The organism is Nocardia sp. NPDC055002 (genome assembly GCF_053608825.1).
Genome location: NZ_JBSGWE010000005.1, coordinates 337044 through 452386, shown reverse-complemented (window position 1 = coordinate 452386; position 115343 = coordinate 337044). Strand labels below are relative to the sequence as shown.

Genomic DNA, 115343 nt, shown 5'->3' with positions numbered 1-115343 from the left:
CTGACAGGCTGACTTCGCTCCTCGTCGCGGGGATTCGGTCATGGAGGTGTGATGGCGGATACGCATGCCCCGGACGTCGATCCGGTTGCGGTCATGCGCTCCAAGCGGTACCTCGTGGCCCTACTGCTGGCGGCGGCTCTGGGCATACCGATCTCCTTGGTCGCGTATGGCTTCCTGGCCGCGGTAACGAAGATCCAGCAGTTCCTGTTCAGCGACCTCCCGGGCGACGTCTTCTCCGGTGGCACGCCATCATGGTGGCCACTGCCCTGGTTGGTGCTCTGCGGCGTGTTGACCGGTGCGACCATCCGCTACCTGCCAGGCAACGCCGGTCACTCTCCGGCATTCGGGTTCCACGCCGGAGGCACGCCGGTCGACAAGGAAATGCCGGGCATCATCCTGGCGGCACTGGCCACGCTCAGCCTGGGGGCCGTCCTCGGTCCGGAGGCCCCGCTGATCGCGATCGGCGGCGGACTCGCGGTGCTCACGGTGCACCTGCTGAAGAAGGACGCGCCTCCGATGGCGCTGGTGATCATGGCGTCGGCGGGCAGCTTCACCGCCATCAGCACCCTGTTCGGCTCGCCGATCCTGGCAGCGTTCCTGATCATGGAAGCCGCCGGAATCGGTGGCGCGACGCTGAGTCTCGTCGCGGTACCGGGACTGCTCGCCTCCGGTATCGGTGCCGTCGTCTTCGTCGGACTGGACAGTCTCACCGGACTCGGCACGTTCTCCCTCGCGCTGACATCCGTTCCGGCGGCGGTGAACCCGACTCTGGCCACGATGTGCTGGGCTGTCGTCGTCGGCGGGATCGCGGCACTCCTCGGCTGGGCGATCCGCTGGGCCGGGCTGGCACTTCGACCGCTCGTCCACACCAATCGCATTCTCGTGACGGCAATGCTCGGGTTGCTCATCGGTCTTGCCGCCACCGCCTACCAACTGATTTCCGGGAACAGCTTCAACCAGGTGCTGTTCTCCGGCCAGGACGCCCTACCCGAACTCGTCGCCCACGCCGCCGACTATTCGGTGGGTGTCCTGCTTCTGCTCGGTCTCTGCAAAACGGTCGCCTATTCGATTTCGCTGAGTGCGTTTCGTGGTGGACCGGTGTTCCCGTCGATCTTCATCGGCGCCGTTCTCGGCATCGCGATGAGCGGACTGCCGGGCATGAGTATGGGTCCGGCGATCGCGATGGGCATCGGCGCGATGTGCGCGGTGATGCTGCGCCTCCCGTTGACCTCAGCGCTCCTGGGTGTTCTGTTGCTCGGTACCGATGGCATATCGGTGACTCCCCAGGTGGTCGTCGCTGTGGCCGTGGCCTTTGTCCTGATCAATGTCCTCCCGACCACCCCAGCCGAAGAAACCGGCTGACGGCGCTTCCGACCGGAGAACTACCCGGCCGACAGCGCTGCCAAAGCCATCTGCCTCAGCACCGGACGGGCCCGCGAAGCGCTCGCCGCCGACGCGCTGTGCGGCGTGGAGTTGATCAGGCCGAAGGCGGCGTGGGCCTGAATGCGGGCGGCTTCCTCGGGGAGAGCGGGGTTCAGTTCGCGCAGGACACCCACCCAGATCTCGACGTATTGGCGCTGGGTGCGGCGCAAGATCCGGCGGTCGTTGGCGGGCACGTTGTCGAGGTCGCGGTCCTGGATACGGATGAGTTCGGGATTACCGAAGGCGAAGTCGAGATGGAAGTCGACCAGGGCCGTCAGCGCCGAGGCGGCCGACGGCGATTCGTCGACAACGGCGCGACCGCCCGTGAGCAGGCGCTCACTGATGCCGACCAGGAGTTCGACCAGCAGCGCCTCTTTGTTCGCGAAGTGCCGGTAGACGGCGGGGCCGCTGATGCCGACCGCCGCGCCGAGGTCGTCGAGCCGCACGCCGAAGAAGCCACGGTCGGCGATGAGCCGGGCGCCCGCGGCCAGCAACTGCTCGCGCCGCTGAGCCTTGAGCTGCTCGCGGCGGGTCGCCTGGACAGGCTCGGTAGTCGACATTGTGGCCGCCCCCTCTGGACAACTTGGTTAGTCAAGATTAACCTGAATTTCAGTTATTGGCGATTAACCGAGTGAGAGAATGGCGCGATGACGGTTACGCACGAGACCGAAGACGGCACCGTGGCCGTGACGAGCAACCGGGACGCACACGGCGCCCTGGTCGCGGATCTGCGGCAGCGGCTTGCCGCAGCCGCGCTCGGCGGTCCGGAGAAGTCCCGCGAACGGCATGTGGCCAGGGGCAAGCTGCTCCCCCGCGAGCGCGTCGAGCAGCTGCTCGACCCGGGCAGCCCGTTCCTCGAGCTGGCGCCGCTGGCCGGCAACGGCATGTACGGCGACGAGTGCCCCGGCGCGGGCATGATCGGCGGCATCGGCCGCATCTCGGGCCGTGAGTGCCTGATCCTGGCCAACGACGCGACGGTCAAGGGCGGCACGTACTACCCGATCTCGGTGAAGAAGCACCTGCGCGCGCAGGAAGTGGCCGCGCAGAACAACCTGCCGTGTGTGTACCTGGTGGACTCCGGCGGCGCCTTCCTACCGCACCAGGACGAGGTGTTCCCCGACCGCGAGCACTTCGGCCGCATCTTCTACAACCAAGCGAACATGAGCGCCAAGGGCATCGCCCAGATCGCGGCAGTCATGGGCTCGTGCACCGCGGGCGGCGCGTATGTGCCCGCGATGGCCGACGAAGCCGTCATCGTGCGTGATCAGGGCACCATCTTTCTCGGCGGCCCGCCGCTGGTGAAGGCCGCGACCGGTGAGGTCGTCACCGCCGAGGAGCTCGGCGGCGGCCTGCTGCATTCGCGGACCTCCGGCGTCACCGACCATCTGGCCGACGACGATCGCGACGCGCTGCGGATCGTCCGCAAGATCGTCGGCACGCTCGGCCCGAAGCCGGAGGCGCCGTGGGAGGTGCTGCCCAGCACCCCGCCCGCCAAGAACGAGGACGAGCTCTACGACGTGGTCCCGGTGGACCCGCGCACGCCGTATGACGTGCGCGAGGTGATCGACCGGATCGTCGACGGCGAGGCCGGATTCCACGAGTTCAAGGCCGAATACGGCAAGACCCTGGTCACCGGGTTCGCTCGCATCCACGGCCATCCGGTCGGCATCGTCGCCAACAACGGCGTGCTGTTCGCCGAGTCCGCGATGAAGGGCGCGCATTTCATCGAACTGTGCGACAAGCGCAAGATCCCGCTGCTGTTCCTGCAGAACATCACCGGCTTCATGGTCGGGCGCGACTACGAGGCCGGCGGCATCGCCAAGCACGGCGCGAAGATGGTCACCGCGGTCGCATGTGCACGGGTGCCGAAGCTGACCGTGGTGATCGGCGGCTCCTACGGCGCGGGCAACTATTCCATGTGCGGGCGCGCGTATTCGCCGCGCTTCCTGTGGATGTGGCCGAACGCGCGCATCTCGGTGATGGGTGGCGAGCAGGCTGCCTCGGTGCTGTCCACGGTGCGCGGCGATCAGCTCGACAGCGCGGGCAAGCCGTGGTCCGAGGAGGATCAGGAGGCCTTCAAGGCGCCGATCCGGGACCAGTACGAGACCCAGGGCAACCCCTACTATTCGACGGCCCGGATCTGGGACGACGGCGTCATCGCGCCGACCGACACCAGAACCGCACTCGGCCTTGCCCTTTCGGTGTGCGCGCAAGCGCCGCTCGAACCCGTTTCCTACGGCGTCTTCCGGATGTGAGCGACATGCTGAACAAGAACCATCTCGTCGAATTCGACACCGTCCTGGTCGCCAATCGCGGCGAGATCGCGGTGCGTGTGATCAAGACCCTGCGCGACATGGGCATTCGCTCGGTCGCGGTGTACAGCGACGCCGATGCCGACGCGCGCCATGTGCGTGAGGCCGATGTCGCGGTGCGGCTCGGACCGGCGCCGGCGCGCGAGAGCTACCTGTCGATCGAGAAGGTCGTCGATGCCGCCGTCCGTTCGGGCGCGCAGGCGGTACACCCGGGTTATGGCTTCCTGTCGGAGAACTCGGCCTTCGCGGCGGCACTGGCCGACGCCGGCATCGTGTTCCTCGGCCCGCCGGCCGAGGCCATCGAGGTGATGGGCGACAAGATCACCGCGAAGAAGACGGTGACGGCGTTCGGGGTTCCGGTGGTGCCCGGCATCGCCGAACCCGGCCTGACCGATGACCAATTGATCGCCGCCGCGACGGACATCGGCTACCCGGTGCTCGTGAAGCCGTCCGCGGGCGGTGGCGGCAAGGGCATGCGCCGGGTCACCGACCCCGCCGATCTGCCCGCCGCGCTGGTGAGTGCCCGGCGCGAAGCCGCTGCGGCGTTCGGCGACGACACCCTGTTCCTCGAACGGTTCGTCAACCGGCCCCGCCACATCGAGGTGCAGATCCTGGCCGACAAGTTCGGCAATGTGGTGCACCTGGGTGAGCGCGAATGCAGCTTGCAGCGCAGGCATCAGAAGGTGATCGAGGAGGCTCCCTCACCGCTGCTGGACGCGCAGACCAGGGCCCGGATCGGCACCGCCGCCTGCAATACCGCCCGCAGCGTGGACTACGTGGGCGCGGGCACCGTGGAGTTCATCGTCTCGGCCGACCAGCCCGACGAGTTCTTCTTCATGGAGATGAACACCCGTCTGCAGGTGGAGCATCCGGTGACCGAGATGGTCACCGGTATCGACCTGGTGGAATGCCAGGTGCGGGTCGCCGCGGGCCAGAAGCTGGCGCGCACCCAGGACGAGATCCACCTCGTCGGGCACGCGATCGAAGCACGTGTCTACGCGGAGGACCCGGGTCGCGGGTTCCTGCCGACCGGCGGCGCCGTGCTCGCGCTGTCGGAGCCGGAAGGCGCCGGTGTGCGGGTGGATTCGGGGCTCTCGGTGGGCACCGTGGTCGGTAGCGACTACGACCCGATGCTGTCGAAGGTGATCGCGCGCGGCGATACTCGCGCCGACGCGCTCGCCGCGCTGGACCGCGCGCTGGAACAGACCGTGCTGCTCGGCGTCACGAGCAATATCGAATTCCTGCGGTTCCTGCTCGCCGACGACGATGTGCAGGCGGGCCGTCTCGATACCGCCTTGCTGGACCGCCGCGTCGCCGACTTCGTACCCGCCGAGGTGACCGACGACGAATTCATCGCGGCCGCGACACATCACTGGTTGCGACGCTGGCCCGCCACCGGCGGCGACCCCTGGTCGACCCCGTCGGGATGGCGCCTCGGCGAACCCGCCCCGACATCGATCAGGCTGTCCGCGGGCGACCAGGCGCGCCACGTGTTCATCACCGGCACACCGGCTTCGGCGACCGTGTGGCTCGACGAGCCGGAGTCCGGCGGACTGACGAGCCGCCCCGAGCCCCGCACGCTCACCGCCGCCGTCTCGGCCGACGGTCTCGCCTCGACGCTCGACGGTCTGCGACGCACCTACCGCATCGCCGAGGCCGACGGCCAGCTGTGGGTGAGCCACGACGGCGGCCTCGCGGTTCTGCGCGAGGTCGCCGAGGCGAGCGTGCGTGGCGACGCCGCCCACGTGGGTGATGCCGAAATCCGCAGTCCCATGCCGGGTTCGGTGATCGCCACGCCGGTCGAGAGCGGCGCGACCGTCGCCGTCGGCGATCCGGTGATCGTGATCGAGGCCATGAAGATGGAGCACGCGCTCACCGCGCCGGTGGCAGGCACGGTGGAGGTGCTCGCCGTCCCCGGCGCCCAGGTGAAGCTGGACCAGGTGCTGGTGCGTGTCGTCGCCCACCCCGCAGAAACCGTCGTCGCGGCTGCCGCGACAGAACCCGCCGTCGCCGAGACCGCCGCGGCACCGACCGAGCCCGAAGGAACCCCCGCATGACCGACTACCTGTCCACCGGTTCGCTGCCGGAGGAATACCGCCAGCTCGCACTCACCGTGCGCGATTTCGCCAACCAGGTCGTCGCGCCGGTGTCGGCGAAACACGATGCCGAACACAGCTTTCCGTACGAGGTCGTGGCGGGCATGGCCGAGATGGGCCTGTTCGGCCTGCCGTTCCCCGAGGAGTTCGGCGGCATGGGCGGCGACTACTTCGCCCTGTGCCTGGCGCTCGAGGAACTCGGCAAGATCGACCAGAGCGTGGCCATCACCCTCGAGGCGGGGGTGTCGCTGGGCGCCATGCCGATCTACCGTTTCGGCAACGACAAGCAGCGCACCGAATGGCTGCCCCAGCTCACCAGCGGACAGGCGCTGGCAGGCTTCGGCCTCACCGAACCCGACGCGGGCAGCGACGCGGGCGGCACCAGGACCACCGCCGTGCAGGACGGCGAGAGCTGGGTGATCAACGGCAGCAAGCAGTTCATCACCAACTCCGGCACCGACATCACCCGCCTGGTCACCGTCACCGCGGTCACCGGACAGGCAGGCGGCAAGAAGGAGATATCCACCATCCTGGTGCCGACCTCCACCCCGGGTTTCGTGGCCGAGCCCGCCTACAACAAGGTCGGCTGGAACGCCTCCGACACCCACCCGCTGAGCTTCACCGACGTGCGGGTGCCGCAGGAGAACCTGCTCGGCGAGCGGGGTCGCGGCTACGCCAACTTCCTGCGCATCCTCGACGAGGGCCGCATCGCCATTGCCGCGCTGGCCGTCGGCGCCGCGCAGGGCTGTGTCGACGAGAGCGTGCGCTACGCGGGCGAACGTCAAGCCTTCGGGCAGGCGATCGGCCGCAACCAGGCCATCGCGTTCAAGATCGCCCGAATGGAGGCGCGGGCCCACGTCGCGCGTACCGCCTACTACGACGCCGCCGCGCTGATGCTGGCGGGCAAACCGTTCAAGAAGGCCGCCTCGATCGCGAAGATGGTCGCCAGCGAGGCCGCGATGGACAACGCCCGCGACGCCACCCAGATCTTCGGCGGCAACGGCTTCATGAACGAATACCCGGTGTCGAGGCACTACCGTGACAGCAAGATCCTGGAAATCGGCGAGGGCACCACGGAGGTACAGCTGATGCTGATCGCACGGGAGCTGGGTCTGTGAGCGAAGTCAGGCGGGTGGTCCAGCGCGGGCTGTGGTTCGAGGAGTTCGAGATCGGCACGATCTACGAGCACCGGCCCGGCCGCACCATCACCGAGGCCGACAATGTCCTGTTCACCACGCTGACCATGAACACCCAGGCCCTGCACCTGGACGCGGCCTTCGCCGACGCGCAGCCGCCGTTCAACCAGCGCCTGGTGAACTCGATGTTCACGCTGTCGACCCTGGTCGGGCTCTCCGTCGCCCAGCTCACCCAGGGCACGCTGGTCGGCAATCTCGGTTTCTCCGAGATGACCACGCCCGCACCGCTGTTCCACGGCGACACCATGTACGCGGAAACGCTGGTCACCGACAAGCGCGAATCCAAGAGCCGTCCCGGCGAGGGCATCGTCAGCCTGGCCCACACCGCACGCAACCAGCACGGCGTGATCGTGGCGACCGCGATACGCAAGACACTGGTCCGCAAGGCGCCGCGGGCATGAGCGGCCGGCACCCCGCCACCGGGCACCGTCGAAAGGACGCAGTATGAGCTGGCAGCCGAGTGGTCCCGCGTGGTTGTTCTGCCCGGCCGACCGCCCCGAACGCTTCGCCAAGGCCGCCGCGGTGGCCGATGTGGTGATCCTCGATCTCGAGGACGGTGTCGCGGCGGGCGACAAGGCCGCGGCCAGGCAGGCGCTCATCGACACCCCGCTCGACCCGCAGCACACCGTGATCCGGGTCAACGCGGCCGATACCGACGACTACGCGGCCGATCTGGCGGCGCTCGCGCAGACCGCCTACCGCCGGGTCATGCTGCCCAAATGCGAGTCGGCCGATCAGGTTCGCAGCCTCGACGGCTACGAAGTGATCGTGCTGGTCGAATCGCCGCTCGGGGCGGTGCGGATCACCGAGTCGGTGCAGGCCGGCAATGCCATCGGCGTGATGTGGGGTGCCGAGGATCTGGTCGCCGGACTCGGTGGCAACTCGAGCAGGCATGCCGACGGCAGCTACCGCGATGTCGCCCGTCAGGTGCGTTCGTCGACTCTGCTGGCGGCCAAGGCCTTCGGGCGCTTCGCGCTGGACTCGGTGTATCTGGACATCAAGGATCTCGACGGCCTCGCCGCGGAGACGAGCGATGCGGTCGCCGTCGGATTCGACGCCAAGGTCGCCATCCACCCGAGTCAGGTCGCGGTGATCCGCGACGGCTACGCACCCGACCCCGCCGAGCTCGACTGGGCGCATCGGGTGCTGGCGGAGGTGCCCAACCATCGTGGCGTCTTCGCGTTCGAGGGCCGTATGGTCGACGCGCCGGTGCTCCGGCATGCCGAACAGATCGTCCGGCGCGCAGGCGTGCCCACCTGATCATCGGGTAACCCACCCCCCGAGACACGAGTAGTCCAGACCGAGGAGGACATCCGGTGCAACCGCAATGGGTCCCGAGCGCGCACGACGTCGCGTCGGCCCGAATCACCGACTTCGCCACCTTCGTCTCCACGCGAACCGGCGACCAGTACCCCGACTACCAGGCCCTGTGGCAGTGGTCGGTGGACGACATCGCCGGCTTCTGGCAGGCCGTGTGGGACTACTTCGAGCTCGGCGAGACCGCCGGTGAGGTGCTCGGCTCGCGGGAGATGCCGGGCGCGCAATGGTTTCCCGGGACCCGGCTGAACTACGTCGACCAGATCATCCGGATGGCCCAGTTCGGCCGCCCCGCGGTGATCGCCCTGCACGAGGAGGCCGAGCCGCAGGAGGTGTCCTGGGCCGAATTGATCGAACAGGTCACGGTTTTCGCGCGCACCTTGCGTGAGCAGGGCGTCGAGGCGGGCGACCGGGTGGTGGGCTACCTGCCCAATATCCCGGAAGCGATCGTCGCCTTCCTCGCCACCGCCAGTATCGGCGCGGTGTGGAGCGCCTGCGGTCAGGACTATTCCGCCAAGGCCGCGCTGGACCGGCTCGGCCAGCTCGACCCGACGGTGCTGGTCACCGCCGACGGCTACCGGTTCGGCGGCAAGGCACACGACAAACGGGCCGACATCGCGGCACTGCGCGACGGGCTGCCCGACCTGCGCGCCACCGTCGTCGTCGCGCAACTCGGACTCGAGGTACCCGACACGCTGTCCTGGACGGACTCGGTCGCCGATGCCGGACTCGGTGTCATCGAAACAGTCCCCGTCGATTTCGATCATCCGTTGTGGATCGTGTTCTCCTCCGGCACCACCGGGCTGCCCAAGGGCATCGTCCACGGCCACGGCGGCGTGCTGCTCGAACACCTCAAAGCCGTAGCGCTGCAATCGAACATGGGCCCCGAGGACACGTTCTTCTGGTACACCAGCCCGAGCTGGATGATGTGGAACTTCCAGGTAGCGGGTCTGCTCACCGGCACCACCGTCGTCACCTACGACGGCAGCCCCACCGCGGGCGGGCCGGATGCGCTGTGGCGCATCGCCGCTCAGGTGGGCGCCACCGTTTTCGGGACCAGCCCCGGCTATGTTCTCGGCTGCGTCAAGGCAGGGTCGGTGCCACGCGCCGAGCACGACCTTTCGGCCCTGCGCTCCGTGGGTATCACCGGTTCGTCGCTGCCGGTGTCGAGCGCGCTGTGGTTGAACGAGAATGCCGGAGACCACGTTCAGGTGAACTCGATCAGCGGTGGCACCGATGTGGTGTCGGCGTTCGTCGGCGGTGTCCCGACCGTGCCGGTGTGGCCGGGTGAGCTGTCGGCGCCCTATCTCGGCGTCGCCCTCGATGCCTTCGACGAGCAGGGCAACCCCGTGCGCGGCGAGGTCGGCGAGCTGGTGGTCACCGCGCCGATGCCGTCGATGCCGGTGAGCTTCTGGCGTGACGACGACGGAAAGCGCTACCACGCGGCCTATTTCGACACCTACCCCGGCGTATGGCGCCACGGCGACTGGATCACCCTCACCGAACACGGCAGCATCGTCGTGCACGGTCGCTCCGATTCGACGCTCAACCGCCACGGCATCCGCATGGGCAGTGCCGACATCTACCAGGTCGTCGAACAGTTCCCGGAGATCGCCGAGGCCCTGGTGATCGGCGCCGAACAACCCGACGGCGGCTACTGGATGCCCCTGTTCGTCGTGCTCGCCCCCGGCGCGGAACTCACCGAAGACCTGAAAACCCGTCTCGCCACCGCGATCCGCACCGAGGTCTCCCCGCGCCACGTCCCCGACGAGATCCGCGAAGCCCCCGGCATCCCCCACACCCGAACCGGCAAGAAACTGGAAGTCCCCATCAAAAAGCTCTTCCAGGGCGCCGATCCCGCTCGTGTCGTCGAACGCAGCGCCGTCGACGACCCCACACTCCTCGACTGGTATGCCCGGATAAGCCCACCCGACAAGGGCTAATACACTTGAACTATGAATGTCAGCGAGTCTCGTGGGGCGCGTGGGGTAGCTGGGACTGAAGTTCGGCGGCGGCCGAAGAATCGCCGGGCGCAGATCGCGGCGTCGTCGGCGGTGGCGTTCGGCGCCGCCGGATATCACGGGGTGAGTATGGAGGACATCGCGTCCGGGCTGGGGATCAGTTCGGCCGCGCTGTATCGGCACTACCCCAGTAAGTACGCGTTGTTCCGGGAGGAGTTACTTCGGGTCGGGCAGGCGTTCACGGCATCGATCGTGGTGTCGGCCGAAGACACCCTGCCCGCGGCGCAACGGTTGCGGCACATGCTGACCGGGCTGATCGGCGCGACCGTCGAGAATCGGGCGACGGTACGGCTGGTGCGATGGGAGGGCCGCTACCTCGAGCCGACGGACCGGGTGGTGCTCGACGAGCAGCAGGGTTCGGTGCTGGTCGCGCTCGACGAACAGCTGGCGATCTTGCGTCCCGAATTGACCACGGCCGAGCTGCGGATGATCTCCACGGCGATTCTCGGTGTGGTCACCAGCGTCGCCGATCATCACGCCGCGCTGCCCCTTCGCACGCTGAACAAGTTGCTCGGCTCGGCGTGTATGGCGCTCACCGACACCGTATTGCCACCTGCCGCAACCGTTTCGGAGCTCGGCGCCCGCGCCCAGATTCCCGACTCGTTCAAACACGAACTGCTGCTGCGCAAAGCGGTGGAGCTGTTCCACAAACGCGGCTATCCGAATGTGAGCGTGGAGGACATCGCCTCGGCGGCGGGATTGTCGGCGGCATCGGCGGTGTACCGGTTCTATCGCGGCAAGAGCGATATCCTCGCCGCGGCGTTTCGACGCGCGGCCGACCGGGTGTCGGGGGCGATCGGGCCCGCGGTGGCGAGCACACCCGACAGCGGGGCCGCGCTCGGCGTGCTGGTCGACCAGTTCGTCGCCGACACGTTCGACGAGCGAGCGCTCGCCGTCGTCTACTACGCCGAATTCGGGCACGTGCCCGCCGAGGAACGTGCCGTCCTGCGCAATATCCAGCGGTTGAGCGTGCAGGAGTGGGCGCGGCTGGTGCGCGATATGCGGCCGGAGCTCTCCGCGGCCGAGGCGCGTTTCCTGGTGCACGCGGCGTTCGCGATGGTGATCGACCTCGGCCAGCGCTTCGGCGACGACCCGATCGCAGGCCGGGCCAGGGTCGGATACCTGATGCGGCGGGTGCTGCTCGGCTGAGGCAATTCACCCGTCGCGTATGAGGCGGTGCGTTGCTGACTCGTCATACGCTCGGCGATCAGGCCTTCGAACGGAGCGTGCATGGATTCTCGCGCGAGCGCGCTGACCAGGCGGTCGTTGCTCGGGCTCGCCGCCGCGGCCGCCACGGCGGCGGCGTTGCCCGGATGCGGTGACGAATCGGTACCCGAGCCGATCCGCACCACCGGTCGCCCGGATGTGCTCGCCCGGGCGATCGACGCCTACATCTACGGCTATCCGATGATCCTGCTGGACATGATGCGCGCGGCGAGCGGGCCGATCAACGGCTTCGATCACAGCGTCCTGCCCGATCCCGACGATCGCGGGGTGGCCAGGCTCAGCCACGACATGGTGTATTCGCAGGCGTGGCTCGACCTCACCGAAGAGCCGATCGTGCTCCAGATCCCCGGGATGGAGCCCGACCGGTTCTGGCTGTTCCAGCTGGTCGACGGGTGGGCGAACACCGTGCACGACCTGACCAGTACGACCCCGCGGACCACCGTGGACGCCGACGGTCCACCCTTCACCTATGTCCTCACCGGGCCGCAGTGGACCGGTGCGCTGCCCACGAAAGTGACCCGGCTGCACATGCCGTCGTCGATGTGCACGATCGTCGCGCGGGTCCAGATCAACGGCACCGGGGACGCGCCGACGGTCCACCAGTGGCAGGAGAAGATGAAGCTGATCCCGCTCAGCGCCTGGGATCGCGGTGAACTCGCCGGGACGGTCAGCCGCGTCCACGCGATAGACCGTGGACCCGAGCCACCGGCGAAGCGGATCGCCGCGTTGGACGGCCGCACCTATCTCAACCGCCTGTGCCGGCTGATGCTCACCGATCCCCCCGCTGCCGCCGACGCGCCACTGATGACGCAACTGGCCACGATCGGTGTCCAGCCCGGCGGGGTCGTCGACGACCAGCCCGCCGAAATCCTCGACGAGGCGGTGCGCCAGGCCCACCGCCGCATCGCCGACTGGACAGACCCGACCGCCCGCTCCGTCAACGGCTGGGAGATCCCCATCGACCTCGGCACCTTCGGTACCGACTACCTCCGCCGCGCGGCCACCACCAAGCGCTCCCCCGCCCTTGCCCCCGTCCGTGACGTGCTCTACGCGAACCGCGACGCCCCCACCACCGACGACCGGGGCAACCCACTGCGTTACCGAATCCGCTTCGAACCGGGCCGATGGCCTCCTGTCCACGCCTTCGCCTCGATCACCGCCTACGACACGCAAGGCTTCCTTGTCCCCAACCCCGACGCGATCTACTCGGTAGGTCACTTCCCCGCCGTTGTCCCCGCCCCCGACGGATCCGTGGAACTAGCCGTCCAGCACCAGGACCCACGTCCCGCCGTCCCCACCGGCAACTGGCTCCCCATCCCCGCCACCGGCGACTTCTCACTCACCCTGCGCCTCTACGCACCGCGCGAGGACGCCCTCGACGGCAAGTGGGAGCCGCCGCCGATGACCCTGGTCGACTGAGCCGGGCACGGTGTGCCGATCACCCGAACTCGACAACGGTGCCGTTCTCGATCGACACCCTCGCGGCCTCGAACAGCAGCAGCCAGGTGTTCAACTCCCGGTCGAACGGGTGCGGCGAATCGCTGTCCAGCATCGTCCGGATCCTGCCGAGCTCGGCGTCGGAGAGCACCCCATCGACCAGCTCGATACCCAAATACGCTGCGACATAGACGAGTTCGCGCATCAGCGCGGTGCTCGACCCGACCATGCCACCGGCGATGTCGACGTCCTCGCCGACGAAAAGCACTTCGTCGAAATCGACCGGTACGTAGAACCCTTCGCAATCCGAATGGCAGATCAGGTGGGAGTCGAAGGTGGATCCGACCAGGTCGATGGCTGGATCATCCGAAGCGCTGTCGCCGTCGGCGACGGGTGTGAGCGGCTGCTCGGGATACTCACGCGCTCGGGCATACGCACGTCGCAGATAGTGCACGAAAGAGTAGGGCACGCTCCCTATCCGAGCGCGGTCCACCGCCGGTCCCGCAGCCCTCGGCTCGTCGTGCGGAGCAAGCCCCTCCCGCACCAGTAATTCACTGAGCGCACGCAGTTGCTCGGTCAGCGCATCGAGATACTCCGGGTCACTGCCGTCTGCCACGGCAAAGGCCAGCCCCCCGGTCCCCACTGAAAGTCCCATGGTCGCAAAGCTAGCCCGACCATCTGACAGCTATCCGGGCGTCGCAGGTCAGGGTTTGTTGGACATGGCGGCGATGAGGGAGTTGGGGCGCATGTCGAGCCAGTGGGATTCCACGTAGTGGAGACAGGAGGTTCGGGGGGCGGCGCCGAAGGCTACCGACCAGCCGCCGGGGACGGCGGCGAAGGTGGGCCAGAGGGAGTGTTCGCCTTCGGTGTTGACCAGGACGTAGAACTGGGCGTTGTCGTCGTCGAACGGGTTGGTCATGGGGTGGCCTTTCCGAGGAGGGTGCCGAGGTGGGCTAATGCTGCCGGGGTGCCTTCGATTTCGTGGTGGGCGAGCTCGCTCGTGCGGAAAAGGCGGTCGCTGTGGCTGGTGCGGGCGGGCGTGAAGTGGGGGGTGAAGTCGGTGGTGGTGACGCCGTAGGCGGCGATGAGGGCGGCTAACCGGGTGGGGTCGGGCGGTTCGGTGAGAACGACGGTCGCGCCGACCCGCAGGGGAAGCAGGTAGCCGTGCCAAGCGGTGGCGTCACCGGTATGGGATTGGTGCAGATAGACATCGCGAGTGGTGAGGTGGTGGCGGGCCTGCATGGCGGTGACCCGGTGCACGGCGGCGGCATGGCTGATAGTGACGCTGTGCGTTGCGCCGGGAGGGAACAGCACGAAGGCGGGGTGCTGCGGCAGGATCGGGGCGCGATGTTCGCCGCGGGCGATGGGTTCGCTCGAATAGCTGGACAGAGATGCCCGATCGATCGTCACCGTCGGGATGTCGTAGGTGCCGAGGTGCTCGCGGGCGGCGATGGTCAGGGCCAGCGCCGGGTTGACGATCAGTGGGAGCCGGGGGTTCGCTGTGTCGATCGGCACCACGGTCCCACCGGCTTTGAGGACCGCGTATGCCGCGACCACGAACTCGACGGAACGCGGGACATCCACGAGCACAGCCGATTCCGGGCCGATGCCGAGCGCGGTCAGATGCCGGGCGAGCTGATTGGTGCGCCGGTCGAGATCACCGTAGGTGATGATCGCGGTCGGGCCGTCGGTCGGCGCATGGACGACGGCCGGGTCGAAAGGGGTTGCGGCAGCTTGGGCTTCGAACTCGTCGAGCAGCAGTTCGTCGGCGAGCCCGGTCGCGCGGGCGTAGGGCCCGTCGTCGATGCGGCCGACGAATTCGATCTCGGCCGTCCAGGCATCGCCCGGGGGCCTGCGCCGCACGAGGTCGCCGGTGGCGAACATGCGGTCGTCCACCGGACCGATGGGGTTCGCGAGGAAGGTCGCCGCGGTGGCCTGTCTGCCGACGTACCCACGCGCCAATTGCACACCGGAGACGTAGAGTTCGCCGATCTCGCCGTCGGCGACCGGGCACAGGTGCTCGTCGAGGATCAGCAGTTCGACATCGTCGGCGGCCGATCCGAACGGAACCACCTCCAGGTCGGCGCCGGTCACCTCGTGCGCGACGAACTCGCCCGCCGTCTCGGGCCTGCCGTAGACGTGCCACAGGGTCGCGCCGCTCACCGCGCGCAAGGCGGCGGCGGTTTCCGCGAGCAGTGGCCCACCCGAGCCGAGCACCACGCGCAGCGAGTCCAGACGCTCTTCGGCATCGGGCAGTGCTGCCAGCTCGGCGAGCTCGACATGATCGAAACAGGCTGCGGTCACTTGTGTTTCGGCGATTGCGTCGGCGAGCACCGCCGACGGCGAGACCACCAGCGTGGCGCCGGTTTGCAACGCGAGCAGCATCTCCCCGACCGCCGCCTGGCCTGCCAGCGGTGCGTGCCAGAGCACCGAGTCGCCGACGCCGACACCGCAGAGGCGCTGGCGCCAGCTCGAATTGGCCTGCGCCGCGCGATGTCCGACGACGACGGCGGTCGCAGCAACGACATCGACGACCAGGTAGGCGGGGTTGTCCGCGCCCGGCCCCGGTAGCTCATCGGGGGTGACATCGACCGTGGCGTCGGTGTGCACGACCGGGAACCCGGCGGGGTGCGGTGTTCCGTCGCTGGTGAGGATCAGGACGGGCGCAGCCAGCGCGACAGTGCGTCGTTGCACGTCACCGGGGGCGGCGGGGTCGAGCAGCACGAACGCGCCACCGGCGGCGAGCACCGCGTGCACCGCGACCACCAACTCCACCGAACGCGGAAGCGACACCGCCACAGTGGTTTCGGGTCCGACACCGTGCTCGAGGAGAGCAGCGGCCAACGCATCGACTCGCTCGGCCAGTTCGCCGTAGGTGAGACCGGTTTCGCCGTCGCGCACCGCGAGGAGGTCGGGTTCGCGGTCGGCGTAGGTGGAGAAGGCGGCGAGCAGGGTCGCCGGGTCACGTGGTCGATCGCCGTCCAGGTCACGCAGGAGCGCGGCGAGGGTGGCAGCGGTCGTGACCGAATCCGTGTGCGACATCAGAGTTGTCCTTCCGAGTCGTCAACCGACGCTGTCCCGGCGATTACCGCGGCCGCATCGGTCACCAGTGTTTGCAGAGTCGAAGTGAGACCGGCCGCGCCGAGTGCGGCGAGCACGCCGGGCACGAGGCCGGCCAGCGCGACGTTCACCAACGCTTCAGGTTTCATCTTCGCGCCCATCGCCCTGCTCACCGCGGCGAGCTTGGCGTCGAGTGCTCTGTAGGAGATGGCGTGCTCGCCGTGGGTGAATGCCACGGTCGCCGGCGCGAGCCGAGCTGCCGAGCCGACGAGGCCCGGAAGATCGGCGATTGTGTAGGTGGTCGGGGTCTTCTCCGCATCGGTGCGCAGGTCGATCGCGCGCACCGCCACGGTGGGGTCGGCGGCGACGGCGGTGAGTACCTTGCGGAATCGCTCGGCCATGGTCCGGACCGTCGACGCGTCGAACAGGTCGGTGGCGTAGCCGAAGTGGACGTCGAGGCCGTCCAGCGCGCCGTCGTCGCGATAGCGCTGCAGGGCGGTGAGGTGCAGGTCGAATTTGGCTTCGGTGAGTCCGGGGTCCAAGGTCTGGACGTGGAGGCCGGGGAGCTCGATACCGCCTGGCGGCATGTTCTGGAAGGTCAGCATCACCTGGAACAGCGGGGTGTAGGCGCCGGTGCGGGCGCGACCCACGGCATCGACCACCTGCTCGAACGGAACGTCGGCATGGGACAGCGCGGCCAGGTCGCGGCGCTTCGCCTGGGTGAGCAGGTCGGTGAACGGTGCGCGGGCGTCGACCTCGGTGCGCAGGGCGACGGTGTTGACGAACATGCCGACGAGGTCGTCGAGTTCGCGGGCGCCACGACCGGAGACCGGTGCGCCGATGGTGATGTCCGCGCTGCCGGATTGCTTGGCCAGCAGCACTGCCAGCGCGCTGTGGATCAGCGTGAACAGGGTGGTTCCGTTGGCGCGGGCCACGTCGTCGAGGCGGGTGGTGAGCGTGGAATCGATGTCGAATTCGATCGTCGCGCCGCGCATTTCACGACGGGCCGCGCGCGGGCGGTCTGTCGGCAGCGCCAGTAGTTCGGGTGCGCCGGCGAGCTCGCGGGTCCAGTAGGCGAGCTGCTGGGTGAGCACACTGCCGGGGTCGGACTCGGAGCCGAGCAGGTCGCGCTGCCAGGCACTGAAATCGCCGTACTGGATCGTCAGGGGGGACCAGCCCGGTTCGCGCCCCTGGCTGCGATCCACGTAGGCGCGCACCAGGTCCCGGGTGAGCGGGTCGATCGAGTATCCGTCCGCGCTGATGTGGTGCACCACGACGACTAGGACGTGGTCGTTGTCGCCGAGGCGATAGAGGGCGACCCGGATCGGGGGCGCGGCGGTGATGTCGAACGGCTGGGCGACGAGTGCCGCGATCCGGGTTTCGACATCGGCGGGCGCCACGGGGAGGGGGGTGAGGTCGACAGCGGCGGACCAGGCGGGCATCACCTGCTGGATCGGGCCGTCGGCGGTGTCCGGGTAGCGGGTGCGCAGGGTGTCGTGGCGGGCCAGCAGGTCGGCGACGGCCGCCTGCAGGGCGGGTAGGTCGAGCTCGCCGGTCAGTCGGATGGCGGCCGGGATGTGATAGGCCGAGGACTGCGGCGAGAGCTGGTGCAGCACCCACATGCGCTGCTGCGCGGGCGAAAGCACCGCGGGACCTTCCCCGGTGCGCTTGGTCAGCGGGGGGCGGGCGATGGAGCGATCGGCGGTGGCGAGGTGTGCGGCCAGTGCGCCGACTGTCGGTGCGTCGAAGACCGCGGCCACCGCGACGTGGACGCCGAGCGCGGCGCCGAGGCGGGCAGCCAGGCGGGTCGCCATCAGCGAGTTGCCGCCGAGGGCGAAGAAGTCGTCGTCGAGCCCGGCGGCCGCGCAGCCGATCACCTCGGTGAACGTCTGGGCGACAAGCTGTTCGACCGCGGTGACCGGAGCGCGGAAGGCCGCTTCGGCGAACTGCGGTGCGGGCAGCGCCTTCCGGTCGACTTTGCCGTTGGCGTTGAGGGGCAGCGCGTCGAGCACCACCAGCGCGGCCGGAACCATGTAGGCGGGCAGGTCGGCGGCGAGTTCTCCGCGCAGGCGGGCGGCGATGGCGGGCTCGCTGCCCGGGACCAGGTCCGCGACCGCCGCGTAGGCGATCAGGCGGGCGCCCGCACGCTCGTCGGTCGTGGCGAGCGCGACTGCCGCCCGGACATCGGCGCAGCGCAGCAGCGCTGTTTCGACCTCGCCGAGTTCGATGCGGAAGCCACCGATCTTGACCTGGAAGTCGGCGCGTTCGAGGTATTCGACCGTGCCGTCGGCGCGCCGACGGACGATGTCGCCGGTGCGATACATCCGCGAGCCGGTGTCGGCGAAGGGGTTCGCGACGAACCGGTCGGCGGTGAGGGCGTGGCGCCCGTGGTACCCGCGGGCGAGCTGATCACCGGACAGATAGAGCTCGCCCGCGACGCCGATCGGGACCGGATGCAACCGGGCGTCGAGGACGTAGAGCGCGCTGTTCCAGACGGGAGTACCGATCGGCACGACGTGCGATAGATCCTGCGCCACTTCGTATTCGGTGATCGAGACGGCCGCCTCGGTCGGGCCGTACAGGTTGTGCAGGACGGCGGTGGTGCCGACGGCACGGAACTCGGTGGCCGTCGCCGCGGGCAGTGCTTCACCGATCGCGAGGACGGCGCGCAACGAAACAGGCAGTGCGGGGGTCGCTTCGGTGGCCAGGAGCATGCCGACGAGCGAGGGAACGGCATGCAACACCGTGACGCCGTGCCGGGTCATGGTGGCGCGCAGGCGGTCCGGGTCGCGTTCGTCGCCGGGGCGGGTGACGATCAGGGCACCGCCGGAGGTGAGAGGTGACCAGAACTCCCAGACCGAGAGGTCGAAGGTGGCGGGGGTCTTCAGCAGCACCCGGTCGGCGGCGGTCATGGTGAAGCGCTCGCGCAGCCAGCCGAGCTGGTTGACGATCGCGGCGTGCGGGACGGTGACGCCCTTGGGCACGCCCGTGGAGCCGGAGGTGAAGATGATGTACGCGGGATGCTCGGGGCGCAGCGGGGCGATGCGCTCGGCATCGGTCACCGGCTCCGTCGACAGTTCCCGCAGCGCACGGTGATCCAGCTCGAAGACCGGAACGTCCACGGCGATCGGCAGTCCGTCGGCGGCTGTGGTGAGCACGCACAGGGGCGCCGCGGTGGTGACGATGTAGGCGATACGGTCGGCCGGGTGGTCGGGGTCGATCGGCACGTACGCGCCGCCCGCCCGGACTACTGCGTGCATGGCGATGACGAGGTCGATGCCGCGGCGCATGGCCAGTACGACGGTGCGCTCCGGGCCGACTCCCTCGGCGATCAGGAGCCTGGCGACCTGGTTGACCTGTGCGTCGAAGGTGGCGTAATCCAGGGACTCGCCGGTTTCGCCGTCTACCAGCGCGAGCGCGTCGGGAGTCAGGTCGGTCTGGCGGGCGACCAGTTCGGCGAGGGTGGTGGACTCGACGGGACGGGCGGTGTCGTTCCATGTCCCGAGCAGCAGCTCGCGGTCGGCACCGAGCATGTCGAGGTCACCGATGGCGGTCTCCGCCGCACCGCTGACGGATGCGAGGATCCGGCACAGCTGACCGGCGAAGCGTCCGGCGGTTTCGGCGTCGAACAGATCGGTGGCGTAGCCGAGGGCCATCTCGATTCCCGCCGGGGTGCCATCCGCGGTGTAGTTGTCCAGGGCGAACAGATGCAGGTCGAACTGCGCGACACCGGCATCGAATTCGACAGCGGAGACGGACAGGCCGGGAAGTTCGAGCTGGGCGCGGTCGTGGTTCTGGAACGAGTAGCCGACCTGGAACAGCGGGTGTCGCGCGGTGGAGCGGGCGGGGTTGAGCACCTCGACCAACCGCTCGAACGGCACATCGGCGTGCGAGAACGCGGCGATGTCGGCGGCACGCGCGGTGGCGAGCAGCGCGGTGAACGGGGCGTCGCTCACGACCGGGGTCCGCAACACCAGGGTGTTGACGAACATGCCGATGACTTCGTCGAGCTCGGCTTCGCCGCGGCCCGCGTTCGGGGTACCGACGGCGATGTCGGCGGTGCCGGAGATGCGGGCCAGCAGGGCCGCGAACGCCGCGTGCACCACCATGAACAGGGTGGCGCCGTTGTCGCGCCCGAGCGCGCACAGCGCGGCGTGCAGGTCGGCGTCGACGGTGAAACTCACCTTGTCGCCGCGCAGGGTCTGGCGGGCGGGGCGAGGACGGTCGGTCGGCAGGGCAAGCTGATCGGGAAGTCCGGCGAGCTGGGTCTGCCAGTAGCCGACCTGCTGGGCGGCGAGGGATTCCGGGTCGGCTTCGTCGCCGAGCAGGTCACGCTGCCACAGCGCGTAGTCGGCGAATTGCACGGCGGGCGGGGCCCAGCCGGGGGCGGTGTCGGCGAGCCGGGCGGTATAGGCCCGCATGAGGTCGGCGACGAAGGGGGCGATCGAGGAACCGTCGGCGGCGATGTGGTGCAGGACGCCGGCCAGCACGAATTCGGTGTCGTCCACCTGGAACAGCCGCAGGCGTACCGGAATCTCGGTGGTGACGTCGAAGGTGGTCTCGGCCAGCTCGCGAATCGCGGCGGGAAGCGCTGCCTCGCCGGTCGCTACCGGTGTGAGCGTTTCGCCCATGGCCGCTTCGGCGTTCACCGGTGGAGCCAGCGCCGGCATCGCTTCGGCGGCAGCGACGATCGACTGCACGGGGGTGCCGTCGACTTCCGGGTACACGGTGCGCAGCGATTCGTGGCGCGCGACCACGTCGGCCATCGCGGCGCGCAGCGCGGTGACGTCGAGCGCCCCACTCAGGCGCAGCGCGAACGGGATGTTGTAGGCCACCGAGGCGCGGTCGAAGCGGTTGAGGAACCACATCCGCTGCTGGGCCGGCGACAGCGGGAGCAGGTCGGGGCGGGCCCGGCCGACCAGCGCGGGGCGATCGACCTTCGACTGGGCGTCGATCGCGGCGGCCAGTTCGGCGACGCTCGGCGCCTCGAACAGCGTCCGTACACCCACGCGCCGGTCGAGCGCGGCGCCGATGCGGGCCACGGCCTTGGCTGCCAGCAGCGAGCTGCCGCCGAGGGCGAAGAAGTCGTCGTCGGCGCCGATCGGCTGATCGTCGGCACGGCCGAGCACCTCGGCGTACACGGCCGCGATGATCTGCTCGGTGACGGTGGTCGGCCTGCGGTAGGTGGTGGTCTCGAAGACGGGGGCGGGCAGGGCCGCGCGATCGAGCTTGCCGTTGACCGTGAGCGGAATGCGCTCCACCGCCACGACGGCCGCCGGGAGCATGTGCTCGGGCAGGGTGCGCGCCAGCTCCTTGCGCAGGGCGGCGGTGTCGAGGTGGGCGAACTCCCCGACCACGTAGGCCACGATGCGCGGCTCGTCGACGAGGTCGGTCCGCACCAGCACGGCGACTTCGCGAGGCACGATCGAGCTGTGCAGCAGCGCCGCTTCGATCTCGCCGAGCTCGACGCGGAAGCCACGGAGGTTGACCTGCTGGTCGGCGCGGCCGAGGTATTCGAGGTCGACGTGCGTGGCGCGCGACGACGCGAGCGCCTCGGTGGCGTCGTCGGCCACGACCGTCCAGCGGGCGAGGTCACCGGACCGGTAGGCGACGGATCCGGGAGGACCGTAGGGGTCGGCGACGAAGCGGCTCGCGGTCAGGTCGGGTCGGCCCAGGTAGCCGCGCGCCAATTGCGGTCCGGAGACGTAGATTTCGCCGGGAACGCCGAGCGGGACGGGGCGCAGGCGCGAATCCAGCACGCGCACTGTGAGTCCCGCGAGAGCACCGCCGATCACGCTCGCCGAGCCGGTGTGCGGGGTGATCTCCCGGTAGGAGGCGTGGACGGTGGTCTCGGTGATGCCGTACATGTTCACCAGGCGGGGCGAGTCCGGGTAGCGGGCGAACCAGCCGGCGAGACGTTGCGGTTCGAGCGCCTCGCCACCGAAGATCACTGTGCGCAGGGCGTATTCGGTGGGCGCGGGGGCGGCCAGGTCGGCGGCGATGAGCTGGTAGAACGCGGACGGCGTCTGGTTGAGAACGGTGACGCGTTCGGTGCGGAGCAGTTCGCGGAACTGTTCGGGCGAGCGGGAGGTGAAGTAGTCGACGAGAACGATCGAGGCGCCGTGGAGCAGGGCGCCCCACAGTTCCCACACCGAGAAGTCGAAGGCGTAGGAGTGGAACATCGTCCACACGTCGGACGGTCCGAAGCCGAAGCGCCGCGCGGTGTTGTCCAGCAGCGCGATGACATTAGTGTGCGGGACGACCACACCTTTGGGGCGGCCGGTCGAGCCGGAGGTGTAGATGACGTAGGCGGTGTTGGCGGGAGCCAGCGGCGTACGCCGGTCCGCGTCGGTCAGCGCTTCGGTGCCGAAGTCGGACAGGTTTTCCGCGCCGGGATCGATGACCGGACCACCGAACCAGTCGTGCGCCAGGCCGGTGTCGTCGTTGGTGATCGCGCACTGCGGGCGAGCGTCGTCCAGGACGTATTCGATGCGATCGGCGGGGTAGTTGGGGTCGATCGGCAGGTAGCCCCCGCCCGCCTTCAGCACGGCGAGCAGCGCGACCGGCAACTCCACCGACCGCGGCAGCGCCACCGCTACCAGCGATTCCGGGCCGACGCCCGCGGCGACGAGTCGGCGGGCCAGACGGTTGGACCAGGCGTCGAGCTCGCCGTAGGTCAGCGTGCGCTCGCCCGCTTTCACCGCGATGGCGGTGGGGTCGAGGGCGGCGACGCGGGCGAACCGGTCCACCATGGTGTCGGCGGCGGCCACCGATTCGCCGGTGGACGACCACTCGTGCAGGGTGCGCTGCTGTTCTTCGGCGCTGAGCAACTGGATATCGCCCACCACGACGGTCGGGTCGGCGACGACCGCGGCCAGCACCTGGGTGAAGCGACGGGCCAGCACCGCGACGCTGCCCTCGTCGAACAGATCGGTGGCGTAGGCGATCTCGACGGCCATGCCGTTCGCGCGACCGTCGATGTCGTCGGATTCGCCGAGGGTGAACTGCAGGTCGAACTTCGCCACGGCGGCATCGAAATCGAGGGGTTGCACGCGCAGGTCCGCGGCTTCCAGCGCGGGGACGGTGAAGTTCTGTAGCGCCAGCGCCACCTGGAACAGGGGGTGGCGGTTGCGGGCTCGCGCCGGGTCGATGGCATCGACGACCTGCTCGAACGGGACGTCGGCGTGCGAGAGGGCGTCGAGATCGCCCGCACGGACGGCGTCGAGGGTGGTTTCGAATTCGGCGCGCGGGTCGATCTGGGTGCGCAGTACCAGGGTGTTGACGAACATGCCGATCAGCCCGTCGAGGGCGGCCTCGCCGCGGCCGGCGACCGGTGTGCCGATGGCGATGTCGCTGCCGCCGGACAGGCGGGCCAGCAGGACCGCGAGCGCGGCGTGCACCGTGCTGAACAGGGTGGCCTCGTGCTTGCGGGCCAGTTCGCGCAGTTCACTGTGCAGATCGGAGTCGATCTGGAAGCGGTGGACGGCGCCGCGGAAGGTGGACTCGGCGGGGCGGGGACGGTCGGCGGGCAGGTCGAGCTGCTCGGGGAGACCGGCGAGGCCATGGCGCCAGAACGCCAGCTGGGTATGTGCGAGCGACCCGGGATCGGTTGTCTCGCCCAGGTTTTCGTGCTGCCAGAGGGCGTAGTCGGCGTACTGGACGGGCAGCGGCGTCCAGGTGGGGGTGGTGCCCGCGTGACGGGCGGCGTAGGCCGCCATCAGGTCGGCGGCCAGCGGGCCGAGCGAGAAACCGTCGGCGGCGATGTGGTGGACCACCAGGACCAGCACGTGGTCGGTGTTCAGCGCGAACAAGGCCGCGCGGAGCGGGATCTCGGCGGTGAGGTCGAATCGGACCGCGGCGCACGCCAGCAGGCGTTCGGGCAGTTCCGTCTCGGTGATCGCCTCGGGCCGCAGCGTGATTACTGCGGCCTCCGAGATCACCTGTTCGGCGCCCTCCGGCCCCTCCGGGTAGCTGGTTCGCAAGGTTTCGTGCCGGGCGACCACATCGGCGAGGGCGGCTTCGAGGGCGGCGAGGTCGAGGTCGCCGGTGAGCCGCAGCGCGACCGGGATGTTGTCGACAGCGTCGCCGATGCCGTCGACATCGGCGAGGTAGCGATTGAGGAACCACATCCGGCGCTGCGCCGCGGACAGCGGAATCTGCCGGGGCCGTTCCCGCGTGGTGAGTTCGAGCCGCCCGCCGGTGCCGCGCAGGGCGGTGCACCGGTCGGCCAGATCGGCCACCGTCGGTGCGTCGAACAGCAGCCGGACCGGGATCTGGGTGTCGAGGGCGGCGCCGAGACGGGCGGCGACCTGGGTGGCGTTGAGGGAGTTGCCGCCGAGGGCGAAGAAGTCGTCGTCGAGACCGACTTCGCGGTCGGCGGGGAAGCCGAGCACCGAGGCGAAGGTGGCCGCGACGATGCGAGCGACCTCGGTGGACGGCGCGCGGAAGACGGCCGCCTCGAAACTCGGTGCGGGCAGCGCCTTTCGATCGAGCTTGCCGGACGAGTTGAGCGGGAACTCGTCGAGGACGACGAAAGCCGCGGGGACCATGTAGGCGGGCAGGGTGCGGATGAGCGTGGACTTCACCGCATCCACGTCGACGTGCTGTGTGGCGACGAGATAGGCGACCAGGGTGTCGTCGCGGACGATCACCGCGGCCTGGGTGATCTCGGCAACCCCGGAGAGTACGGCTTCGATCTCGCCGAGTTCGATGCGCAGACCACGCAGCTTCACCTGGAAGTCGGTGCGGCCCAGATACTCCAGCTCGCCGGCCGACGTCCAGGTGGCTAGGTCACCGGTGCGGTACATGCGCTCGGCGGAGGTGAACGGGTTGGCGACGAAGCGGTCGGCGGTGAGGTCGACGCGGCCCGCGTAGCCGCGAGCGAGCTGGGCGCCCGCCAGGTACAGCTCGCCGGCCACGCCGACGGGGACCGGGCGCAGGCGGCCGTCGAGGACGTAGACCTGGGTGTTGTGCACCGGCGCACCGATCGGGACCGTGACGGTGTCGGCGTCGATCACCTCGTGGAAGGTCACGTCCACCGCGGCCTCGGTGGGGCCGTACAGGTTGTGCACAGCCGTCCCCGTGAGCCGGCGCAGCAGCTGGGCGGGCGCGGGCGCCAGCGCCTCGCCGGAGGCGAACACCAGACGCAGCGATGCGCAGTCCCCGGCGGTCCGTGTGTCACCGGCGTGCGCACCGTCGAGCACCGCGACGAAGACCGACAGCATCGACGGGACGAAGTGGGCGACGGTGATCTGCTCGTCGGCGATCAGCCGGATCAGATAGGCGGGGTCGCGGTGACCGTCCGGGCGGGCGAGCACGAGCCGGGCACCGATCTGCAAGGGCCAGAAGAACTCCCAGACCGAGACGTCGAAGGTGGCCGGGGTCTTCTGCAGCACGGCATCGTCGGGGGTGAGCCGGTAGGCGTCCTGCATCCACACCAGACGGTTGACGATCGCGGCGTGGGAGACGACTACGCCCTTGGGCTTGCCGGTGGAGCCGGAGGTGAAGATCAGGTAGGCGGCGTTGTCCCGGGTCAGGGTGGCCAGCCGGTCGGCGTCGGTGATCGGCTCGGCCGAGTAGTCGGTGGCGTCGATCTGCTCGAGATCGAGCACCGCGCGCTGTTCGCCCGCCTGCTCCAGGCCGGTGAGGTCGAGGTCGTCGCTGCGGCGGGTCAGGACGCAGACCGGGTCGGCGGCGGCGATCACCTGGGCGATGCGCTCGGCGGGGTGCTCCGGGTCGAGGGGCACGTAGGCGCCACCGGCGGCGATGACGGCGTACATGGCCACGACCGATTCGATGGAACGGCGCATGCCGAGAGCCACGGTGCGTTCGGGGCGGACGCCGATCGAGATCAGCAGGCGGGCAAGGCGATTCACTGCCTCCGCGAACTCGGAATAGCTCAGCGATTCGCCCTCGAGGGTCACCGCGGTCGCGTCCGGAGTGCGTTCGGCCTGCGCCGCGAACAGCGAGGCCAGCGTCATGCGTTCGTCGACCGGGTACTCGGTGGCGTTCCAGGTGCCGAGTACGCGAGTACGCGCGTCGGCGTCGAGGAGGTCGATGTCGCCGATCACGACGTTGGGATCGGCGGTCACCGTATTCAGCGTCCGCAGGAAGCGGGCGCCGAAATCTGTGATGGTCTGCGCGTCGAAGAGCTCGGTCGCGTACTCGAAGCGGGCGAGCAGGCCGTCGGTGGTCTCGCACAGCGTGAGGTGCAGATCGAATTTGGCTGTGTGGGTATCGATCTCGATCTCCGAGGCGGTCAGGCCCGCGAGTTCGAGTTCGGTTCGGGAGTTGTTCTGGAAGTCGAGCATCACCTGGAACAGCGGGTGCCGGGCGGTCGATCGCTCGGGGTTGAGCACCTCCACGAGCCGGTCGAAGGTGACGTCGGCGTTGGCGAGGGCGCGCAGGTCGCTGTCGCGAACGGTGCCGAGCAGTTCGGCGAAGGTGGCGTCGGGGCGGATCCGGGTGCGCAGCACGAGCGTGTTGACGAACATGCCGACCAGGTCGTCGAGCGCCTGGTCACCGCGGCCGGCGACCGGTGTGCCGATCGAGATGTCCTGCTGACCCGACAGTTCGGCGAGGGTGGTGGCGAAGGCGGTGTGCAGCACCATGAACAGCGAGGCATTGGCTCGCGCACCGATGCCGCGCAGCCGTTCGACGATCTCGGCGGGCACCGTGAACGCCTGACGCGCACCGCGACCCGAGGCCACGGCCGGGCGCGGTCGATCGCTCGGCAGCGAGAGCAGGTCGGGCAGGTCGGCCAGTTCCGCCGTCCAGAACGCGAGCTGGCGCGACAGGGCGGATTCGGCGTCGTCCTCGGCGCCGAGCGCATCGCGCTGCCAGAGGGCGAAGTCGGCGTACTGCACCGGCAGCGGCGTCCACTGGGGCGCGGCCGCGGCCAGGTGGGCGGCGTAGGCGACCATCACATCGCGGGTCAGCGGCGCGACGGACCAGCCGTCGGCGGCGATGTGGTGCAGCACGAGAACCAGAACGTGCTCGTCGGTGTCGGTGTGCAGCAGGTGCAGGCGGACCGGGGGTTCCTGGTCCACCGCGAACGGGACGGCGGCCAGCGCGCGGATCCGGCTGCCGAGGTCGACCGGGGCGATCGCGCGCGGTTCGAGGGCGATCGTCAGCTGGTCGGCGTCGAGCACCTGCTGGAACGGGATGCCGTCGACGGCGGGGTAGCGCGTCCGCAGCGCCTCGTGCCTGGCGAAGACCGCGGCGACGGCCGCGTTCATCGCGGCGTAGTCGATGACGCCGGTGAGGCGGATGGCGGCGGCGATATTGTCGGCGACCGATTCGGCGTCGAACTGGTTCAGGAACCACATGCGCTGCTGCGCGTAGGACAGCGGAATCCGGTCCGGTCGTTCGCCTGCCACCAGCGCGGGCCTCGGCGCGACCGCGTCGGCGGTGCCGAGCAGGGCGGCGAGCGCGGTGACGGTCGGCGCCTCGAACAGCGACTTCAGCGAGATCGTGCGGCCGAGTGCGGTGCCGAGGCGGGACACCACCTGGGTGGCGACGAGCGAGTTGCCGCCGAGGGCGAAGAAGTCGTCGTCGGCGCCGATCCGCGCGGCACCGAGCACCTCGCCGAAGACCTGGGCCACCACGGACTCGGTCCCGGCGGCGGGCGCGCGGAAGGAACGCGCGGCGAACACCGGCTCCGGCAGGGCCTTGCGGTCGAGCTTGCCGTTGGGGGTGAGCGGCAGGGCATCGATCACCACGAACGCGGACGGCACCATGTGCGCGGCGAGGGTGCCGCGCAGGGCGGCGGCGATCGCATCGATCGGCTCGCCGGCCTCAGCGGTGGGCACGACATATGCGATGAGCTGATCGCCTCGGTGCGGGTCGGCGCGCACCAGCACCGCGGCCTGGCGGACCGAGGGCTGGGCGAGCAGGGCGGATTCGACTTCGCCGAGTTCGATGCGGAAACCCCGGAGTTTGACCTGGTCGTCGTTGCGGCCCAGGTAGTCGAGGGTGCCCTCCGGAGTCCAGCGGACCAGGTCTCCGGTGCGGTACATGCGCTCGGACGACGCCCACGGGCAGGCGACGAAGCGGGTCGCGGTGAGGGCGGCGCGGGAGCGATAGCCGCGCGCGAGCTGGGCACCCGCGACGTACAGCTCGCCCGCGACGCCGACAGGGACCGGCCGCAGCCGGGAGTCGAGGACCCACTGGGTGATGCCGCGCAGCGGCGTGCCGAGGGTCAGCGGGGAATCGGCGGTGAGCGGGGCGCTGATGTTAGTGGCGACCGTGGTCTCGGAGGGGCCGTAGGCGTTCACGAACGCGCGGGGAACGGGTCCGGCGGTCCAGCGGGCGATCAGGTCGGGCGGGCAGGCTTCGCCGCCGACCATCACCATGCGAAGGGCGTCGAGCGGGGTGGGGTCGAGCACGGACAGGCCGGACGGGGTCATCAGGGCGTGCGTGACGCGCTGTTCCGAAAGCAGTTGGGCCAGTTCGGCTCCCACATGACGCCCGTGCGGGGCGATCACCAGGGTCGCGGCGGAATTCACCGCGAGCAGCAATTCCATCACCGAGATGTCGAAGGACGGCGACCCGACCTGGAGGACGCGGGCGTCGGCGGTGCCGAACATGCGCGCGGTCTCCTCGGCGGCGAAACCCGCGATACCCGCCTGGGTGACGAGCACACCCTTGGGCAGGCCGGTCGAGCCGGAGGTGTAGATGACGTAGGCGAGGTGCTGGGCGCGCAGAGGCCGCACGCGGTCGAAGTCGATGACGGGATCGCTGGAACGCCCGGCGCATTCGGCCATCAGCTTCAGCTCGTCGAGGGCCAGCCAATCGAGCGGACCGGGCAGCGCGGACAGCGACTCGGACACTGTAAGACCAAGTCGGGCACCGGAATCGGTCACCATATGGGTGATCCGATCGAGCGGGTAGCTCGGGTCGACGGGCAACCAGGCGGCACCGGACTTGGCGATCGCCCACACCGCGAGAACCGACTCGATGGAGCGGGGGATGCCGACGGCGATCACGTCGTCGGGGCCGACGCCGCTGTCGATGAGGACCCTGGCCAGGCGTGACGACGCCCGATCGAGTTCGCGGTAGGTGAGGGTGCGGTCGCCGTCGGTGACGGCATCGCGATCCGGGTCGGCGGCGACCGCGCCGGCCAGGAGGTCGGGTAGCAGACCGGTGGCGGTGACCGGTGCGCCGCGCATGCCGGTGAGCTGGGAGTGTTCGGTCGCCGACAGCAGCGGTAGGTCACCGACCGCGGTGTTCGGCGCGGCGACGGCCGCGGCGAGTAGCCGCACGAAACGGGCACCGAGGGCGCGCATCTCGGACTCGTCGAACAGGTCGGCGGCGTACAGGGTGACGGCGTCGATACCTGCGGGTTCGCCTGCGGCATCGCGTCGTTCGGCGAGGGTGAGCTGTAGGTCGAACTTGGTGATATCGAGCTCGATCTCGCGCACCGTCACCGGCGAGCCCACCAGGTCGAAGGTGGTGTCGAGGACCGCCTGGAAGTTCAGCGCCACCTGGAACAGCGGGTGCCGGGACTGCGAGCGGGCCGGGTTGACCACGTCGACCAGACGATCGAAGGGAACGGTGGCGTGCGCGAAGGCGGCCAGGTCGGTTTCGCGGGTGTGCTCGAGCGCGGCGACGAAGCTCGCGGCGGGGTCGACCTCGGTGCGCAGCACCAGGGTGTTGACGAACATGCCGATCAGGTCGTCGATGGCGCGGTCGCCGCGGCCGGCGACGCCGGTGCCGATGGCGATGTCGGTGGTGCCCGACAGGCGGGCGAGGAGCACCGACAGCGCGGTGTGCACAACCATGAACAGCGAGGCGCCTGCCCGCTGAGCCAGGTCGGCGAGCTGACGGTGCAGATCGGCGTCGATGGTGAAGGCGGTGCGGGCGCCGCGCATGCTCGGCTCGACCGGCCGACGGCGACTCGAGGGCAGCTCGAGCTGGTCGGGCAGACCAGCCAGGGTCCGCTCCCAGAAAGCGATTTCGCGGGAGGCCAGCGACTGCGGATCGGTTTCGGCACCGAGGAGCTCGCGCTGCCAGAGGGCGTAGTCCGCGTACTGCACGCTCAGCGGCGACCAGCCGGGCGCGACGCCGTCGGTGGCGGCACCGTACGCGGTGAGCACATCGCGGACGAGCACCTGCAGCGAAACACCGTCTGCCGCAATATGATGCAGCACGACAGCGAGAACACACTCCTGCGCCGCGACGCTCGATCGCCGCGGCGCCGAGTTGTCCACAGTTGTGTCGGCGGCCGGAACAACGAAGATCCCCGCACGCACCGGCGCTTCGCGTTCGAGGTCGAACCCGGCACGCGCGAATCGGGTCAGCTCCGCATCGAGGTCGGCGGCCGCCACTTCGATGGGGTCGCCGATGCGGACCAGCCCGGCATCGCGGACGACCTGCTCGGCCACCTCCCCACCGGGAGTGCCGACCGCGGGGAACACGGTCCGCAGCGCCTCGTGGCGCTCGATCACCGCGTGCAGGGCCGCGACCAGGGCGGGCAGATCGGCGGTGCCGCGCAGGCGGATGACGAACGGCATGTTGTAGCCGGGCGCCGAGGGATCGAAGCGGTTGAGGAACCAGATCCGTTGCTGCGCGGGCGACAGCGGGATCAGCGCCGGGCGGGGGCCCGCGGTGAGCACCGGGAGCTGGGCCGAGACGCCGGTGTCGTCGCGATCGGCGATGGCGGCGGCGAGGCGGGCGACGGTGGTCGCGCCGAACAGATCGCGCACGCCGAGGCGGCAGCCGAGGTCGGCGCCGAGGCGGGCCGCGACCTGGGTGGCGACCAGGCTGTTGCCGCCGAGGGCGAAGAAGTCGTCGTCGCGGCCGATGCGGTCGAGGCCGAGGACCTCGCCGAACACCCTGGCCACCGTCTGCTCCACCGGGCCGACCGGTTCGGCGTAGGTGACGACCGTGCGGGTGGGAGCGGGCAGGGCCTTGCGGTCCAGCTTGCCCGACGCGTTCACCGGAAGGGCTTCGAGCAGCACGAACGCCGCGGGCACCATGTAGGCGGGCAGCGCGCGCAGTGCGGTCTCACGCAGATCGTCGATCGACACCGAGCCCGGCTCGGCTTCCACGACGTAGGCGACCAACTGCTCGCCGACGCCCGCGTCGTCACGGACCAGCACTACCGCGCGCGCCGCGGCGTCCACGCTCTCCAACACGGACTCGATCTCGCCGAGCTCGATGCGCAGGCCGCGCAGCTTCACCTGGAAGTCGGTGCGCCCCAGGTATTCCAGCTCGCCGTTGGTGGTCCAGCGGACCATGTCACCGGTGCGGTACATCCGCTCACCCGGCAGTGGATGCGTGGCAGTGCTGCCGGAACCACCGTCGGGCAGCGCACGCCCGGAGTCGGCGGCGACCATCGCGGGCGCGGCGACGAAACGTCCGGCGGTGAGCTCGGGACGTCCTACATAACCCCGGGCGAGCTGTACCCCCGACAGATACAGCTCACCCGGAGCCCCGACCGGAACGGGCCGCAGCCGTGAGTCGAGAACATGGAGCCGGGTGTTGAACACCGGCGCGCCGATCGGCACCGTGACCCGGTCGCTGTCGTTCACCTCGTGGAAGGTGACGTCGACGGCGGCCTCGGTCGGGCCGTAGAGATTGTGCAGGCGAGCGCCCGTCAGCAGCCGCAGCCGCTGGGCAGGCGCGGCGGGCAAGGCCTCACCGGAGGCGAAGACCAGCCGCAGCGAGGTGTATTCGGCGATTTCCTGTTGGGCCAGAAACACTTCCAGCATCGACGGCACGAAATGTGCGACGGTGACGCCGTATTCGCTGATCACGTGGCGCAGATAGCCGGGATCACGGTGCCCGTCCGGCTCGGCGAGCAGCAGCGTCGCACCGATCTGCAAGGGCCAGAAGAACTCCCACACCGAGACATCGAAGGTCATCGGCGTCTTCTGCAGCACCACGTCGACCCCGTGCAGGCGGTAGGTGTGCTGCATCCAGACGAGGCGGTTCACAATCGCGGCGTGCTCGACCGCGACGCCCTTGGGCAGACCGGTGGAGCCGGAGGTGAAGATGACGTAGGCGGGATGGCCGGGGCGCAGCGGCGCGGTGCGGTCGGCATCGGTCAGCGGGGCGTCGTCGTAGCCGCTCAGATCGAGGGCGTCGACAGCCAGCACCGGCAGCCCGTCGACAGGCGCACCGTCGCGGGTGGTCGTGAGCACGGCCGCCGGGGCGGCGGTCGCGAGGATGTGGGCGATACGCTCGGCCGGATGATCCGGGTCGATCGGCACGTAGGCCGCGCCGGCGGCGAGCACCGCGTACATCGCCACCACCAGTTCGGGTGAACGCCGAATGCTCAGCGCCACCAGCGATTCCGGTCCGATGCCGTCCGCGCGCAGCCGCCGGGCCAGCCGATTGACGCGCTGCGCCAGCTCGCGATAGGTGAGGGTCGCGCCCTCGGAAGCCACGGCGGCGGCTTCCCGAACAGCGCCGGTGTGCGAGGACGTCGCCATCCGCACGGCCACGTCGTCGGGGGTGCGCGCGACCTGGGCCTCGAACATGGCGGGCAGCGTCGCGGCCCGCACCGAGCGCTCGGCCAGCGCGGCGTCGACATCGAATCGGGTGGAGTTCCAGATCCGGGTGCTGACCTGTAGCTCCAGCTCGGTCGCGACCTCGATCGCGCCGAGTGCGGTGTCGAGATCGGTGGCGGCCAGGCGCTCGAGGAAGCCGAGGAAGCGGGCGTGGTGCCTGGCCAGGGTGTCGGCGTCGTAGAGGTGCGGGTTGGCCTCGAAATCGACGTGCACCCGGTCGCGATCGCCGTAGTAGACGTTGAGACTCAAGTCTTCGATCGGACCGGTGGACAGCACCCGGTAGCGACCGGTGGTGGTGCCGAGGGTGAGGTCACTGCGGAAGAGCATGAAGTTGGCGAGCGGGCCGAACAGTGCGCGCCGGGCGGGGCGGCCGTCGTCCTCGGCGTCGCGGCGGATGTCCTCGGCGCGGTAACGCTGATGACGCAGCGCACCCGCCACCTCGACCCGGGCCGCGCGCAGCAGTTCACCCCAGGTGGCGGGTGATCCCGCCGCACCCGTGGGCAGTCGCAGCGGCACGATATTGGACAACATCCCCGCCGAGCGGCGCATGACCGCGGTGGTGCGGGCGGTGACGGGCAGGCTCAGTACCGCGTCCGGCCGGTCGGTGAGGCGGCCCAGATAGGCAGCGAAAGCGGCCAGCAGTACCGCGGAGATGGTCGAATCATCGCTGGCGGCAATGGTTTCCAGCCGATCGACCAGCTTTTCCGACAGGCGCCCGCCGGTCACCAGGTTGATCGCCGAACGCGGCGCGGTGCGGCCGTCGAGCGCGGTGGGGCTGTCCAGGCCCGCGATCCGCTGAGCCCAGTGCTCACGATCGCCGACGAATCGGGTGCTCTCGCGGTAGCGCTGTTCGCCTTCGACCAGCGCCGACAGTTCGCCGGGCACCACCTCGCGCGCCGGGGTACCGAGCATCCGCGCGGTGTAGAGCTCGGCGATGCGCTGGGAGTTGGTGAACGCGCCGTACCCGTCGAGCACGATGTGGTGGCCGCGCAGGTACCAGAACCAGCGGGTCTCGCCGACGCGCAGCACCGCGCCCGCCACCAGCCGGTCGGTGAGCAGGTCGATGGGGGCGCCGAATTCCGCGCGCATCCATTCCTGCGCGGCGGCCACGGGGTCGTCGTGGTGGCGCAGATCGATCAGCGGCAGCTCCTGCTCGACCGCGATGGTGTGGTCGACGTACTGGTGCGGGACACCGTCGAACTCGCCGATGCGCACCAGCGGCGAGCCGTAGGTGTGCGCGGCCTCGGCCGTAACCTGCTGCAGCACAGCGGCATCGAGCTCGCCGTCGATATCGACGTACTGGGCGATGGTGATCGGGACATCGGGGTCGAGCAGCTGTGCGTACCAGACACCCAGCTGGGCCGGGGTCAGCGGAAACGGCAGACCGACGACCCGTGCTTCCTGTGGTCGCGCACTGAACCCACCCAACTCCGTACCGTGCACCAGAGCCTCCTCGTATCGCGAAAGAACAGCAGATCGAATTGTTTTCGGGCAGCACGAATACACCTCGCGCAGCGAAAGATTCGATATGAACGCGGTGGGCGTGCCGCCACACTCGCGCAAGATCCCCGACAGATCATGTGGACGAGATCGACGACCTAGGGGTCGCCGAGGCAACGGACGCTGGGTCCGTCGCGGGTGCCTAGCTGTTGATCGTTCCTCCAACGGCTTTGTCAGTTACATCACATGGGTGCCTGTCCATGCAGTGCCGACAGTAGGCCCTCAGTTAATAAAAAGAAACTTTTTCCGCTAAAAAAATCGGTCGGCCGTCCAGTCTGTACCGATGGGTACCCACGACCAGGGCATGAGTGTGGGCTCCAACACATCGGCCATCCATATGTGAGCCACCACACCTTCAGACCGGGACACTATGAGCCGAAACGTTGCATCTGCGTTGCATCGGCGCCGATGCGCCGGTCGAGTACCCGGATCTTGGCTTCTATCTGCGCATACAGCGGCGAATCACGATCGACGGTCGACCGATAGGCGGCCCATGCGGCGGCATCGTCGCGACCTTCCGGACACGACGTCCATCGGCGCAGCACGGCGGCGTCGGGCGCGGCGAGCACGGCGGTCCGCAATCGGACTCGCAGCTCGTCGCGGATGTCGCAAATGCCGGGAGCCGAGGAGCGTGGCAGCACCGGACCCGCGTACAAGTTCAATGCGGATGCGGTATCACCGGAGTCGAGTGCGGCCCGCAGCTCCTCCACATCGGTTGCGACATGCACGCGGAGACGGTATGGGCGCGAACCGACCACCGAGGCGCCGATCACCGACCGCAGCCGCGACATCGCCGCGCGGATCGTGCCGTTGTCGAGATCGGTGTCGTCCAGCAGTAGCGCCAGATGATCGGCGCCGAGACCTTCGGGGTGTTCGGTGAGCAAAAGCAGGATCTCGGCATGGCGTTGCGAGAGCGGCACCCGCTCCCCCGCGATGCTCAACTGAGGTTGACCGAGACCCAAGACGTCCAGACCGAGCCTGGCTTGTCCGCTGCCGTCGCGGTTCGCCGGAGCCGGCGCCTTGATGCCGTGGCTCGCGCGCATGGCTCGCAGCACCAGGTCCATCTCGGCCGCGGTCGCGGCGGCTTTGACCAATGCGAGAATTTCGGGCTTGGCCACCCGCATCCCGCCGGCAATCATCAGAACGCCGATCAGCCGGCCGTCCGGCTCGTGCACGGGAGCCGCGGCGCCGGTGATCTGGTGCATACGATGCAGGAAATGTTCGGGTCCGTGGATCCAGGTGGCGCGGCCGGTGCGCACGACGAGGCCGACGGCATTGGTGCCGATCCGGCGCTCGCTGAGATCGTCGCCCTCGCGCACGCCGATCTCGGCGGCGGCGGCGACCTGCTCCGGATGCCCGTGCACCGACAGCACCCGACCGAACTGGTCGGCCACAGTCACGATCAATCCGGCGTGCGACGCGTCCTGGACCAGCAGTTTGTCGATCAGCGGCATGAGCGCGGCGATAGGGTGGGCGTCGCGATAACGCTCCAGATCGGCGCCGCGCAGCCCGCGACCGTCGATGACGTCCGTCGGGTCGACACCGCCGCGCACACTGCGCAGCCATGATTCGAGAACGAGCGGACGTAGAAGACCGGCCAGCTGGGTAAGCTGTTCACCACCGGCACTGAGAAATCCATGGGCCTGTGCGGCATAGGCTTCCAGAGCACCGAGCTGTGCGCCCGACTCCGATGCCTGCCGTGGGGGCCTCCCACCTGCAAGATTGCTGACCATTTGCCTTTCTTTCCCGCTACAAACTGTACCGGGCAGATATCAGGCCAACCGCCAGAAGTCGGGGTTTGTCCCGCAGGTCACATCGTGGTATCAATCGTCACTTCGTCACACGACCATGTGGTCCGCTATGGACGCGGCGAGCATCACAGTGGTGGCCTGTGGACCGCGCCGCAGCGGGACCGGGACGACCGACAGATCGGCCACCGTCAGTGCCTCGATGCCGTGCACACGCCCCTGTTCGTCGACCACCGCGCGCTCGTCCCCCGCGCGGCCCATGCGACAGGTACCGGAAAGATGTTGAGACGTGCCGAGGTTGGCGCGCAGCCAGGAGTCGTCGACGGGTCCGATGCGCCGACCCAGGAGATCCGCCGTGCGTGCTACGCCCTCGCGCAACCGGGCTCGGTCCTGCTCGGCGCGCAGATAGCGTTGGTCGACGCGGGCCGCGACGGCCGGATCAGTCGAAACCAGGGTCAGCTCGCCGGTCGACTCGGGACGCATCAGGGCGACCCCCACCCGGCGAAGACCCGGCGTGAACATCGCGGTGTACGGGCGTAGTTCCAGGTCGTCCATTTCTAGGACGTACTCGAGCGCGACGGTCGACCGCGCGGGTTCCGCTCCGGCGAATTCGATGCCGATCTCCGGATGATCGGTGCACCACGCGCCCACCGGAGCGGGTCGCAGCACCGGAACGCCGAGCGAGCGCAGCAGCGGTTCGGGGCCGATCCCGGATCTGATCAGCAGCGCGGCCGACTCCACCGCACCCGCGCACAACACCACCTCATCGGCATACGTCGTCCCGTGTTCTCGCCCGCGAGCCCACTCCACACCGATTACCCGCGTGCCACGCAGTAATAGCCGGGTCACCATTGTTTCGCCGGTGAGGATCAGATTGCTTCGGTGGAGTGCGGGAAAGAGATGGGTGATCGCGGGCCCGGCGCGGCGACCTCGCGATAGCGCCAACGGCACGCGCCCGAATCCCACGCCGGTATCTGCCGGTGTGTTGAGGTCGGGAATTTCGGTGAATCCCGCTGCCACGCAATGTCGCGCGAATTCGACGCTGAACTCGGAGGGGTCGCAGGTTCGTGAGATCGGGATCGGGCCGCCGATTCCGTGACCGGGCACAGTGCCGAAATCCGCGTCGTCTTCCAGCGCGCAGAACACCGGGAGGACCGATTCGAACGACCAGCGCGGGCCCGCCACCGCGCTCCAGGCGGCGAAGTCGTCGGCGGGTGGGCGGATGAAGTAGCTGCCGTTGATCGCACCGGAGCCACCGATCACTTTGCCCCGCACCAGATTTCCCGGATAACGCCACACCAGCCGGGACTCGGGGCCGACCGGGAGATGACCTGGGTCGAGCAGTTCGACGGGCAGCTCCCCCATCGCGGCGAAAACCGGTCCGGCTTCGAAGACACGCACGGAACGCGCCGGATCGGCGCTGAGCCGCGCGGCGAGCACGCAACCCGCCGACCCGGCTCCGACGATGAGAGTGCTGGTCACGCAGCCGTCTTCAGCGGGGCGGCACGCTCGGCTTGAGCGCTTCGAAACTGCGCGCCCGGATGACGCCCAGCCACAGGCCCGTGCCGTAGGCCACGTCGTCGAGACGCTTGTAGGCCACATAGCGGACCGGGTCGAGCCCGCCCGAGTCGCGATGGGTGAACCAGTCGGCGAGACCGTCGGCGAGTGCCATCGTGATGGCGATCTTGCGGATCCGGCTCGACGCGATCACCGCCAGGAGCGTCACCGGCCAATAGTCCCGGCACATCGCCGAAGCCAGTCGCCACATCCCGGCGAAGTAACCGCGCGCGAGGTAGACCGCCGCGATCCGGGTCGGGTTGTCCAGTTCGGTGAAGACCCGGCGCAGGCGAACCAGAGCCGTGGCCAGGGTGACGAGTCCGCCGAGCAGACCCCATTTCGACAGTGTCGCGAACAGCAGACTGGCCAGCACGGTCCAGGTCGGCACCGACAGCGGCGAGACCAAGCCCGAGTGCCGTTTCCCGAGTGGTGCCGCGCCCGTGCCGTAGAACAGCTTCCGCCCGAACCAGGCGCGGAAGGCGACCCGGTGATCGTGGGCGACGTGCGCGGCGGGCTCGTAGCGCAACCGCCAGCCCGCGCGTTCGAGCCGCCAGCACAGGTCGACGTCCTCGGCCACCTGCATCGATTCGTCGAATCCGCCCTCGCCGAGCAGCGCCGCGCGCCTGGCCAGCAGCGCCGCGCTCGGCACGTACGACACGATGCCGCGGGCGTGCACCGCCGATTCGCGCCGGCCGAGATCGAGTGAGGAGCGGGTGTGTTCGTAGCGAGCGAGCGCGTTGGATTCGGAATCGAGGGCCACGATGCGCGGCGCGACCAGCGCGACCTGCGGATCGCTGAAATGTCCGAGCATGACCTCGAGCCAGCCGCTGCGCGGCACCACATCGGAGTCGAGGAACGCCACGAAGCCCGTTGTCGCCGCCTGCAATCCGGCATTTCGGGCGGCGGCGGGGCCGAGCGGGCTCTCGTGCCGCAGCACCGTCACCTGACCGCGGCCCGGTCGCGGCGGGATGCGGACCGGCTCGTCGGAGCCGTCGTCGACGACGATCACATTGTGCCCACGCAGCACTGCCAGCAGACGTAGCAGCCCGTCGGCGTTGTTGTAGAGCGGGATGACGACGGTGACGTCGTCGAGGGACGGTTCGAGCCGCGGACGCGGGTTGGCCACGCCGGAATCGAGCAGCCGGCGGGCGACGATCGCGGACTTGGTGTCGGTCACCTCCAGGTATCCGTCGCCGATCAACTCGGCGGCCTCCGGGGCCAAGCGCAGCATCCGTGCGGGCGATCCTCCGATCAGGATCCGACCCCCGGAAAATGCGCGTACCCGTGGATCGATCCGTACCCCGAAGCCGTCGGGCAGACGATCATGGCGCATTCCTCGCATGCTATGCGCAGTTGAGCTCTCAGACATCATCACCCCACAAAAAAGGAGGAAAGTCTGCCTGAAATGCCGCTGTGACCGGTTGCCGGACGCGTCAACAAGATCGGCAGCGCATTTCCGGCAACCGGCCGCGGTCAGCCGAGCGGACTCTCGTTGCACGCCTTGGCAGGTGGGCGCTTCACGGTCAACGGCAGCGACACCCTGCCCCGACTGCGAACCGGGCGCGAGTGGTCGACGGCGGGGCGCGGAATGGTGCGTCCCGGCGCCGACAGCGCCGCTTCGCCGTAGCCCTGAACGCATTCCGGGTCCGGTCCGTTGGCGGGCAGGCCGGTGAAGAATTTCGCGGCCATGCAGCCACCACGGCAGGAGTCGTAGTGCGAGCACTTCGTGCACGCGCCACCGTCGACCGGCTCGCGCAGTTCGGCGAAGAGCTCGGAGTCGGTCCAGACCGCCGCGAAACCACCGTCGGCGACGATGTTTCCGGCTTTGAAGCGGTCATGGATGGCGAACGGGCAGGCGTAGACGTCACCGACCGGATCGACCAGACAGACCACCCGGCCCGCACCGCACATGTTCAAACCCGGTAGGGCCGAGCCGAATGCGGACAGGTGGAAGAACGAGTCGCCGGTGAGGACGCCCTCGCCGTTGCGGACGAGCCAGTCGTAGAGCTCGCGCTGCTGTTCGGGCAGCGGATGCAGCTCGTCCCACACGTCCGCGCCGCGACCCGAGGGACGAAGGCGGGTGAGTCGCAAGGTGGCGCCGTACTTGTCGGCGATGGCCTTGAACTCGTCGAGCTGGGAGATGTTGTGCCGGGTGGCGACCACCGAGAGCTTGGCGTCCTTGAAACCCGCCGCGGCGAGGTTCGACAGCGCCTTGATCGCGGTGTCGTAGGAGCCGGGACCGCGCACGGCGTCGTTGACCGCGGCATCGGCGCCGTCGAGGGAGATCTGCACGTCGACGTAGTCGCTGGCCGCCAACCGCGCGGCGACCTCTTCGTTGATGCGAACGCCGTTGGTGGAGAACTTGACCCCCACATTGTGCGCGGTGGCGTAGTCGACCAGTTCCCAGAAGTCCGGGCGCACAGTCGGTTCACCGCCGCCGATGTTGACGTAGAAGATCTGCATGCGCTCGAACTCGTCGATCAGCGCCTTGCACTGCTCGGTGCTCAGTTCGTTCGGGTCGCGGCGACCCGACGAGGACAGGCAGTGCACGCACGACAGGTTGCAGGCGTAGGTGAGTTCCCAGGTGAGGCAGATCGGTGCGGCGAGGCCCGATTCGAAACGGTCGATCAGCCTGCCGCCCTGGGTGGCGTCACCCGCCGCCAAGGCTGTCGGCGCGGCGGTGACCGGGCCGGGCGAGGCCACGATCATGTCGGTGTCGGCCAGCTGCGCGAGCGCTGCGACGTGCGCGTCGGAGGCGTCTACGCCCTTGGCACGCAGTGCCTCGCGCACGGAGGAGTGCGCGGGCAGCGACCGGACCACATCGACGAGATCGCGGCTCTTGAGGAACGAGAGCTTGCGGGTCCCGAAGTGGTACAGCAGCGCGCCGAAGGATTCCGGGCGCAACGAGACCCGAGGGTGCAGCGTCCAGCGGGTGTCGAGGTCCAGCATGGTCAGTACACGCCGCACATGCCGTCGATGCTGACCTCTTCGATCAGCGTCTCGGTGACCAGGTCCTCGTCGGATTCGACGGTCGCGGGCGTGGTGTTCTCAGGCATGACTACCTCCATTGTGTTGCCGGTCACCACGCACCTTAACGTCAGTGACTGCCATAAAGGGCGAAATCGGAAAATCTTTCTCTGAGCACACCCCGCCCCCCTCGGCTGCGAACCCCTCTAGACTTCCGGAGGCAGGGATGGGAAAAGGGCTGATGGCCCGGTGGCAGCAGAGGTGAGGCAGAGGCTTGCGTAACCATGGTGGGGCGGGTGCTGGTTCGACACTGTCCGAGGCAGAGATCGTCGACGCGGCACTGAGGGTGGTGCGCGAGGACGGGGTCGAAAAGCTGTCGATGCGACGGCTCTCGCGCGAGCTCGGGGTGTCACCGATGGCGCCGTACTACTACGTGGCCGACAAGCGCGAGCTACTCGATCTGGTCGCCAGCGCCGCACTGGTCGGGGTGCGCAAGCCCTCGCGCGAGTCCGGTCCGTGGCAGGAGCGCCTGCGCGATCTGATCGATCAGATAGACGATAAACTGCGCACGCATCCCGGCCTGGGCGACATCTTGCTCGAGCAGATGCTCGGCAAGCAGCTCGACCTGATCGACGCCGTGATGGAGATCCTGTTCGACGCGGGCTTCAGCGACCGCAACGTGCTGGCCGCCTACGCGACCATCCACACCTACCTGTTCGGCCGCAGCAGAGTGAATCCGCGCGACCGTTCCGCGCCGGCCGACGTGCTGCTGCCCGAGGCGGTGGCCCGAGCCACGAAGTACATGTCCGACCTGCGCGGCAAGTACTCCTACGACTTCGGGATGGAGGTGCTGGTCGCCGGACTCGAGGCGCAGCTTGCCCTGCAGGCGCGTCCCGGCCTAGCATGAAACTGAAACACGTTCTAGTTTTGCCCGAGAGGACGACATGACCACAGTCGAGGTTCCGCACGGCTCGCGCTCGGTGGTGCTGCGAGTAGCCGCGGTGATCGCCGAAACGGCCGACACCAACTCCGTGGTCTTCGAGGTGCCCGCCGAACTCCGCGAGCGCTTCGCCTACTCCCCCGGCCAGTTCCTGACGCTGCGCATCCCGAGCGAGCAGACCGGATCGGTCGCCCGCTGCTATTCGCTGGCCAGTTCGCCGTTCACCGATGATCTGCCGAAGGTGACCGTCAAGCGCACCGTGGACGGATACGGCTCGAACTGGCTGTGCGACAACATCGCCGCGGGCGACGAGGTCGAGGTGCTGCCGCCGTCAGGTGTGTTCACGCCCAAGGATCTCGACGAGGACATGCTGCTGTTCGGCGCGGGCAGCGGGATCACGCCGGTGATGTCGATCCTGAAGTCGGCACTGTCGCAGGGTTCCGGCAAGGTCGTGCTGGTCTACGCCAATCGCGACGCGACCTCGGTGATCTTCGCGGACGAACTCCGCGATCTCGTCGGTAAGCATCCCCAGCGACTCACCGTCATCCACTGGCTCGAACCGCTGCTCGGCCTGCCGACCGCCGACATGCTGGCCACCCTGGTCCGGCCCTACACCGCCTACGAGGCGTTCATGTGCGGGCCCAAGCCGTTCATGGACCTGGTGCACGACGCGCTGGCCTCGCTCGAGGTCCCGCGCAACCGCACCCACGCCGAGGTGTTCAACTCCCTCGCCGGAGATCCGTTCGCCGACCACGCGCCCGCCGAGGTGTCCGAGGCCGAAGCGGCCGACGCGGCGACGGTCGAGGTGGAGCTCGACGGCCAGGTGCACGAGATGTCGTGGCCACGCAAGCAGACGCTGGTCGACATCATGCTCGACAAGGGCCTCGACGTGCCCTACTCCTGCCAGGAGGGCGAGTGCGGGTCGTGTGCCTGCACCGTGCTGGAAGGCAAAGTGGAGATGGCCAATTCGGAGATCCTCGATCCCGAGGACATCGAGAACGGGTACATCCTCGGCTGCCAGGCGCGGCCGGTGACCGATCGGCTGCGGATCCAGTTCTAACGCATGGCGCGGTAGGCGGCGCGTTGCTCGGGGTCGAGGTGTTCGGTCGCGTAGCTCAACGCGGTGCGGCCCAGTTCGGGTGCGTTCCTGTTCAGGAAATCGGTGAGTGCGGTCTGGTCGACGCGCTTGCCGATTTCGCGCAACATCCAGCCCAGCGCCTTCTGGATCAGATCTCGGCGGTCGGTCCGGAGGATTTCGGCGAGTTCCAAGGTGGTGCTCGGGTCGCCCGCCTTGATGAACGCGAACGTCGACAACAGCGCGACTCGGCGCTCCCACAGCGAATCCTGTTCGGCCAGTTCGAACAGCAGCGTGCGGTCTCTGTCGAGTAGCCAGGGGCCGATGATGTTCTCGGCGGAGGCGTCGACCAGATCCCAGTTGTTGACCCGGCCGCGCCGGACAGCCGCCAGGTAGAGATCGACCATCTCCTGACGGGCCTTGTCGTCGAGAGCACGCGGTTTCGATGCCGCCGCGAAGCGGGCGTTGAGGATGAACAGGGCGGCCAGGCGTTCCTCGTGGAGGGGACTGTCGAGGAGTTCGTCGATCTGCGAAAGCGGCAGCGCGGGGAACTGTTTCGCCACTCTTCTGGTGACAGGGACTCGGATGCCGAGAAAGATGTCGCCCTCGCCGTATTCGCCGGGGCCGGTCTTGAAGAAGCGTTGCAGGTGATGCGCGTCAGTGGGGTTCGCCAGGTCGGCGAGGGCCTTACGCACCTGTGCAGCGGTGGGAAGCTCGGACACACGCACCTCCGGGTCGGCGGATTCCCTCCGCATTCAACACTGGTGCGGTGACATGCCCGCGCAGGCTCCCCGCCGTCCGGTCAGGCCGGTAGCGCGCCGAGCAGGCGGCCCGACTCGAATGTCGCCGCACCGGAGGGCAACTCGCCCGGCCGACCGCTCGTGCGGACGGTGACGGTGCCGGTGCCGGTGGTGGGGCGGCCGAGTTCGTCCATCTTGCGGACGGTCTGGGCGGCGACGGCTTGGGCGCTGTCGAACAGGCGCACCCCGTCGGGCAGTGCGGCGACGATGGCGTCGATGACCAGTGGATAGTGGGTGCAGCCGAGGACAACGCCCTCGACGTCGGCCGGGGTGCGCGCGGCCGAGTCGGCGATCGACTCGCGGATCGCCTTGATGTCGCCGCGGTCGATCGCGTCGGCCAGCCCGTGGCAGGCGACCCCGACGACCTTCGCGTCACCGCCGAACCTGGCGATCAGATCGGCCTGGTAGCGGCTGGCAGTGGTCGCCGCCGTCGCCCACACGGCTACCGAATTACATTGTGCGGCAGCAGGTTTGATCGCGGGAACAGTGCCGATCACCGGCACCGACTCCCCCACCTCCGCCCGCACATGCGCCAACGCGGTGACACTCGCGGTATTGCACGGCAGCACGATCACCTCGGCCCCCGCCTCGATCGCCTGCCGTGCCGTGCCGACGACCCGCTCGACCACCCACTGCTCCGGCTTGGGCCCCCAGGGCGCGCCATCGGGGTCGAGCAGCAGCAGCAAGTCGACGTCGGGCCGCAGCTTGCGCAACCACGAAGCCGTAGGCAACAGGCCGAGGCCGGAATCGATGAGCGCGACGATCACCGCTACACCGTATTACAGCGGCGAGCTCGGCCGATCGCGACCACGTACGCACCGGCCCGAGCGGGCTCAGCCTGCCGCGGCGAGGAGGTCCGCCACCGGGGTGGGGGTGGCCAGTTTGGCGCGCAGTTTCATCACCTGGCTGGTCAGGCCCGCACCGAGCACGGCGGTGAGGATGCCGTCGCGCGAGTAGTAGGCGAGGAACTTGCGGCCGTCGTCGGTGACCACGGTGACGTCGTCGTGGGGCGAGGGGGTGCCAAGGGCCTGGATCTTGATGTCGTACTGGTCGCTCCAGAAGTACGGCACGCGGGCCATGGTGGGCGGTGTACCGCCGAGGAGGGCGGTGACCAGCAATTTTGCCTGTTCACCCGCGCTCGTCCAGTGTTCGACCCGCTTGCGGACGCCGGAGTCGTGCTGCCAGGCGGCGACATCACCGACCGCCCAGACGGCGTCGGCGGAGGTACGGCCGACCTCGTCGGCGAGCACGCCACCGCCCGCGGACCTGTCGGCCAGCTCGATACCGGAGTCGGCCAGCCAGTCGGTGACGGGGACCGAGCCCACGCCGACCACGACCAGGTCGGTGTCGATGTCGGTGCCGTCGGTGAAGACCGCGCCACACACCCGGCCGGAATCGTCGGCGCGCAGGGTGTCGACGCCGACACCGCAGCGCAGGTCGACGCCTTCGTCGCGATGCAGGCGCGCCACCAGGCCACCGATCTGCTCGCCCAGGACCGAGGCCAGCGGGGTCGGCTGGGGTTCGACGAGGGTGACCTCGACTCCGGTGGCACGGAAGCTGGCGGCGAGTTCGCAGCCGATGAAACCGGCGCCGATGATCAGGGCCCGGTTCGCACCGTCCAGTTCGGCGCGCAGGGTCGCGGCGTCCTCGTGGGCACGCAGCACGTGCACTCCCCCGACCTGGGGCAGACCGGGGAGCCTGCGGGGGCGCAGACCGGTCGCGATGATCAGCTGGTCGTAGGCGATGGTGGCACCGTCGGCCAGGGTGACGGTGCGCGCGGCGGTGTCGACACCGGTGACGGCGGTGCCGAGGCGCAGCTCGATGTTCTTGTCCGCGAAGAACTCCGGCGGGCGAAGGGTGGTGTCGTCGGTCTCGCCGCGCACGAACTGCTTCGACAGCGGCGGGCGGTCGTACGGCGCGCGCGTCTCGTCGCCGAGCAGCAGTACACCGCCCTCATATCCGGCCCGACGCAGTTCCTCGGCCGTGCGCAGGCCTGCCAGACCCGCTCCGACGATCACGATGGGCGCGCTCATATTGTGTCCTCTCGGCATGCTCGGTCGCTGACCGCTCGTGCCATGTTTCTGCTGTGTCGCGGACCACTACGGCCCCCAGATGTTTGTACCAGTGCGCCGGGTCACCTGTGACACCCACGTCGCAACACAACCGTGCCGCTTCCGATGTCGACCGGGCGGTCAATCAGGAGTAGACCGAGGTCAGAGGTATTTTTCGTCTCAACGAGGAGGCATTTCCCATGTTCACCAACAGTCGCGCACAGGACTTTCTGGCCGTTGTGCTCGGCGCATTCACCGCACTGTCGCCCCTGTGGCTCGACACCAACGACAACGCCCGCTGGACCCTGATCGTGCTCGGCGTACTCATCGCCGCGACGGGTCTGATCCAGATGGCCAGGGACGACCTGATCGTCGCGGACTACGCGATGGGCGTATTCGGCGTGCTGCTGTTCATCTCGCCGTGGGCCATGGACTTCACCGCGTTCAGCGGCGCGTCCTGGACCGCCTGGGTGGTCGGAGTGGTGACGGCGGTGGTGGCGGTCGCCGCGCTGCCTGCCATGAACCAGCGCCTGCACAACATGGCTCCACATCACTGATGCCGGGCCGACGAGTCGGGCGCCGCAACGCGAAACGCGATGGCGACGCCCGGCAACTCATCCTGGATGCCGCCGAGACCCTGTTCGCCGCACAGGGATTCGACGCGACGCCGACCGCGGCCGTCGCCGCGGCCGCCGATGTGCCGAAAGGACTGGTCTTCTACTACTTCCCCACCAAGAACGCGATCCTGTCCGCGCTCATGCGCGAACGCGTCCCCGAACACCCGATCGACGACCTCGCCGCCCTGGTGACCCCCGGCGATCCGGCCGCCAGCCTGATCAACCTCGACACCGCGATCAACCTGCGCGACCATCACTCCTCGGTGCTGCGGGTGATCATGTGGCGCGAAGCCGACACCCACCCCGACGTGCGCCGCAAACTCCGCGCGCTGCGCGATCAGCTCCTCGATGTCACCACCCGCGTCCTGCAAGCCAGCACCCCCGTCCCCGTCCGCCCCGGCACCCTCCACGCCTGCGCCGCGGCCTGGGTGTCCGCCATGTTCGCGATCGCCAGCACCGACCGCCTCCACGCCCTCGACGACCTCCCCGTCCCGACGGCCGACGACCTGCTGAACGTCGCCCAGGTGGTCGCGGCGGGAATGACCCACCTCGGCTGAGGGCGTCGATCCATCAGCTTCGGCTGTGTACCGTGCCTCCCGGATGAGAGGCCGAGACCGGGTCCGATCTGCGTACGGCGAGTGCCCTGCTCCGGAGAACGCGAATGGCCACCGAGCCGAGGACCACGTGCAAGGTGGCCGCGGTAGCGGCGACGACGTGCAATCCGCTGACGAAGGCGCCGCGGGCGTCGTCGAGCTCGGCGGAGGCCACCCCGGGCAGACGCAGCGTTTCACCGAGGGTCGGCGCGAGGTCCGGGCCGTGGATGCGGAAGAGCACGGCGGCCAGCGAACCGAACAGGGCGATGCCGAGGGCGTTGCCGAGTTCGTTGCCGGTTTCGGCCAGCGCGGCGGCCGCGCCCGCCCGTTCCGCCGGAACCGCAGCGACCGCGATGTCGGCGACCACGCTGAACGAGATGCCGTAGCCGAAACCGGCGACCACGGTCGCGGCGATGTACCAGCCGAGCCCGCCGCCGGTGCCGGTCGGCAGCAGCAGCGACAGCCCCATCGCGATCGTGAAGTGGGCGGTGATCAAGGCGGCCGAGCGGCCGACGCGGGCCACGACGGCCGGGGTGACCACAGCGGCCACAGTGAGAACGACGGCACCCGGAACCGCGAGCAACGCGGCGTCGGCGATAGAGATGCCCAGAACGGATTGCAGGTAGACAGCCGCCAGATACGCGGTCGCCGACCAGGCCGCCAGCGGCAGGAACCCGGTGACCATCGCGATGACGAAGACCGGGTTGCCGAACAAGGTGAAGTCGATGAGCGGATTGCCGATGCGCCGTTGCCTGCGGCCGAACCACCCGAGCACTGCCACCCCGGCCAGCCCTGCCGCAACCGACGACATGGATATACCCTGCGCGGCACTGTGTTTCACGGCGTACATGGCACTCAGCAACCCGGCGGACGAGGTGACCACGCTCGCCACATCGATGCGGCCGCCACCGGTCGCGTGTACCTCACCGAGCAGGATCGGCGCCAGCACCAGGAACGCCACGACCACCGGCACATTGATCAGCAGCACCGACCCCCACCAGAACCGGGTGAGCAGCTGCCCGGCGACGATCGGGCCGATCGCGAAACCCGCGGCGAAGGTGGCGGCGAAGATACCGATGGCCTGCGCGCGTCGGCGCGGGTCGGTGAACAGTGTGCCGAGCACGGCGAGCGCCGACGGCAACAGCGTCGCGCCCGCCACACCCATCAGGACGCGGAAGGCGATCAGCAGTTCGGGGCTCGTGGCGAAGGCCGCCCCTACCGAGCCGAGGCCGAACATCGCCGCTCCGATCATCAGCAGGCGTTTGCGGCCGTAACGGTCGCCGATGGTGCCGAACGCGATCAGCAGGGCGCCGACCGCGAAGCCGTAGCTGTCCAGGATCCAGAGCGATTCGTCGGCCGAGGGTGACAGCGCCTCGGTGATGGCGGGCATGGCCAGGAACAGCACCGAGCCGTCCATGGCGACGAGCAGTACGGGGCCGAGCACCACCAGCAGGCCCAGCCAGGACCGCAGCTCGATATCGATTCGATTCATGTCCCCACCCTGCGATCGCGTGCGAGCGGCAACCAGACCCCTGACGTGGGTACACCCGGCCGGGATAGGCAGGACAGCCCGGTGGTGCCTACGATCGGAACGATGGAGTTGGAAAGCCTCGGAACGTTCCTCAAGTCCCGCCGCGACCGAACTACCCCTGAGCGGATCGGCCTACGCACCTTCGGCGTCACCCGCCGCGTCCCCGGGCTTCGCCGCGAAGAACTCGCTCAGCTCGCCGGAGTCAGCGCCGGGTACTACACACGCCTCGAACAAGATCAGGCCGGGACCGTTTCCGCACAGGTCATCGACGCCATCGCCCGGGTGCTCCAGCTCGATCCCGCCGAAACGGCCCATCTGCACAACCTCGCAGGTCAACCGGCCGTGCCGCATCTGGTCCGGACCGAACCGGAACAGCCACACCCGCGGGTTCTCACGCTGCTCAGCTCGCTCGGCGACACCATGCCCGCTGTCGTGCTCGGACGCCGTGGCGATGTGCTCGCCTGGAATCACGCCGGGCACGCGCTCGTCGGCGAGCACCTCGACTTCACCGCGCCCGAGGACCCCACACGACGTCCCTCGATTCCGCGACTGTTCTTCCTCGATCCGCTCGCCAGGGATCTGTACCGGAACTGGGACGAGCTCGCCCGCATTCACGTGGGCTACCTCCGGCTGACCGCGGGGCGCTACCCCACCGACGCGCGGCTGGCCGAACTGATCGGCGAACTCGCCATGCGCAGTACGACCTTCGCGACGCTGTGGGCCGGCGCGGAGGTCGCCGATTGCACCGTCGGGCCGATGGATCTGCGTCATCCGACGGTCGGCCGTGTCGACGTCGACTATCAGGTGTGGTTGCAGCCCGACAGTCCTGACCACCGGCTCGAGGTGTACACCGCGCGCGATGCGAGTTCGGCAGACGCGCTGCGCCTGCTCACTGCCGGATCCACCAGGACGCGCCGGGTGCCGGCGATGGTCGACTCCGAGACACCGGACGGAAGCCCCACCTAGGCCCCGTCGACGAACCGGTGACGCCGCGTGGATCGCGGCGTCACCGGTGTCGATCAACTGCCCGCGATGATCGACTCCGCAGCACCCGGCGGGACCGGGGCGTAGGAGTCGAACACCATCGAGTAGTTCGCTCGGCCACGGGTTTTCGAGCGCAGATCCCCGATGTAGCCGAACATCTCCTGGAGCGGGGTCAGCGCGCGGATGATGTGCGCGCCGCCCCGTTCCGTGAGCTCGGTGACCCGCCCGCGACGGGCGTTGAGATCACCGATCACCTCGCCGACGTACTCCTCCGGCGTCACGACCTCCACGGCCATCACCGGTTCGAGCAGCACCGGCTTCGCTCGCGCGAGCGCCGCGCGCACCGCCGCCGCTCCCGCGAGACGGAACGCCAGTTCCGACGAATCCTGCACGTGGGCGGCGCCGTCGAGCAGCGTCACCTTCACGTTCACCAGCGGAAAGCCGGCGAGCGTGCCGACGCGCAGCGCGTCTTGCGCGCCCGCGTCCACCGCGGGGATGTACTCCCGCGGTACGCGCCCGCCGGTGACCCGGCTCTCGAATTCGTAGATCGCGTCGTCATCGGCCACGTGAGGTTCCAGCGCGATCACCACCTTGGCGAACTGCCCGTGCCCACCCTGTTGCTTGCGGTGGGTGTATTCGAACAGATCGACTGCCGCGGTGATGGTTTCGCGATAGGCCACACGCGGGGCGCCGATGTCGGCGTCGACCCGGAACTCCCGTTTCATCCGGTCGACCAGGATCTCCAGATGCAGTTCGCCCATGCCGCCGATGACCGTCTGACCGGTTTCGGCGTCGACATGCACCGTGAACGTCGGATCCTCGTCGGCCAGCCGAGCCAGGGCGGTGCCCAGCTTGTCCTGGTCGGCGCGGGTCCTCGGTTCGATCGAGACGGCGAGTACGGGGTCGGGGAAGGTCATCGACTCCAGGACGACGGGGGCTGCCCGATCGCACAGGGTGTCGCCGGTTCCCGTTGCCTTCAGGCCGATCACGGCACAGATCTGCCCGGCCTGCACCCGCTCGACGGCGATCTCGGTGCTCGAATGCATCTGGAACAGTTTGCCGAGACGCTCCTTTCGTCCATTGGTCGAATTCAGCACGGTCGCACCGGGTTCGGCGGTACCGGAGTACACCCGCAGGTAGACGAGCTTGCCGAAGAACGGGTGCAGCGCGACCTTGAACGCCAGCGCCGCGAACGGCTCGGCGATATCGGGCGCGCGGTGGATGTGCTCGCCCTCCGGCGAGAACCCGTGCACGGCCACGACATCCAGCGGCGACGGCAGGTAGTCGACAACCGCGTCCAGCAGTGGCTGCACGCCGATGTTGGCCAGCGCCGAGCCGCACAGCACCGGGTAGGCCTGTGCGTCGATCGTCATCCGCCGGATGGCGGCTTTCAGGAGGTCGACGGTGATCGCCTTGCCCGCGAGATAGCGCTCCAGCACTTCCTCGTCGGCCTCGGCGACCGCGGCCTCCAGCGCATCCCGATGCTGGAAGGCCTTGGTACGCAAGTCTTCCGGAATCTCGATGGTCTCGAAGCGAGCACCGCGATCGGTGTCGCCACGCCATACCTTGGCGGTCATCTCGACCAGGTCGATGATGCCGTCGAACTCGCGTTCCGCACCGATCGGCAGCTGAATCACCAACGGGCGCACCCGGAGTCGCTCCGCGATGGTCCGCACGGTGAACGCGAAATCGGCACCGAGCTTGTCCATCTTGTTCACGAAACAGATCCGCGGGACGCCGTACTTGTCGGCCTGGCGCCACACCTGCTCCGACTGCGGCTCCACGCCCTCCTTGGCGTCGAATACCGCGATCGCACCGTCGAGCACCCGCAGCGAACGCTCCACCTCGACGGTGAAGTCGACGTGGCCGGGGGTGTCGAGGATGGTGATCTGGTGCTCGTTCCACCAGCAGGTGGTCGCCGCCGCCGCGATGGTGATGCCGTGTTCGCGCTCCTGGATCATCCGGTCCATCACCGCGGTGCCGTCGTGCACTTCGCCGAGGGTGCGGGTGACGCCGGTGTAGAACAGCACCCGCTCGGTCGTCGTGGTCTTGCCCGCGTCGATGTGGGCGGCGATGCCGATATTGCGTATTCGGGCGAGATCGATTCTGGTCATGGGAATCCCCCAGGCTGGTCCGGTCGATGAATCGACGCTCGCCAGTTGTGCGTTCCTGGGACGGCACGGGCGTCGGATCACGCGGCGCCGCACCGGCGCCGAACGAACGACCCGATGCGAGCTAGAACCGCGACTGCGGACGTGCTGTAACCATGCGACAAGTTCTACGCGCCCGATCGCGCGGTGTCGACGGGATTTCCGCAGCCCGGGCATAAACGCGCGACCACGGCGGTTCGTCACAACGAACAGCCCCGCCACCCCCTAGGAGCCGATCGATGCCCGAAACCCCGCTCGACCTGCACGCCCTCATCGCCGACTCCCGCATCGGCATCCTGGCCACCATCAAGTCCGACGGCCGCCCCCAGCTCTCCCCCGTCACCCCGTACTACGACCGCGCCGCGGGCATCATCTATGTCTCCATGACCGAAGGCCGCGCCAAAACGATCAACCTCCGCCGCGACCCGCGCGCCGCGCTCGAGGTCACCAGCGCCGACGGCTGGTCGTGGGCCACCGCCGAAGGCACCGCCACCTTGACCGGCCCCGGCACGGACCCGAACGGCCCAGAAGTCGAAGCCCTGGTCGACTACTACCGCGCGGCCGCAGGCGAGCACCCCGACTGGAACGAGTACCGCGAGGTCATGGTCGCCGACCGCCGCGTGCTCATGGCGTTGTCCGTCGAGCACGTCTACGGCGCCAAGATCCGCTGAGTCAGGTTGTCGCCGAAAGGAACTCGGTGACATCCGGGGCGAACCGGGCATGTCTGATCGCACCCGCGTGGCTTGTCGCGGGGTAGATGATCAGGCGGATCGGCCTGGCCGGGCCGGCGATTGCGCAACAACGACTCTCAGCCCATTGCCAAGGAACCTCGGTAGCTTGAGGGACAGCACGTCCGTTCTTCATCAGGCAGGAGAAGCCGTTGATTCAGGAATCGTTGTTGCGTCGGGGATTGCAGGGGATGAACGCCGGGGTGGTGGCGTTGACCGAAGCGCCTGTCATCGGGAAGGTCCTGGGTAAGTCGTTCGCGCAGATCAGCTATGTGGGTCGGCGTTCCGGGCGGACGTTCACCACGCCGGTGAACTATCGGCGTTCCGGCGAGGAGTACGTCATCGGCGCCGCGATGCCCGACAAAAAGAAGTGGTGGCGCAACTTTCTCGATGAAGGCGGCCCCGTCACCCTCCGCATCGACGGCACAGACCATGCGGGCCACGCGGTCGCCCATCGCGATCCCCGGGGCCGGGTCACCGTCCGCGTGCGGCTCGCCGCGGCCGGCTGACCCTCCCGGAAAACGCCGAACGGCGCCGCTCCCGGGGGAGCGACGCCGTTCAGGTTGTGCAGTGGGTCTTACCGACTCACTTGATGATCTTCGTGACGCGACCGGCACCGACGGTGCGGCCACCCTCGCGGATCGCGAAGCGCAGGCCTTCGTCCATGGCGACCGGCTGGATCAGCTTGACCAGCATCTCGGTGTTGTCGCCGGGCATGACCATCTCGGTGCCCTCGGGGAGGGTAACGACGCCGGTCACGTCCGTGGTACGGAAGTAGAACTGCGGGCGGTAGTTGTTGAAGAACGGGGTGTGGCGGCCGCCCTCGTCCTTCGACAGGATGTACGCCTGGCCCTCGAACTCCGTGTGGGGAGTCGTGGTGCCCGGCTTGACGACAACCTGGCCACGCTCGACATCTTCGCGCTTGATGCCACGAACCAGCAGGCCGACGTTGTCGCCCGCCTGGCCCTGGTCGAGCAGCTTGCGGAACATCTCGATGCCGGTGACGGTGGTCTTGGTCGACTTCTCCTTGATGCCGACGATTTCCACCTCCTCGTTCACGTTGACGATGCCGCGCTCGACACGACCGGTGACGACGGTGCCACGACCGGTGATCGTGAAGACGTCCTCAACGGGCATCAGGAACGGGAGCTCGGTCTCGCGGACCGGGTCCGGGATCGAGTCGTCGACGGCCTGCATGAGCTCGACGATGGCCTCGGCCCACTTCTCGTCGCCCTCGAGGGCCTTCAGACCGGAGACACGCACGACCGGCGCGTCCTCGTCGAATTCCTGCGAGGCCAGCAGTTCGCGGACCTCCATCTCGACGAGCTCGAGGATTTCCTCGTCATCGACCATGTCCGACTTGTTCAGCGCGACCAGGATGTAAGGCACGCCGACCTGACGGGCGAGCAGCACGTGCTCGCGAGTCTGCGGCATCGGGCCATCGGTGGCCGCGACCACGAGGATGGCGCCGTCCATCTGCGCCGCACCGGTGATCATGTTCTTGATGTAGTCCGCGTGGCCCGGGGCGTCGACGTGCGCGTAGTGGCGCTTATCGGTCTGGTACTCGACGTGGGAGATGTTGATCGTGATACCACGAGCCTTCTCCTCCGGCGCCTTGTCGATCTGATCGAACGCGAACGCGTCGTTCAGATCCGGGAACTTGTCAGCCAGCACCTTGGTGATCGCTGCAGTCAGCGTGGTCTTGCCGTGGTCGACGTGACCGATGGTGCCGATGTTGACGTGCGGCTTCGTCCGCTCGAACTTCGCCTTCGCCACTTTTGGGTCCTCCTGGACTTGTTGGTGCGTGCATTTGCAGCAGTGCGTGTGTCATCCCCGCTGGAGGCGGGGATCGGGGGTATTACTTGACGCCCGGCACTTGCGGTCCAGTGTGCCACTGGACCGCAAGAGGGTTTTATTCGCCGGTCGCCTTGGCGATGATCTCCTTGGACACATTGGCCGGAACCTCTGCGTACTGGGCGAACACCATGGAGTAGTTCGCGCGACCCTGGGTCTTGGACCGCAGGTCACCGATGTAACCGAACATCTCCGAGAGCGGAACCAGCGCCTTGACGACACGGGCACCACTGCGTTCCTCCATGGCCTGAATCTGGCCACGGCGGGAGTTGAGGTCGCCGATCACGTCGCCCATGTATTCCTCGGGCGTGATGACCTCGACCGCCATGAGCGGCTCGAGGATCACCGGACCGGCCTTACGGGCCGCTTCCTTGAGGGCCTGCGAACCCGCGATCTTGAACGCCATTTCCGAGGAGTCGACGTCGTGGTACGCGCCGTCGAGCAGGCTGACCTTCAGGTTCACCAGCGGGTAGCCGGCGAGCACGCCGTACTGCATGGCATCCTGGGCGCCCGCGTCGACCGACGGGATGTACTCACGGGGCACGCGACCACCGGAGACCTTGTTCTCGAACTCGTAGGTCGCGCCGTCTTCGCCGACGAACGGCTCGAGGGCGATGATGACCTTCGCGAACTGGCCGGAGCCACCCGTCTGCTTCTTGTGGGTGAACTCGTGCTTTTCGACCTTCTTGGTGATGGTCTCGCGGTAGGCCACCTGCGGCTTGCCGACGTTCGCCTCGACCTTGAACTCGCGACGCATACGGTCGACGAGGATGTCGAGGTGGAGCTCGCCCATGCCGCCGATGACGGTCTGGCCGGTCTCCTGGTCGAGCTTGACCGAGAACGTCGGATCTTCGCGCGCCAGCTTCTGGATCGCGGTGCCGAGCTTTTCCTGGTCGGACTTGGTCTTGGGCTCGATCGAGACCTCGATGACCGGATCCGGGAAGGTCATCGACTCGAGGACGACCTGGTTCTGCGCGTCGGACAGGGTGTCACCGGTGGTGGTGTCCTTCAGGCCGATGACCGCGTAGATGTGGCCGGCCGAAGCCGTGGCGACCGGCATCTCCTTGTTGGAGTGCATCTGGAACAGCTTGCCCAGACGCTCCTTCTTGCCCTTGGTCGAGTTGACGACCTGGGCGCCGGAGGCGACCTGACCCGAGTACACACGCACGTAGGTGAGTTCACCGAAGAACGGGTGCACCGCGATCTTGAACGCCAGCGCCGCGAACGGCTCGTCGACGTTCGGCTTGCGGGTGATCAGCTCTTCTTCCTTGTTGGGCACGTGGCCGGTGGTGGCCTCGACGTCCAGCGGGGAAGGGAGGTAATCGATGACCGCGTCGAGCATGGGCTGAACGCCCTTGTTCTTGAACGCGGAACCGCACAGCACCGGGTACAGCTCGGAGTTGACGGTCATCTTGCGGATGGCGCCCTTGATCTCCTCGATGGTGAGATCCTCGCCACCGAAGAACTTCTCGAGCAGTGCCTCGTCGGACTCGGCGACGGTCTCGAGCAGTTCCTGACGGTACTGCTCGGCCTTCTCCTTGAGGTCGGCCGGAATCTCGACGACTTCGTACTCTTCGCCGAGCTTGGTCTCGCCCTTCCAGACCTTGGCGTTGTTCTCGACCAGGTCGACGATGCCCTCGAAGTCGTTCTCAGCGCCGATCGGCAGCTGGATCACGAGCGGACGAGCGCCGAGACGGTCCTTGATGGTCTGCACGGTGAAGTAGAAATCCGCACCGAGCTTGTCCATCTTGTTCACGAAGCAGATACGCGGCACGTCGTACTTGTCGGCCTGACGCCACACCTGCTCGGACTGGGGCTCGACACCCTCTTTGCCGTCGAACACCGCGACCGCGCCGTCGAGCACGCGCAGCGAACGCTCCACCTCGACGGTGAAGTCGACGTGCCCGGGGGTGTCGATGATGTTGATCTGGTTGTCTTTCCAGAAGCAGGTGGTAGCCGCGGAGGTGATGGTGATACCACGCTCCTGCTCCTGCTCCATCCAGTCCATCGTGGCCGCGCCATCGTGAACTTCACCGATCTTGTACGTGATACCGGTGTAGAACAGGATGCGTTCGGTCGTGGTGGTCTTGCCCGCATCGATGTGGGCCATGATGCCGATGTTGCGGACCTTGTTCAGGTCGGTGAGCACGTCCTGTGCCACGAAATTCTCCCTTTTAAGTGACGGGCCGGGCTATCACCAGCGGTAGTGCGCGAAGGCCCGGTTCGACTCGGCCATCTTGTGGGTGTCCTCGCGACGCTTCACGGCGGCACCGAGGCCGTTGCTGGCATCGAGGAGCTCGTTGGCGAGACGCTCGACCATGGTCTTCTCGCGACGGGCGCGGGAGTAGCTGACCAGCCAGCGCAGCGCCAGGGTGTTGGCGCGGCCCGGACGGACCTCGACCGGCACCTGGTAGGTGGCGCCACCGACACGGCGGGGCTTCACCTCGAGGGCGGGCTTGACGTTGTCCAGCGCGCGCTTGAGGGTGACGACCGGATCGGTGCCGGTCTTCTCACGCGCCTGCTCGAGGGCACCGTAGACGATGCGCTCGGCGGTGGACTTCTTGCCGTCCATCAGGATCTTGTTGACCAGCTGAGTGACCAGCGGGGACCCGTAGACCGGGTCGTTGATCAGCGGACGCTTGGGTGCGGGGCCCTTGCGTGGCATATCAGCTCTTCTCCTTCTTGGCGCCGTAGCGGCTGCGCGCCTGCTTGCGGTTCTTCACGCCCTGGGTGTCGAGCGATCCACGGATGATCTTGTAACGGACACCCGGGAGGTCCTTCACACGACCGCCGCGAACGAGCACCATGGAGTGCTCCTGCAGGTTGTGGCCTTCACCGGGGATGTACGCCGTGACCTCGATCGCGCTGGTCAGGCGAACACGCGCGACCTTACGGAGCGCGGAGTTCGGCTTCTTGGGGGTGGTGGTGTACACGCGAGTGCACACGCCACGACGCTGCGGGCTCCCCTTCAGGGCCGCAGTCTTGGTCTTGGTGACCTTGTCGCGGCGACCCTTGCGGACCAGCTGGTTGATGGTTGGCATAGACCGGCTTTCCTTATTGGTAATTGCGCTTGGTGTGCAGTGTCTTGCAGTTCATCGAGCTTTCACCCGCACGTCAGACCACGTTTCCGTTAACCCGTGGTCGGGCGTGTCGCTGAGGCGCTCAGTGCCCTTTTCAAGGCACGCTGGAACGTATCGGCCGCTTTCGCTGGCCTACGTTCACACACGAACTTGCCCGCAGTAATCCGGGCACAGGGATCCACGATACCCGCGTGCCCGATTCGGGGTCAAAGCGGGGGGCCGCGTCAAGCCTTCTACCGGGCGAGATCCAGGGTCAGCTCGACCAATTTCTGGGCGGCCGCGCACGGATCGGGGTGCGCCGAGCCGGGCCGGTAGTTGATCCACCACCCGACGACGCCGACATCGGCGGCCGGTGCGGTGACGCCGCAGGAGTCGTTGTCGCCCGGTCTGCGCACCTGCAACGCCCTGCGGCCCTGCACGGTGATGTCGCCGGAGGTGTAGCCCAACTTGTCGTTGGTGGTCTTCTCGTTGTTCAGCGTACCCATCTCGTACCAGTTGAGGCTGGCCATGGCGCCCCCACCGGGTGCGTCCTCGATGTCCCACATGCACACGGCACCGCTGAACGAGGCGCTCACGCTCTTGGCGTTGCCGATGATCTCGCCGATCTTGTCCGCGGCCACCACCTCGCACTCGCGCAGCAGCTTGTCGAAGTCGGTGTTGATCGTCTCACCGCCGCCACCCTTCCCCAGCGGCTGGGCACTGCCCTCGATCTTCTGGCCGCAGCCCGCCAGCGCGAGGGTGAGCATCAGCGCCGCGGCGGCGACCTTGCCGGCGCTCACTGCAGCCGTCCCACGGTCAGCTCGGCCAGTTTCCTGGTCCGGTCGCACGGGTTGCCGCCGGTGGCGAACAGGCCGGTGGACATCGACCACTCGAAGAAGTCGTCGTCGAGTTGCACGGCGAGGTCACAGACTGTGCCGCTCTGCGGGTCGAGCGCCATGAAGCCGGTATGCCCACCCACGTCGATGGTCTCCGGCGCACGCCCCACGTTGGACACCCACGCCTTCTCACGTTCGATCGGACTGCCTCGGTAGGACGCGAAAGTGACACTGGGGGAATTCATTCCGGCCGACTGCCAGTTGCAGCCGGTCGCGTTCTTGTAGACCCGCGCGATCTGGCCCAAGCCAGCGAGGGTGCGCACTTCGTCGTCGGTGACATGACCGCACTCGCCGACGAAGGGGCCCAGTGAGGCGACCTTCGGTGGTGGACGGTTGGGCCCTGTCGGCGTATCGGAGTCGCCCCCCGATCCGCACGACGTCAGCATGACGACCAAGGTCATGCCGGTGATGATCGCCGAGGGGATCCGCATGGCATGAACTGTAGTAGGTCCGCGGACCCGGTCACAGATTGCCGCGAGCCTCCTGTTCGCGTTCGATGGCCTGAAAAAGAGCCTTGAAGTTGCCTTTTCCGAAACCGAGTGAGCCGTGTCGCTCGATGAGCTCGAAGAAGACGGTGGGGCGATCGGTGAGCGGGCGGGTGAAGATCTGCAGGAGGTAGCCGTCTTCGTCGCGGTCGACCAGGATGCCGCGGCGCTGGAGCTCGTCGACCGGAACGCGCACGGCGCCGATGCGAGCGCGCAGTTCGGGGTCCTCGTAGTAGGTGTCGGGTGTCGCGAGGAATTCGACGCCCTCGGCGCGCAGGGCGTCGACGGTTTCGAGGATGTCGCCGGTGGCCAGTGCGATGTGCTGGACGCCGGGGCCGCGATAGAACTCGAGATACTCGTCGATCTGAGAACGCTTGCGGCCCACCGCCGGTTCGTTGAGCGGGAACTTCACCCGGTGATTGCCGTTGGCGACGACCTTGCTCATCAGTGCGGAGTACTCGGTGGCGATGTCGTCGCCGACGAATTCGGCCATGTTCGTGAATCCCATGACGTCGCGGTAGAAGTCGACCCAGCGGTCCATCATGCCGAACTCGACATTGCCGACCACATGGTCGATGGCCTGGAATACGCGCTTACCCGGCTCGCGGGTGGAGGTGCGTGCGATATAGCCGGGGAGATAGGGGCCCGCGTAGCCGGAGCGGTCGATCAGGGTGTGCCTGGTGTCGCCGTAGGTGGCCAGCGCGGCCGAGCGCACGGTGCCGAATTCGTCGGTCTCGTCGTGCGGTTCGGTGAGGACGGTCGCGCCGTGATCGCGAGCCCAGGCGATGCAGCGGTCCACGTCGGGGACCTCGAGCGCGATGTCGACGACGCCGTCACCGTGGCGGTCGTGGTGGGCGACGAGCGGGCTGTCGGGGTCGACCGCGCCGGTGATCACGAACCGCGCTCCCCCGCTGCGCAGCACGAACGACTTGTGGTCGCGATTGCCGGTCTCGGGGCCCGAGTACGCCTCCAGCCGCATGCCGAACGCGGATTGCAGGAAGTGGGTGCTCTGGGTCGCGTTGCCGACGACCCAGACGAGGGCGTCCCACCCGATCACCGGAAACGGATCCACACTGTCGTCGTGCTCGATCAGCCCGACGAGCTGCTGCTCAATGGTCATGACCTAGGAAATCGCGCCGGGCCGCAGGTGGGCAACTACTCCATCTTTGTCTGAGCAGGCTGGCTCGAGAAGCCACCAGATGCCCGCAAATGGTGGACAATTTGAATAGCAACCGGACATGGAGGTCTTCGCATGCGCACCCCCGCGAAATTGGACGAGCTCGACCTGGCGATCCTCACCGCGATGCACGAGTTCCAGAAGGCCGGAATTCTCGAACTGTCGCGGCGGACGAAGGTCGCGCGGGCGACGGTGCAGGCGCGGATCAACCGGATGGAGGAATCCGGGGTGATCGCCTCCTACGATCCGCAGATCGATGTCACCGCAGCGGGTTTCGATGTGCAGGCGTTCGTGACCCTGGAGATCGCGCAGGGCGCGCTGGATACCGTGAGCGCGGAGCTGGCGGCGATTCCGGGAGTGCTCGAGGCGTACGCGACGACCGGCTCCGGTGACGTGCTGTGCCGGATCGGGGCCGATTCCCATGCCGGTTTGCAGGCGGTGTTGTTGAGCATCGATCGGACGGGGTCGGTGGTGCGGTCGCACAGTGTGGTCGTGTTGTCGACGGTGGTCGCGCATCGGACCATGCCGCTGCTGCACACCTTGACCCCGGCGGGGACCGCGAAGGCCCCCGCGTACCGCGATCACCGCTGACGGCTACTGCCGGAAGCCGACTCGGGCGGAGCCGCTATTGCCTGGCGAGGCGGGTGAGCAGACCCTGCACGTGCGCCTCGGCGGCCGCGCGGGCGGACTCGGGGTGGCCGGATTCGAAGGCTTCGACGATGCGGCGGTGCTCGCGCAGGGCGACGCGGCGGTTGCGGGCCGAGCACCACAGGTCGCCCCGGTAGAGGTGGGCCTGGGCTTCCAGGCGGGCCAGTTCGTCGACGACGCACGCGTTGCCGGAGGCGTCGCGGATGAAGGTGTGGAATTCCAGGTCGAGCTGGGCGTCGCGAGCGGGGTCGGCCGGGTCGTCCAGATGCGCTTGCTGGGCGGTGATGATGCCGCTGAGCTTGTCGAGATCGGCTTCGGTGAGCCGGGTGGCGGCCGCGGCCGCGGCGAGGCCGTCGAGGGCGGCGCGGACCGCCAGGACATCGCGGATGCGGTCGTCGTCGACGGCGGCCACCTTCGCCCCGGCGTGCGGCGCGCTGACGGCGAGACCCTCGTAGATCAGCTGCTGCACCGCCTCCCGGACGGGGCTGCGACTGACCCCGAGCTCGGTCGCCAGCGCGGGCACGCTGAGCGACTGGCCCGAGGTCAGCTCGCCGGAGAGGACCATCTGCCGGATCCGTCGATGGACAGACTGGCCGAGCAGCGAGGCTTCGGTCATCGCAGTGCCCTTTCCGTTGGTTGCGGTGATTATCCCTGGGGGCGGTAGTTCGCCTGTACCCGCTGAGTCAGGAAGTCGGCCGCGGTGACGGGCGGGTACTTGCCCGCGGGCCCCTGGATGACGGCATCGCGATCGGCCTGGGCGAAGTAGGCGATGCTGTAGCGCTCACCCTGGTATTCGCCCTCGCCGGGGCTGCGCACGCGGTGGAAGTTCGACGGCAGCAGGTCGTCGCTCCAGCGGGTGAGCATGTCACCGATATTGCAGGTGATCAGGCTCGACGACGGAGTGATGGAAGTCCACTCCTGCTCTTCCATCTCCTTGCCGGGACACACCTGGAGTCCGCCCTGTCCGTCCCGCTGGAAAAGCAGTGTGAGGCAGTCGAAGTCGGTGTGCGCGCCGGCCCGCCACCGTCCGGGGACGCCGCGCAGTTCCTCGGGTACGGCGAAGTAGTGCAGCAGCCGCAGGGCGCTCTGGTAGGTCTCGGAGCCTGGATCGTGTGCGGCGGTGAAGTGTTCGCGCTCGAAGCCCAGGCGGTCGGCGAAGCAGGACAGCACCCGCATCGCCACTGCCCAGGCCCGGCTCTCGAAATCGAGGACCCGGGAACGGAATCCGGCCAGCTCGGCCTCACTGGGCCACAACTCGTCCATGTGTGGCCGGGTGATCTGATATGACTCCTTCTGATCGGGCACGCCGATGGACGGGCGCACCTGACTCAGGCTCTCCCAGCCCGCGTTGTTCTGCTTGACCAGGGGGTACTGCCCCTTGATCTGCTCGGGAAGGGCGAAGAAATCGGCTGTGGTGCCGAACATTTCGTCGATCAGGTCCTGCGGGATGCCGTGACCGGAGAGCTGGAAGAAACCGATCTCGGTGGCGGCGGCCCACAGTTCCTCGGTGATCTCGGCGCGACGGTTGTCGAAGTCGGTGAGGTCGATGACGCGGATCTCGCGGTCGGTGGTCTCCTTGCCGAGACCACCCATCTGCTTCTCACGCGAGACTTCGGACAGGTCGTAGCTGGTGGTCATGGGTGTCTCCTTAGCCGGTGACGGAAATGGCGGGGTCGAGGAATTCCTTGGTGACCAGGTCCTTCGCGGTCAGGCCGTTCGGCACGTTCGCGCCGCCCGCTCGCAGGATGGGGCCGAATTCGTCGATGATGCGCTGGACGCGGGCCTCGTCGAAACTGCCGAGCACGCCGTCGGTGTCGTTGCCGATCAGGCCGCCGTCGATGAGGGCCTTCGACCCGAATTCGGCCAGTTCGGCGCTGTAGGGATTGAGCTTGGGGTTCTGCTCGACCACATCGACGACGACGTCGTTGACGTGGCTGGGATCGGCCTTGAAGGAGGCCGTGGCCTGCTGGATCATCGGCACCAGCTTCCGCAGGCACGGACGCAGCGCGGCGAGCTTGTCGGCGCGCACGTTGACGGTGCGGGCATATCCCTCGTAGCCGACATCCTTGAGCAGCTGGTAGCCGACCGGCTTGTTCCAGGCCCGCACCTCGTGCTCGTAGGTGAAGGGTTCGGCATTGGCGAAGCCCTGCTGAGCGAAGGACGGATCGGTGACGAAGCGCGAGGGCGAGTTGTCGTAGGAGGCGTCGACCTGCTCCTTCTTCACCAGCCCGCGCGCGACCAGCCAGTCCGGGTACAGCTGGCCCTTGGAGACCACCACCGGCTTGCCGGACTTGCCGATATCGGTGATGCCCTTCCAGTCCGGGTTGGTCTTCGGGTCCCACATCAGCATCTGCGGGCTGTTGCGCAGCAGCGTGGTGACGGCGACGATCGGCTGCTGACCCGAGGCGGCGATGGCGTGCTCGGAGTGCGCGAGACCGAGAGTGATGCTCTGGTCGACGTACATCTGCGACGGCACGGTCTGGAAGCCGATGGCCGGGCCGCCCGCCCGGATCTCCAGCTTCACGCCGGTGTCCTTGCCGTCGGCGACGAGCGGGCCGGTGATCTTGTTGTTGTCGGCGTCGACCGTGTAGCCGGGCCCGAGCAGACCGAAGATGGGGCCGGAGTCGGTTTCCGGTGCCCACTGGAGCTGAACGACCACGGTGGCGGGGCAGGCGCCGGCGAGTTGTTGTTCGGCAGGCGCGGGTTCGAGCGCGACAGCGGGGGCGGCGGTGGTGTCGTCGGAACAGGCGGACGCGGTGCCCGCCAGCAGCACAGCCAGCGCGGCGAAACCGAGGCGGCGCAAGGGAGGTGTCTTCATGGGGAGTCCTGTCGAGCTATTGGGCGGAGTTGTGCCAGCGGCCGACGCTGACCTTCTGGATGACCGTGAACACGGTGAACACGAGCACGCCGAACAGGGCGGCCAGCAGCAGCGCACCGATCAGATCCTCGGATTGCAAGCGGGCGCGGTAGGTGTCGAGCAGGGTGCCGATGCCGGGTTTGCCCTGCGCGAAGAACATGTCGCCGATGATGGCGCCGGTGACAGAAAGTCCTGCGGCGGTACGTAATCCGGTCAGTGTCGAGGGCAGCGCGGCAGGCAGTTGCAGCGACCAGAGGCGGCGCAGGCGGCCCGCTCGGCCGAGGGTGAACAGCTCTTGGAGATTGCCGTCGACGGATTTGATACCGAACAGGGTCATCGCGATGATCGGATGGATCGCGATCAGCACGCACACGGTGGTGCGGGCGGCGAAGCCGTAGCCCAGCCACAAGCCGATGAGCGGGACCACTGCCAGCACCGGGATCGCTTGGAGGACAACCGCGTACGGGTAGACCACGTTCTCGATCGGTTTGGCCTGACTCATCAGGACCGCGATCGCCACCCCCAGCACCGCCGAGATCAGCAGGCCGGTGATCGCGACCCTGGCGGTGACGGCCAGCGCCTCGAGCATCACCTCGAGCTTCTTCGGATCGGCCAGCGATTCACGGAACACCACGTGCGGCGGTGGCAGCAGGAAACGACGGCCCTCGCTGAGGATCAGCATCGATACCGCGTACCAGGCGGCCAGCGCCAAGGTGATCGAAACAATCGGCGCTACCAGCGAACTGCCGAATTTGCGCAGGTGCGCGGTGGGCAGCTGCATCTTCGTGGCGGCGGGAACACGGGCCGCGACACTCACCATCAGGCAGCCTCTTTCAACGAGCGCGAGACGCGCGAGACGAGTTGGGTGAACGCGGGTTCGAAGCGGAGTTCGCGTTCCCGCGGGTAGGGCAGGTCGACGTCGATCACCTCGTGGATGCGGCCCGGCCTGGCCGACATCACCACCACCCGCGAGGCGAGGAATACGGCCTCGGAGACCGAGTGGGTGATGAACAGGGCGGTGAAGGCGTTGTCGCGGTAGAGGCGAAGCAGCTCCTCCTGCATGTTCAGCCTGGTCATCTCGTCGAGCGCGCCGAACGGTTCGTCCAGGAGCATCAGGCGCGGTTCCAGCGACAGCGCCCTGGCGAGCGAGACGCGCATGCGCATGCCGCCGGAGAGCTGGCTGGGCAGCTTGTTCGCGAAGTCGGCCAGGCCGACGGCTTCGATCGCCCGCTCGACCCGGTCGCGGCGCGTCTTGCGATCGACCCCGGCCAGTTCGGCCGAGAGTTCGACATTGCGGCGAACCTTGCGCCACGGCAGCAGCGTGGCTTCCTGGAAGATGAAGCCGATCGAATTCGTGCGCACCGCAACGGCTCCCGAGCTCACCGGCTCGAGACCGGCCGCCAGGCGCAGCAGCGTCGACTTACCGCAGCCGGACGGGCCGACCACCGCGACGAATTCGCCTTCGCGGATGTCGAGGTCGACATCGGTCAGGGCGAGTGTGCCGCCTTCGCCACCGAAGCGCTTGCTCACACCGGCGAAGGAAACCTCCATGCCGGACAGCAGCGTCCTCGCGTCGGCGTCGTTCACCGTGTCGTAGAGCGTCACCGTGATCACCTTCTCCTGCGGTATATCGGTTTTGCGTGCAACCTTGGGGCAGATTCAGTTTGATCTAGCTTAATTACATGCAATGTGTCGTTCGTTTCCGATGGATTAACAGTCATCGCATGCGGATCAGACGTCGCGCGAGATCCTGATGATCGACGCGGGTACTGAGGCCGTCGCGGATCACGGCCTCGCCGTCGACCCACACGGTGTCGATCACGCGCGGTGACGCGGCGGTGAGCAGGGTGGCACCGGGGTCGAGAACCGGCAGGCAGGCGAAGTCGCGGTCGAAGCGCACCAGGGTGAGGTCGGCGCGGTCACCGATCGCGATGCCGGCGCGCGCGGGGCGGCCGAGCACTCGTCCTGCCGCGCCGGTCGCCATGTGCAGCATCTGCTCGACACCGAGCAGATCGGCCTTCTTGTGGGCCGCACGCTGCAGGTATGCGCCGATGCGCAGGGCCAGCAGCATGTCCTGGGTGTCGTTGCTGGCGGCGCCGTCGACGCCGAGGGTGACATCGATGCCTGCTTCGAGCATTGCCGGAACGGGGGCGACGCCACTGCCGAGGCGCATGTTCGAGACCGGGTTGTAGGAGACCGCGACGCCGCGCTCGGCGAAGACCTCGCGGCCGTGGTCGTCGAGGTTGACGCAGTGCACAGCCAATGTGCGATCCCACAGGAAACCGCTCGCGTCGAGATAGTCGACGGCGCCTGCGCCTGCGTGCAATCGGCACATGTCGTCGTCGGTGGTGGTCTCGAGAACATGTATCGACACCGTCTTGCCGGTGGACTGCGCGTACTCGCGAGCGGCCGCCATGCCGTCCGGGGTGAGACAGCGCGGGTTGGGGACGGCCAGCGCGGTGGTGATGCGGGTGCCGAGCAGCTGCTTGTCGAGTTCGTCGACGTGGGCGAGCGCCTCGTCGAGTGGTTGCAACAGGCGCGGGTCGAGGCCCCATTTGCGGGTGATGTCGGCCCGGTCGGCGATGCCGCGACCGAAGACCACGCGGATGCCCAGTTCCCGCAAGGCGCGGAGCATCGCCTGGTGGACCTCGTCGGACGGGTTGGGCCACAGGTGTTCAACGACCGTGGTGACGCCGCTGCGCAGCAGTTCCAGACCGCCGGCCAGCGCCGACAGGTAGGTCCGTTCCGGGGTGGCGGCCACGGTGTGTTCGCCGACGCAGCGCAGCCATTCCAGCAGTGGCAGACCCTCGCCGACCCCACGCAGGACAGCCTGCTGGAGGTGGGTGTGGGTGTTGACGAAGCCGGGAAGCAGGTAGCCACCGCCACCGTCCGAACGGGGCAGATCGGCGTGCTCGGGACCGGCCCACAGGGCGACGACGATGCCGTCGCGCACCACGATTTCGGCCGGTGTCCAGCCTGTTTCGGTGTAGGCCGTGACATCGGTGATGACGACGGAAGCGGCAGAATCCATGCGCGCACCTCTTTCGGGATGCGGCTGGACAGCTCGCCGTTTTCAGCGGAGCGCGTCGTCCGTTGCAGCCATGAACGACGTGGGACCGACCCTAGGAAGCCGTTGTTGCCCCGACGTTAAAGCGATGTCACGGGCGAAGGTCGGCGCCGGGCTCGAGGATCTCGACGACGGGTTCGGATTCGGCCTCGAGGAAGGCGAGCAAGGCACCCGCTTCCGCTTCCACCTGCGCCGCTTCGGTTTTCGTCCACGGCCGGGCCGGACTGATCCGCAGGCGAGCGGTACCGGACTTGACGAAGATCTTGTACACCCCGGCCGCGAAACCGTCGATCAGGATCGGCGAGACATTGGTGGCGAAGGCGCGCAGGGTCGGCGGGTTGTCGTGGCCGGTGATCCGCGCGCGGTCCTGGTGCGACAGCAGCGCGTTGTCGTACCAGCCGAGCAGCCGGACCGGGGCGGGCAGGTCGGGATCGGCGAGTTCGAGGTCGGCCGCGTCGTAGAGGGTGCGGCCGCGGGCGTCGGTGTAGGTGCGCACCCGGTCGCCGAGTTCGGCGACGGCTTTCTTCATGGCGGGCAGGCGTGACCACGCCTGCATGTCCATCGTGCTCGCGGGACCGAAGGCGCGCAGGTACCGCAGGATCAGTTCCGGCACCGGGTAGCCGGGGTCGAGTGGTGCGCCGAGCCAGGGCTGCACGCGCGACCACACCGGGCGGCTGTTGTCGCCCCAGCGGCCGCGCGGCGGGGTCTGCAGCACGGGAAGCTGGTAGAGCCAGGTCTGCACGACCGCACCGGCGTCGCGGTCGGGGAAGCGGCGGGTGGCCTCGGCGCGCAGATCCGCCGCCGACATCGGTTCGTCGCCGAGCGCCGCCTCCCCGTGCGCGCGCACCTCGTCGGGGTCGAGGCCGACCATCGCGCCGTAGTTGAAACCCTTACGGAACGGGGCTTTCTCGAGCTCGGGCTGAATGTGCGGCGCGATCCGCAACGCGTCGAGCGGTGTGACGAGATGAATCGTGCCGCGCATCAAGGTGATCCGCACGAGCGACCGATCATCGAGCCCCTTCGATACCGTCGCCGGATCGAAATCGGCTATCCGACTCCACAAGCCGATGAACGGCGGCGGTACGTCCTGGGCCTGCAAGCCGACCAGGTGCTCGCACATCTGGTCGGTGGTCAGCGTCGAGCGCTCCAGCAGATGCTGCCGGGCCAGCAACGTCCGGTTGAGCGTTCTGTTCGACAGCTGCATTCGGTTTCCTTCGTCGACCCGCGATGACCCGCCGACATTACCGCCGACCTGTGACAGTCGGCGCGGTCAGCGCAGCCGCACGACCACCTTGCCGGTGGCGGTCCGGTTGTCCAGTGCCGCAACGGCTTCGGCGGTGCGCTCCAGCGGGTACAGCACCGGGTCGGGAGCCGGAATCGCGCCGGATGCCAGCAGCGGGGCGATCTCGGCCCACTGCTCGGCGAGGTAGGTGGGGTGGCTCATCACCCATTCGCCCCAGGCCGCGCCGACGACCTCGACGTTCTTGAGCAGCAGGCGGTTCACCTTCACCGTCGGGATCTCCCCCGCCGTGAAACCGACGACCAGCAGGCGGCCGCCGCCCGCCAGGGAACGGACGCTGTCGGTGAAGCGGTCGCCGCCGACCGGGTCGAGGACGATGTCGACGCCACGACCGTCCGTCAGGTCCTTCACCGCGGCGAGCCAGCCTTCGGTCAGCACCACATCGGTGGCGCCGTTGGCCTTGGCCACCTGGGCTTTCGAATCGGTGCTGACCACCGCGATCACCCGGCCCGCGCCGAGCGCCCTGGCCATGCGCAGCGTGGAGGTGCCGATACCGCCTGCCGCACCGTGCACCAGCACCGTCTCGCCCTCGGCCATCCTGCCGCGCTTGGTCAGGCAGAAGTGGACGGTGAGGTCGTTGAACAGCACGCCCGCGCCGGCTTCGAGAGAGACGTTGTCCGGCAGGGCGAACACCGCGTGTTCCGGCGAGACCGCCACCTCGGCGACGCCGTTGCCGAGCATGGTCAGCGCGGCCACACGGTCACCGGGGCGCAGCGACGAACCCTCCGGCGCCTCGCGCACGACGCCGGCCACCTCGCCGCCGACGACGAACGGCAGGCCCGGCTTCATCTGGTAGAGACCGCGCGTCATCAGCACGTCGGGGAAGGCGATGCCCGCGGCGTGCACGTCGATCAGCACACCGCCCGGATAGGCCACCGGCTCGGGCAGATCGACGATCTCGATCGCCGACGGTCCGTCCAACTTGCCGACCTGGGCTGCGCGCATTTCCGACACCTCTCTTGATGACATTCACCCGCGAACATAACCCGCCGGTGGGATCAGCGATGGGCGAACTCGGTGACCGGCTCGCTGGCGAGCACCGAACCGGCCTTGATGATCGTCAGACCGGAGGAGTCGAGCTGGTACTGCGTGCCGTCGGTCGGGTTGGTGACGGTGTACGCGCCACCGCCGTTCGGTACCGGATCATCGAGTTCGATGCCGGCGCCGTCGCTGGCGCGTACACCCTTGTAGTAATACCGCTGGTCACCGGTGTGACAGATGACGACACGCGATCTGGTGGTGCGGGCGATGGACATCGCGGCGTCGTTGTCGTTGCACCGCGGGCCCGCGGTCAGGAAACCTTGGCCGTCAGCGCCGGAGACACTCGATTGCAGCGGGGGGACGGTGGTCGTGATCGGCGATTGTTCCGTGGTGGGGACCGTCTGGCTGACGGTCTCGATCACCGAGGGATCGACGACGCCGGACGGCAGCGGCGGCACGGCCACATCGCGGCGGTCGTCGACGGTCATCATGAACCACACCCCGATCCCGACCGCCGCCAACACGATCAGCGAACCCAGCGCACCGGCCAGCACCGGGGTGGCCGAACTACGTTGCGGGGGAATCGGTAGCGGTGCCGACGGATGGGTGTAGCCACTCCCCTGGCCGGGACCGGTCACCCCGGGTGCGGCGCGCAGGACCGTGGGCTCGTGCCCCGCTGCCCGGTATGTGCCCGTCGGTTGGGGTCCGGTCACCCGGCGCGTCGGCTGTGGTCCGGCGGATTGCGAGCCGGTCACACGACGCGGCGAATACGGTTCGGCGGAATAGGCTGCCGCGCCGTGGATCGTCGGGCGCGACGGCGAGTCACGCGACAGCGCCGCGGAATCCCGGGCGGGGGGCGAAAGGGCCACGGAGTCGCGAGTCGGCGGGGCTTGCGAGTCGGCCGAGACGACGGCAGAGCCGCGGGTTGTCGGCGGGGAAGCGAGATCGCCGGACCGGCTCGGCGGTGTCTGCGGGCCGGTGATCTCGATCCGGGGCCCGGATACCGTTGCGGGAGTAGAGCGTTCGGCTTGGATCAGCGCCGCTCTGGCGGCCCGGGCCAGGTCGACGGGGGTCGCGTAGCGCTGGTCGGGGCGCTTGGCCATGCCCCGTTCGACGACCGGGTCGAAGGTGCTCAGCGTGGCGTCGGCGGCGCTGGGGCGCGGGGCGGGCGCCATCTGATGCGAGCCGATCGCGCCCGCGAGGCTGTTCACGGGGTACGGCACCCGGCCCACCAGGCATTCGTAGAGAACACAGGTGAGCGCGTAGGTGTCCACCGACGGCGACATCGGCACACTCTCGAACCGCTCCGGCGCCATGTACGCCATCGAGCCGACCGCGCTGCCCGCGCTGGTGAGCTGCGGGTCGGTGGCGGTGTGGGCGATGCCGAAGTCGACCAGGTAGGCGAACAGGTTGCCGGTGAGCAGGATGTTGCCCGGTTTCACGTCGCGATGGACCAGGCCGACCTCGTGGGCGGCGTCGAGCGCGAACGCGATCTGCTCGACCACCTGCACCGCCTCCACCGGCGTGAGCCTGCCGTGCTGCTGCAAGCGCTCCTTGAGATCGACGCCCTTGACCAGGCGCATGTCGATGTAGAGAACGCCGTCGACCTCGCCCCAGTCGTGTACCGGGATGACGTGGGGCTCCTGCACGCTCGCCATGGCCTGCGATTCGCGGCGGAAGCGCTGCACGAAGGTGGGATCACCGGCGAGTTCACGGTTGAGCATCTTGAGGGCGACAACACGATTCTTGGAGGTGTCGTAGGCCTCGTAGACCTCCCCCATACCGCCGACTCCGAGAAGTCTGCGAATTTCATAGCGCCCGAACATCGAGCCCGCCATCGCTCCGCCGGCCATTACAGCAGGCTACCTGGGCGCGGATAGGTCTGTCATGTAGGACAACCCCGCTGCGACGCCCTTGGTGACCCACACCTGGTACCGCTACTCCCGGCTCGGCGCGAGGGTGTGATCTGCGACCCGTAAAGTCGTCTACAGAACTACGCAAGAAGTCGCGGCGCACTGGTGTGTCGCGCAAGGAGCACACGTGTCACTCGATCAGCCACTGGCCCCGCTTCCCGAGGAGGGCACGGGTTTCGCCACGGCGTGGCCCGTCCGGGCAGGCGACGTGGATCCTTATCAACGACTCCGTCTGGACGCCGTTGCGCGCTACCTGTCCGACATCGCCTGGGACGAGCTCAATCAGACCGCGCTGCATCTCACCGACCCCACCTGGATCGTGCGCCGCACCGTCATCGACGTGATCCGCCCGGTCGTGTGGCCCGATCACGTGCATCTCGAGCGCTGGTGTTCGTCGATGTCCACCCGGTGGACGAATATGCGCACGCGGATCACCAGCGAACGCGGTGGGTTGATCGAGACCGAGGGATTCTGGATCAACCTCAGCGAGTCGAGCAATCTGCCCGCCCGGATCAGCGACGACGGCCTTGCCTACCTGGCCCGATCCACCGACGAGCATCGCCTGCGCTGGCGGCCCTATCTCACCGATCCGGCGCCGCGCGAATCCGACGCCGACCTGCCGTTCCCGGTGCGGGCGACCGATATCGACCAGTACAACCACGTCAACAACGCCTGCTACTGGCAGGCCGTCGAACAGTTCCTGGTCGACTTCCCGAAGCTGGTCGCCGGACCGCATCGCGCCGTGATCGAGTACGTGGCGCCGGTGCTGGCCCGCGAGCACATCACCGTGCGCGCCCGCCACGAACCGGGCGACCGGACCGGGCAGATGGTGCTGCGACTGTGGTTCGTGGTCGGCGGCGTCACCACCACCGTCGTCCGGATCATGCCGCTGCCGTGATTTCGGCGGCCGGCGCCGCGTGCTCTCAACCCGGCCTGCGGCCGTTGCTATGGCGCGGCCGGCACGGGAACCCGGCGCCGCGGGTCCCGTGCCGGCTCTGCACCTAGCCCTTGGCTGCTTTGAGCAGATCGGCGCGGGTGGTGAACTTGACCCGCGGCCTGCCTGCCGCCTTGCCCGCGGTCTTCTCGGCCTGGTCGATGGTCTTCCAGCCCTTGCGGTCGACCAGATCGGGCTGGCGCTGCGCGAGCAGTGCCCGCAGTGCGGCGCGGTCGCCGGTCGGCGCGGTGAGTTTGCCCGCGATGAAGTCGGCGATCACCGCTTCGACGGTCTCCTCGGCGTCGATCCGGTTGGAGCCGATCACCCCGCGCGGGCCGCGCTTGATCCAGCCGGAGACGTAGACGCCGGGGACGGGCTCGGCGGCGTCGATGACCCGGCCGTGCTCGCTCGGCACGGTGCCACGACGCTCGTCGAAGGGCAGGCCGGCGACGGGTTCACCGCAGTAGCCGATCGAGCGCAGCACCAGGCCGGTCTCGATGGTCTCGGTGCGATCGGTGGCGGTGGCCACCAATTGCCCGTTCTCCTCGGTCAATTCGTTGTGCGCGAACTCGATCCCGGTGACCGCGTCGGTGCCGTGCACGGCGGTCGGCGTGGCGAGGTAGCGGAACACGATCCGCTTGTTCGACAGGTCGGGCGCGGCCGCCGAATACTCTTGCGCGAGCTCGTACTTCAGGCGCAACGAGGGTTCGATGTTCGGATCGTCGAGCAACGCGCGGCTGTGCGGGTCGAGTTCGATATCGGCGGGGTCGACGATCACATCGACGCCCGTGCGATGGGTGAGCGCCAGGAACTCCGGCGAGCTGTAGGCGGCTTGCAGCGGCCCGCGTCGCCCGAGGATCACCACCTCGCGGATGTTGCTGCGCCGCAGGGCGTCCAGCGCGTGGTCGGCGATGTCGGTCTTGGCGAGCTCGTCCGGGTCGCCGGTGAGCACGCGCGCCACATCGAGGGCCACGTTGCCGTTGCCGACGATCACCGCACGTTCACCGGACAGGTCGAACTCACGCTCGGCGAAGTCGGGGTGGCCGTTGTACCAGGCCACGAACTCGGTGGCCGAGTGACTGCCGGGCAGGTCCTCACCGGGGATGCCGAGCGCGCGGTCGCTCGAGGCGCCGACGGCGTAGATCACCGCGTGGTGGTGGTCGAGGAGCTCCTGGTGATCGATGTGCTCACCGACCTCGACATTGAGGTAGTACTGCAGCGTGTCGCGGCGGAACGCCGACTCGAACATCTCGGCGACGCCCTTGGTGCCCGCGTGATCGGGGGCGACGCCCGCGCGCACCAGACCCCACGGAGTCGGCAGCCGGTCGAACATCTCCACCTCGACATCGCTGCGCCGCAGCAGTTCGTCGGCGGCGTAGCAGGCAGCGGGGCCCGCGCCGACGATCGCGACGCGCAGCGTGCCCAGGCTCTTGGGCGGGCGGACCGGCGTGCTCAGCGGGTCGAAGTTCGACTCGAGCGGGTGACGCTGGAAGTAGGCGGCGTTGATCTCGCGATATCTGGACAGCGACGCCAGCAGGTCATCTTCGGAGAAGATCGCGTCCACCGGGCACGCGTCAACGCAGGCACCGCAGTCGATGCAGGTGTCGGGGTCGATGTACAGCATCTCCGCCGTGGCGAACTCCGGTTGATCCGGAGTCGGGCGGATGCAGTCGACCGGGCATTCGGTGACGCAGCTGGCGTCGTTGCAACAACGCTGCGTGATGACGTAGGCCATAGGTGCAGATCCTCGAAATGTGTGGTCGGTGGCTCGAGACGCCCCCTATCAAGGCCCGTGGCGGGTGAACCACGAACCCATCGATGGTGACGCAGCTTTCAGTGTGCCTCGAGTGTGACTGCTACCTCACCGCTGCCCAGGATTACGGTGGTCTCATGGTGGCGACCCTGATCCTGATGCGGCACGGAAAATCGGCCTATCCCGACAACGTCGACGACCACGCGCGCCCGCTCGCACCGCGTGGCGAGCGCGAAGCGGCGCTGGCCGGGGACTGGTTGCGCGCCGCCGCGCCGCCGATCGACGCGGTGCGCTGCTCGACGGCCGAGCGCACCAGACAGACCCTCGCGGCCACCGGCATCACCGCGCCCGTCGAGTACACCGACGACATCTACGACGCGAACCCGCACACCCTCATGGAACTGATCGGGCTCACCGACGACACGATCTCGACGCTGCTCATCGTCGGCCATGTGCCCGGGATTCCCTGGACCGCGTGGGAGCTGGCGGGCAACCGCGAATCCGATCAGGCGACCGAACTCAGCCGCAAGTTCCCCACCTCGGCGCTGGCCGTGCTCGAATTCGATCGGCCATGGGCACAGCTCGGCCCCGGCACGGGCGAACTCACGACGTTCCACGTCCCGCGCTGATCTCACTCGATGCCGCTCACTTGAGCAGCTTGCCGCCGACGACGATGCCCACCCCCAGCAGCACGAGGAGCACGAACGCGACGAATCCGTTCGTCAGCGCCCAGACCACGCCGAGCACGAGTACCACCGGGGCCACCGCGATCGCGGTGATCACCGGGCTCTCCTTGACCGTTTCCCAAGCCGAGCGGGCCCTGACGCGGTCGATGTCCTTACCAGCCATGTGATCCACACTACGTTTCCGTCGGACCACCGTGTCATGCTCGACCACATGGATTGGAAAATCGAACTCGTTGCCATCCCGGTCACCGATGTCGACCGGGCCAAGGATTTCTACACCAGCATCGGCTTCAACGCCGATCACGACCACACGCCGTCGCCGGAGATCCGATTCGTCCAGCTCACACCGCCGGGTTCGGGGTGTTCGATCTGCATCGGCCGCGGGCTCACCAGCGCCGCGCCTGGCAGCGTCGAGGGCATGCAGATGGTCGTGGCCAGCGCCGACAAGGCCTATGAACAGCTGATCGCCGCGGGTGTGGCGGCCACCCCCGTCGAGGACATGGGCTGGGGACGGTTCACCTTCTTCGCCGACCCCGACGGCAACAAGTGGGCGATCCAGGAGCTGCCGAACTACAGCTGACTTCACTCGTCCCCGTGCGAACAGGTATTGCTTGGAGTGCACTCCAGGTGGATACCGTCTAGGAAGTTCCACGGGAAGGGACGAGCACGATGGATCAGGACGCGGCGCTGCGCGCCGAGAGCGGCGACGACGAGCACGAACGCCCGAGGTATTCGATCGGCCAGGTGGCCGATCGCTCGGGCCTGAGCCGCGACACCCTGCGCTGGTACGAGCGGATCGGGCTGATGGGCTACGTCGGTCGCGATCACACCGGCAACCGCCGGTTCAGCGACCGCGATCTGGAGTGGCTGGCGCTCATCGCGCGGCTGCGGCTCACCGGCATGCCGGTGGCCGACATGATCCGCTACGCCGAACTGGTACGGGCAGGCGAGCAGACCTACCCGGATCGGCTGGAGATGTTCCGGCAGACCAGATCCGACGTGCTCGACAAGATCGCGGAGCTGCAGCAGACCGTGGCCGTTCTCGACTACAAGATCGCCGTCTACGAAGGCCGATCGGATGTGGTCCGTCCCGCCACGATCACCGTGCACACGAGCGAAGGAAGCGACACATGAGCACCACCGCGACACTGCCGACCACGACTCTGGGCGCCGACGGGCCGCTGATCGGCACCCAGGGGCTCGGCTGTATGGGCATCAGCGAGTTCTACGGTGATACCGACGCGGCCGAATCGCGGGCCACCCTCGACCACGCGCTCGAACTCGGCGTCACCCTGTTCGACACCGCCGATGTGTACGGATCCGGCCACAACGAGGAATTCCTCGCCGACTTCGTACGCGCCAACCGCGAAAATCTGCTCATCGCCACGAAATTCGGCATCGTGCGCAAGGCCGACGATCCGTCGTTCCGCGGCTTCGACAACTCCCCCGCCTACATTCGCGCGTCGGTCGAGGCCAGCCTGCGCAGGCTCGGCGTCGACACGATCGACCTGTACTACATGCACCGGCGCGACCCGCGGGTTCCGATCGAGGAGACCGTCGCCACCATGGCCGAACTCGTCGCGGCGGGCAAGGTGCGAGCGCTCGGATTGTCCGAGGTGACCGGTGACGAGCTGCGGGCCGCGCACGCGGTGCACCCGATCGCGGCGTTGCAGTCGGAGTGGTCGCTGTTCTCCCGCGACGTGGAACGCACCGCGGTGCCCGCCGCGGCCGAACTCGGTGTGGCGTTCGTTCCGTACTCGCCGCTGGGCCGTGGCTTTCTCACCGGTGCTTTCACCTCGGCGGCAGAGCTCGGCGACCAGGACTTCCGCAAGTTCCAGCCCCGCTTCACCGGCGACAACGCCCAGCACAACGCCGCGTTGCTCACGCCGCTGGCCGCGATCGCCGCCGCGCACGACATCACCCAGGCCCAGGTCGCACTGGCGTGGGTACACGCGAGGGCGGGTGTGCACGACTTGTCCGTGGTGCCGATTCCCGGCACCCGCAAGCGGACCAGACTGGCCGAGAACGTCGCCGCGGCATCGGTACGCCTGTCTGCGGACGAACTGGCGGCACTGGAGCCGATCGCCGAACAGGTGGCAGGCAGCCGGTACGCGGATATGACGTTCACCTCGGCAGGACGCGAACAGAGTCCCGCGACGACCGGCGGTCGCACGGAATAGGCTGCGGCCGACGAATGGTTCTGTTTACCGTCACGGTCGACGCAACGACGCGCCGACCCTCAGCGCACCGCCGTCGGTGCGGAAGGAGCGTTTGCCGATGACCGAGACAGCAGAGTCACAGCGCCGCGTCGTGCGCAATGTGGAGAAGAATCGCTACGACGTGTTCTTCGACGATGAGCTCGCCGGCTTCGCCGAATACATCGAGCGCGACAACGACACCGATTTCATCCACACCGAGATCGATGACGCGTTCGCGGGCAAGGGACTCGGCGGCGTCCTCGCCCGCCAGGCCGTCGAGGACGTGATCGCGCGCGGGCGCACCATCACCGCGCACTGCCCGTTCATTCGTGGCTGGCTGGACAAGCACCCCGAGTACGACGCGCACGTGGTGGGCAAGGGCATCACCGGATGAGCGACATGGAGATCGACCCGGACGAGGCGCTGTGTGAGCCGTCGCCCCGCCCGGGTCCGATCACCGAGTTGTATCCGGCCAGGGAGGTCCCACTCGGCGGGGTGCGCGGGGTGTACGTGGAACGGACACTGCCGCAGCGGGATCTGCCGACTGTCGGTGCGTGGTGCTTCCTCGACCGGTTCGGTTCGGCCACCGCGACCGAGGCCGGCGCCTCCCCCGACATCCTGCCCCACCCCCACATCGGCTTGCAGACGGTGACCTGGCCGCTCGACGGCCGCATCCGGCATCGCGATTCGGTGGGCTCCGACGTCGAGATCGAGCCGGGGCAGCTGAATCTGATGACCTCCGGTCGCGGTATCGCGCATTCGGAGTTCGGCGTGCCCGGCGCCGAAGCGGGCCACGGCCTCCAGTTGTGGATCGCGCTGCCCGGCTCCGCCACCGGCATCGACCCGCATTTCGAGCAGCATCGCGAACTGCCGAGCTACGCGGCGCCGGGACTGCGCGCCACCGTCCTGATCGGCGCGCTGGGTGGTGTCGCGTCACCGGCGAAGGCCTACACGCCGATCGTCGGGGCCGACATCGTGTTCGACTCCGGCGCCGAGGTGTCGCTCCCGCTGGACCGCGCGTTCGAGCACGCCGTGCTGGTGATCGAGGGCACCGTGACGATCGACGGCGCCGAACTCACCCCTGGCCCGCTGCTGTACCTGGGCACCGACCGCGCCGAATTGCGCCTGTCCAGCACCGGCGGTGCGCATTTCGCGCTGGTCGGGGGCGAGCCCTTCGCCGAGGAACTGGTGATGTGGTGGAACTTCGTCGGCCGCAGTCACGAGGAGATCGTCGACGCGCGCGAGGCGTGGGAAACCCACGACACCAGCCGTTTTCCGCTGGTCGTCGGCCACGCCCCTGAGGAGCGGATACCCGCTCCGCCGCTACCACCGTTGCGCTTGAAGCCGCGCAAACGAGCGACCGGCTGCACTCACCTCTGACTCGGCGCCGAGGCCGAATCGCACTCCCGAACAGCCTGCGCCGCAACGGGCCGCGCTGTCACCCGATGCGGCTTCCCGGCGCCGCATCGGGTTCGCGCGCTCAGCGTCCGCCGACGAGCAGGGCGTCGAGGGCCCGGTAGCTGTCGTTGAGGCCGACCTCCATGCCCGAGGCGAGCATGCCCGCGCATTCCTCGGCCGTGTGGAAGATGCTGTCGGTGGCGACCCGGGTGCGGCCGTCGCCGAGATCGATGAAGGTGGTCGAGTCGATGCAGATGTGGGCGGGCATGCCGTCCCACTCGAAGGACTGCACGATGCGTTCCTTCGGGGTGATCTCGCGAAAGCGGCCCTCGAAACCGTAGGACTCGTCGCCGTCGTGTTCGACGAAACGCCAGTGGCCGCCCTTGCGGAACTCCCAGCGCTCGACGTCGACCACATGGCCGCGACCCCACCAGCGCGAGAGCTGCTCGATGCGGCTGTAGGCGTCCCATACCCGGTCCAGTGGGGCGTCGAAATCGCGTTCGATGTGGACTTCGCGGTCCGAGGTGGAGGTGATGACGGCGTCGTTGGTGGTGGTGCTCATTGCTCTGGCTCCGTTCGTTGCAGGAATTCACCGAGACGGTCCATCCGGGCTTCGAGCATCTGCCGATAACCCTGCATCCAGGCCACCTCACGATCGAAGACGTGCTCACAGATCCGGCAGTACCGCACCCGCCCACGCTTCTCGGTGACCACCATGCCCGCGTCCTCGAGCAGGCCGATGTGCTTCTTGATGCCGGTCAAGGTCATCTCGAAACGCTCGGCCAACTCGCTGATACTCGCGGGCCCACGCCCGAGCTGCTCGAGGATGCCCCGCCGTGTGGGGTCCGCGAGCGCCCCGAACGAGGCGTCTAGGAAGTCATACTGAACCATCTAGTTCAGTATTGCGTGGCGACGTCATCCGGTCAACCCCTTTTCGGAAAACCCTGGACGGGCCGACGAATTCACTACTACGCTTTGTCGTAGAACTTGGCGGGAATCATCGAGGGGGAACACTCATGGACAAGACCACCTGTTGCATCGTCGGCGGCGGCCCCGCGGGCACGATGGCCGGTCTCCTGCTCGCCAGAGCAGGCGTCGAAGTGACCGTGCTGGAAAAGCACGCCGACTTCCTCCGGGATTTCCGCGGCGATACGGTGCACCCGTCTACGGTGCGACTGATCGACGAACTGGGGCTCGGCGCGGACTTCGCCCGGTTGCCGCGCTCCGAGCTCACCCGGATGTGCATGCACGCGGGCGACCGCATGGTGGTCGCCGCCGATTTCACCCGAATTCCCGGCAAGTACCGGCACATCGCCATGGTGCCGCAATGGGACTTCCTCGACCTGCTCACCAGCGCCGCGGCCGAGGAACCGACCTTCACCCTGCATATGCGCTCGACCGCGACCGGACTGATCGAGGAGGCCGGCCGGGTGGCAGGCGTGCGCTATATCGATGCCGACGGTGCCGAACACGCCCTGCGCGCCGATCTCGTGATCGCCTGCGACGGACGCGATTCCGTGACACGCGAGGCCGCGGGCCTGCGCCGGCGCATGGAGGACGTACCGATGGACATGTGGTTCTTCCGCATCCCGAAATCGGAGGACGACACCGACGGCGGTGCCGTGCAGGCCCGCTTCACCAACGGCAACTCCGCGGTGGCCATCGACCGCGGCGACTACTACCAGACCGGCTACATCATCGAAAAAGGCTGTGACGCAGAGCTTCGCGCCGCCCACGATGTGCGGTGGCTGCGCGATCGCGTCAGCGAACTGTTCGGCTGGTCCACCGAGGCGACAGCGGCGATCCGGACCTGGGACGACGTCAAGCTGCTCGAGGTAACGGTGGGCATGCTCGACCGGTGGTACGTCCCCGGCCTGCTGTGCATCGGCGATGCCGCGCACACGATGTCACCGGTCGGTGGGGTCGGCGTCAACCTCGCGGTGCAGGACGCCGTCGCGGCCGCGCGCATCCTGGCCCAGCCGCTGCTCGACGGCACCGTGCAGACCGCCGACCTGGAAAAGGTGCAGCGCAGGCGGATGTTGCCCGCGAGCTTCACGCAGCGATCCCAGCGCGGCGAACACGACATGCTCATCGCGCCCGCGTTGCGGGGAACACTGCACACCGCGCCCCTGCCGCTGCGGGTTGTCGACGCCGTGCCCGCGCTCGCCGGAATCACCGCCTATCTCGGCGGTATCGGGCTGCGCCCCGAGCACGCGCCGGATTTCGCCCGACGTCCACAGACCGGCGTCGAACCGTCGAACGCGCGGCGCTGATCCGTCCCGGCCCCACTGGCTGTGGACTTTCCGAACGGGGGCCGCAACGGCTAGGTTTGCCGCGACGAACGGGACGAATCGGTCCCGGGTGAGGCAGCGGGAGGCTTGCGGGATGAGGATCGGCACTGGGATAGGGGCGGCACTGCTCGCGATCGGGGTCATCGTGGCGGCAGCCGGGAACGGGCACGCCGAGCCCGCCCCGGTGGTCGCCGAGCAGCCGGTCGAGGCGCCCTCGTTGCGCGGCATCGACAAGGGCGTGAACTACCAGGTGAGCGCCACCGATGACCGGCGCGCGGTGGTCACCACCATCGACACGGGACGGTTCCAGCTCGTCCACGACGCGACAGTCGTCGCGATCACCGACGAATCGGGTGCGGTCCTCGCGGCGCTGCCGATGGTCGTGCGCGTCGGTGCGCACGCGGTGCCGCTCACGCCGTCGATCGACGAGCGGGGCACCAGCCTGACGCTCACCCCGATCAGCGAATCCGCCACACCGGTGCGCGACATCAGCGCACAGGAACGCTTCTTCGCCGAAACCCAACGCCTGCAACCGAAGATCATCGAAGGCGCCGCCATCGGGGCTGCCATCGGTTTCGTACTCGGCTTCCCGCTCGGCCTGTTCATCCTGGACTTCATCACCGTCCCGGTCGCCACCGTGGCAGGGGCGGCGATCGGCGCGCTCGCCGGGTACGCGCTGGCAGGAGGTCAGCCCGCGATCGACACCGCGCTGGCCTATGTCACCGGAGCGCCCTGAATCACTGTGTCGGACTGAGGAGCTGGGTGCCGATCACCCGCAGCAGCGCCATCTTCTCCACCGCGTCGGTGCCGGGACGCGGCAGGTAGACCAGCAGTCGCTGGGCGGCGTTCGGGGTGAGCAGGGTTTCGCAGATCGTATCGATCAGGCCGATCTCCGGATGCAGGAACTGTTTGGTGTCGGAGATCCGTACGGCCACTTCGTGTTCGTTCCACAGCTCTTCGAATTCCGTGCTGTTGCGACGTAACTCGCCGATGAAGCCGGTGACTTCGGCATCGTCGGCGCGACGTGCCGCGGTGGCACGCAGATCGGCCACATGGCTGCGGCTCATGCGGGCCCAATCCGACTCGGGGAACAGCGTTCTCGCCGACGGATCGGTGAACCAGCGCCAGGAATAGAAGCGCTCGAGGCCTCTGCGGGTGCCGTGGTCACCGGCCAGCAGACTGTGCATGCGATTCTGGACGAGGACCTCGCCGAGATCGGTGATCACGGCGGCGGGGACGTCGTCGAGTTTGTCCAGCATGTGCAGCAGCCCGGGACCGACGTGCTTGTCGCGCAGCCCACGGTCCGGTGACGGGTGACCGCACAGATGGAACAGGTGGTCGCGCTCGTCGGCACTCAGGCGCAGCGCGCGAGCCAGCGCGGCGAGGACCTGGGTGGACGGGCGTGGACCGCGCGCCTGTTCGAGGCGGGTGTAGTAGTCGGTCGACATGCCCGTGAGCAGAGCTACCTCGTCGCGTCGCAGACCGGGGGTGCGCCGGCGCACGCCGGGCGGCAGGCCCACGTCGGCGGGGGTGAGCAGTTCCCGGTGACGGCGCAGGAAGTCGGCCAGCTCGGATCGGTCCATGTCTCCATGGTGCGCTTCACGGCGGCGCCCAGCCAGGGACCGGCGATCCCCCGATGAACGATCTCTGCCGCGAGCCGCGCTCGCGGCGCAGGCTCGAAGCATGACGAACTCACAGCTCCCCACCGTCGTCCTCGGCGACACCGGCCCCCGCGTCAGCCGCATCGGCCTCGGCGCGATGGGCATGTCCGGGATATACGGCGCCTCCGACGACCGTGAATCGGTCGCGACCCTCCACGCCGCCATCGACGCGGGCATCAACCTCATCGACACCGGTGACTTCTACGGCGCCGGCCACAACGAGATGCTGGTCGGCAAGGCCATCGCCGAACGCGCCCGCGAGGACGTGGTACTCAGCGTGAAGTTCGGCGCGCTGCGCGGGCCGGGCGGAACATGGGACGGCTTCGACGGGCGACCGGCCGCCCTCCGCAACTTCCTCACCTACACACTCACTCGACTCGGTGTCGATCACATCGACATCTACCGGCCCGCGCGCCTGGATCCCGAAGTGCCGATCGAGGACACCGTCGGCGCGATCGGCGAACTCGTCGAGGCGGGATACGTGCGGCACATCGGACTCTCCGAGATCGGTGCCGACACGTTGCGACGGGCCGCCGCCGTGCATCCGATCGCCGACCTCCAGATCGAGTACTCGCTCATCTCCCGCGGCATCGAACAGGAAATCCTCCCGGTCGCCAGGCAACTCGGCACGGGCATCACCGCCTACGGCGTGCTCTCGCGGGGGCTGCTCAGCGATACCTTCCGCAACGGCGGGCCTGCGACGGCCGGCGACTTCCGTGCTCACAGCCCGCGCTTCCAGGGCGAAAACCTCACCAGGAACTTGCGCTTGGTCGAGGCGCTGGCCGATATCGCTGCCACGAAACAGGTTTCGGTCGCCCAGCTGGCGATCGCCTGGGCACTGAGCCGTGGCGAGGACATCGTGCCGGTCATCGGCGCGCGCAGCCGGACGCGCCTCGACGAGACGCTCGGGGCGCTCGCGATCTCGCTCACGCCGGACGAGCTGGCCGTGATCGAGGCGGCAGCACCGGCCGACGCCGTCGCGGGCGAGCGGTACGCGGCCGAGCAGATGGCGATGCTGGACAGCGAACGCTGATTTTCGCTGTCCGCCGACCGCGCGTTGCCGCCGGTCTCCGCTACCGTTGACACCAGTGAGTCCGCACGGGTGGGTGGTGATGAGAGTGGTGTTCGACCCGCTGGCCGATATCGAACGCGCCCTGGCCGAACAGGCCGGGTGGACGTGGTTCGACGACTACCTGCTGTACACCTGCGGGGTGGCCGATCTGCTGGCGCGCGGCGAGGTGGGACTGATCCCGCACACGGCGACGCGGGTGCGGATCGAGCCCGGCGAGGTCGGTCTCGCCGAGGGAGCCGTCAACTGGTACACGTGGCGGGCGACCGGCGACGGCAATTGGACTCGGAGCCGGGGCCCTGTCGCCGGTCCAGCCCCGATCGTCGCGGCCGCACAATTGGGTAATGCCGTCGTGAACCGGACCCGGCGCACTCAGGCAGCGGCCGCCGCGCAACCGCGCTGGGTGGCGGAACGGCCGGGGTCGGTGATGATCTCGGACCGGCGCTTGCACCTCACCAACCCCGACCGGTCGTTCTCGCTGTACTGGTCCGCGCTCGAGTCCATCGACCTCACCGCGCCGGATCGCGTCGGCTGCCGATTCCCCGACCGAGACGGCAAGTTGCAGCAGATCCAGATCCAAAGCCCCTGGGCAGTCTTACTTTTCGTCACCGCCGCCCTGCGGCACTTCCCGCACCACCCGCTGCTGAAGACCGGTACCTGGCTGCCCGCGGGATTCGAGGACAAGTGCCATCTGGCGGGCAAGAAGTGCCCTAAGGTGCGCACTTTGGGCTGATGCACGGCCGAAGCGACGAGCCCAGTCGTCGCAGCTTTTCGGGCGTCTCTGCGGCACTCAGCGCTGACGCGCGCGGTAGGCGGCGACGGCGTTGCGGTTGCCGCATGCGGTGCTGCAATAGCGGCGGGAACGGTTGCGGGACAGGTCGAGTACCAGTCCCGCGCAGTCCGCGTCGGCGCAGATCGAGAGTCTGCTCAGGTCGTCGGCGCGGATCAGGTCGATCATCGCCATCGCGGTTTCGACGGCGATGCGAACCGGGAGTGGTGCTTGCGGCGGGACCGCGTGCACGTGGTAGTCGACGTCGCCGTGACGGACCAGCTGCGGTACGGCGCGGTGCCCGGCGAGAGTCTCGTTCACGAGCGTGACGGCGGCATCGCGGTCGCTGGTGAGCATCGCGCGTAGCGGCGCGCGCAGGGCCCGGACAGCGGTCAGTTCGGCCGCGTCGCCGGTGTGCGCGCCCGTGTAGACGTGTCGTTCGAAGAACTCGGCGAGCTGGGCCGTCTCGGTCAGGGTGTCGGGGTCTTCGGCGGAATTGACCAGTTCGACCGCCGCCAGCAGGGCCGCCTCGGTGTCATGAGCAAAAACCACATTGACATATTACCGCAGGCTGCTTACCGTCATTAGTCATGGCGACTTTGACTCATGACAGCGCGATCCGGATGCGGTCCGGGCTGCTGCTCGCGCTGGCGTCGGCCACCTCGTTCGGGCTGTCCGGTCCACTCGCGCGTGGGCTGATGAACGCGGGCTGGAGCGCCGCCGCCGTTGTCGCCGCGCGCGTGCTGCTCGCCGGGGTGGTTCTCGTACCGCTCGCACTTCCCCACCTGCGGGAAAACTGGAAACTGTTGCGCGCCAACGTGAATCTCATCGTCGCGTACGGCTTGATCGCCGTGGCGGGTACCCAGCTCGCCTACTTCAACGCCGTCGCGCACATGGAGGTCGGCGCCGCGCTGCTGATCGAATACACCGCGCCGATCGTCGTGGTCGGCTGGCTGTGGGTGCGCCACCGGCAACAGCCCGGCGCGGCCACCATCGCAGGCGCGGCCCTCGGGATCACCGGCCTGCTGCTCGTCCTCGATGTGACCTCCGGCCTGTCGACCGACCCGATCGGCATCGCCTGGGCCCTGGCCGCGATGCTCGGCGCCGCGGCCTATTTCGTCCTCTCCGCCCAGGGCGGCGACCTCCCCGGCACCGTCCTGGCCTGCGGCGGACTCCTGATCGGCGGCCTCACCCTGATCCTGGCGGGCGCCCTCGGCATCGTCCCCCTGCACGCCACCACCCACCGGGTCGCCTTCGCCGACTTCACCACCCCCTGGTGGATCCCGATCCTCTTCATCGGCATCGTCACCGCCGCCATCGCCTACGTCACCGGCATCGCCGCCACCCGCCGCCTCGGCTCCCGCCTGGCCTCTTTCGTAGCCCTCACCGAAGTCCTCGCCGCCCTGATCTTCGCCTGGATCCTGCTCGCCGAAGCCCCCCGCCCCATCCAGCTACTCGGCGGCGCTTTGATCCTCATCGGAGTCGTCGCCGTCCGCCTCGGCGAGCCCACCTCACCCGGGCTCGGCGACCCCGAGACACCGGCAGACACCCTGACGGAAATCCCGCGGACTCGGACCGAGCAAGGATCCTGACCGTCGACAGAACCCGAGTCACCAGCGGTAGTCGAGGAATTTGCCGTCCAGGGTGATGACGACGCGGTCGCCGTCGGGGTGGGGGCGGCGGGCTATGTCGATGTTGAAGTTGATGGCGCTCATGATGCCGTCGCCGAATTCCTCGTGGATGAGTTCCTTGAGGGCGGGGCCGTAGACCGAGACGGCTTCGACGAGGCGGTAGATGGTGGGGTCGGACAGTTTCGCCGGGTCGGCGCCGCGGGAGGGTTGCAGACGCAGGCTTTCGGCGACGGTGTCGTCGAGGTCCAGCAGGGTGCAGACGGCGGCGGCCTGTTCCTCGGTCATCGGGTGCTGGCCGAGCAGGGCTGCCGTCGTCCAGACCACGGGTGCGCCGATCGATTCCGCGATGCCCGCCCACGTCATACCCTTGCGGATACGAGCGGCGACGATGAGGTCGGCGGCGGCGGACTTGCTCAGGATCGGTTGCATGCAGGGCTCCTAGGGTCGGGGTCGCAGCCAGCCTGCCATTCGGAGGCACTCGCCGCCATAGTGGAATACCACTATTTACGTGGGAGCAACGTCCGGTGACCGCGAGGCAACCTCGACAGCGAAAACTCCTGCGCTAGAAGCACTACGAAGGGTTTTCCATGTCCTATCTCACACCGGCGGACTTCGTCGAGAAGATGATCGACGCGGGCGAGGCCAAAGCCTTCATGTCCACCCGCGACACCGTGATCCGCGCTTACATGGCGGGCGCGATCCTCGCCCTCGCCGCCGCGTTCGCAGTGACCATCACCGTGAACACCGGCGAACCACTACTCGGAGCCGTGCTCTTCCCGGTCGGGTTCTGCATGCTCTACCTGCTCGGATTCGACTTGCTCACCGGCGTTTTCACGCTGGTTCCGCTGGCCCTGATCGACAAACGCCGCGGCGTCACCGTCCGCTCGATGCTGCGCAACTGGGGGCTGGTCTTCGTCGGTAACTTCGCGGGCGCGTTCACCGTCGCGGTGATGATGGCCATCATCCTCACTATGGGTTTCTCCGTCGATCCCAGCGCCGTCGGCGAGAAGCTCGGCGAGATCGGCGAATCCAGAACCCTCGGCTACGCCGAACACGGAGCCGCGGGCATGCTCACGCTGTTCATCCGCGCCGTGCTGTGCAATTGGATGGTCTCCACCGGCGTGGTCGCCGCCATGATGTCGACCTCGGTGTCGGGCAAGGTGATCGCAATGTGGATGCCCATCATGCTGTTCTTCTACATGGGCTTCGAACACTCCATCGTCAACATGTTCCTGTTCCCCTCCGGCCTGCTCCTGGGCGGTGACTTCTCCCTCGGCGACTACCTGGTCTGGAACGAAATCCCCACCGTCCTCGGCAACCTCGTAGGCGGACTCACCTTCGTCGGCCTGACCCTCTACGCCACCCACGCCCGCACCGCCCCGTCACGCCGGCAGCCCGAGCCCACAGAATCCGCTGTGGCGGAATGAAGTTCGCCGAGAAGGCGACCACTACCGGTCGCGGTACTCCGCTTCTGCGATCTTCAGCTCCGTACCCGGCATCGTGATCGTCAGGAGGGCGGTGTCCGGATTCCAGGTGGCTGCGACGTCGCCTGCCGGGTACGGAATGTCGTAGAACAAGCCGCGATTGGGCGCGATTCCGACATGGATCACGTACTCGGTGGCCAGCAGCCCTGGCGTTGTTCGGTGGTACACGCAGTACGACCTGCCAGGGTCAGGTCGGCAGCTGACTACTACCTGGTCGGACATCACGCTGGTGGCGACTCGATAGGCGGTGAACGCGGACGCCAGCACACCGATCACCGCGAGCACGACCACGACTATCTGAGACTTCACGCAGGCGACTGTACGCAGAAAACGGCCCCCGCTCTCGAAAGAGCGGGGGCCGAAATCTGTTGGCTACCTACGAGCTGGCGGCAACCGCTGAAGCCGTATTCGCCCAGCGGGGTAGCTGACCTCGCGCGAGCGGTTCTACGATGCGGGCGAGGCCGCTAGTCTGAATGACCCCCTATGCGGCAACAATCCAGGCGGTGACGGTGCACGATCCGATGGCAGATGTCGAACGGGCGTTGGCCGCGCAGGTCGGCTGGAATTGGGTCGACGACCACCTGCTGTACGCCTGCGAGATGCTGTCGCGGTTGCGGGCGGGCGGCATCGCGGCGCTGGAGCCGTACCCGACGTCGATCGTGATGGAGGAGCAGGAGACCTGCTTCGGTGAAGGCCAGGGCATGTGGGCGGCGTTTCGTAGGCCTGAGCTGCCGCCGCCACCGCCGCCGACAATTGCCCCATCGGTGGTCGCGGCCGTCCCGCCGTCAACTCCAGTTTTTGTTCCACCACGCGGCAGCTCGCGCCGCGATATCCAGCGAGCCCGCACGGCAGCCAACGCCGCGGCTTTCAACGCGAGACAACGAAGCGAACGTATGGCGGTTCAGATGGTTCAGGCGGCGGCCGAGGCCGCACGCGTGGCAAACGCCGCGGCAGCAGCGGCTCGCGAGCAGGCGGCTCTGCCACGCTGGATACCGGAGCCGAGCGGCCGCATCACCCTCACGAATCGTCGAATCCACCTCGCCAACCAATATCGCTCGTCCCCGATCCCGCTCACGGCATTGGAGCACATCGAGTTGACCCAACCCGACCGGCTGCGAATCCGATTCACCGAAGCGACCACATCGCATTACCTCGAATTGGCGACGCCATGGGCGGCGCCGGCGTTCCTTGTCGCCAGCCAGGCGAGATTCCCCCATCACCCGCAACTGATCAGCGGTTCCTGGTTACCGCACGGCTTCGAGGAGCGCTGTCATATCGCGGGTAAACCCTACCGGCGAGTGCGCTGACCCGGACACGACGAACGCCCCGCTCCAAGAAGGAACGGGGCGTTCGGGTTACTGCTTAGCGGTAGTCGCTGAAGCCGTAGTCGTCCAGCGGCACTGCTGCGCCGGTGGAGGAGCCGAAGCTGTCCGGGGAGTAGTAGGTGTCGTCATAGGACGGCACCGCGTACGCCGCGGCACGGGCTTCTTCGGTCGGCTGCACCTGGATGTTGCGGTAACGGTTGATACCGGTACCGGCCGGGATGAGCTTACCGATGATCACGTTCTCCTTCAGGCCGATCAGCTTGTCGGAGCGGCAGTTGATAGCCGCGTCCGTCAGCACTCGGGTGGTCTCCTGGAAGGAAGCCGCCGACAGCCACGAATCGGTGGCCAGCGACGCCTTGGTGATACCCATCAGCACGGGACGGCCCGAAGCCGGCTCGCGGCCTTCGGCCACCACGCGACGGTTCGAGTTCTCGAACTCGGCGCGCTCGGTGAGCGAACCGGGCAGGAACTCGGTCGCACCCGAATCGATGATCGTCACACGACGCAGCATCTGGCGAACGATGACCTCGATGTGCTTGTCGTGGATCGACACACCCTGCGAGCGGTAGACCTCCTGGACCTCGTGGACCAGGTGGACCTGCACCTGACGGGGACCCATCACGCGCAGCACCTCGTGCGGATCGGCAGCGCCCTCGAGCAGCTGCTGACCCACCTCCACGTGGTCACCGTCGGCCAGCAGACGCTCGGAGCCGTCGTCGTGCTTGAAGACACGCAGACGCTGACGCTTCGAGAGCTTGTCGTAGACGACTTCTTCCGACCCGTCATCAGGGATGATCGTGATCTTGTAGAAGCGGTCGTCGTCCTCGAGACGCACCCGACCCGAGACCTCCGCGATCGGCGCCTTGCCCTTGGGGACACGGGCCTCGAAGAGCTCCTGAACACGCGGCAGACCACCGGTGATGTCGTCGCCCGCGACGCCACCCTGGTGGAAGGTACGCATGGTCAGCTGGGTACCGGGCTCACCGATGGACTGGGCCGCGACGATGCCGACGGCCTCGCCGATATCGACCAGCTTGCCGGTGGCCATCGAACGGCCGTAGCAGGTGGCACAGACGCCGGTACCGGTGGTGCAGGTCAGCACGGAGCGGACCTTCACCTCGGTGATACCGGCCGCGAGCAGCGCGTCGAGCGCGGGGTCGCCGAGGTCGGCGCCCTTCGACACGACGACATTGCCCTTGGCATCCACCGCGTCGGACGCGAGCGTCCGGGCGTAGGTGGAGGTCTCGACGTGCGCGTCACGGATGATCGTGCCGTCGGCCAGCTTCTCCGCGATCGGCACCAGGATGCCGCGTTCGGTGCCACAGTCCTCTTCGCGGACGATGACGTCCTGCGACACGTCGACCAGACGACGGGTCAGGTAACCCGAGTCGGCGGTACGAAGCGCCGTGTCGGCCAGACCCTTACGAGCACCGTGGGTGTTGATGAAGTACTCGAGCACGGTCAGGCCCTCACGGAACGAGGACTTGATCGGGCGCGGGATGAACTCACCCTTCGGGTTCGTCACCAGGCCCTTCATACCCGCGAGGGTACGGGTCTGGGTGAAGTTACCCGTGGCGCCGGAGTCGACGATCGTGATGATCGGGTTGTCCGGCGGGTAGTGGGTACGCAGCGCGGCACCCACTTCCTCGGTGGCTTCCTGCCAGATCTTGACCAGGGCGTTGTTGCGCTCGGAGTGATCGAGCGCGCCACGCTGGTACTTCTTCTCGATCAGGTCCGCCATCGACTCGTAGCGTTCCATGATCTCGGGCTTCTCCGGCGGAACGAGCACGTCCGACATGGAGACGGTGACACCCGAACGCGTGGCCCAGTAGAAGCCGGCGTCCTTGAGCTTGTCGACGGTCTGCGCGACGACGATCATCGGGTAGCGCTCGGCCAGATCGTTGATGATCGTGGCCTGACGCTTCTTCGGCATCGGCTCGTTGATGAACGCGTAGTCCGCCGGGAGCAGATCGTTGAAGATCACGCGACCCAGGGTGGTCTCGGCCAGCCACGCTTCGCCGCGCTTCCAGCCGTCCGGGAACAGCTCGTTCTCGATGTCCCGCGGCGGGCGCTGCTCGGTCAGTCGCACCTTGATGGTGGACCGCACGGTCAGCTCGCCACGATCGACGGCCATCTGCGCCTCGGCGGGCGAGGAGTACACGCCGTACTCCGGCACATCCTTGGCGGCGGCCTTGTAGGTGCCGACACCGTTCTCGTCGAGGCGGGTCAGGTAGAACAGGCCCGTCACCATGTCCAGACGCGGCATCGCCAGCGGGCGACCCGACGCCGGGGACAGGATGTTGTTCGACGACAGCATCAGGATGCGTGCCTCGGCCTGCGCCTCCGCGGACAGCGGAAGGTGCACGGCCATCTGGTCACCGTCGAAGTCGGCGTTGAACGCCTCACAGACGAGCGGGTGCAGCTGAATGGCCTTGCCTTCGACCAGCTGGGGCTCGAAGGCCTGGATGCCGAGGCGGTGCAGGGTGGGCGCGCGGTTCAGCAGCACAGGGTGCTCGGCGATGACCTCTTCGAGGACATCCCACACCTGAGCGCGCTGACGCTCGACCATCCGCTTGGCGGACTTGATGTTCTGCGCGTGGTTCAGATCGACCAGACGCTTCATGACGAACGGCTTGAACAGCTCGAGCGCCATCAGCTTCGGCAGACCACACTGGTGCAGCTTGAGCTGCGGACCGACCACGATGACCGAACGGCCCGAGTAGTCGACGCGCTTGCCGAGCAGGTTCTGACGGAAACGACCCTGCTTGCCCTTGAGCAGATCGCTCAGGGACTTCAGCGGGCGGTTACCCGGTCCGGTGACCGGACGGCCACGACGGCCGTTGTCGAACAGTGCGTCGACCGACTCCTGCAGCATCCGCTTCTCGTTGTTCACGATGATCTCGGGCGCACCCAGATCGATCAGTCGCTTCAAACGGTTGTTGCGGTTGATCACGCGGCGGTACAGGTCGTTCAGGTCGGAGGTGGCGAAACGGCCACCGTCGAGCTGAACCATCGGACGCAGCTCCGGCGGGATCACCGGGACAGCGTCGAGCACCATGCCCATGGGCGAGTTGCCGTTGGTCTGGAAGGCCGCGACGACCTTCAGACGCTTGAGCGCGCGCAGCTTCTTCTGACCCTTGCCGGAGCGAATGGTCTCGCGCAGGCTCTCGGCCTCGGCGTTGATGTCGAAGTTCTCCATCAGCTTCTGGATGGACTCCGCACCCATGGCGCCGGTGAAGTACTCGCCGTAGCGGTCGACGAGCTCGCGGTAGAGCACCTCGTCGACGATGAGCTGCTTGACCGACAGCTTGGTGAAGGTCGTCCAGATCTCGTCGAGGCGGTCCAGCTCACGCTGCGAGCGGTCGCGCAGCTGACGCATTTCGCGCTCGCCGCCGTCCTTGACCTTGCGACGCACGTCGGACTTGGCGCCCTCGGCTTCCAGCTCGGCCAGATCGGCTTCGAGCTTCTGCGCGCGGGCTTCGAGGTCGGCGTCGCGCTGATCGGCGACAGCCTTCTTCTCGACCTCCATCTCGGCTTCGAGCGTGGAGAGCTCGTTGTGACGCAGCTCCTCGTCGACACCGACGATGACGTAGGCGGCGAAGTAGATGATCTTCTCGAGATCCTTCGGCGCCAGGTCGAGCAGGTAACCCAAGCGCGACGGAACGCCCTTGAAGTACCAGATGTGAGTAACCGGAGCGGCCAGCTCGATGTGGCCCATCCGCTCGCGACGCACCTTGGCGCGAGTTACCTCGACGCCACAGCGCTCACAGATGATGCCCTTGAAGCGGACACGCTTGTACTTGCCGCAGTAGCACTCCCAGTCCCGGGTGGGACCGAAGATCTTCTCGCAGAAGAGCCCGTCCTTCTCCGGCTTGAGCGTGCGGTAGTTGATGGTCTCCGGCTTCTTCACCTCGCCGAAAGACCACTGGCGGATGTCATCGGCGGAGGCAAGGCCGATCCGGAGTTCATCGAAGAAGTTGACGTCTAGCACGTAACTTCCTTTCCCCTATTCGGGTCGAATTCGAGCAAAAGTTCACTAGTTGTCGAGCGCGGTGCGCGGTGCGGTCGCTTCCACAGCGACCGCACCGCTTACCACCTAGTTCGCCAGATCGTCGATGGTGGCGGCTTCGTTCCTGGACAGGTTGATGCCCAGGTTCGCGGCCGCGCGCTCCAGATCCTCGTCTTCGCCGCCGCCCATCTCGATCGCGGCGCCGTCCGAAGACAGCACCTCGACGTTGAGGCACAGCGACTGGAGTTCCTTGAGGAGCACCTTGAACGACTCCGGAATGCCCGGCTCCGGAATGTTCTCGCCCTTGACGATGGCCTCGTAGACCTTCACGCGGCCGACCACGTCGTCGGACTTGATGGTCAGGAGTTCCTGCAGCGTGTACGCCGCACCGTAGGCCTGCATGGCCCAGCACTCCATCTCACCGAATCGCTGACCACCGAACTGCGCCTTACCACCCAGCGGCTGCTGCGTGATCATCGAGTACGGACCGGTCGAACGGGCGTGGATCTTGTCGTCGACCAGGTGGTGCAGCTTCAGGATGTACATGTAACCGACCGCGACCGGGTACGGGAACGGCTCACCCGAACGACCGTCGAACAGCGTCGACTTGCCGTCGGCGTTGACCATCCGCTCACCGTCACGGTTGGGCAGGGTCGACCCGAGCAGACCGGTCAGCTCGTCATCCTTGGCGCCGTCGAAGACGGGCGTGGCGATGTTCGAGTCGGCCGGCGCGGCCAGCATCTCCTCGGGCAGCGTCGCCGCCCACTCGGGGCGGGTGCCGTCCGCGGCCACGTCGATATTCCAGCCGGCCTTACCGATCCACCCGAGATGGGTTTCCAGGATCTGGCCGATGTTCATACGACGGGGCACACCGTGGGTGTTCAGGATGATGTCGACCGGCGTGCCGTCGGGCATGAACGGCATGTCCTCGATGGGGAGGATCTTGCCGATGACGCCCTTGTTGCCGTGGCGACCGGCGAGCTTGTCACCGTCCTGGATCTTGCGCTTCTGGGCCACGTAGACGCGGACCAGCTCGTTCACACCGGGAGGCAGATCGTCGTCGTCCTCGCGCGAGAACACGCGGATGCCGATGACCTTGCCGGACTCACCGTGGGGCACCTTGAGCGAGGTGTCGCGCACTTCGCGAGCCTTCTCACCGAAGATGGCACGCAGCAGACGCTCTTCCGGGGTGAGCTCGGTCTCGCCCTTGGGCGTGACCTTGCCGACCAGGATGTCGCCGTCGCGGACCTCGGCACCGATGCGGATGATGCCGCGCTCGTCGAGGTCGGCGAGGACCTCGTCGGAGACGTTCGGGATGTCCCGGGTGATCTCCTCGGCACCGAGCTTGGTGTCGCGGGCATCGATCTCGTGCTCTTCGATGTGGATCGAGGTGAGAACGTCCTCTTCCACGAGGCGCTGCGACAGGATGATCGCGTCCTCGTAGTTGTGGCCTTCCCACGGCATGATCGCGACGAGCAAGTTCTTGCCCAGCGCCATCTCACCGTTCTCGGTGCAGGGGCCGTCCGCGAGGACCTGCCCCTTCTCCACCCGATCGCCCTCGTCCACGATCGGACGCTGGTTCGAGCAGGTGCCCTGGTTCGACCGGTTGAACTTGCGCATCCGGTAGGACTTGCGGCTGCCGTCGTCGGCCATCACGGTGACGTAATCGGCCGAGACCTCTTCGACCACACCGGGCTTCTCGTTGACGACCACGTCGCCGGCATCGACGGCTGCGCGCAGCTCCATGCCGGTACCCACGATCGGGGACTCGGAACGGATCAGCGGCACGGCCTGACGCTGCATGTTCGCACCCATGAGGGCACGGTTGGCATCGTCGTGCTCGAGGAACGGGATCATGGCCGTCGCGACCGACACCATCTGGCGCGGCGAGATGTCCATGAAGTCGACCTGCGCCGGCGTCACGAACTCGACCTCTTCGCCCGCACGGCGGACGAGGACCTTCTCCTCGAGGAAGCGACCTTCGGCGTCGACCGGGGAGTTGGCCTGCGCGCGAACGTAGCGGTCTTCCTCGTCGGCGGTCAGGTACTTGACCTCGTCGGTGACCTTGCCGTCGACAACCTTCTGGTACGGCGTCTCGATGAAGCCGAACGGGTTGACCCGCGCGTACACCGACAGCGAACCGATCAGGCCGATGTTCGGGCCTTCCGGGGTCTCGATCGGGCACATGCGGCCGTAGTGCGACGGGTGGACGTCACGAACTTCCAGACCGGCGCGCTCACGGGACAGACCACCGGGGCCCAGCGCCGACAGGCGGCGCTTGTGGGTCAGACCCGACAGCGGGTTGTTCTGGTCCATGAACTGCGACAGCTGGGAGGTTCCGAAGAACTCCTTGATCGCGGCGACCACCGGGCGGATGTTGATCAGGGTCTGCGGCGTGATCGCCTCGACGTCCTGAGTCGTCATCCGCTCACGAACCACGCGCTCCATACGAGACAGACCGACACGGATCTGGTTCTGGATGAGCTCACCGACGGTGCGCAGACGACGGTTACCGAAGTGGTCGATGTCGTCGATCTCGACGGGGACCTCTTCACCGCCGGGGGCGGTCATCGTGCGGTCACCGGCGTGCAGGCGCACCAGGTACTCGATGGTGTCGACGATGTCTTCCTTGGTGAGAACCGAGGAGGTCACCGGCTCGTGCACGTGGATGCCGAGCTTCTTGTTGATCTTGTAGCGGCCGACGCGGGCCAGGTCGTAGCGCTTCTCCTTGAAGAACAGGTTCTCCAGCAGAGTCTGCGCGGACTCCTTGGTCGGCGGCTCGCCCGGACGCAGCTTGCGGTAGATGTCGAGCAGCGCCTCGTCCTGGCCGGGCGTGCTGTCCTTCTCCAGGGTGGACATCATGATCTCGGAGAAGCCGAAACGCTCGACGATCTCCTCGGTCGTCCAACCCAGCGCCTTGAGCAGCACGGTGACCGGCTGACGACGCTTGCGGTCGATACGGACACCGACGGTGTCGCGCTTGTCGACGTCGAACTCCAGCCACGCGCCGCGCGACGGGATCACGCGCACGCTGTGCAGGTCCTTCTCGGTGGTCTTGTCGATGTTGTGATCGAAGTAGACGCCCGGGGAACGGACCAGCTGCGAGACGACGACACGCTCGGTGCCGTTGATGATGAAGGTGCCCTTGTCGGTCATCATGGGGAAATCACCCATGAACACCGTCTGGCTCTTGATCTCGCCGGTGTTGTTGTTGATGAACTCCGCGGTGACGAACAACGGCGCCGCGTAGGTCATGTCCTTCTCTTTGCACTCATCGATGGAGGCCTTGACCTCTTCGAAGCGCGGATCAGAGAACGACAGGGACATGGATCCGGAGAAGTCCTCGATCGGTGAGAGCTCTTCGAGCACCTCCTCGAGGCCGCCTGCGAGACCGACGTCGCCGCGAGCGGCTGCCTTCTCACGCCAGTCGGGAGTACCGACCAACCAGGCGAACGAGTCCGTTTGTAGGTCGAGAAGTCCGGGCACCTCCAAGGGCTCTCGGATCTTCGCGAACGAAACCCTCAAAGGGGCTCCGGGGATACCAGCCTTGGTCTGGGTGGAGACTGCCAAGATGCGTCCTTCCAGCACCTCACGCGCGTCGCGTGGTGGTCCGCGACCGTCGCTTGTCTGCTACGAATTCCGCTGGTTACAGCCCGAACGAAACCAGAACAAGCAGCAGCGGAAGTAACACCGGAAGGGTGGAACTTTCGAGTGCGAATCAAGGTGTGGACAGGAGGCAGCCAGCGCAACGTCCAAACTTACACCCCTAGACAAGGGAGTGTCAACATACCATCCGTGTGACCGCACGCACGGGATAACGCGCCGAAGCCCTGGACGCTGGCCGCGTCGGGTTCCTTCACCGCTGCGCGCCCTGCCGCCGACTCCCCCGAGCCGACTGCTCGCTTGGCGCTGAGCTCTCTATTCAACTGGCGCCGACCCCTGTCAGCTGGTGCTGGGCCGAATTCTCGCTGGCGTTGATGCCCCTCAACAGCTCACGCTGCTGTGAATAGGGTGACGGTTTGCGGGCCCCTCGTCAAGTGGCGCGCGAAGGTCTGTTCGCGATGCGAGATCGCCTGGCGCGCTGAGGATCCCCCACCCCGCGCCGCGGTCATTTTACTCGCGACACGCCGTGCGCGCCACCCCGGCGACGGCCGGTCAGCAGTTGTTTTCCGCCCTGTCACACAGAAGAGCCCCGGCCGTAGGCCGGGGCTCATCCGAGGCGTAAAAGTCGCTCAGCCGTTGATCTGGCCGTGCGGAACCGTCTTGAACGTTTCGGTGGGCTGATCGTTGCCGCCGTAGGCAGCCATCACCTGAGTGTCATCGGAGGAATCCAGCGACTCGCGGATCGCCACCTGCGCCGCGTGCGGCAGGGTGTGGATGATCTCGCGCACGCGCGCCTGGCGACGGAACACGGCCTGGCGGGCGGGCATGCCGGGCTCGGCCTTCATCTGCGGGATGATGCCGTCGATCTCCTCGGCGCCACCGTGGTGGTGACCGGCGTCGACGAGCGCCTGCTCGCGCGCCATCTGCGCCTCGTCCTTCTCCTCCGACATGCCGATCGGGCCGATCATGCGGCCGTTGAGGAACTGCTTGACCACCGGCTCCTCGCTGGTGAGCAGCACCTCACGGGGGCCGAACATCACCAGGTTGCGACGGAAGAGCATGCCGATGTTGTCCGGCACGGTACGAGCCAGGTTGATGTTGTGCGTCACGATCAGGATCGTGGCGTCGATCTGCGCGTTGATGTTGAGCAGCAGCTGCGCCAGGTACGAGGTACGCACCGGGTCGAGGCCCGAGTCGGGCTCGTCGACGAGGATGATCTGCGGGTCGAGGACCAGCGCGCGGGCCAGACCGGCGCGCTTGCGCATACCACCGGAGATCTCGCCGGGCAGCTTGCCCTCGGCGCCGAGCAGACCGGTCAGCTCGAGCTTCTCCATGACCACGCGGCGGATCTCGGATTCCGACTTCTTCGTGTGCTCACGAAGCGGGAACGCGATGTTGTCGTACAAATTCATCGAGCCGAACAGCGCGCCGTCCTGGAAAAGGACGCCGAACAGTTTGCGGATCTCGTAGAGCTCCTTGTTGGAGCAGGTCATGATGTCGGTGCCATCGATGAAGATCGACCCGCGCTCGGGCCGCAGCAGACCGATGAGCGACTTCAGGAACACCGACTTACCCGTACCCGATGGGCCGAGCAATGCACTGACCTCACCCGAAGGGAGCGTGATCGACACGTCCTGCCAAATTCGCTGTGAACCGAAGGATTTTGTTACACCCTCGGTCCTGACCTCGACGCCCACTGCTACCTCCATTGATCCCTGCGAGCACCCCACCCGCGTTCCCGCGCGCTCACATCACGGCGGTGCGCTACGACTCTGTGGGTCCGGTCACTGTAACCCATCAGTGAGACGGGGCACACCCCTACATGACTGAAGAGTAACCTGGCGCGGCTACTACGACCCGGATCACTTTCGCATGTCCGGACAAATAGCAAACGGGCGGCCCGGAAAGGACCGCCCGTTCACAACAGCACTGGTTCCGAATTACTTGACGGAAACCTTGGCGCCGGCCTCTTCGAGCTTCGCCTTGGCGGCCTCGGCGGCATCCTTGGCGACCTTCTCCAGGATCGGCTTCGGGGCGCCCTCGACCAGGTCCTTGGCTTCCTTCAGGCCCAGGCCCGAGACGATCTCACGGACCACCTTGATGACCTGGATCTTCTTGTCGCCGGCACCCTCGAGGATGACGTCGAACTCGTCCTGCTCCTCGGCGGCGTCGGCCGGCGCAGCAGCGCCACCGGCGGCGGCGACCGCGACGGGGGCGGCGGCGGTGACGTCGAAGGTCTCTTCGAAGACCTTGACGAACTCAGCGAGCTCGAGCAGGGTCAGCTCCTTGAAGGCGCCGATCAGTTCTTCGGTGCTCAGCTTTGCCATGGTGGTTCCTTTCGTGGTGTACCTCGCAGCGCATACGCACCCCGAGGCGGGTAATAGATGTCTTATTCGGCGTCAGCCGCGGGTGCTTCTTCGGCAGCAGGAGCGCCTTCGGCACTCGTGCGCTTCTCGAGCAGCGCCTGGGCGAGCCGGGCGACCTGCGAAGCGGGAGCGGCGAACAGGGCGGCAGCCTGCGAAGGCTTGGCCTTGAACGCACCGGCCAGCTTGGCCAGCAGCACCTCACGCGAATCGAGGTCAGCGATACGCTCGACCTCGGACACGGACAGCGCGCGGCCGTCCATGTATCCGCCCTTGATGACCAGGGACTTGTTGTCCTTGGCGAACTGCTTGAGCGCCTTGGCGGCATCGACCGGCTCACCCTGGATGAAGGTGATAGCGGTCGGGCCGACGAACAGCTCGTCGAGACCCGCCACACCGGCTTCGCCGGCAGCGATCTTGACCAGGGTGTTCTTGGCGACGGAGTACGTGGCGTCGGCGCCGAGCGCACGACGCAGCTCGGTGAGCTTGCCGACCGACAGGCCACGGTATTCCGTGACAACAGTGGCCGTGGAGTTCTTGAACTGCTCCGCGATCTCCGCGACAGCGGTGACCTTTTCAGGTTTCGCCATACTTCGCCTCCTCTCTGATGTCGGTTTCGTTGGTGCACTACCGAATCAGGGGCCGGCGACAAAACGAACGCCCCGGACGCAAGGCGTACCGGGGCGCAAAATATCTTCGGCCTCAGCTCTCCCTGCGTGGGTCGCCGGCAATGTCGCCGGACCTTCGATCGACACCGTGAAATTCGGCATCAACGACCAACGGTCTTCGGTAGAACGAATGGGTGTGGTCTTCGCCGGATGTATGCACATCCCGCATGACCGTTGACCACTGTACCCGCACCTCTCCCCATCTGCCAAAACGGGTGTCCCCCGGTCCGATTCGGCCGGATTTACTGTGATGCAAACCACTTCCGCAACGCAATGTGGCAGTGATCCTACCGAGAAGGTGTTACGCAGAGTGACAGTAATCTGGTTCACTCCAATGCTATGGCAACCTCCATAGTCGCTCCATCAGTGCTGCTGGACCGGCGTTCGCAGCGGTTTCTCGCGCTCGCCGTCATCTGTCTGGCCGAATTGCTGGTGGTGCTCGACAACACCATCGTCAATGTCGCCCTCCCCTCGATCGGCGTCCAACTACGGACCGGAGTCTCCGGCCTGCAGTGGGTCGTCGACGCCTACACCCTCACCTTCGCCGGCCTGCTGCTGGCGGCGGGCAACCTCGGCGACCGCTACGGCCGCCGCCGGATCATGACCGTCGGCCTCGTCGGCATCGCGGTGATGTCGGTCGGCGGCGCACTCGCCGAAACGATGACGCAGGTCATCATCGCCAGAGCCGCGATGGGCATCTTCGCCGCCGCGGTCTTCCCCGCCACCCTCGCCCTCATCATCAATATCTTCACCGACCGGCGCGAACGCGCGCTGGCCATCGCCGCGTGGACCGCGATGGCCGGGTTCGCGATCGCCATCGGCCCGATCTCCGGCGGCTGGCTGCTCGAACATTTCAGCTGGCATTCGGTGTTCTGGATCAACGTGCCGGTGGCGCTGGTCGCGCTGGTCGCGACGCTGATCTGGGTGCCCGAATCCCGCGCCGACCACATCGGCAAGCTCGATCTCGTCGGTATCGCGCTCTCGATCGCCGGGATCACGTTGCTGGTGTGGTCGATCATCGAAGCGCCGCACAATGGCTGGCTCTCGCTCACCACACTGTGCACCGCGGCGCTCGGCACCGTCCTGCTCGCCGCCTTCGTCACCTGGGAATTGCGCACTGCCGCACCGATTCTCGACATGCGGTTGTTCCGCAATCGCCGATTCTCGTTGCCCGCGCTGGCAATTGCCATCGGCTACTTCTCGATGTTCGGATTCCTTTTCCTGATCACCCAGTATTTCCAGGGCGTGCGCGAATACACGCCGCTCGAATTCGGCATCGCCTCATTGCCGTTCGCCTTCTCGGTCGCCATCGGCGCACCGGTCGCGACACTGCTGGCACAACGGGTCGGCACCACCGCGGTGCTGGTGATCGGCCTGCTACTCATCGGCGCGGGCCTCTACCTCGGCGGACAGGTCACCGTCGACAGCAGCTATCTGATCGGCGTCCTGCCCTCGATGGTGTTGATGGCGCTGGGTCTCGGCATCGTGCAGGGACCGGCCACCGAATCGATCATGTCCTCACTGCCGCTGAACGAGGCGGGGGCGGGTTCGGCGGTCAACGACACGACGCGCGAGATCGGCGGCACGCTCGGTGTCGCGGTGCTCGGCTCGATCGTGGCCTCGTACTACACCAGCCGGATCGGCGCACGCATCGACGCCATCCCGATGGGCATCATGAACGACAACGAGAAGAGCCTGGTCAAGGCCAGTCCGCTGAGCGTGCTGGAACTGCGCAAACGTGAGCTCGCGCCGTTCTTCGAGACCCAACGCGAGAACCTGATCGTCGCCATGAAGGCCGCGACGCTCCAGGGCGCCCACGCCGCGTCCCTGGTCGCCACCGTCGCGGTGCTCGTCTGCGCGGTGATCGTCGCGATCTTCCTGCCCTGGCGGCCGCATGACGGAGAGTCCGTACTGCTCGGCTGGCGCGAGACCGAGGACACCGAGACGAAGAACTGACTTAACGCGCACCGGGCCGTCGCGGCCCGGTGCGCGCACGTCACACTCCGATTCGACGGAGATGAGCAGCCAGCTCGACCAGTGCGATCGACGCGTTCAGCGGAAACTCCCGATCCGCGACCAGACCGTTCTCGTCGACCTCGGCGCCGAGCACCGGCACCCGCAGACACGCCCGCTCGACGACATCGGCGCCGACATAACCGAGCACCGTGGACAGCGTGTCCAGCGCACCCTCGCCGCGGCCCGGTTGAGCCACCGACAACCAGGCCGTGGGCTTCTCGTGCAGGTCCGCCGTACCGACGGTCCAGTCGAGCAGGTTCTTCAAGCTGCCGGGCAGCGTCCCCGCGTATTCGGGGGTGCAGATGAGTACCGCGTCCGCGCTGGCGAGCTCGGCGCGTAGGTCGATCACCGCGGGATAGTCGTCCGGATCGTCGCCGGGAACGAAAGCGGGCAGCTCACGCAGGCCGGTGTAGAGGTCGGCGCGCATTCCGTCGAGCGCGAGCCCGGCCACGGTGCGGAGGGCGGCGGTATTGGTAGATCCGGCTCTGGTGCTGCCGGAGATCAGCAGAATCCTGGTCACACCTGTGCGCAACCGGGATGTCGGGGCGATTAGTCCCCCGGAAAACCTCGAGGGTGGGAACGCCATGCGTTCCCACCCTCGAGTTGCTCTCAGGAGCTAACTGTCAGCCGAAGCTCACGCATCCTCGTCGAGGAGGTTGCGGGTGCGGTTCGGGTCCACCGGGATGCCCGGTCCGGTGTTCGTCGAAACCGTGATCTTCTTGACGTATCGACCCTTGGCGGTCGACGGCTTCACACGCAGGATCTCGTCCAGCGCGGCGCCGTAGTTCTCCACCAGCTTGGCGTCGTCGAAGGACGCCTTGCCGATGACGAAGTGCAGGTTGGCCTGCTTGTCGACGCGGAAGTTGATCTTGCCGCCCTTGATCTCGTTGACGGCCTTGGTCACATCGTTGGTGACGGTGCCCGTCTTCGGGTTCGGCATCAGACCACGCGGGCCCAGGACTCGCGCGATGCGGCCGACCTTGGCCATCTGATCCGGGGTGGCGATCGCGGCGTCGAAGTCGAGCCAGCCGCCCTGGATCCGCTCGATCAGGTCCTCGGCGCCCACGGCGTCGGCGCCTGCGGCCTCGGCCTCGGAAGCCTTCTCGCCCGCGGCGAACACGATGACGCGGGCAGTCTTACCGGTGCCGTGCGGCAGGTTGACGGTGCCACGGACCATCTGGTCGGCCTTGCGGGGATCCACGCCGAGACGGACGGCGACCTCGACGGTCGCGTCGGTCTTGGTGGTCGCGGTCTCCTTCGCCAGGCGCGCGGCGGCCAGCGGGGAGTACAGGTTGTCGCGATCGACCTTCTCAGCAGCGGCGAGGTACGCCTTGCTTCGTTTTGCCATGATTTTCTGTCCTTAAAGTTTCGAGTTCAGATGTGGTTGTCGGGCCTGGCCGGCCCTCCCACATGAGAGCGAGATTCGCTCAGCCTTCGACGGTGATACCCATCGAACGCGCGGTACCGGCGATGATCTTCGCGGCCTGATCGAGATCAGTGGCGTTGAGATCCTCGGCCTTGGTCTTGGCGATCTCCCGGACCTGGTCCATGGTGACCTTCGCGACCTTGGTCTTGTGCGGCTCAGCGGAGCCCTTCTGCACACCGGCGGCCTTGAGCAGCAGACGAGCGGCAGGCGGGGTCTTCAGCTTGAAGTCGAACGTCCGGTCCTCGTACACCGAGATCTCGACCGGAATGACGTTGCCACGCTGCGACTCGGTCGCGGCGTTGTACGCCTTGCAGAACTCCATGATGTTGACGCCGTGCTGACCGAGCGCGGGGCCGACCGGCGGTGCCGGGTTGGCTGCGCCGGCCTGGATCTGCAGCTTGATGATCCCGGCGAGCTTCTTCTTCTTGGGGGGCATCTTTCTTCCTTGGCTTTCTGGGGTTCGGTTCCTTACGGTTGCCGTAAGCCTCGTATCCGCGCACGACTAGGCCCCGACAAGTACTGCGGGGAAGTCAGAACACGAACCATCACACTCTACTTGACTCGACCCGTGACCCGGCAATCGGGTAGCGACCAGCACAAACGCGAAACGGCACCGCCGGTGAGCGGTGCCGTTTACGAAAGCGAGAGAACTCAGATCTTGGAGACCTGGGTGAAGTTCAGCTCGACCGGGGTCTCACGACCGAAGATCGACACGAGCACCTTGAGCTTCTGCTGCTCGGCGTTGACCTCGGAGATCGAGGCGGGCAACGTCGCGAACGGGCCGTCCATGACGGTGACCGACTCGCCGACCTCGAAGTCGACCTCGATGGTGGGCTTGCCCGAAGCCGCGCTACCGGTATCCGAACCACCGGCAGCGGCCGCGGCGGCCTTCTTCTGCGCCTGCGCACCGGCCGGAACCAGGAACTTCACGACCTCGTTGATGGTCAGCGGGGTCGGCTTGGCGCCGGGGCCACCGCCGGTCATACCGACGAAACCGGTGACGCCGGGGGTGTTGCGCACCGCGCCCCACGACTCGTTGTTCAGTTCCATCCGGACCAGGATGTAGCCCGGCAGCACCTTGCGGTTGACGTTCTTCTTCTGGCCGTTCTTGATCTCGGTGACCTCTTCGGTCGGCACCTCGACCTGGAAGATGTAGTCCTCGAGTCCGAGGTTCTGCACACGGGTCTCGAGGTTGGTCTTGACCTTGTTCTCGTAGCCCGCGTAGGAGTGCACGACGTACCAGTCGCCGGGCACGCGGCGCAGCTTGGTCTTCATCGACTCGATCGGGTCGGCCTCGGGGTCGTCCTCGGTGGCGACTTCTTCGATCACGGCTTCGTCGGCAACGGCTTCGTCGGCATCGGCGAGCTCGGCGGCCTCGACCTCGTCGGTGGCGGTTTCCGCCACGACAGCGTCGTCAACCGGGAACTCGTCGTTGGTGTCGTTCTCCGGGGTGCTCACTGAGGCACTCGCTTCCTGTGTCGTCACGTACATCCTCTGGGCCGGGTCGGGTGCGCGGAGGCACACTCCGCCGTTCCGACCCGCGATCGGCTACCGGCGTGGGTGTCGGCGATCAGCCGAACAGCCAGTCGACACCCTTGACGAACGCCACGTCGATCCCGGCGATGAACGCGACCATGAAGACCACGAACACCAGAACGACGGCCGTATAGGTGACCATCTGCTTCCGGTTGGGCCAGATCACCTTGCGCAGTTCCGCGATGACCTCTCGCAGGAACTTGAGCAGCCGCTTGAACGGGTTGCCCGTCTTTGCCTTACCGGCGGTCTTGTCTGCCTTGCGCGAGCCCGACGGCCGATCGAGCGTGGCCACGGATCCGTTGTCTGCCGGAGCATCCGACGCGCGCACACGACGAGCAGACCGCTTGCCACTCGGTCGAGTGGCAGCGGCGGTGTCCTCGCCGTCTTCGCCGCGAGTATCCCGCTCGTCGCTCACGTCGATCCTCTCTCGTCGCTGGCATTCAGGGCAGGGGCGACAGGACTTGAACCTGCAACCTGCGGTTTTGGAGACCGCTGCTCTGCCAATTGAGCTACGCCCCTTCGGTTGGACCAGCCTGAGCTGTAGTGCCCAACCACATTCGATATTCAGTTGTCCCCAGTGTCACACAACACGCGCGCCGCTTCCATGAGGGGATAACCCCTCGGGAAGATCAGCGCGCAGCATCTCGTGACCCCAGAGACCCGACTATACGTCACCGCGCGCGGTTATCGCCAATCCGGGACACTCGACCAGGTCAGGACAGCTGAACGGTTGCCGTGGCGCGGCCGAAGATCTTTTTACCCGCCGACTTCGCCGTGATGGCGACAACAGCGGTGCGGGTCTGCGGATCGACCGATTTCACCTTGCCGGTGTATTCGACCTCCGCCGGGACATCGGAACCGACGTAGACCGGGCTGGTGAAGCGGACGTTGTATTCCTTCACCGCGCCGGGATCACCCAGCCACGAGGTGACAAAACCGCCGCCGAGCCCCATCGTGAGCATGCCGTGCGCGACCACGTTGTCCAGGCCGACCAGCTTCACGACCTCGTCGCTCCAGTGGATCGGGTTCGCGTCGCCGGACACGCCCGCGTAGTTGACGAGGTCGCCGCGGGTGAGTCGCGCCACGCGGGTGGGCAGCTCGTCGCCGACCGACACGCTGTCGAAGGACAGCGCGTGCACGCTGACCGTCGGCTCCGGCTGCTTGGTGATCGGGTCGGACGTGGTCCCGACGGACAGCTCGGCCGGCGCGTGATGAGCAGGTTCCTCCTCGCCGAGGCCGTGCATCAACACGTTGCGGACCGCGTCCGACATCTGGGGATCGATGTCGCCCCCGCTGCGGCCGATCAGGGTGGTGTAGGTGGTGAGCACCAGTTCGTCGTCCTGGGCGGTGACGATGTTCTTGGTCACGATGATGTCGCCACCGAAGGCCTGCCGGAAAGAATGCAGATACACATCACAGGTCAGCTGGTCGCCGACCCGAATCGGGCGGTGGAATTCCAGGATCTGATCGGTCTGCATGATCTGGCTGAGGTCGTAGCCGGTCACGATCCGCTCGAACAGCTTGCGCTGGGCGAGGATGCCGACCAGGGAGATGAAGGTGAGCGGGGCGAGCAGACCCTGGTGGCCGTACTCGCGGGCGATGTCTTCCTCCCAGTGCACCGGGTGGTAATCCTGCACCGCACGGGCGTATTCGCGCACCTTCTCGCGGCCGACCTCGTAGTAGTCGTCGACGCGGTAGTGGTGGCCGACCATCGAGGCCGCGTGGGCGGCGGGATCGAAGGATTCGGCGGCTGCGGCAGGGACCGCTTCGTGAGTTCCGGTGTTCACTGTCACAACGTGGACCTTACTCACTCGTAAGACAGCACCGAAGTCGACCGGTGTAAAACGTGATGCGTCCGGGTACTGTATCGGCCCCGAACTTTCCATGAACTTCCCGGGAAAAGCACAAAGGCCGGACTCTCGTCCGGCCTTCGGCAGATGTTTCTGAAAACTAGCGCGACTCGCGGTGCGCCCGGTGAGTTCCGCAGTTCGGGCAGAACTTCTTCAGCTCGAGGCGATCCGGGTCGTTACGCCGGTTCTTCTTGGTGATGTAGTTGCGGTGCTTGCACTCGTCGCAGGCCAAGGTGATCTTTGGCCGGACATCGGTGGACTTCGCGGCCACGATTTGCCTTCTTTCCGGTCTGGGCTGAGTTGAAATTGGTAGCGATGGCCGGACTTGAACCGGCGACACAACGATTATGAGTCGTTTGCTCTACCAACTGAGCTACACCGCCACGGCGGACTAATATCCCGATGATGCCGCGGTAAGCCGCTCACCACCGGCAATCCGGCGAGCCCCCTAACGGAATCGAACCGTTGACCTTTTCCTTACCATGGAAACGCTCTACCGACTGAGCTAAGGGGGCATGACTACGTGGCACAGAGTCTGTATCGGCAAGCCGATCAGCGTGACCCCGTGCTCCGGCGTCCTGAACGAGATTACACACTCCCCGGCCAGAGCACCAAATCGGCAGCTCAAAGGGCATTTTCACGGGATTTCAGATCGCTGGTTCCGACCCCCTCACATCGAGGCTACCCGGATCCGCGCGGGAACGGCCCGCAGAACCAAGGAACCCCCGCCGATCTTCATGATCGACGGGGGTTCGATGTGGCAGATGTAGGATTCGAACCTACGTAGGCATAAGCCGACGGATTTACAGTCCGCTCCCATTGGCCGCTCGGGCAATCTGCCGTGTGCGCCGTTTCCGGTGCGCTGAGCAGCTTACAACGTACCCACCCGGACTATCAAAACGCCTGCACAGACCCCCTGCGAGCACCGGTCGTCCCCCGATGCGGGTACAACTGTCTCGGTGGCCGGCACATCCCGGCCCCGGAGTTCGCCGGACCTTCACAGGACAGGAGCGCAGTGTGGCTGATTCGTCATTCGACGTCGTGAGCAAGGTCGATCGACAGGAGGTCGACAACGCTCTGCATCAGGCGGAGAAGGAACTGAACTCGCGCTACGACTTCAAGGGCACCGATGCGTCGATCGCATGGTCGGGCGAGGAGGCCATCGTGCTGACCGCCAATGCCGAGGAGCGGGTGCAGGCGGCGCTCGACGTCTTCAAGGAGAAGCTGATCCGTCGCGACATCTCGCTGAAGGCCTTCGACGCCGGCGAGGCGCAGCCGTCGGGCAAGATCTTCAAGATCACCGGCACGCTGGTGCAGGGTATCGACACCGAGAAGGCGAAGAAGATCTCGAAGAAGATCCGCGACGAGGGCCCCAAGGGCGTCAAGGCGCAGATCCAGGGTGAGGAGCTGCGGGTCAGCAGCAAGAAGCGTGATGACCTGCAGGAAGTGATCTCGCTGCTCAAGGGCGAGGACTTCGGAATCGCCCTGCAGTTCGTCAACTACCGATAGGTCCGGTGTGGGCGGCACTCAATGGTGATGGGTGCCGCCGGCCATCTCCTCCAGACGCTTGATGCGCTCGTCCATCGGGGGGTGGGTGGAGTACCAGCGGGCGACGCGGTCGCCCGCGCGGAACGGGTTGGCGATCATCAGATGCGATTCGCTCGTGATCTTGGGGTCCGGCGGAAGCGGGGCCGCCTGGACGCCGCGTTCGATCTTGCGCAGGGCCGAGGCAAGGGCCAGCGGGTCGCCGGTGAGCTCGGCGCCGGACTGATCGGCCTGGTACTCCCGCGATCGCGAGACCGCCATCTTGATCAAGCCCGCCGCGATCGGCCCGAGCAGTGAGACCAGCAGCACACCGATGATGTTCGGTCCGTTGCCGTCTCTGCTGCCGAACGAACTCGCGAAGAACGCCATGTTCGCCAGACCGGTGATGACCGAGGCCATCGCGCCCGCCACCGACGAGATCAGGATGTCGCGGTTGTAGACGTGGGACAGCTCGTGGCCGAGCACCGCGCGCAGCTCGCGCTCGTCGAGCAATTGCAGGATGCCGCTGGTACAGCAGACCGCGGCGTGGCGGGGATTGCGGCCGGTCGCGAACGCGTTGGGGGCGCTGGTGGGACTGATGTAGAGGCGCGGCATCGGCTGGCGCGCCGTGGTCGCGAGCTCGCGCACGATCCGGTACATGACCGGCGCCTCCAGTTCGCTCACCGGTTGCGCGTGCATCGCCTTCAAGGCCAGCTTGTCGCTGTTGAAGTAGGCGTAGGCGTTCATGCCGACGGCCAGCACGATCGAGATGATCAGGATCGTCGGGCTGCGGAACATCGCCCCGATGGCGACGATCAACGCCGACATGCCCACCATCAAACCGAACGTTTTGATCCCATTGGGCATTTCCGCCTCCCCGCGCCTTGTGCCGGTCGTCAGGCGCTGCGTTCGTCAGGCATCGGGCCTGCGGTGGACAACGGGAACGGTTCTGGGCGTACCCGGCGAGTTACCCATGTGCTGTCGAAATCTGTTGTTTCGTCGCGACAAGACAACGTGCGCCGGGTGGTGTTGGTTCCTGGTCAGCCGACGCGTTCGATCGTGTAGCGGACGAGGCGGGTGAGGGCGTCGTTGGCGGGGCCAGGGGGAAGCGCGGCGAGTTCGGTATCGGCGAGGTCGGCGTATTCGGCCAGCTTTTCCTTGGCCAGCGCCATGCCGGGCGAGCGGCGCAGCAGTTCCAGTGCCTCGTCGACCTCGGCGTCGGTTTCCAGCGGGCGCGCCAGCAGAGTACGCAGTCGGTCCCCGTCGGCACCGGTCTCGCGCAGGGCGTAGAGCACCGGCAGGGTGTGCACGCCTTCGCGCAGGTCGGTGCCCGGCGTCTTGCCCGACTGCTCGGCCGAGGACGAGATGTCGATGATGTCGTCGGAGATCTGGAACGCCGTGCCGACCGCGTCGCCGAGGCGCGCCAGGCGTTCCACATGCTCGAGGCCCGCGCCGGAGAAGGTGCCGCCGAAACGGCCCGCGGCGGCGATGAGCGAGCCGGTCTTCTCCCACACCACGCGCAGGTAGTGCTCGACGGGGTCCTGGGTCTGCTTGGCGCCCATGGTTTCCCGCATCTGGCCCGTGACCAGCTCGGCGAAGGTCTCAGCGATGATGCGGACCGCGTCGGGGCCGAGGGTGGAGGTCAGGCGCGAGGCGTGGGCGAACAGGTAATCGCCCGCCAGGATCGCGATGTTGTTACCCCACCGCGAGTTGACGCTCTCCGCGCCACGACGCTGCGTCGCCTCGTCCATGACGTCGTCGTGGTAGAGCGTCGCGAGGTGCACCAGTTCCACGACCGTGCCCGCGGTGATCAGCGCCGGGTCGGTCGGATTGGGTCCGAGCTGGCCGGTGAGCACGGTGAACAACGGCCGGAACCGCTTGCCGCCCGCCCTGGCCAGGTGCAGCGCCGCCTCCTGGAGGAATTCCTCACCGTCGGAGAGTTCGTCGACGAGCAGTTTCTCGACCGCGGCCAGTCCGTCGCGCACGGTGACGGCGAGTTCGGGATCGACGAGATCTACCCCGGCAACCACGGTGCTTTCGTCGCTCACAGCCGATGTGCTCATTATCTTCTCCCAGCGATGCGTCCGACCCCGACGGGTAGCAACCTAGCGTGTCCCGGCACTATGGCCGATGAACCCCGTCACACAGTGACAATTCCCGGTGTACCCGACACTCTCGCACAGCGGCCGACAGTGCCAGTATTGAGCCATGGGTTCACCGGATCTCACCCCTGCCGACCGTGCTCCGCTGCCTGCCACCGTCGAGGTGCTGGTCGTCGGGGCAGGGCCCGCCGGTTCCGCGTCGGCGGCGTGGGCCGCGCGCGCCGGACGCGATGTGCTCCTGCTCGATTCGGCGGTTTTCCCGCGCGACAAGACGTGTGGTGACGGGCTGACGCCCCGCGCCACCGCCGAGCTGGAACATCTGGGTCTCGGCGAATGGTTGCGCGCGCACACCGTGAACCACGGCCTGCGGATGGCGGGTTTCGGCAAGGAGGCGCTGCTGCCGTGGCCGGGTGGGTCGTTCCCGACGTACGGAAGTGCGGTTCCACGAACCGAACTCGACGACAAACTGCGCGAGACCGCGATCAAGTCCGGTGCGCGGATGGTCGACGGCGCGAAGGTCACCGAGGTGCTGCGCGAGGGCGAGCGGGTCACCGGGGTGACGGTGCGGATCGGCGCGTCCACCCACACGGTGCGCTGCCGGGTACTGGTGGTGGCCGACGGCGTGCGCTCCCCCGTCGGAAAACAGCTGGGTCGCACCTGGCATCGCCGCTACGCCTACGGAACCGCGGCCCGCGCCTACATCAAGTCCGGTCGCAGCGACGATCAGTGGATCTCCTCCCATCTGGAACTGCGCAATGCCGCCGACGAGCTGGTCCCCGGCTACGGCTGGATCTTCCCGCTCGGCAACGGCGAGGTGAACATCGGCGTCGGCTCGCTGGCCACCGAGGCGCGGCCCTCGCACGTCGCCCTCAAGCCGCTGCTCGAGCACTACACCCAGCTGCGTCGCGAGGAATGGGAACTCGAGGGCGAACTGCGCGCGGTGGCCTCGGCGCTGCTGCCGATGGGCGGCGCGGTCTCGAACGTGGCGGGCCCGAACTGGGTGCTGGTCGGTGACGCCGCGGGCTGCGTGAACCCGCTCAACGGCGAAGGCATCGACTACGGCCTGGAAGGCGGGCACATGCTCGCGGACCTGCTCGACGAACCCGATCTGAGCCGAGCGTGGCCGCAGTTGCTGCGTGACCACTACGGACGCACGTTCTCCGTGGCGCGCAGGCTGGCCGGCCTGGCCACCCAGCCGAGGATGGTCCCACTCGGGGGGCCGCCGGTGATGCGCTCGAAGTATCTGCAGCGCACGGCGGTTCGCGTGATGGGCAATCTGGTGACCGACGAGGACCTCGACCTCACGGCCCGCGCCTGGCGGGCCGCCGGGCGGGCCTCTCTGCGCGCCGACGAACTGCAGCCCTTCAGCTGATGACCGAACGCGGGCGGGCGGAACGGTCGCGAGCGAGGCGGCGCGTCGTCCGGTGCCGGCGCTGCTGCCGCAGCCAACTCAGCCGCCCTGGTTCCGCCGGCCGCCAACGGGAGCGAACCCGCACCTGAGTCCGGCCAAAATTCACGGGGAGGCGGGACAGCATGGGCGACAACGGCTTCCGCTGGGTGAGCATCGCCCACCCCGATCATCGCGAGCTCGAGGTGACCCTGATGATCCCGGGGCCGCTCACCGACGACCTCGCCGACGCGATCCGGCAGGCACTGGCCGACGGCACCCACGGCGCCCTCGGGCTGCGCACCGCCGACTGCCAGAAGACCTACGAGGAACTCGCCGCGAAGGGAGTCGAGTTCATTCAGCCGCCGTCCGAACGTCCGTACGGCACCGAGGCGATCATTCGCGACAACTCGGGCAACTGGCTGGTGCTGGTCGAGAACCGCGGCTGACGCGCGGGTGCCGCTCAGTGGAGCGGCACCCCTCGCTGTCGGCTCAGAGCTTGGCGAACCAGTTCTCGATGAATTTGCGTTCGCTGTTCAGGACGCGCTGGTGCAACTGTTCGGCCAGCGGCTCGATCGCGCCGCCGACCAGCGGAACCTTCACCTTGACCGTGCCGACGACCTCGATCTCGCTGCCCTCGGCGGTGGGCCGCAGTTCATAGGTGCCCGACATCTCGGTGGTGATGCCGCTGGTGTTGCCGGTGAAACTGCCCTTGGCGACCTCGCCTGCCAGTGGCTGCCAGTTGTCGGTGCGGACCAGGACGAGATCGCTCTTGAGCACCTTGCGCACCAGAGCGGGAACCTTGTCCTTACCTGGGGTTTCGGTCATATGGATGGTGATCGAATCGGGGCCGTCGGGATGGGAGAGTTCGATGGTCGCGGTCTCGGCGCCGGCGAAACGCGCCTGCCAGACGGCGTCGTCGACAAGTGCCCGGTGAAGCTCTTCGACCGGGACGGTGTAGGGCACGGTGAAGCTGAATTTGCGGGACATAGCGGGAATGTTAGGGGAGGGGCTCGTGAGGCGTCAGCGCGTGCAGGAACTTCCGGTCCCCGAGGTGACCGGTACTGTGTGGCGGGTGTCGGAAACCAGCCTGTCGGAGCGGCGGAACAAGCGCCTGCGCCGGGTTCGGGTGTGGGTGGTCGGGGCGGCGACCGTGGTCAGCGTGCTCATGGTGTTGCTGGTACTCGCGGCCTGGCGCAACGACTTCGAAATCGAGCGGCATCGTGGCGTGACCTCCGGCGAGGTGCTGTCCGCGGGCCGGTTGCGTTCGGCGGTGATCTATGTGACGCCCGACAGCGTGACCCACAATCCGAAGGTCGGCATCCTGTATCCGACGAATCTGACCGCTGGTCAGCGGATCAACGTGGAGTACAGCACGCGCGACCCCGACCTGGTCCGGGTGGCCGGGCGCGACGCACGGGTGGCGATCATCCCGGCAGCGTCGGTGATCTTCGTGGCGTGGGCGCTCGCCCTGCCGGTGCTGTGGATCGTGCGCCGAAAGCAGCGCGAGTCGTAACTTCGTTTGCTGTTCGTCCCGGCTTCACGTCGGTGTGGGGGTGTCGCGCGGTGGGACGGTCACCCTGGAAGAGTGCGCGTAGCCATCGTCTCGGAGTCTTTCCTGCCGAACATGAACGGCGTCGTCAACTCCGTGCTGCGGGTGTTGGATCACCTGGACCAGCACGGTCACGACGCGATGATCGTGGCGCCCGATTCCCTGCGCGGCGCCCCACCCGCACCTCGTTTCCACGGCCGATTCCCGGTGCACCGCGTGCCCGCGATGATGGTGCCGAAGGTGAGTTCGCTGCCGGTGGGCCTGCCACAACCGGGCATCACCGCCGCCATCGCCGCATTCGATCCCGATGTGGTGCACCTGGCCTCGCCGTTCCTGCTCGGCGCGGGCGGGCTCGCCGCGGCGACGCGCTTGGACCTGCCGACCGTCGCGGTGTACCAGACCGATGTGGCCGGGTTCGCCAAGAGTTACGGGCTCGGGCTGGCCGCACGGGCCGCGTGGGCGTGGACTCGCCGGATCCACGAGGGTGCCACCCGCACGCTGGCACCGTCGTCGGCGGCCGCGCACGATCTCGCCGAGCACGGGATTCCCCGAGTGCACCGCTGGGGCCGTGGCGTGGACATCGCCCGGTTCAACCCGGCCGCGCGCAGTGCCGAGCTGCGGGCGAGCTGGCTCGGTTCCAATGACCGGCTCGTTGTCGGGTTCGTGGGCAGGCTCGCACCGGAGAAGCACGTGGAACGGCTGGCCGCACTGGCCGGTGACCCGTCGATCCAGCTCGTCGTGGTGGGCGACGGACCGGAACGGGCCCGGCTGCGCAGGTTGATGCCGGACGCGGTGTTCACCGGCGAACTGGGTGGCAGCGAGCTGGCCACGCACTACGCCAGCCTGGACGTGATGGTGCATCCCGGCGAACACGAGACGTTCTGTCAGGGCGTACAGGAAGCGCTGTCCTCGGGTGTGCCGGTGATCGGGCCCGATGCCGGTGGGCCACGGGATCTGATCTCGCACTGCCGCAACGGGTATCTGCTGCCGGTCGACCGGTTCGCGGAATTGCTGCCGAGCGCGGTGTCGGCCCTGCGTGACGCGGGCCAGCGCGGCCGGTTCGCGGCGGCGGCGCGCAAGTCGGTGCTGCACCGCACCTGGCCCGCGGTCTGCACCGAGCTGATGGGTCACTACGCCGACGTCACCGGGATGCGCGAGCGATTGCCGCGCACGGCCTGAGTGGCGCAACCCACCCGCGCTATCGCGGCGAAAAAACTCTAAGCTCGGTGCGTGGCGACAACAGAGCAGCGAGAACCGATTCGGGCTTCGCTGGACAAGCAACCCCACGAGGTCGCGTCGATGTTCGACGGTGTGGCGAAGCGCTACGACCTCACCAATACGGTCATCTCCGGTGGCCAGGATCGGTACTGGCGGTGGGCGACGCGACGTGCTCTCGCGCTGCGTCCCGGCGAGCGGGTCCTGGATCTGGCCGCGGGTACCGGCGTCTCGACCGTGGAGCTCGGCAAGTCCGGCGCCTGGTGCGTGGCCGCCGACTTCTCCCAGGGAATGCTCGCGGCGGGCCGGTTCCGGCAGGTGCCGATGGTGGCCGGCGATGCGATGGCGCTGCCGTTCGCCGATGATTCGTTCGACGCGGTGACCATCTCGTTCGGGCTGCGCAATGTCGCCGACATCGATCTGGCACTGCGCGAGATGCTGCGGGTGACCAAACCGGGCGGCCGGGTCGTGGTCTGCGAGTTCTCCACACCGGTGTTCGGACCGTTCCGTACCGTGTACATGGAGTACCTGATGAAGGCGCTGCCCCGGGTGGCGCGCGCCGTGAGCTCCAACCCGGACGCGTACGTGTACCTGGCCGAGTCGATCCGTGCCTGGCCGAACCAGCGCAGGCTGGCTCGCCGGATCGCGGACGCCGGCTGGGACTCGGTGCAGTGGCGTGACCTCACCGGTGGTGTGGTGGCACTGCACCGCGGCTACAAACTGGGCTGAAACACCCTCGGCGGCGGGGGTGAGTCCGGTCACCCCGACTCGTCCGTGGTCGCGCGCCGACAGCCCGGAATGCGCCCTGATCAGGGGTGATATTCGGGCCGCATCCTCACCGTCGAGATTTCGTCTTGTGAGGTCGATTGTCACCTGGACATAACGTTCGGTAAATCGAGCGCAACGACCAATGCGGATGATCGAGTCATGACAGGGGAAGCGGACAGCCGCGGCACGGACACTGTGCGTACACAGTGCTCGTACTGTGGCGTCGGCTGCGGCATAAACGTCCAGACAAAGACCGATCAGTCTGGTACGCGAGTGATCGCGAAGGTCAGCGGCGACAAGCTGCATCCGGCGAACGCGGGCAGACTGTGCACCAAGGGCGCCACCCACGCGGAGATGATGGCCGCGCCCGGCCGGATGGACACCGCCTACCGGCGCCCCGAACGCGGGCAGGTCCCCGTTCCACTGCCGGTCGACGAGGCCGTTCACGAAACCGCCACCCGCCTGCGCGCGATCCTCGACGAGCACGGCCCCGACGCGATCGCCCTCTACGTCTCGGGGCAGATGTCGCTGGAAGCCCAGTACCTGGCCACCAAACTGGCCAAGGGCTACCTGCGGACCAAACACATCGAGGCCAACTCGCGCCTGTGCATGGCCAGCGCGGGCACCGGCTACAAGCAGTCGCTCGGCGCGGACGGGCCGCCCGGTTCCTACGACGACTTCGAACACGCCGACCTGTTCCTGGTCAGCGGCGCGAACATGGCCGACTGCCACCCGATCCTGTATCTGCGCATGGCCGACCGGCTCAAGGCGGGCGCCAAGCTGATCGTGGTCGATCCACGCCGCACCGATACCGCCGCGCGCGCCGACCTGTTCCTGCAGATCGCACCGGGTACCGACCTCGCCCTGCTCAACGGGCTGCTGCACCTGCTGGTCGCCGACGGTGCGATCGACACCGACTTCATCGCCGAGCACACCGAGGGCTGGGACGCGATGCCCGAGTTCCTCGCCGACTATCCCCCGGACCGTGTCGCGGAACTGACCGGCCTCGCCGAGGCCGATATCCGCACCGCGGCCAGGATGATCGCCGAAGCCGGCGAGTGGATGTCGCTGTGGACGATGGGGCTCAATCAGTCCACGCACGGCACCTGGAACACCAACGCCCTGGTGAACCTGCACCTGGCCACCGGCACCATCTGCAGGCCGGGCAGTGGGCCCTTCTCGCTCACCGGCCAGCCCAACGCCATGGGTGGCCGCGAGATGGGTTACATGGGCCCCGGCCTGCCCGGGCAACGCAGCCTGCTCTCCCCCGCCGACCGCACCTTCGTCGAGACCGCATGGGATCTGCCCGACGGCACCCTGCGCACCGAGTCGGGCCCCGGCACGATCGACATGTTCCGCGGGCTGGCCGACGGTGAGATCAAGGCCGCGTGGATCATCTGCACCAATCCCGTGGCCACCGTGGCGAATCGCAAAACGGTGATCGCGGGCCTCGAGGCGGCCGAGCTGGTCGTGGTGCAGGATGCCTACGCCGAGACCGCGACCAACGCCTACGCCGACCTGCTGCTGCCCGCCGCACTGTGGGCCGAAGCCGATGCGGTGATGGTGAATTCGGAGCGCAACGTCACCCTGCTGCAGCAGTCGGTCGACCCGATCGGCGACGCGCGACCGGACTGGCTGCTGATCGCCCAGGTCGCCACGGCGATGGGTTTCCCGGGCTTCGATTTCGCCTCCAGCGCGGAGGTGTTCGCCGAGCTGCGGCAATTCACCAACCCGGCCACCGGCTACGACCTCAGCGGCATGAGCTACGAGCGCCTGGCACAGGGGCCGATGCAGTGGCCGTGCAGTGACGCGGACACCCCGCGCAACCCGATCCGCTATATCAACGACGGCGCCCATCAGCCGCTGCACACAGCGGCCGACGGCACCACCCCGCGGCTCGCTTTCGCTACAGCGAGCAGGCGCGCGGTGTTCTTCCCCCGCCCGCATATGCCCGCCGCCGAACTGCCCGATGACGACTACCCTTTCCTGCTCAATACCGGTCGGCTGCAACATCAGTGGCACACGATGACCAAGACGGGCAAGGT

93 protein-coding genes, 4 tRNA genes and 1 pseudogene (2 of these 98 cut by a window edge) are annotated in these 115343 nt (G+C 67.6%); 40 read left to right on the top strand and 58 right to left on the bottom strand.

Translation table 11 applies throughout. From position 1 onward, the window contains the following. Both ACWF99_RS23340 and ACWF99_RS23335 read left to right on the top strand, forming a co-directional pair. Positions 1–4, top strand: the 3' end of a protein-coding gene (locus tag ACWF99_RS23340) for an NYN domain-containing protein (RefSeq protein ID WP_452537343.1). 428 nt of this gene lie to the left of the window's left edge; the window shows 4 of its 432 coding nt (coding positions 429–432); its start codon lies off the left edge, out of view; its stop codon occupies positions 2–4. Between the two features lie 47 nt (positions 5–51). Beyond that, the gene (locus ACWF99_RS23335) at positions 52–1362 is read left to right on the top strand and encodes a chloride channel protein (protein WP_452537342.1); all 1311 of its coding nucleotides are present in this window, start codon (positions 52–54) and stop codon (positions 1360–1362) included. A gap of 20 nt (positions 1363–1382) precedes the next feature. On the opposite strand, the gene ACWF99_RS23330 is transcribed toward ACWF99_RS23335, so the two are convergent. Next, the gene (locus ACWF99_RS23330; RefSeq protein ID WP_452537341.1) at positions 1383–1982 is read right to left on the bottom strand and encodes an SACE_7040 family transcriptional regulator; all 600 of its coding nucleotides are present in this window, start codon (positions 1980–1982) and stop codon (positions 1383–1385) included. Positions 1983–2069: 87 nt separating this feature from the next. Here ACWF99_RS23330 and ACWF99_RS23325 point away from each other — a divergent pair, with 87 nt between their 5' ends. The 8 genes from ACWF99_RS23325 to ACWF99_RS23290 all read left to right on the top strand — a co-directional run bounded on the left by ACWF99_RS23325 (position 2070) and on the right by ACWF99_RS23290 (position 13010). Beyond that, positions 2070–3677 (top strand): carboxyl transferase domain-containing protein, encoded by a 1608-nt coding sequence (locus ACWF99_RS23325; protein ID WP_378658588.1) that lies wholly within the window; start codon positions 2070–2072, stop codon positions 3675–3677. A gap of 5 nt (positions 3678–3682) precedes the next feature. Further along, positions 3683–5791, top strand: coding sequence for an ATP-binding protein (locus ACWF99_RS23320; protein ID WP_452537340.1), 2109 nt, complete (start codon positions 3683–3685; stop codon positions 5789–5791). Further along, positions 5788–6948: an acyl-CoA dehydrogenase family protein gene (locus tag ACWF99_RS23315; RefSeq protein ID WP_266293533.1), complete on the top strand. Its 1161-nt coding sequence runs from the start codon at positions 5788–5790 to the stop codon at positions 6946–6948. Before ACWF99_RS23320 ends, ACWF99_RS23315 begins: the two co-directional genes overlap by 4 nt. Next, positions 6945–7427, top strand: a complete 483-nt coding sequence (locus tag ACWF99_RS23310) for a MaoC family dehydratase (RefSeq protein WP_378634408.1) — start codon at positions 6945–6947, stop codon at positions 7425–7427. Before ACWF99_RS23315 ends, ACWF99_RS23310 begins: the two co-directional genes overlap by 4 nt. 43 nt (positions 7428–7470) lie before the next feature. Then, a complete protein-coding gene (locus ACWF99_RS23305) occupies positions 7471–8286 on the top strand; it encodes an HpcH/HpaI aldolase/citrate lyase family protein (RefSeq protein ID WP_452537339.1) in 816 nt (271 codons plus the stop codon). A 56-nt stretch (positions 8287–8342) separates the two neighbouring features. After that, positions 8343–10286 carry an acetoacetate--CoA ligase gene (locus ACWF99_RS23300; RefSeq protein ID WP_452537338.1) on the top strand — a complete coding sequence of 648 codons (1944 nt, stop codon included), beginning with the start codon at positions 8343–8345 and terminating at the stop codon, positions 10284–10286. A gap of 12 nt (positions 10287–10298) precedes the next feature. Next, complete coding sequence (locus tag ACWF99_RS23295; protein WP_378634400.1) at positions 10299–11513, top strand: TetR/AcrR family transcriptional regulator; 1215 nt, start codon at positions 10299–10301, stop codon at positions 11511–11513. A gap of 81 nt (positions 11514–11594) precedes the next feature. Next, positions 11595–13010: a DUF1254 domain-containing protein gene (locus ACWF99_RS23290; RefSeq protein WP_378634397.1), complete on the top strand. Its 1416-nt coding sequence runs from the start codon at positions 11595–11597 to the stop codon at positions 13008–13010. A gap of 19 nt (positions 13011–13029) precedes the next feature. Here the strand turns inward: ACWF99_RS23290 and ACWF99_RS23285 are convergent, their stop codons facing one another. The 9 genes from ACWF99_RS23285 to mftA form a co-directional block, all read right to left on the bottom strand. Then, positions 13030–13683, bottom strand: coding sequence for a hypothetical protein (locus tag ACWF99_RS23285; RefSeq protein WP_452537337.1), 654 nt, complete (start codon positions 13681–13683; stop codon positions 13030–13032). Positions 13684–13731: 48 nt separating this feature from the next. Continuing rightward, positions 13732–13947, bottom strand: a complete 216-nt coding sequence (locus tag ACWF99_RS23280) for an MbtH family protein (RefSeq protein ID WP_056814159.1) — start codon at positions 13945–13947, stop codon at positions 13732–13734. Then, positions 13944–16070 (bottom strand): AMP-binding protein, encoded by a 2127-nt coding sequence (locus ACWF99_RS23275; RefSeq protein ID WP_452537336.1) that lies wholly within the window; start codon positions 16068–16070, stop codon positions 13944–13946. The genes ACWF99_RS23280 and ACWF99_RS23275 overlap by 4 nt, the downstream gene beginning before the upstream one ends. Next, positions 16070–34045 carry a non-ribosomal peptide synthase/polyketide synthase gene (locus ACWF99_RS23270; protein WP_452537335.1) on the bottom strand — a complete coding sequence of 5992 codons (17976 nt, stop codon included), beginning with the start codon at positions 34043–34045 and terminating at the stop codon, positions 16070–16072. The genes ACWF99_RS23275 and ACWF99_RS23270 overlap by 1 nt, the downstream gene beginning before the upstream one ends. Positions 34046–34470: 425 nt before the next feature. Then, positions 34471–35835, bottom strand: coding sequence for a GAF domain-containing protein (locus tag ACWF99_RS23265; RefSeq protein WP_378634389.1), 1365 nt, complete (start codon positions 35833–35835; stop codon positions 34471–34473). 105 nt (positions 35836–35940) lie between these two features. Beyond that, a complete protein-coding gene (gene mftG, locus ACWF99_RS23260; RefSeq protein ID WP_452537334.1) occupies positions 35941–37332 on the bottom strand; it encodes a mycofactocin dehydrogenase MftG in 1392 nt (463 codons plus the stop codon). A 10-nt stretch (positions 37333–37342) separates the two neighbouring features. Beyond that, positions 37343–38740: a mycofactocin biosynthesis glycosyltransferase MftF gene (gene mftF / locus ACWF99_RS23255; RefSeq protein ID WP_358060798.1), complete on the bottom strand. Its 1398-nt coding sequence runs from the start codon at positions 38738–38740 to the stop codon at positions 37343–37345. 140 nt (positions 38741–38880) lie between these two features. Continuing rightward, on the bottom strand, positions 38881–40356 hold the full coding sequence (mftC, locus tag ACWF99_RS23250) for a mycofactocin radical SAM maturase (protein ID WP_452537365.1): 1476 nt from the start codon (positions 40354–40356) through the stop codon (positions 38881–38883). A gap of 2 nt (positions 40357–40358) precedes the next feature. Further along, entirely contained in the window at positions 40359–40463 is a 105-nt protein-coding gene (gene mftA, locus ACWF99_RS23245) for a mycofactocin precursor MftA (protein WP_101468422.1), read from the bottom strand. Between the two features lie 185 nt (positions 40464–40648). Between mftA and mftR2 the strand changes: the two genes are divergently transcribed. Together mftR2 and ACWF99_RS23235 are read left to right on the top strand one after the other, a co-directional pair. Then, positions 40649–41281 carry a mycofactocin system transcriptional regulator MftR2 gene (mftR2, locus tag ACWF99_RS23240; RefSeq protein ID WP_378634382.1) on the top strand — a complete coding sequence of 211 codons (633 nt, stop codon included), beginning with the start codon at positions 40649–40651 and terminating at the stop codon, positions 41279–41281. Between the two features lie 37 nt (positions 41282–41318). Beyond that, the gene (locus ACWF99_RS23235) at positions 41319–42374 is read left to right on the top strand and encodes a 2Fe-2S iron-sulfur cluster-binding protein (RefSeq protein ID WP_378634380.1); all 1056 of its coding nucleotides are present in this window, start codon (positions 41319–41321) and stop codon (positions 42372–42374) included. Here the strand turns inward: ACWF99_RS23235 and ACWF99_RS23230 are convergent. The 3 genes from ACWF99_RS23230 to ACWF99_RS23220 all read right to left on the bottom strand — a co-directional run bounded on the left by ACWF99_RS23230 (position 42371) and on the right by ACWF99_RS23220 (position 45222). Then, positions 42371–43144 carry a DNA alkylation repair protein gene (locus tag ACWF99_RS23230; RefSeq protein WP_452537333.1) on the bottom strand — a complete coding sequence of 258 codons (774 nt, stop codon included), beginning with the start codon at positions 43142–43144 and terminating at the stop codon, positions 42371–42373. The genes ACWF99_RS23235 and ACWF99_RS23230 overlap by 4 nt on opposite strands. A gap of 47 nt (positions 43145–43191) precedes the next feature. Further along, complete coding sequence (locus ACWF99_RS23225; protein WP_379223306.1) at positions 43192–43956, bottom strand: glutamate racemase; 765 nt, start codon at positions 43954–43956, stop codon at positions 43192–43194. A 66-nt stretch (positions 43957–44022) separates the two neighbouring features. After that, positions 44023–45222, bottom strand: a complete 1200-nt coding sequence (locus ACWF99_RS23220) for an NAD(P)/FAD-dependent oxidoreductase (RefSeq protein ID WP_452537332.1) — start codon at positions 45220–45222, stop codon at positions 44023–44025. Positions 45223–45440: 218 nt separating this feature from the next. On the opposite strand from ACWF99_RS23220, the gene ACWF99_RS23215 reads away from it, so the two are divergent. Beyond that, positions 45441–45797: an SPW repeat domain-containing protein gene (locus ACWF99_RS23215; protein ID WP_378634370.1), complete on the top strand. Its 357-nt coding sequence runs from the start codon at positions 45441–45443 to the stop codon at positions 45795–45797. Further along, positions 45797–46414: a TetR/AcrR family transcriptional regulator gene (locus ACWF99_RS23210; protein ID WP_378634368.1), complete on the top strand. Its 618-nt coding sequence runs from the start codon at positions 45797–45799 to the stop codon at positions 46412–46414. The genes ACWF99_RS23215 and ACWF99_RS23210 overlap by 1 nt, the downstream gene beginning before the upstream one ends. A gap of 13 nt (positions 46415–46427) precedes the next feature. On the opposite strand, the gene ACWF99_RS23205 is transcribed toward ACWF99_RS23210, so the two are convergent. Further along, complete coding sequence (locus ACWF99_RS23205) at positions 46428–47942, bottom strand: MFS transporter (RefSeq protein ID WP_452537331.1); 1515 nt, start codon at positions 47940–47942, stop codon at positions 46428–46430. Positions 47943–48044: 102 nt separating this feature from the next. On the opposite strand from ACWF99_RS23205, the gene ACWF99_RS23200 reads away from it, so the two are divergent. Further along, complete coding sequence (locus tag ACWF99_RS23200; RefSeq protein ID WP_378634363.1) at positions 48045–48947, top strand: helix-turn-helix transcriptional regulator; 903 nt, start codon at positions 48045–48047, stop codon at positions 48945–48947. A gap of 53 nt (positions 48948–49000) precedes the next feature. Here the strand turns inward: ACWF99_RS23200 and fusA (ACWF99_RS23195) are convergent, their stop codons facing one another. Continuing rightward, positions 49001–51079, bottom strand: coding sequence for an elongation factor G (gene fusA / locus ACWF99_RS23195; RefSeq protein WP_452537330.1), 2079 nt, complete (start codon positions 51077–51079; stop codon positions 49001–49003). Positions 51080–51354: 275 nt separating this feature from the next. Here fusA (ACWF99_RS23195) and ACWF99_RS23190 point away from each other — a divergent pair, with 275 nt between their 5' ends. Further along, positions 51355–51786, top strand: coding sequence for a PPOX class F420-dependent oxidoreductase (locus ACWF99_RS23190; protein WP_378634358.1), 432 nt, complete (start codon positions 51355–51357; stop codon positions 51784–51786). Positions 51787–51995: 209 nt separating this feature from the next. After that, positions 51996–52352 carry a nitroreductase/quinone reductase family protein gene (locus ACWF99_RS23185; protein WP_378634355.1) on the top strand — a complete coding sequence of 119 codons (357 nt, stop codon included), beginning with the start codon at positions 51996–51998 and terminating at the stop codon, positions 52350–52352. 76 nt (positions 52353–52428) lie between these two features. Here ACWF99_RS23185 and tuf read toward each other — a convergent pair whose 3' ends face one another. From tuf to hppD, 7 genes are all read right to left on the bottom strand, one after another. Next, positions 52429–53619 carry an elongation factor Tu gene (gene tuf / locus ACWF99_RS23180; protein ID WP_358109020.1) on the bottom strand — a complete coding sequence of 397 codons (1191 nt, stop codon included), beginning with the start codon at positions 53617–53619 and terminating at the stop codon, positions 52429–52431. A gap of 136 nt (positions 53620–53755) precedes the next feature. Next, entirely contained in the window at positions 53756–55858 is a 2103-nt protein-coding gene (gene fusA / locus ACWF99_RS23175) for an elongation factor G (RefSeq protein ID WP_056814212.1), read from the bottom strand. 33 nt (positions 55859–55891) lie between these two features. Next, on the bottom strand, positions 55892–56362 hold the full coding sequence (gene rpsG, locus ACWF99_RS23170; RefSeq protein WP_056814216.1) for a 30S ribosomal protein S7: 471 nt from the start codon (positions 56360–56362) through the stop codon (positions 55892–55894). A gap of 1 nt (position 56363) precedes the next feature. Continuing rightward, on the bottom strand, positions 56364–56738 hold the full coding sequence (rpsL, locus tag ACWF99_RS23165; RefSeq protein WP_056814220.1) for a 30S ribosomal protein S12: 375 nt from the start codon (positions 56736–56738) through the stop codon (positions 56364–56366). A 272-nt stretch (positions 56739–57010) separates the two neighbouring features. Beyond that, positions 57011–57556: a DUF3558 domain-containing protein gene (locus ACWF99_RS23160; protein ID WP_378634352.1), complete on the bottom strand. Its 546-nt coding sequence runs from the start codon at positions 57554–57556 to the stop codon at positions 57011–57013. Next, positions 57553–58083 (bottom strand): DUF3558 domain-containing protein, encoded by a 531-nt coding sequence (locus ACWF99_RS23155; protein ID WP_452537329.1) that lies wholly within the window; start codon positions 58081–58083, stop codon positions 57553–57555. The genes ACWF99_RS23160 and ACWF99_RS23155 overlap by 4 nt, the downstream gene beginning before the upstream one ends. A 31-nt stretch (positions 58084–58114) precedes the next feature. Further along, complete coding sequence (gene hppD, locus ACWF99_RS23150; protein ID WP_452537328.1) at positions 58115–59257, bottom strand: 4-hydroxyphenylpyruvate dioxygenase; 1143 nt, start codon at positions 59255–59257, stop codon at positions 58115–58117. A gap of 132 nt (positions 59258–59389) precedes the next feature. Here hppD and ACWF99_RS23145 point away from each other — a divergent pair, with 132 nt between their 5' ends. Then, positions 59390–59905, top strand: coding sequence for an Lrp/AsnC family transcriptional regulator (locus ACWF99_RS23145; RefSeq protein ID WP_452537327.1), 516 nt, complete (start codon positions 59390–59392; stop codon positions 59903–59905). Positions 59906–59939: 34 nt separating this feature from the next. Here the strand turns inward: ACWF99_RS23145 and ACWF99_RS23140 are convergent, their stop codons facing one another. From ACWF99_RS23140 to ACWF99_RS23100, 9 genes are all read right to left on the bottom strand, one after another. Further along, positions 59940–60578 (bottom strand): GntR family transcriptional regulator, encoded by a 639-nt coding sequence (locus ACWF99_RS23140; RefSeq protein WP_452537326.1) that lies wholly within the window; start codon positions 60576–60578, stop codon positions 59940–59942. A 29-nt stretch (positions 60579–60607) separates the two neighbouring features. Beyond that, entirely contained in the window at positions 60608–61600 is a 993-nt protein-coding gene (locus tag ACWF99_RS23135) for an isopenicillin N synthase family dioxygenase (protein WP_452537325.1), read from the bottom strand. A gap of 10 nt (positions 61601–61610) precedes the next feature. Then, positions 61611–62780 (bottom strand): ABC transporter substrate-binding protein, encoded by a 1170-nt coding sequence (locus ACWF99_RS23130; protein ID WP_378634336.1) that lies wholly within the window; start codon positions 62778–62780, stop codon positions 61611–61613. Positions 62781–62796: 16 nt separating this feature from the next. Further along, a complete protein-coding gene (locus tag ACWF99_RS23125) occupies positions 62797–63639 on the bottom strand; it encodes an ABC transporter permease (protein ID WP_378634334.1) in 843 nt (280 codons plus the stop codon). After that, on the bottom strand, positions 63639–64424 hold the full coding sequence (locus ACWF99_RS23120) for an ABC transporter ATP-binding protein (RefSeq protein WP_452537324.1): 786 nt from the start codon (positions 64422–64424) through the stop codon (positions 63639–63641). The genes ACWF99_RS23125 and ACWF99_RS23120 overlap by 1 nt, the downstream gene beginning before the upstream one ends. 112 nt (positions 64425–64536) lie before the next feature. Next, entirely contained in the window at positions 64537–65850 is a 1314-nt protein-coding gene (locus ACWF99_RS23115; RefSeq protein WP_378634328.1) for an amidohydrolase family protein, read from the bottom strand. Between the two features lie 127 nt (positions 65851–65977). Then, a complete protein-coding gene (locus ACWF99_RS23110; RefSeq protein ID WP_378634326.1) occupies positions 65978–67090 on the bottom strand; it encodes a winged helix DNA-binding domain-containing protein in 1113 nt (370 codons plus the stop codon). Between the two features lie 66 nt (positions 67091–67156). After that, positions 67157–68131, bottom strand: coding sequence for an NADPH:quinone oxidoreductase family protein (locus ACWF99_RS23105; RefSeq protein ID WP_378634324.1), 975 nt, complete (start codon positions 68129–68131; stop codon positions 67157–67159). A 53-nt stretch (positions 68132–68184) separates the two neighbouring features. After that, entirely contained in the window at positions 68185–70020 is a 1836-nt protein-coding gene (locus ACWF99_RS23100) for a protein kinase domain-containing protein (RefSeq protein ID WP_452537323.1), read from the bottom strand. A gap of 187 nt (positions 70021–70207) precedes the next feature. On the opposite strand from ACWF99_RS23100, the gene ACWF99_RS23095 reads away from it, so the two are divergent. Beyond that, on the top strand, positions 70208–70978 hold the full coding sequence (locus ACWF99_RS23095) for an acyl-[acyl-carrier-protein] thioesterase (RefSeq protein WP_378634320.1): 771 nt from the start codon (positions 70208–70210) through the stop codon (positions 70976–70978). A 103-nt stretch (positions 70979–71081) separates the two neighbouring features. On the opposite strand, the gene ACWF99_RS23090 is transcribed toward ACWF99_RS23095, so the two are convergent. Then, entirely contained in the window at positions 71082–72749 is a 1668-nt protein-coding gene (locus ACWF99_RS23090; RefSeq protein WP_452537322.1) for an FAD-dependent oxidoreductase, read from the bottom strand. A gap of 155 nt (positions 72750–72904) precedes the next feature. Here ACWF99_RS23090 and ACWF99_RS23085 point away from each other — a divergent pair, with 155 nt between their 5' ends. Further along, the gene (locus tag ACWF99_RS23085) at positions 72905–73396 is read left to right on the top strand and encodes a SixA phosphatase family protein (protein WP_378634316.1); all 492 of its coding nucleotides are present in this window, start codon (positions 72905–72907) and stop codon (positions 73394–73396) included. A gap of 16 nt (positions 73397–73412) precedes the next feature. Here ACWF99_RS23085 and ACWF99_RS23080 read toward each other — a convergent pair whose 3' ends face one another. After that, entirely contained in the window at positions 73413–73616 is a 204-nt protein-coding gene (locus ACWF99_RS23080; RefSeq protein ID WP_056816178.1) for a hypothetical protein, read from the bottom strand. Between the two features lie 48 nt (positions 73617–73664). Between ACWF99_RS23080 and ACWF99_RS23075 the strand changes: the two genes are divergently transcribed. The 5 genes from ACWF99_RS23075 (at position 73665) to ACWF99_RS23055 (ending at position 77031) form a co-directional block, all read left to right on the top strand. Continuing rightward, entirely contained in the window at positions 73665–74033 is a 369-nt protein-coding gene (locus ACWF99_RS23075) for a VOC family protein (RefSeq protein ID WP_378634314.1), read from the top strand. 89 nt (positions 74034–74122) lie between these two features. Continuing rightward, a complete protein-coding gene (locus ACWF99_RS23070) occupies positions 74123–74587 on the top strand; it encodes a MerR family transcriptional regulator (protein WP_378634312.1) in 465 nt (154 codons plus the stop codon). After that, a complete protein-coding gene (locus tag ACWF99_RS23065; RefSeq protein ID WP_452537321.1) occupies positions 74584–75633 on the top strand; it encodes an aldo/keto reductase in 1050 nt (349 codons plus the stop codon). The genes ACWF99_RS23070 and ACWF99_RS23065 overlap by 4 nt, the downstream gene beginning before the upstream one ends. 97 nt (positions 75634–75730) lie before the next feature. Beyond that, entirely contained in the window at positions 75731–76045 is a 315-nt protein-coding gene (locus tag ACWF99_RS23060) for a GNAT family N-acetyltransferase (RefSeq protein WP_378634307.1), read from the top strand. Continuing rightward, entirely contained in the window at positions 76042–77031 is a 990-nt protein-coding gene (locus ACWF99_RS23055) for a pirin family protein (protein WP_452537320.1), read from the top strand. The genes ACWF99_RS23060 and ACWF99_RS23055 overlap by 4 nt, the downstream gene beginning before the upstream one ends. A gap of 100 nt (positions 77032–77131) precedes the next feature. Here the strand turns inward: ACWF99_RS23055 and ACWF99_RS23050 are convergent, their stop codons facing one another. Together ACWF99_RS23050 and ACWF99_RS23045 are read right to left on the bottom strand one after the other, a co-directional pair. Continuing rightward, positions 77132–77611, bottom strand: a complete 480-nt coding sequence (locus tag ACWF99_RS23050) for an SRPBCC family protein (RefSeq protein ID WP_452537319.1) — start codon at positions 77609–77611, stop codon at positions 77132–77134. Further along, complete coding sequence (locus ACWF99_RS23045; protein WP_378634300.1) at positions 77608–77940, bottom strand: ArsR/SmtB family transcription factor; 333 nt, start codon at positions 77938–77940, stop codon at positions 77608–77610. Before ACWF99_RS23045 ends, ACWF99_RS23050 begins: the two co-directional genes overlap by 4 nt. Before the next feature lie 125 nt (positions 77941–78065). Between ACWF99_RS23045 and ACWF99_RS23040 the strand changes: the two genes are divergently transcribed. Together ACWF99_RS23040 and ACWF99_RS23035 are read left to right on the top strand one after the other, a co-directional pair. Next, the gene (locus ACWF99_RS23040; RefSeq protein WP_452537318.1) at positions 78066–79322 is read left to right on the top strand and encodes an FAD-dependent oxidoreductase; all 1257 of its coding nucleotides are present in this window, start codon (positions 78066–78068) and stop codon (positions 79320–79322) included. A gap of 112 nt (positions 79323–79434) precedes the next feature. Beyond that, entirely contained in the window at positions 79435–80076 is a 642-nt protein-coding gene (locus ACWF99_RS23035; protein WP_378634294.1) for a hypothetical protein, read from the top strand. A gap of 1 nt (position 80077) precedes the next feature. Here the strand turns inward: ACWF99_RS23035 and ACWF99_RS23030 are convergent, their stop codons facing one another. Further along, a complete protein-coding gene (locus ACWF99_RS23030) occupies positions 80078–80923 on the bottom strand; it encodes a helix-turn-helix transcriptional regulator (RefSeq protein ID WP_452537317.1) in 846 nt (281 codons plus the stop codon). A 100-nt stretch (positions 80924–81023) separates the two neighbouring features. On the opposite strand from ACWF99_RS23030, the gene ACWF99_RS23025 reads away from it, so the two are divergent. Both ACWF99_RS23025 and ACWF99_RS23020 read left to right on the top strand, forming a co-directional pair. After that, a complete protein-coding gene (locus tag ACWF99_RS23025) occupies positions 81024–82034 on the top strand; it encodes an aldo/keto reductase (protein ID WP_452537316.1) in 1011 nt (336 codons plus the stop codon). Between the two features lie 55 nt (positions 82035–82089). After that, positions 82090–82803: a hypothetical protein gene (locus tag ACWF99_RS23020; RefSeq protein WP_378634287.1), complete on the top strand. Its 714-nt coding sequence runs from the start codon at positions 82090–82092 to the stop codon at positions 82801–82803. A 57-nt stretch (positions 82804–82860) separates the two neighbouring features. Here ACWF99_RS23020 and ACWF99_RS23015 read toward each other — a convergent pair whose 3' ends face one another. Continuing rightward, complete coding sequence (locus tag ACWF99_RS23015) at positions 82861–83391, bottom strand: CGNR zinc finger domain-containing protein (RefSeq protein ID WP_378634284.1); 531 nt, start codon at positions 83389–83391, stop codon at positions 82861–82863. A 38-nt stretch (positions 83392–83429) separates the two neighbouring features. Between ACWF99_RS23015 and ACWF99_RS23010 the strand changes: the two genes are divergently transcribed. Continuing rightward, positions 83430–84431, top strand: a complete 1002-nt coding sequence (locus ACWF99_RS23010; RefSeq protein WP_452537315.1) for an EamA family transporter — start codon at positions 83430–83432, stop codon at positions 84429–84431. An 18-nt stretch (positions 84432–84449) separates the two neighbouring features. Here ACWF99_RS23010 and cynS read toward each other — a convergent pair whose 3' ends face one another. Then, the gene (gene cynS / locus ACWF99_RS23005; protein ID WP_378634279.1) at positions 84450–84899 is read right to left on the bottom strand and encodes a cyanase; all 450 of its coding nucleotides are present in this window, start codon (positions 84897–84899) and stop codon (positions 84450–84452) included. A gap of 158 nt (positions 84900–85057) precedes the next feature. Between cynS and ACWF99_RS23000 the strand changes: the two genes are divergently transcribed. Next, entirely contained in the window at positions 85058–85897 is an 840-nt protein-coding gene (locus ACWF99_RS23000; protein ID WP_378634276.1) for a formate/nitrite transporter family protein, read from the top strand. A gap of 21 nt (positions 85898–85918) precedes the next feature. On the opposite strand, the gene ACWF99_RS22995 is transcribed toward ACWF99_RS23000, so the two are convergent. Further along, positions 85919–86263 carry a hypothetical protein gene (locus ACWF99_RS22995; protein WP_378658670.1) on the bottom strand — a complete coding sequence of 115 codons (345 nt, stop codon included), beginning with the start codon at positions 86261–86263 and terminating at the stop codon, positions 85919–85921. A gap of 164 nt (positions 86264–86427) precedes the next feature. On the opposite strand from ACWF99_RS22995, the gene ACWF99_RS22990 reads away from it, so the two are divergent. Then, on the top strand, positions 86428–87261 hold the full coding sequence (locus tag ACWF99_RS22990; protein ID WP_452537314.1) for a hypothetical protein: 834 nt from the start codon (positions 86428–86430) through the stop codon (positions 87259–87261). Positions 87262–87316: 55 nt separating this feature from the next. On the opposite strand, the gene ACWF99_RS22985 is transcribed toward ACWF99_RS22990, so the two are convergent. The 5 genes from ACWF99_RS22985 to rplJ all read right to left on the bottom strand — a co-directional run bounded on the left by ACWF99_RS22985 (position 87317) and on the right by rplJ (position 97844). Next, complete coding sequence (locus ACWF99_RS22985) at positions 87317–91270, bottom strand: DNA-directed RNA polymerase subunit beta' (RefSeq protein WP_378634269.1); 3954 nt, start codon at positions 91268–91270, stop codon at positions 87317–87319. 105 nt (positions 91271–91375) lie between these two features. After that, positions 91376–94876 (bottom strand): DNA-directed RNA polymerase subunit beta, encoded by a 3501-nt coding sequence (rpoB, locus tag ACWF99_RS22980; protein ID WP_358060948.1) that lies wholly within the window; start codon positions 94874–94876, stop codon positions 91376–91378. A 644-nt stretch (positions 94877–95520) separates the two neighbouring features. Then, positions 95521–96600: an ABC transporter ATP-binding protein gene (locus tag ACWF99_RS22975; RefSeq protein WP_378634266.1), complete on the bottom strand. Its 1080-nt coding sequence runs from the start codon at positions 96598–96600 to the stop codon at positions 95521–95523. Positions 96601–96831: 231 nt separating this feature from the next. Then, on the bottom strand, positions 96832–97218 hold the full coding sequence (gene rplL / locus ACWF99_RS22970) for a 50S ribosomal protein L7/L12 (protein WP_056814330.1): 387 nt from the start codon (positions 97216–97218) through the stop codon (positions 96832–96834). Positions 97219–97280: 62 nt separating this feature from the next. Beyond that, positions 97281–97844 (bottom strand): 50S ribosomal protein L10, encoded by a 564-nt coding sequence (gene rplJ / locus ACWF99_RS22965; RefSeq protein ID WP_062988862.1) that lies wholly within the window; start codon positions 97842–97844, stop codon positions 97281–97283. Between the two features lie 417 nt (positions 97845–98261). Here rplJ and ACWF99_RS22960 point away from each other — a divergent pair, with 417 nt between their 5' ends. After that, positions 98262–99878 carry an MFS transporter gene (locus tag ACWF99_RS22960; RefSeq protein WP_452537313.1) on the top strand — a complete coding sequence of 539 codons (1617 nt, stop codon included), beginning with the start codon at positions 98262–98264 and terminating at the stop codon, positions 99876–99878. Between the two features lie 40 nt (positions 99879–99918). Here the strand turns inward: ACWF99_RS22960 and ACWF99_RS22955 are convergent, their stop codons facing one another. The 11 genes from ACWF99_RS22955 to ACWF99_RS22905 all read right to left on the bottom strand — a co-directional run bounded on the left by ACWF99_RS22955 (position 99919) and on the right by ACWF99_RS22905 (position 105591). Beyond that, entirely contained in the window at positions 99919–100458 is a 540-nt protein-coding gene (locus ACWF99_RS22955; protein ID WP_452537312.1) for an NADPH-dependent FMN reductase, read from the bottom strand. A gap of 114 nt (positions 100459–100572) precedes the next feature. After that, on the bottom strand, positions 100573–101286 hold the full coding sequence (rplA, locus tag ACWF99_RS22950) for a 50S ribosomal protein L1 (protein WP_301903705.1): 714 nt from the start codon (positions 101284–101286) through the stop codon (positions 100573–100575). 79 nt (positions 101287–101365) lie between these two features. Further along, positions 101366–101800 (bottom strand): 50S ribosomal protein L11, encoded by a 435-nt coding sequence (rplK, locus tag ACWF99_RS22945; RefSeq protein WP_019049397.1) that lies wholly within the window; start codon positions 101798–101800, stop codon positions 101366–101368. 215 nt (positions 101801–102015) lie between these two features. Then, complete coding sequence (gene nusG, locus ACWF99_RS22940) at positions 102016–102822, bottom strand: transcription termination/antitermination protein NusG (protein WP_452537364.1); 807 nt, start codon at positions 102820–102822, stop codon at positions 102016–102018. A gap of 112 nt (positions 102823–102934) precedes the next feature. Further along, positions 102935–103315 (bottom strand): preprotein translocase subunit SecE, encoded by a 381-nt coding sequence (gene secE, locus ACWF99_RS22935; protein ID WP_378634257.1) that lies wholly within the window; start codon positions 103313–103315, stop codon positions 102935–102937. A 31-nt stretch (positions 103316–103346) separates the two neighbouring features. Then, positions 103347–103419, bottom strand: a tRNA-Trp gene (locus tag ACWF99_RS22930). A 194-nt stretch (positions 103420–103613) separates the two neighbouring features. After that, on the bottom strand, positions 103614–104687 hold the full coding sequence (locus ACWF99_RS22925; RefSeq protein ID WP_378634504.1) for a fused (3R)-hydroxyacyl-ACP dehydratase subunits HadA/HadB: 1074 nt from the start codon (positions 104685–104687) through the stop codon (positions 103614–103616). A 163-nt stretch (positions 104688–104850) separates the two neighbouring features. Then, positions 104851–105021 carry a 50S ribosomal protein L33 gene (rpmG, locus tag ACWF99_RS22920; RefSeq protein ID WP_056814348.1) on the bottom strand — a complete coding sequence of 57 codons (171 nt, stop codon included), beginning with the start codon at positions 105019–105021 and terminating at the stop codon, positions 104851–104853. A gap of 36 nt (positions 105022–105057) precedes the next feature. After that, positions 105058–105133, bottom strand: a tRNA-Met gene (locus tag ACWF99_RS22915). A gap of 59 nt (positions 105134–105192) precedes the next feature. Further along, positions 105193–105265: transfer RNA gene (locus tag ACWF99_RS22910), tRNA-Thr, on the bottom strand. Positions 105266–105508: 243 nt separating this feature from the next. After that, positions 105509–105591: transfer RNA gene (locus tag ACWF99_RS22905), tRNA-Tyr, on the bottom strand. A gap of 176 nt (positions 105592–105767) precedes the next feature. Here ACWF99_RS22905 and ACWF99_RS22900 point away from each other — a divergent pair. Continuing rightward, positions 105768–106259 carry a YajQ family cyclic di-GMP-binding protein gene (locus ACWF99_RS22900; protein WP_378634254.1) on the top strand — a complete coding sequence of 164 codons (492 nt, stop codon included), beginning with the start codon at positions 105768–105770 and terminating at the stop codon, positions 106257–106259. Positions 106260–106277: 18 nt separating this feature from the next. Here ACWF99_RS22900 and htpX read toward each other — a convergent pair whose 3' ends face one another. Both htpX and ACWF99_RS22890 read right to left on the bottom strand, forming a co-directional pair. After that, complete coding sequence (gene htpX / locus ACWF99_RS22895) at positions 106278–107141, bottom strand: zinc metalloprotease HtpX (protein ID WP_378634252.1); 864 nt, start codon at positions 107139–107141, stop codon at positions 106278–106280. Positions 107142–107314: 173 nt separating this feature from the next. Then, positions 107315–108337: a polyprenyl synthetase family protein gene (locus tag ACWF99_RS22890; RefSeq protein ID WP_378634250.1), complete on the bottom strand. Its 1023-nt coding sequence runs from the start codon at positions 108335–108337 to the stop codon at positions 107315–107317. Between the two features lie 145 nt (positions 108338–108482). Here ACWF99_RS22890 and ACWF99_RS22885 point away from each other — a divergent pair, with 145 nt between their 5' ends. Both ACWF99_RS22885 and ACWF99_RS22880 read left to right on the top strand, forming a co-directional pair. Beyond that, on the top strand, positions 108483–109748 hold the full coding sequence (locus tag ACWF99_RS22885) for a geranylgeranyl reductase family protein (protein WP_378634248.1): 1266 nt from the start codon (positions 108483–108485) through the stop codon (positions 109746–109748). A 158-nt stretch (positions 109749–109906) separates the two neighbouring features. Beyond that, positions 109907–110212, top strand: a pseudogene (locus tag ACWF99_RS22880) (VOC family protein); the annotation flags it as partial. 43 nt (positions 110213–110255) lie between these two features. Here ACWF99_RS22880 and ACWF99_RS22875 read toward each other — a convergent pair. After that, positions 110256–110753, bottom strand: a complete 498-nt coding sequence (locus ACWF99_RS22875; protein WP_378658681.1) for a DUF2505 domain-containing protein — start codon at positions 110751–110753, stop codon at positions 110256–110258. Positions 110754–110838: 85 nt separating this feature from the next. On the opposite strand from ACWF99_RS22875, the gene ACWF99_RS22870 reads away from it, so the two are divergent. The 4 genes from ACWF99_RS22870 to ACWF99_RS22855 all read left to right on the top strand — a co-directional run. After that, positions 110839–111279, top strand: a complete 441-nt coding sequence (locus ACWF99_RS22870) for a DUF3592 domain-containing protein (protein ID WP_379316246.1) — start codon at positions 110839–110841, stop codon at positions 111277–111279. A 72-nt stretch (positions 111280–111351) separates the two neighbouring features. Beyond that, complete coding sequence (locus ACWF99_RS22865; protein WP_378634241.1) at positions 111352–112494, top strand: glycosyltransferase family 4 protein; 1143 nt, start codon at positions 111352–111354, stop codon at positions 112492–112494. Positions 112495–112545: 51 nt separating this feature from the next. Next, positions 112546–113259 (top strand): demethylmenaquinone methyltransferase, encoded by a 714-nt coding sequence (locus tag ACWF99_RS22860; RefSeq protein WP_101465554.1) that lies wholly within the window; start codon positions 112546–112548, stop codon positions 113257–113259. A gap of 198 nt (positions 113260–113457) precedes the next feature. Then, positions 113458–115343 carry the beginning of a molybdopterin-dependent oxidoreductase gene (locus ACWF99_RS22855; protein ID WP_452537311.1) on the top strand. 2368 nt of this gene lie beyond the right edge of the window, so only the first 1886 of its 4254 coding nucleotides appear in the window; it begins with the start codon at positions 113458–113460; the stop codon falls past the right edge of the window.

Coding starts and splice junctions, on each gene's coding strand:
- ACWF99_RS23200 (WP_378634363.1), top strand. CDS start 48,045: ATGGAGTTGGAAAGCCTCGGAACGTTCCTCAAGTCCCGCCGCGACCGA.
- ACWF99_RS23105 (WP_378634324.1), bottom strand. CDS start 68,131: ATGCGCGCAGCCCAGGTCGGCAAGTTGGACGGACCGTCGGCGATCGAG.
- ACWF99_RS23130 (WP_378634336.1), bottom strand. CDS start 62,780: ATGAAGACACCTCCCTTGCGCCGCCTCGGTTTCGCCGCGCTGGCTGTG.
- ACWF99_RS22890 (WP_378634250.1), bottom strand. CDS start 108,337: ATGAGCACATCGGCTGTGAGCGACGAAAGCACCGTGGTTGCCGGGGTA.
- hppD (WP_452537328.1), bottom strand. CDS start 59,257: ATGACCATTGAGCAGCAGCTCGTCGGGCTGATCGAGCACGACGACAGT.
- ACWF99_RS23040 (WP_452537318.1), top strand. CDS start 78,066: ATGGACAAGACCACCTGTTGCATCGTCGGCGGCGGCCCCGCGGGCACG.
- mftF (WP_358060798.1), bottom strand. CDS start 38,740: ATGCGCCATGATCGTCTGCCCGACGGCTTCGGGGTACGGATCGATCCA.
- ACWF99_RS23230 (WP_452537333.1), bottom strand. CDS start 43,144: ATGCGGAGGGAATCCGCCGACCCGGAGGTGCGTGTGTCCGAGCTTCCC.
- ACWF99_RS23335 (WP_452537342.1), top strand. CDS start 52: ATGGCGGATACGCATGCCCCGGACGTCGATCCGGTTGCGGTCATGCGC.
- rplL (WP_056814330.1), bottom strand. CDS start 97,218: ATGGCAAAGCTGAGCACCGAAGAACTGATCGGCGCCTTCAAGGAGCTG.
- ACWF99_RS23220 (WP_452537332.1), bottom strand. CDS start 45,222: ATGAGCGCGCCCATCGTGATCGTCGGAGCGGGTCTGGCAGGCCTGCGC.
- ACWF99_RS22875 (WP_378658681.1), bottom strand. CDS start 110,753: ATGTCCCGCAAATTCAGCTTCACCGTGCCCTACACCGTCCCGGTCGAA.
- ACWF99_RS23030 (WP_452537317.1), bottom strand. CDS start 80,923: ATGGACCGATCCGAGCTGGCCGACTTCCTGCGCCGTCACCGGGAACTG.
- ACWF99_RS23145 (WP_452537327.1), top strand. CDS start 59,390: ATGCGCACCCCCGCGAAATTGGACGAGCTCGACCTGGCGATCCTCACC.
- rpsL (WP_056814220.1), bottom strand. CDS start 56,738: ATGCCAACCATCAACCAGCTGGTCCGCAAGGGTCGCCGCGACAAGGTC.
- ACWF99_RS23125 (WP_378634334.1), bottom strand. CDS start 63,639: ATGGTGAGTGTCGCGGCCCGTGTTCCCGCCGCCACGAAGATGCAGCTG.
- ACWF99_RS22960 (WP_452537313.1), top strand. CDS start 98,262: ATGGCAACCTCCATAGTCGCTCCATCAGTGCTGCTGGACCGGCGTTCG.
- ACWF99_RS23025 (WP_452537316.1), top strand. CDS start 81,024: ATGACGAACTCACAGCTCCCCACCGTCGTCCTCGGCGACACCGGCCCC.
- htpX (WP_378634252.1), bottom strand. CDS start 107,141: ATGCCCAATGGGATCAAAACGTTCGGTTTGATGGTGGGCATGTCGGCG.
- ACWF99_RS23110 (WP_378634326.1), bottom strand. CDS start 67,090: ATGCAGCTGTCGAACAGAACGCTCAACCGGACGTTGCTGGCCCGGCAG.
- ACWF99_RS23210 (WP_378634368.1), top strand. CDS start 45,797: ATGCCGGGCCGACGAGTCGGGCGCCGCAACGCGAAACGCGATGGCGAC.
- ACWF99_RS23115 (WP_378634328.1), bottom strand. CDS start 65,850: ATGGATTCTGCCGCTTCCGTCGTCATCACCGATGTCACGGCCTACACC.
- ACWF99_RS23075 (WP_378634314.1), top strand. CDS start 73,665: ATGGATTGGAAAATCGAACTCGTTGCCATCCCGGTCACCGATGTCGAC.
- fusA (WP_452537330.1), bottom strand. CDS start 51,079: ATGACCAGAATCGATCTCGCCCGAATACGCAATATCGGCATCGCCGCC.
- ACWF99_RS23035 (WP_378634294.1), top strand. CDS start 79,435: ATGAGGATCGGCACTGGGATAGGGGCGGCACTGCTCGCGATCGGGGTC.
- ACWF99_RS23275 (WP_452537336.1), bottom strand. CDS start 16,070: ATGTCGCACACGGATTCGGTCACGACCGCTGCCACCCTCGCCGCGCTC.
- ACWF99_RS23065 (WP_452537321.1), top strand. CDS start 74,584: ATGAGCACCACCGCGACACTGCCGACCACGACTCTGGGCGCCGACGGG.
- ACWF99_RS22885 (WP_378634248.1), top strand. CDS start 108,483: ATGGGTTCACCGGATCTCACCCCTGCCGACCGTGCTCCGCTGCCTGCC.
- ACWF99_RS23205 (WP_452537331.1), bottom strand. CDS start 47,942: ATGAATCGAATCGATATCGAGCTGCGGTCCTGGCTGGGCCTGCTGGTG.
- ACWF99_RS23190 (WP_378634358.1), top strand. CDS start 51,355: ATGCCCGAAACCCCGCTCGACCTGCACGCCCTCATCGCCGACTCCCGC.
- ACWF99_RS23330 (WP_452537341.1), bottom strand. CDS start 1,982: ATGTCGACTACCGAGCCTGTCCAGGCGACCCGCCGCGAGCAGCTCAAG.
- rplJ (WP_062988862.1), bottom strand. CDS start 97,844: ATGGCGAAACCTGAAAAGGTCACCGCTGTCGCGGAGATCGCGGAGCAG.
- ACWF99_RS23290 (WP_378634397.1), top strand. CDS start 11,595: ATGGATTCTCGCGCGAGCGCGCTGACCAGGCGGTCGTTGCTCGGGCTC.
- ACWF99_RS23000 (WP_378634276.1), top strand. CDS start 85,058: ATGTCCTATCTCACACCGGCGGACTTCGTCGAGAAGATGATCGACGCG.
- ACWF99_RS23235 (WP_378634380.1), top strand. CDS start 41,319: ATGACCACAGTCGAGGTTCCGCACGGCTCGCGCTCGGTGGTGCTGCGA.
- mftC (WP_452537365.1), bottom strand. CDS start 40,356: ATGCTGGACCTCGACACCCGCTGGACGCTGCACCCTCGGGTCTCGTTG.
- ACWF99_RS23140 (WP_452537326.1), bottom strand. CDS start 60,578: ATGACCGAAGCCTCGCTGCTCGGCCAGTCTGTCCATCGACGGATCCGG.
- ACWF99_RS22975 (WP_378634266.1), bottom strand. CDS start 96,600: ATGGAGGTAGCAGTGGGCGTCGAGGTCAGGACCGAGGGTGTAACAAAA.
- ACWF99_RS23305 (WP_452537339.1), top strand. CDS start 7,471: ATGAGCTGGCAGCCGAGTGGTCCCGCGTGGTTGTTCTGCCCGGCCGAC.
- ACWF99_RS23295 (WP_378634400.1), top strand. CDS start 10,299: ATGAATGTCAGCGAGTCTCGTGGGGCGCGTGGGGTAGCTGGGACTGAA.
- cynS (WP_378634279.1), bottom strand. CDS start 84,899: ATGCAACCGATCCTGAGCAAGTCCGCCGCCGCCGACCTCATCGTCGCC.
- ACWF99_RS23060 (WP_378634307.1), top strand. CDS start 75,731: ATGACCGAGACAGCAGAGTCACAGCGCCGCGTCGTGCGCAATGTGGAG.
- rpsG (WP_056814216.1), bottom strand. CDS start 56,362: ATGCCACGCAAGGGCCCCGCACCCAAGCGTCCGCTGATCAACGACCCG.
- rplK (WP_019049397.1), bottom strand. CDS start 101,800: ATGCCCCCCAAGAAGAAGAAGCTCGCCGGGATCATCAAGCTGCAGATC.
- ACWF99_RS23090 (WP_452537322.1), bottom strand. CDS start 72,749: ATGGCCTACGTCATCACGCAGCGTTGTTGCAACGACGCCAGCTGCGTC.
- ACWF99_RS23320 (WP_452537340.1), top strand. CDS start 3,683: ATGCTGAACAAGAACCATCTCGTCGAATTCGACACCGTCCTGGTCGCC.
- ACWF99_RS23070 (WP_378634312.1), top strand. CDS start 74,123: ATGGATCAGGACGCGGCGCTGCGCGCCGAGAGCGGCGACGACGAGCAC.
- ACWF99_RS23055 (WP_452537320.1), top strand. CDS start 76,042: ATGAGCGACATGGAGATCGACCCGGACGAGGCGCTGTGTGAGCCGTCG.
- ACWF99_RS23315 (WP_266293533.1), top strand. CDS start 5,788: ATGACCGACTACCTGTCCACCGGTTCGCTGCCGGAGGAATACCGCCAG.
- ACWF99_RS23265 (WP_378634389.1), bottom strand. CDS start 35,835: ATGGTCAGCAATCTTGCAGGTGGGAGGCCCCCACGGCAGGCATCGGAG.
- ACWF99_RS23285 (WP_452537337.1), bottom strand. CDS start 13,683: ATGGGACTTTCAGTGGGGACCGGGGGGCTGGCCTTTGCCGTGGCAGAC.
- ACWF99_RS23155 (WP_452537329.1), bottom strand. CDS start 58,083: ATGCGGATCCCCTCGGCGATCATCACCGGCATGACCTTGGTCGTCATG.
- ACWF99_RS23050 (WP_452537319.1), bottom strand. CDS start 77,611: ATGAGCACCACCACCAACGACGCCGTCATCACCTCCACCTCGGACCGC.
- ACWF99_RS23100 (WP_452537323.1), bottom strand. CDS start 70,020: ATGGCCGGCGGAGCGATGGCGGGCTCGATGTTCGGGCGCTATGAAATT.
- ACWF99_RS23135 (WP_452537325.1), bottom strand. CDS start 61,600: ATGACCACCAGCTACGACCTGTCCGAAGTCTCGCGTGAGAAGCAGATG.
- rplA (WP_301903705.1), bottom strand. CDS start 101,286: ATGGCAAAACGAAGCAAGGCGTACCTCGCCGCTGCTGAGAAGGTCGAT.
- ACWF99_RS22990 (WP_452537314.1), top strand. CDS start 86,428: ATGACCCCCTATGCGGCAACAATCCAGGCGGTGACGGTGCACGATCCG.
- ACWF99_RS23325 (WP_378658588.1), top strand. CDS start 2,070: ATGACGGTTACGCACGAGACCGAAGACGGCACCGTGGCCGTGACGAGC.
- mftA (WP_101468422.1), bottom strand. CDS start 40,463: ATGCCTGAGAACACCACGCCCGCGACCGTCGAATCCGACGAGGACCTG.
- ACWF99_RS23045 (WP_378634300.1), bottom strand. CDS start 77,940: ATGGTTCAGTATGACTTCCTAGACGCCTCGTTCGGGGCGCTCGCGGAC.
- ACWF99_RS23080 (WP_056816178.1), bottom strand. CDS start 73,616: ATGGCTGGTAAGGACATCGACCGCGTCAGGGCCCGCTCGGCTTGGGAA.
- ACWF99_RS23010 (WP_452537315.1), top strand. CDS start 83,430: ATGGCGACTTTGACTCATGACAGCGCGATCCGGATGCGGTCCGGGCTG.
- ACWF99_RS23280 (WP_056814159.1), bottom strand. CDS start 13,947: ATGACCAACCCGTTCGACGACGACAACGCCCAGTTCTACGTCCTGGTC.
- ACWF99_RS23085 (WP_378634316.1), top strand. CDS start 72,905: ATGGTGGCGACCCTGATCCTGATGCGGCACGGAAAATCGGCCTATCCC.
- ACWF99_RS23215 (WP_378634370.1), top strand. CDS start 45,441: ATGTTCACCAACAGTCGCGCACAGGACTTTCTGGCCGTTGTGCTCGGC.